At 39.7% G+C, this 86598-nt stretch carries 76 protein-coding genes and 1 pseudogene (1 of these 77 cut by a window edge); 47 read left to right on the top strand and 30 right to left on the bottom strand.

Features of this window, described 5'->3' with window-relative positions; all coding sequences use genetic code 11:
- Window positions 1–237: 237 nt before the first annotated feature.
- Window positions 238–1125 carry an AraC family transcriptional regulator gene (locus tag RFX69_RS17385; RefSeq protein ID WP_000426816.1) on the bottom strand — a complete coding sequence of 296 codons (888 nt, stop codon included), beginning with the start codon at window positions 1123–1125 and terminating at the stop codon, window positions 238–240.
- A gap of 199 nt (window positions 1126–1324) precedes the next feature.
- Here RFX69_RS17385 and RFX69_RS17380 point away from each other — a divergent pair, with 199 nt between their 5' ends.
- From RFX69_RS17380 to RFX69_RS17350, 7 genes are all read left to right on the top strand, one after another.
- Window positions 1325–2020: an alpha/beta hydrolase gene (locus tag RFX69_RS17380; RefSeq protein ID WP_000066757.1), complete on the top strand. Its 696-nt coding sequence runs from the start codon at window positions 1325–1327 to the stop codon at window positions 2018–2020.
- Window positions 2021–2309: 289 nt separating this feature from the next.
- Complete coding sequence (locus tag RFX69_RS17375; protein WP_065718491.1) at window positions 2310–3236, top strand: LysR family transcriptional regulator; 927 nt, start codon at window positions 2310–2312, stop codon at window positions 3234–3236.
- A gap of 111 nt (window positions 3237–3347) precedes the next feature.
- The gene (locus RFX69_RS17370; protein WP_024434281.1) at window positions 3348–4541 is read left to right on the top strand and encodes a CaiB/BaiF CoA-transferase family protein; all 1194 of its coding nucleotides are present in this window, start codon (window positions 3348–3350) and stop codon (window positions 4539–4541) included.
- A complete protein-coding gene (locus RFX69_RS17365; RefSeq protein WP_000123653.1) occupies window positions 4538–5476 on the top strand; it encodes a hydroxymethylglutaryl-CoA lyase in 939 nt (312 codons plus the stop codon). Before RFX69_RS17370 ends, RFX69_RS17365 begins: the two co-directional genes overlap by 4 nt.
- Window positions 5477–5589: 113 nt before the next feature.
- Window positions 5590–6906: an MFS transporter gene (locus tag RFX69_RS17360; RefSeq protein WP_039244920.1), complete on the top strand. Its 1317-nt coding sequence runs from the start codon at window positions 5590–5592 to the stop codon at window positions 6904–6906.
- Between the two features lie 397 nt (window positions 6907–7303).
- A complete protein-coding gene (locus RFX69_RS17355) occupies window positions 7304–8368 on the top strand; it encodes a catalase family peroxidase (protein ID WP_289332412.1) in 1065 nt (354 codons plus the stop codon).
- A 12-nt stretch (window positions 8369–8380) separates the two neighbouring features.
- On the top strand, window positions 8381–8953 hold the full coding sequence (locus RFX69_RS17350; protein ID WP_001180298.1) for a cytochrome b: 573 nt from the start codon (window positions 8381–8383) through the stop codon (window positions 8951–8953).
- A gap of 166 nt (window positions 8954–9119) precedes the next feature.
- Here RFX69_RS17350 and RFX69_RS17345 read toward each other — a convergent pair whose 3' ends face one another.
- Window positions 9120–10031, bottom strand: coding sequence for a LysR family transcriptional regulator (locus RFX69_RS17345; protein WP_289332411.1), 912 nt, complete (start codon window positions 10029–10031; stop codon window positions 9120–9122).
- A gap of 98 nt (window positions 10032–10129) precedes the next feature.
- Between RFX69_RS17345 and RFX69_RS17340 the strand changes: the two genes are divergently transcribed.
- Window positions 10130–10726 carry an NAD(P)H-dependent oxidoreductase gene (locus RFX69_RS17340; protein WP_162283111.1) on the top strand — a complete coding sequence of 199 codons (597 nt, stop codon included), beginning with the start codon at window positions 10130–10132 and terminating at the stop codon, window positions 10724–10726.
- A gap of 56 nt (window positions 10727–10782) precedes the next feature.
- Here the strand turns inward: RFX69_RS17340 and pobR are convergent, their stop codons facing one another.
- Entirely contained in the window at window positions 10783–11598 is an 816-nt protein-coding gene (gene pobR / locus RFX69_RS17335; protein ID WP_162283110.1) for an IclR family transcriptional regulator PobR, read from the bottom strand.
- A gap of 141 nt (window positions 11599–11739) precedes the next feature.
- Between pobR and pobA the strand changes: the two genes are divergently transcribed.
- From pobA to phnX, 8 genes are all read left to right on the top strand, one after another.
- Complete coding sequence (gene pobA / locus RFX69_RS17330) at window positions 11740–12954, top strand: 4-hydroxybenzoate 3-monooxygenase (RefSeq protein ID WP_000353515.1); 1215 nt, start codon at window positions 11740–11742, stop codon at window positions 12952–12954.
- Window positions 12955–13129: 175 nt separating this feature from the next.
- A complete protein-coding gene (locus RFX69_RS17325) occupies window positions 13130–13852 on the top strand; it encodes a UTRA domain-containing protein (RefSeq protein WP_000434318.1) in 723 nt (240 codons plus the stop codon).
- A gap of 91 nt (window positions 13853–13943) precedes the next feature.
- Complete coding sequence (locus RFX69_RS17320) at window positions 13944–14981, top strand: putative 2-aminoethylphosphonate ABC transporter substrate-binding protein (RefSeq protein ID WP_272355966.1); 1038 nt, start codon at window positions 13944–13946, stop codon at window positions 14979–14981.
- A gap of 22 nt (window positions 14982–15003) precedes the next feature.
- Entirely contained in the window at window positions 15004–16206 is a 1203-nt protein-coding gene (locus RFX69_RS17315; RefSeq protein WP_261481265.1) for an ABC transporter ATP-binding protein, read from the top strand.
- A complete protein-coding gene (locus RFX69_RS17310; RefSeq protein ID WP_284072298.1) occupies window positions 16200–17909 on the top strand; it encodes a putative 2-aminoethylphosphonate ABC transporter permease subunit in 1710 nt (569 codons plus the stop codon). Before RFX69_RS17315 ends, RFX69_RS17310 begins: the two co-directional genes overlap by 7 nt.
- Before the next feature lie 101 nt (window positions 17910–18010).
- A complete protein-coding gene (locus RFX69_RS17305) occupies window positions 18011–19165 on the top strand; it encodes a TIGR03364 family FAD-dependent oxidoreductase (protein ID WP_289332410.1) in 1155 nt (384 codons plus the stop codon).
- Window positions 19166–19191: 26 nt separating this feature from the next.
- Window positions 19192–20379, top strand: a complete 1188-nt coding sequence (gene phnW, locus RFX69_RS17300) for a 2-aminoethylphosphonate--pyruvate transaminase (protein WP_289332414.1) — start codon at window positions 19192–19194, stop codon at window positions 20377–20379.
- Between the two features lie 27 nt (window positions 20380–20406).
- A complete protein-coding gene (gene phnX / locus RFX69_RS17295) occupies window positions 20407–21222 on the top strand; it encodes a phosphonoacetaldehyde hydrolase (protein WP_272355969.1) in 816 nt (271 codons plus the stop codon).
- Window positions 21223–21445: 223 nt separating this feature from the next.
- Here the strand turns inward: phnX and RFX69_RS17290 are convergent, their stop codons facing one another.
- Together RFX69_RS17290 and RFX69_RS17285 are read right to left on the bottom strand one after the other, a co-directional pair.
- Window positions 21446–22696, bottom strand: a complete 1251-nt coding sequence (locus tag RFX69_RS17290; protein ID WP_272331335.1) for an MFS transporter — start codon at window positions 22694–22696, stop codon at window positions 21446–21448.
- A gap of 61 nt (window positions 22697–22757) precedes the next feature.
- Window positions 22758–23909, bottom strand: a complete 1152-nt coding sequence (locus tag RFX69_RS17285) for an acyl-CoA dehydrogenase family protein (protein WP_005128932.1) — start codon at window positions 23907–23909, stop codon at window positions 22758–22760.
- 331 nt (window positions 23910–24240) lie between these two features.
- On the opposite strand from RFX69_RS17285, the gene RFX69_RS17280 reads away from it, so the two are divergent.
- Window positions 24241–25458: a CaiB/BaiF CoA-transferase family protein gene (locus tag RFX69_RS17280; RefSeq protein ID WP_005128931.1), complete on the top strand. Its 1218-nt coding sequence runs from the start codon at window positions 24241–24243 to the stop codon at window positions 25456–25458.
- 186 nt (window positions 25459–25644) lie between these two features.
- On the top strand, window positions 25645–26490 hold the full coding sequence (locus tag RFX69_RS17275; protein WP_000996083.1) for an IclR family transcriptional regulator: 846 nt from the start codon (window positions 25645–25647) through the stop codon (window positions 26488–26490).
- A 66-nt stretch (window positions 26491–26556) separates the two neighbouring features.
- Here RFX69_RS17275 and RFX69_RS17270 read toward each other — a convergent pair whose 3' ends face one another.
- Entirely contained in the window at window positions 26557–27366 is an 810-nt protein-coding gene (locus RFX69_RS17270; protein ID WP_272330979.1) for an enoyl-CoA hydratase, read from the bottom strand.
- A 221-nt stretch (window positions 27367–27587) separates the two neighbouring features.
- Between RFX69_RS17270 and RFX69_RS17265 the strand changes: the two genes are divergently transcribed.
- The gene (locus tag RFX69_RS17265; protein WP_032070492.1) at window positions 27588–28559 is read left to right on the top strand and encodes a nitronate monooxygenase family protein; all 972 of its coding nucleotides are present in this window, start codon (window positions 27588–27590) and stop codon (window positions 28557–28559) included.
- Window positions 28560–28597: 38 nt separating this feature from the next.
- Here RFX69_RS17265 and RFX69_RS17260 read toward each other — a convergent pair whose 3' ends face one another.
- The 6 genes from RFX69_RS17260 to RFX69_RS17235 form a co-directional block, all read right to left on the bottom strand.
- Window positions 28598–29770: an MFS transporter gene (locus RFX69_RS17260; protein ID WP_000977187.1), complete on the bottom strand. Its 1173-nt coding sequence runs from the start codon at window positions 29768–29770 to the stop codon at window positions 28598–28600.
- Between the two features lie 63 nt (window positions 29771–29833).
- Complete coding sequence (locus RFX69_RS17255; RefSeq protein WP_000081482.1) at window positions 29834–30676, bottom strand: IclR family transcriptional regulator; 843 nt, start codon at window positions 30674–30676, stop codon at window positions 29834–29836.
- A 109-nt stretch (window positions 30677–30785) separates the two neighbouring features.
- Window positions 30786–31991, bottom strand: coding sequence for a 3-oxoadipyl-CoA thiolase (locus RFX69_RS17250; protein WP_289332409.1), 1206 nt, complete (start codon window positions 31989–31991; stop codon window positions 30786–30788).
- 14 nt (window positions 31992–32005) lie between these two features.
- Window positions 32006–33529 carry a 3-hydroxyacyl-CoA dehydrogenase gene (locus RFX69_RS17245; protein ID WP_272355971.1) on the bottom strand — a complete coding sequence of 508 codons (1524 nt, stop codon included), beginning with the start codon at window positions 33527–33529 and terminating at the stop codon, window positions 32006–32008.
- Window positions 33530–33590: 61 nt separating this feature from the next.
- Entirely contained in the window at window positions 33591–34352 is a 762-nt protein-coding gene (locus RFX69_RS17240) for an SDR family oxidoreductase (protein ID WP_005111202.1), read from the bottom strand.
- 29 nt (window positions 34353–34381) lie between these two features.
- Window positions 34382–35170 carry an enoyl-CoA hydratase gene (locus tag RFX69_RS17235; RefSeq protein WP_272355972.1) on the bottom strand — a complete coding sequence of 263 codons (789 nt, stop codon included), beginning with the start codon at window positions 35168–35170 and terminating at the stop codon, window positions 34382–34384.
- A gap of 311 nt (window positions 35171–35481) precedes the next feature.
- On the opposite strand from RFX69_RS17235, the gene RFX69_RS17230 reads away from it, so the two are divergent.
- From RFX69_RS17230 to RFX69_RS17205, 6 genes are read left to right on the top strand one after another with little or no spacing between them, the layout of a single operon-like run.
- The gene (locus tag RFX69_RS17230) at window positions 35482–36636 is read left to right on the top strand and encodes an acyl-CoA dehydrogenase family protein (protein ID WP_000617392.1); all 1155 of its coding nucleotides are present in this window, start codon (window positions 35482–35484) and stop codon (window positions 36634–36636) included.
- A 58-nt stretch (window positions 36637–36694) separates the two neighbouring features.
- Complete coding sequence (locus tag RFX69_RS17225) at window positions 36695–37978, top strand: MFS transporter (protein ID WP_002011956.1); 1284 nt, start codon at window positions 36695–36697, stop codon at window positions 37976–37978.
- A gap of 47 nt (window positions 37979–38025) precedes the next feature.
- A complete protein-coding gene (locus tag RFX69_RS17220) occupies window positions 38026–38694 on the top strand; it encodes a 3-oxoacid CoA-transferase subunit A (RefSeq protein ID WP_000608703.1) in 669 nt (222 codons plus the stop codon).
- Window positions 38694–39347, top strand: a complete 654-nt coding sequence (locus tag RFX69_RS17215; RefSeq protein WP_000116039.1) for a 3-oxoacid CoA-transferase subunit B — start codon at window positions 38694–38696, stop codon at window positions 39345–39347. Before RFX69_RS17220 ends, RFX69_RS17215 begins: the two co-directional genes overlap by 1 nt.
- A 36-nt stretch (window positions 39348–39383) precedes the next feature.
- On the top strand, window positions 39384–40700 hold the full coding sequence (dcaP, locus tag RFX69_RS17210; protein WP_289332408.1) for an outer membrane trimeric porin-like protein DcaP: 1317 nt from the start codon (window positions 39384–39386) through the stop codon (window positions 40698–40700).
- Window positions 40701–40718: 18 nt separating this feature from the next.
- Window positions 40719–41936, top strand: a complete 1218-nt coding sequence (locus tag RFX69_RS17205; protein ID WP_289332407.1) for an MFS transporter — start codon at window positions 40719–40721, stop codon at window positions 41934–41936.
- A 20-nt stretch (window positions 41937–41956) separates the two neighbouring features.
- Here the strand turns inward: RFX69_RS17205 and RFX69_RS17200 are convergent, their stop codons facing one another.
- Window positions 41957–42406: a PaaI family thioesterase gene (locus RFX69_RS17200; RefSeq protein WP_001984007.1), complete on the bottom strand. Its 450-nt coding sequence runs from the start codon at window positions 42404–42406 to the stop codon at window positions 41957–41959.
- A gap of 305 nt (window positions 42407–42711) precedes the next feature.
- Between RFX69_RS17200 and RFX69_RS17195 the strand changes: the two genes are divergently transcribed.
- Window positions 42712–44514, top strand: coding sequence for an acyl-CoA dehydrogenase C-terminal domain-containing protein (locus tag RFX69_RS17195; RefSeq protein ID WP_289332406.1), 1803 nt, complete (start codon window positions 42712–42714; stop codon window positions 44512–44514).
- 196 nt (window positions 44515–44710) lie between these two features.
- Complete coding sequence (locus RFX69_RS17190; RefSeq protein ID WP_000995498.1) at window positions 44711–45514, top strand: thioesterase family protein; 804 nt, start codon at window positions 44711–44713, stop codon at window positions 45512–45514.
- 61 nt (window positions 45515–45575) lie between these two features.
- Here the strand turns inward: RFX69_RS17190 and RFX69_RS17185 are convergent, their stop codons facing one another.
- On the bottom strand, window positions 45576–49058 hold the full coding sequence (locus tag RFX69_RS17185; protein ID WP_001017554.1) for an indolepyruvate ferredoxin oxidoreductase family protein: 3483 nt from the start codon (window positions 49056–49058) through the stop codon (window positions 45576–45578).
- A 204-nt stretch (window positions 49059–49262) separates the two neighbouring features.
- Here RFX69_RS17185 and RFX69_RS17180 point away from each other — a divergent pair, with 204 nt between their 5' ends.
- Window positions 49263–50204 (top strand): LysR family transcriptional regulator, encoded by a 942-nt coding sequence (locus tag RFX69_RS17180; protein ID WP_001230724.1) that lies wholly within the window; start codon window positions 49263–49265, stop codon window positions 50202–50204.
- A gap of 250 nt (window positions 50205–50454) precedes the next feature.
- Here RFX69_RS17180 and RFX69_RS17175 read toward each other — a convergent pair whose 3' ends face one another.
- From RFX69_RS17175 to RFX69_RS17155, 5 genes are read right to left on the bottom strand one after another with little or no spacing between them, the layout of a single operon-like run.
- Entirely contained in the window at window positions 50455–51357 is a 903-nt protein-coding gene (locus RFX69_RS17175; RefSeq protein WP_272355973.1) for a hydroxymethylglutaryl-CoA lyase, read from the bottom strand.
- The gene (locus tag RFX69_RS17170; RefSeq protein WP_289333144.1) at window positions 51354–53345 is read right to left on the bottom strand and encodes an acetyl/propionyl/methylcrotonyl-CoA carboxylase subunit alpha; all 1992 of its coding nucleotides are present in this window, start codon (window positions 53343–53345) and stop codon (window positions 51354–51356) included. The genes RFX69_RS17175 and RFX69_RS17170 overlap by 4 nt, the downstream gene beginning before the upstream one ends.
- A gap of 11 nt (window positions 53346–53356) precedes the next feature.
- Window positions 53357–54160: an enoyl-CoA hydratase/isomerase family protein gene (locus tag RFX69_RS17165; RefSeq protein ID WP_000121718.1), complete on the bottom strand. Its 804-nt coding sequence runs from the start codon at window positions 54158–54160 to the stop codon at window positions 53357–53359.
- A 9-nt stretch (window positions 54161–54169) separates the two neighbouring features.
- A complete protein-coding gene (locus RFX69_RS17160; protein ID WP_289332404.1) occupies window positions 54170–55771 on the bottom strand; it encodes a carboxyl transferase domain-containing protein in 1602 nt (533 codons plus the stop codon).
- A 24-nt stretch (window positions 55772–55795) separates the two neighbouring features.
- A complete protein-coding gene (locus tag RFX69_RS17155) occupies window positions 55796–56968 on the bottom strand; it encodes an isovaleryl-CoA dehydrogenase (RefSeq protein WP_001053642.1) in 1173 nt (390 codons plus the stop codon).
- 144 nt (window positions 56969–57112) lie between these two features.
- Between RFX69_RS17155 and RFX69_RS17150 the strand changes: the two genes are divergently transcribed.
- From RFX69_RS17150 to RFX69_RS17135, 4 genes are all read left to right on the top strand, one after another.
- Window positions 57113–57730, top strand: coding sequence for a TetR/AcrR family transcriptional regulator (locus RFX69_RS17150; protein ID WP_000120693.1), 618 nt, complete (start codon window positions 57113–57115; stop codon window positions 57728–57730).
- A 111-nt stretch (window positions 57731–57841) separates the two neighbouring features.
- Entirely contained in the window at window positions 57842–59536 is a 1695-nt protein-coding gene (locus RFX69_RS17145) for an AMP-binding protein (protein WP_001183744.1), read from the top strand.
- Between the two features lie 70 nt (window positions 59537–59606).
- Window positions 59607–60278, top strand: a complete 672-nt coding sequence (locus tag RFX69_RS17140; protein WP_031963892.1) for a class I SAM-dependent methyltransferase — start codon at window positions 59607–59609, stop codon at window positions 60276–60278.
- Window positions 60279–60521: 243 nt separating this feature from the next.
- On the top strand, window positions 60522–61805 hold the full coding sequence (locus RFX69_RS17135; RefSeq protein WP_289332413.1) for a DcaP family trimeric outer membrane transporter: 1284 nt from the start codon (window positions 60522–60524) through the stop codon (window positions 61803–61805).
- A gap of 44 nt (window positions 61806–61849) precedes the next feature.
- On the opposite strand, the gene RFX69_RS17130 is transcribed toward RFX69_RS17135, so the two are convergent.
- Window positions 61850–63088, bottom strand: a complete 1239-nt coding sequence (locus RFX69_RS17130; protein WP_289332403.1) for an SGNH/GDSL hydrolase family protein — start codon at window positions 63086–63088, stop codon at window positions 61850–61852.
- A 111-nt stretch (window positions 63089–63199) separates the two neighbouring features.
- On the opposite strand from RFX69_RS17130, the gene RFX69_RS17125 reads away from it, so the two are divergent.
- A complete protein-coding gene (locus tag RFX69_RS17125) occupies window positions 63200–64105 on the top strand; it encodes a LysR family transcriptional regulator (protein ID WP_289332402.1) in 906 nt (301 codons plus the stop codon).
- A gap of 1 nt (window position 64106) precedes the next feature.
- On the opposite strand, the gene RFX69_RS17120 is transcribed toward RFX69_RS17125, so the two are convergent.
- A complete protein-coding gene (locus tag RFX69_RS17120; RefSeq protein ID WP_289332401.1) occupies window positions 64107–64397 on the bottom strand; it encodes a hypothetical protein in 291 nt (96 codons plus the stop codon).
- Window positions 64398–65365: 968 nt separating this feature from the next.
- Between RFX69_RS17120 and RFX69_RS17115 the strand changes: the two genes are divergently transcribed.
- The 3 genes from RFX69_RS17115 to RFX69_RS17105 all read left to right on the top strand — a co-directional run bounded on the left by RFX69_RS17115 (window position 65366) and on the right by RFX69_RS17105 (window position 66515).
- Window positions 65366–65509: a hypothetical protein gene (locus RFX69_RS17115; RefSeq protein ID WP_000251687.1), complete on the top strand. Its 144-nt coding sequence runs from the start codon at window positions 65366–65368 to the stop codon at window positions 65507–65509.
- A gap of 269 nt (window positions 65510–65778) precedes the next feature.
- Window positions 65779–66207 (top strand): hypothetical protein, encoded by a 429-nt coding sequence (locus tag RFX69_RS17110; protein WP_001136759.1) that lies wholly within the window; start codon window positions 65779–65781, stop codon window positions 66205–66207.
- Between the two features lie 86 nt (window positions 66208–66293).
- Window positions 66294–66515 (top strand): hypothetical protein, encoded by a 222-nt coding sequence (locus tag RFX69_RS17105; protein ID WP_000498477.1) that lies wholly within the window; start codon window positions 66294–66296, stop codon window positions 66513–66515.
- Window positions 66516–66599: 84 nt separating this feature from the next.
- Here RFX69_RS17105 and surA1 read toward each other — a convergent pair whose 3' ends face one another.
- From surA1 to RFX69_RS17090, 3 genes and pseudogenes are all read right to left on the bottom strand, one after another.
- Window positions 66600–66917 (bottom strand): surface antigen protein 1, encoded by a 318-nt coding sequence (gene surA1, locus RFX69_RS17100; RefSeq protein WP_000132045.1) that lies wholly within the window; start codon window positions 66915–66917, stop codon window positions 66600–66602.
- Between the two features lie 105 nt (window positions 66918–67022).
- Complete coding sequence (locus RFX69_RS17095) at window positions 67023–67244, bottom strand: hypothetical protein (protein WP_000108365.1); 222 nt, start codon at window positions 67242–67244, stop codon at window positions 67023–67025.
- A gap of 284 nt (window positions 67245–67528) precedes the next feature.
- Window positions 67529–68008: pseudogene (locus RFX69_RS17090) on the bottom strand (CinA family protein).
- A 315-nt stretch (window positions 68009–68323) separates the two neighbouring features.
- Here RFX69_RS17090 and RFX69_RS17085 point away from each other — a divergent pair.
- Window positions 68324–69733, top strand: coding sequence for an iron-containing redox enzyme family protein (locus RFX69_RS17085; RefSeq protein WP_289332400.1), 1410 nt, complete (start codon window positions 68324–68326; stop codon window positions 69731–69733).
- A gap of 54 nt (window positions 69734–69787) precedes the next feature.
- Window positions 69788–71932 (top strand): catalase HPII, encoded by a 2145-nt coding sequence (gene katE, locus RFX69_RS17080; protein ID WP_085941324.1) that lies wholly within the window; start codon window positions 69788–69790, stop codon window positions 71930–71932.
- A 55-nt stretch (window positions 71933–71987) separates the two neighbouring features.
- On the opposite strand, the gene RFX69_RS17075 is transcribed toward katE, so the two are convergent.
- The gene (locus tag RFX69_RS17075; protein ID WP_000432325.1) at window positions 71988–72866 is read right to left on the bottom strand and encodes an SDR family oxidoreductase; all 879 of its coding nucleotides are present in this window, start codon (window positions 72864–72866) and stop codon (window positions 71988–71990) included.
- 141 nt (window positions 72867–73007) lie between these two features.
- Window positions 73008–73421, bottom strand: a complete 414-nt coding sequence (locus RFX69_RS17070; protein ID WP_289332399.1) for a DUF6367 family protein — start codon at window positions 73419–73421, stop codon at window positions 73008–73010.
- Window positions 73422–73905: 484 nt separating this feature from the next.
- On the opposite strand from RFX69_RS17070, the gene RFX69_RS17065 reads away from it, so the two are divergent.
- Window positions 73906–75141, top strand: coding sequence for a KGG domain-containing protein (locus RFX69_RS17065; RefSeq protein ID WP_272292193.1), 1236 nt, complete (start codon window positions 73906–73908; stop codon window positions 75139–75141).
- Window positions 75142–75201: 60 nt separating this feature from the next.
- Here RFX69_RS17065 and RFX69_RS17060 read toward each other — a convergent pair whose 3' ends face one another.
- Window positions 75202–75438 carry a hypothetical protein gene (locus RFX69_RS17060; RefSeq protein WP_000795915.1) on the bottom strand — a complete coding sequence of 79 codons (237 nt, stop codon included), beginning with the start codon at window positions 75436–75438 and terminating at the stop codon, window positions 75202–75204.
- A gap of 282 nt (window positions 75439–75720) precedes the next feature.
- Between RFX69_RS17060 and RFX69_RS17055 the strand changes: the two genes are divergently transcribed.
- Entirely contained in the window at window positions 75721–76332 is a 612-nt protein-coding gene (locus RFX69_RS17055; RefSeq protein ID WP_001124839.1) for a LexA family transcriptional regulator, read from the top strand.
- Between the two features lie 71 nt (window positions 76333–76403).
- Here RFX69_RS17055 and RFX69_RS17050 read toward each other — a convergent pair whose 3' ends face one another.
- Window positions 76404–77015 (bottom strand): LysE family translocator, encoded by a 612-nt coding sequence (locus RFX69_RS17050; protein WP_289332398.1) that lies wholly within the window; start codon window positions 77013–77015, stop codon window positions 76404–76406.
- Between the two features lie 156 nt (window positions 77016–77171).
- On the opposite strand from RFX69_RS17050, the gene RFX69_RS17045 reads away from it, so the two are divergent.
- Entirely contained in the window at window positions 77172–77627 is a 456-nt protein-coding gene (locus RFX69_RS17045; protein ID WP_000373858.1) for an Lrp/AsnC family transcriptional regulator, read from the top strand.
- A gap of 54 nt (window positions 77628–77681) precedes the next feature.
- On the opposite strand, the gene RFX69_RS17040 is transcribed toward RFX69_RS17045, so the two are convergent.
- Entirely contained in the window at window positions 77682–79298 is a 1617-nt protein-coding gene (locus RFX69_RS17040) for an allantoin permease (RefSeq protein ID WP_309169487.1), read from the bottom strand.
- A 195-nt stretch (window positions 79299–79493) separates the two neighbouring features.
- Here RFX69_RS17040 and RFX69_RS17035 point away from each other — a divergent pair, with 195 nt between their 5' ends.
- From RFX69_RS17035 to RFX69_RS17025, 3 genes are all read left to right on the top strand, one after another.
- The gene (locus RFX69_RS17035) at window positions 79494–82958 is read left to right on the top strand and encodes an ATP-binding protein (RefSeq protein ID WP_162278470.1); all 3465 of its coding nucleotides are present in this window, start codon (window positions 79494–79496) and stop codon (window positions 82956–82958) included.
- Window positions 82955–83914 carry a response regulator transcription factor gene (locus tag RFX69_RS17030; protein WP_101663625.1) on the top strand — a complete coding sequence of 320 codons (960 nt, stop codon included), beginning with the start codon at window positions 82955–82957 and terminating at the stop codon, window positions 83912–83914. Before RFX69_RS17035 ends, RFX69_RS17030 begins: the two co-directional genes overlap by 4 nt.
- 143 nt (window positions 83915–84057) lie before the next feature.
- The gene (locus tag RFX69_RS17025; protein WP_001025680.1) at window positions 84058–84342 is read left to right on the top strand and encodes a GNAT family N-acetyltransferase; all 285 of its coding nucleotides are present in this window, start codon (window positions 84058–84060) and stop codon (window positions 84340–84342) included.
- A 107-nt stretch (window positions 84343–84449) separates the two neighbouring features.
- On the opposite strand, the gene RFX69_RS17020 is transcribed toward RFX69_RS17025, so the two are convergent.
- A complete protein-coding gene (locus RFX69_RS17020) occupies window positions 84450–84563 on the bottom strand; it encodes a hypothetical protein (RefSeq protein WP_002017921.1) in 114 nt (37 codons plus the stop codon).
- 64 nt (window positions 84564–84627) lie between these two features.
- Here RFX69_RS17020 and RFX69_RS17015 point away from each other — a divergent pair, with 64 nt between their 5' ends.
- The 3 genes in view from RFX69_RS17015 to RFX69_RS17005 are tightly spaced (at most 2 nt apart) and all read left to right on the top strand, a layout consistent with a single transcriptional unit that may run on beyond the window.
- Entirely contained in the window at window positions 84628–85287 is a 660-nt protein-coding gene (locus RFX69_RS17015) for an amino acid ABC transporter permease (protein ID WP_001104469.1), read from the top strand.
- Complete coding sequence (locus RFX69_RS17010) at window positions 85277–85942, top strand: amino acid ABC transporter permease (protein WP_289332397.1); 666 nt, start codon at window positions 85277–85279, stop codon at window positions 85940–85942. Before RFX69_RS17015 ends, RFX69_RS17010 begins: the two co-directional genes overlap by 11 nt.
- A 2-nt stretch (window positions 85943–85944) precedes the next feature.
- Window positions 85945–86598: the 5' portion of an amino acid ABC transporter ATP-binding protein gene (locus tag RFX69_RS17005; protein WP_002045665.1), read on the top strand. Its footprint extends 78 nt past the window's final position; 654 of the gene's 732 nt are visible here — the first part of the coding sequence; its start codon is at window positions 85945–85947; its stop codon lies off the right edge, out of view.

The following is an 86598-nucleotide window of genomic DNA, read 5'->3' as shown; positions in this document are numbered from 1 at the left end:
TATATTTTAATTTTGTCATCGGGATAGTCTCTCAGAATATTGACTCTCCGACAAACCCGGTACGGTTCATGAAGACCCTGTTTTACTACTACCTATAAAAAAATAAGCTTAAGCGTAAATTATTTTTACGTTAGTAGAATTTTTGATTTCTCAGCAAAAATAATTCTGATTTTCATTGAGAAAATGAAGATATAGTTTTTAGTGTTTTATTATTTAAGTTAGAAATTTTCCTTTCTATTAAGTTTTAGTTTCTGAAATTTCTCTAAATTTTCTTGGGCTATAACCAAATGTTTGAATAAAAGATCTGGTAAAAGCAGCTGGTGAAGAATAACCAACTAAATCAGCAATTTGTGAAATACTTTTATTCGTTTCAATTAAATATTGTTTTGCTAACTTCATTCGCCAATGTTTGAGATAATTAATTGGGGTAGTACCTACCAATTGTATAAAATTTTTTGAAAACTTTGATTTAGATTGATTAGTTTCTTTGGCAAGAATTTCTACGGTCCACTCTTTAGTAGGATTAGAATGCATTAAGAATAATGCCTTGCTAATAGTAGGACTCTGCAAAGCTGAAATCCAACTTTTATGGTTAAGTGTTTCTTTGTTTAGCCAGAATCTTATTGACCACACTAACAGCAAATCGATAACACTTGAAAGCATAACCTGACTACCTAAAGAAGGTTGATCAAGTTCTAATTTTATTGCAGCTACTGTCATTGGGATCCATTCAGCAACTTTACCATCTTGGTCAGAAGGAACGACTATATATTTAGGCAATCCTTCAGCGATTGTTTGTCCATATACACCGTTTAATTGAAAAACACATGTAATAACAACTGGTTCTGCAGCTTTATCTTCTATAATTTCGATAGAATGCTTAAATCTTGAAGGAATAACGATAACATCCCCGTCGTTTACGATCTCATTTATTTTTTGTTCATCACTTTTAATTTTAAAACTACTTCCTTGAAATATATGAATATACGAATAATCACTATCCAGAAAAACAATATTTTTATTTTTATAATTTTCGACTTGATAAATTTGTCCTGATATTTTTGCATTCTTGTAAATATCAAAAAAAATATCAGTTAATTTATTTACATCTTGCTCATTTTCCATCTCACTACATCTCATCGAAAAAAATGTTTCTGCAAAAAAATATGCTGTTTTGGTAATTGTGGAAAGTAGTTTTATAACAAATAATCATTTTAGAAGATTTTATAGTTTGATATTTGATCAAATTATCGAAACTTTATGGATAAATATTTTTAATTTAATTTATGAAATTCAATGTCATAGCAAAAGCTAGGAGAAAACAATGAGTAATAAACCAACAATTATATTAGTACATGGCTTTTGGGGAGGTGCAGCCCACTGGAGTAAAGTTATTATTGAACTTTCCCATAGAGGTTTTACCTCATTACAAGCAGTTGAATTGCCATTAACCTCACTAGCTGATGATGTCGAACGGACAAAGAAAATGATAGCTCAGGTTGATGGTGACGTAATATTAGTTGGGCACTCTTATGGAGGTGCGGTTATTACTGAAGCGGGTAATCTTCCAAATGTAGTTGGCCTCGTCTATATTGCAGCGTTTGCTCCTGATACAAATGAGAGTCCAGGGGAGATTACGCAAAAGCATCTACCTGTAGCCGCTCCTAATTTATCACCAGATAGTGATGGTTACCTTTGGCTTAAAGCAGATAAATTTCATGAAAGTTTCTGTCAAGATTTAACAGAAGATGAAGGTCTAGTTATGGGAGTAACACAAAAAGCTCCGTTAGCAAGCACCTTTGGCGACACCATTACCTCACCAGCTTGGAAAACTAAACCTTCGTGGTATCAAATTTCTACTCAGGATCGAATGATTAGTCCTGAAAATCAAGAATTTATGTCATCTAGATTAAATGCTAAAAATGTTATTTCTTTAGATGCGAGCCATGCTTCATTAGCTTCCAAGCCAGTTGAAGTTGCTGATTTAATAGATGAAGCTGTTTCTTTCTTTAGTTCATAAAGTTATTTAATTTAAATCTACAAAAATTAAGAAGTTAAGAAAATAATAATTTTTTTAACTTCTTTTTTTCTAAGTATAAGTTCATCCTACTTATATGGATTGTTGCGAAAATTAATGAGGAGAGCCTTAGTTGTTTATAACATATTTATATTTGATTTTAACTTGGTAAGTTTAAGCTTTTGATAATATTTTATTTATCAGAATCATAGGCGAGAAATATAAAATTTTTATAATTCTATATATTTATTATAGCGTTATGAGTTTCAAGTTATAAGATGGGTCATCTGTAGTGCATATAGAAAATATTATTCGTAAATTGGATTTGGTCACCTTAACGATTTTCCAGTCTGTTTGTGATGAAAAATCTCTGAGCAAGGCCGCTGAAAAAAATATGATTGCGCTGTCTGCCGCAAGTAAGCGTTTGACTGATTTGGAGCATTTGATTGGAACCAAACTGTTTATTCGTGACGGTAAGGGCATGCAAATTACACCTGCTGGTGAAAGCCTGCTTTATCATTGCAGAACCATCTTAGACTCGGTTTATAAAGCTTCGGTTGAGTTAGAAGAATACAAAGTAGGCATTAAAGGTTTTGTACGATTACAGGCAAATTTATCAACGATCATTCAGTTTTTACCCGAAAGCCTACATCCTTTTATTGTTGAAAACCCCCAAATTAAGATTGAGCTTGAAGAACGCCCTAGTATAGAAATTATTCAAAATGTAAGTAATAAAATTGCCGACTTAGGCATCTGCATTGCCGAGAATCTATCAGAAGATCTGGATTATTATCATTATCGTAGCGATCGGCTGGTCGCGGTCATACAAAATCAGCAATATTTAAGTGAACAGAAAATCATTTCTTTTGAAGATGCATTAGATTACGACTTTATTGGTTTGCATACTCAAAGTGCGATTAATCGGATTTTGCAGCAAAAGTCTGAAGCGTTAGGAAAGCAGCTCAAACTCAGAATATTGGTGACAAGTTTTGATGCTGTTTGCCGTATGGTACAGGCGGGTATGGGGATTGGGATTTTGCCTCATAAAGTTTTTGAAATCTTTGGTAAACCATTAGGGCTGGCAAGTGTAGAGTTAACCGATGATTGGGCAAAAAGAGACTTATATCTTGTGTCCAAGCGTGATGAGTTTTTAAACCCAGTAACTTTGCTTTTAAAACAATATTTTATGCATCCACATAAAGAAATTGCATCTGAATAAATTTCATAGGTTTCGCAAACCACGAAGACTTGTTGATCTTTTAAGAATTGTATTACTGCTCATTGCGCCATAAATTTAATTCTATCGGAAGTAGATATAATATGGATTGTTATGAGTCTAGCCCTTGAAAAAATAAAAGTCCTAGAAATAGGAACGCTAATTGCAGCTCCTTTTGCAACACGCATTCTTGCTGAGTTCGGTGCTGAAGTCATAAAAATTGAACCTATTGGCAAAGGCGATCCACTTCGTAAATGGCGTAAGTTACATCACGGAACATCTTTGTGGTGGTATTTACAGTCACGTAATAAGAAATCTTTAGCGCTTAATCTTAAGTCACCGGAAGCAATTGCTTTAATCAAAAAGATGATTGTCGATACCGACATTCTGGTCGAAAACATGCGTCCCGGTGCGCTTGAAAAGCTGGGGTTAGATTGGGAAACCCTAAAATCAATTAACCCTAAACTGACTTTTGTTCGCATATCTGGTTATGGTCAATCTGGCCCTTATAAAGACAAGCCGGGCTTTGGTGCAATTGGTGAGGCAATGGGTGGAATTCGTTATACAACGGGTTCTCAAGATTCTGCGCCTGCACGAGTTGGCGTGAGTTTGGGTGACTCACTTGCTTCATTACATGCGGTAATTGGCGCTTTAATGTCGATTGTGAATATCAAAACCAATAACGGGAACGGACAGATTGTTGATGTGTCACTTGCAGAGAGTGTCTTCAATATTATGGAAAGTGTTGTCCCAGAATACGACTTACATGGTTTTATTCGGGAGCGTTCCGGAGGTTCATTACCGGGTATTGCACCTTCAAATACCTATCGAACGAAAGACAATGCTTTTGTGGTAATTGCAGGAAACAGTGACCCAATTTTTAAACGCTTAATGCATGTAATTGGTCGTGAAGATTTGGCAAATCGACCTGAGTTGGAACACAACGATGGGCGTGCGCAACAAAGTGATTTACTAGATGCTGCAATTGAATCTTGGAGTCGACAACATTCAATTGATGAGGTCTTGCAACAGCTTGAACAGGCTGAGGTTCCATCTGGGCGAATTTATTCTGTAGCCGATATAGTCAATGATCCGCACTTTAATGCACGTGATATGTTGCTTTCAACCGAGTTGCCTGATGGTCAGGTGGTAAAAATGCCGGGTATTGTTCCGAAGCTTTCCGAAACACCGGGGCAGGTCAAATGGCGTGGCCCTGAGCTGGGTGAGCATACCGAATCTGTTTTAAAACAATACGGATATCAAGCTGAAGAAATTGAAAGCCTACGTGTATCGGGAGTAGTGCAATGACAGCATTTTCCGACTTACTTGTTGTACAAGAAGTTTCTCCACGAGATGGTTTGCAAATTGAGCCGACTTGGGTACCCACCGATAAGAAAATTGATTTAATTAATCAATTGTCGACAATGGGTTTCTCTCGAATTGAAGCAGGCTCTTTTGTCTCGCCAAAAGCGATTCCAAATTTGAGAGATGGTGAGGAGGTTTTTACTGGAATTACACGCCATAAAGATATTATTTATGTTGGGCTAATTCCAAATTTAAAAGGCGCGCTTCGGGCAGTGGAAGCCAATGCAAATGAGTTGAATCTTGTCCTCTCTGCTAGCCAAACCCACAACCTTGCCAATATGCGTATGACTAAAGCTCAATCGTTTGCGGGGTTTACCGAAATTGTGGAACAGCTACAGGGTAAAACACAGTTTAATGGAACTGTTGCGACAACGTTTGGCTGTCCATTTGAGGGAAAAATCAGTGAAAAAGAAGTGTTCAACCTGGTTGAGCACTATCTAAAACTGGGTATTCATAACATTACACTGGCAGATACCACTGGTATGGCGAACCCAGTGCAAGTGAAAAGAATTGTCTCTCACGTTTTATCGTTAATTTCACCTGAGCAGTTGACCCTACATTTTCATAATACACGTGGACTGGGATTAACTAATGTTCTTGCAGCTTATGAGGTTGGAGCAAGACGGTTTGATGCTGCATTGGGTGGTTTAGGCGGGTGCCCATTTGCACCAGGGGCTTCTGGAAATATCTGTACTGAAGATTTGGTCAATATGTGTGAGGAAATTGGAATACCCACCACGATTGATTTAGATGCTCTTATTCAACTTTCCAGAACCTTACCAGCTCTTTTAGGGCATGACACGCCAAGCCAGCTTGCCAAGGCGGGGAGAAATACAGACTTGCATCCTATACCGGATTACATCAAATCACTTAATTAAGATACGTCACTCAAGATAGTTGGAAATGAGACGATATTCGTATCGTCATCGGTCAACTCGTCTTTAAAAACTTGATAGGACGCGTCTTAAGGCTCATTTTCAGGAGAAAATAAATGAGTTTAACGCAAAGCATGGAATTATCGGCTGAAGCAATTGCCGAAAAGCAATTAATAAAAAAAGTAGCATGGAAAATCATGCCATTAATTATGGTGTGTTACTTATTTGCTTTTTTTGACCGTATCAACATTAGTTTTGCCAAGTTTCAGTTACAAGCTGATTTATCTCTAAGCAATACAGCTTATGGCCTTGGTGCCAGTTTGTTTGTAATTGGGTATGTAATATTTGAAGTACCTAGTAATTTATTGCTACATAAATTTGGTGCAAGAAAATGGATTGCACGCATCATGATTTCTTGGGGTGTTGCAACGGCCTTAATGGTATTTGTGACCACAGAGTGGCAATTTTATGTATTACGTTTCTTGATTGGTGCAATGGAGGCTGGCTTTGCTCCGGGTGTGCTGTATTACATGACGCTTTGGTTTCCTCAAAGCTATCGTGGTCGAATTATTTCATTATTTTTCCTTGCTTCTGCTTTTTCAGGCATCTTTGGAGGACCAATTTCAGGGGTGTTATTGTCATCACTCGATGGTGTGATGAACATGCGTGGCTGGCATTGGTTATTTTTAGTCGGTGGCGTGCCTTGCGTTTTACTGGGTCTTTGTGTTCTTACTTATTTAAAAGATCGTATTGATGATGCGCAGTGGCTATCATCCTCAGAAAAAGCTCACTTAAAACGTTTGGTTGAACCTAAACAACCAGAAAAGGCTTCTCATTCATTATGGGCTGCCATTAAAACCCCGGGATTATTAATTTTAGGTGCTATCTATTTTCTGATTCAAATTGCATCTTATGGTTTAAATTTCTGGGGGCCACAGTTAATAAAAAGCTCAGGCATTGATGATACCCAAATGATTGGTTTTCTTAGTGCCATTCCATACCTCATGGGAGCAATTACAATGGTCATTGTTGGACGTTTAGCAGATAAATCTGGAGAACGTTTAAAATTTACTGCTGGTTTACTCTCTTTAGGTGCTATTGGTTTCTTTACAGCAGGTTTCTTTGATGCGAACCCCGTTGTTGTAGTCATTTCGCTTGCTTTATTAGGAGCGGGTATTGTTGCTGCAATTCCTTCTTTTTGGAATTTACCACCCAAAGTCTTGGTTGGAGCTGGGGCGGGAGCTGCGGGTGGTACAGCGCTCATTAATACATTAGGGCAAGTAGGGGGAATTGTTAGTCCTATTATGGTTGGCCATATTAAAGACATAACAGGTAGTACAACGCCTGCGCTGTATATTATTGCAAGCTTATGTGTTGTGTGTATTGCACTACTAATATGGGCTACGCCAAAACGGTTAAAAGAGAAAGGTTAAACGATTCACTCATGCTCAAAGCCAGTTGGTTGGCTGGGCATGAGTGTAGTTAATATGAAAATGATCTAATAGTTAAAAAATAAAACTTATAGCCAACTTATAAAACTAAAAGCCAATGTGACTTGTCAAAAAGTGGGAACTTTTATATTTTTCGTTCCCATGCTTTATTTATCTCTATTCAAATGTTAATAAACTTAATACTAACCTCACGGTACGTAACTTATATGGCCCAGAAATAAATATTATATTAAGGCTTATCACTATTAGTTTCAGAAATTTCGGGATTTTATTTACTTAGCTAATCTTGAACATAATTCCATCAATATAAGTAATACTCTTTTTATAGGATCAAACTTTTCTTTATAAATGCAGCTATATAATTTACACAGGATGAAGAATGAATAATTTGAATTTTAAAACGCTAAAGAAGTACTGGCTGCGATTCGTGGGTATTGTTGTAATCGCAGGCGCTTTAGTATTGGCATTTGCTTGGACCGCTGGTCTATTTGGACATCGAACAACATCCAAAACTTTTTTGGGTGACACATTAAAAAACTTTGATCCAGGATATCGACGTGCACACGGTAAAGGTATTTGTTTTGATGGCACTTACCATAGTAATGGTGTGGCAGCAGCACTCTCTAAAGCCACTGTATTTGCCAAGTCTGATATACCAGCAATTGGCCGATTTTCTATTGGAAGCGGTAATCCGCATGCGGCAGATAATTCTACCGCAACAGTGAGTATGGCTTTATTACTTTCTCCAGCCGATCATTCGCAGTGGCGCATGAAATTAAACAACTTTCCTTATTTTCCGACGCGAAATGCTGAAGGTTTTTTTGCGCAGCAAAAAGCATTTAAACCGGTTCCGTCTACTGGGAAACCTGATCCAGCCCTTGTTGAGGCGTTTTTAAAAGAATATCCCGAAGCACGTAAGTCTATTGAGCAAAAGGCCAAGATGCCATTAACCGGTAGTTTTAGTGGTGCAGAATTTTATGTTGTAAATGCCTTTATATTGCGAGCGGCCAATGGACAAGAACAGCCAGTCCGTTGGTCTATGCGTCCTCATTCAAAATTTATTAGTCTGACGAAAGAGCAACGTGATCAAGCTGATCATGATTTCTTATTTAAAGACATCAAAAAACGTTTGGCTGAAGGACCGCTCTATTGGGACTTGGTTTTGCAACTTGCCGAGCCGGGAGACCCGGTGAATGACCCATCTCAGCCTTGGCCAAAAGACCGTAAAGAAGTTATAGCCGGAACATTAGAAGTCAAAAATGTAACTGATCAGGTAAATGGCACTTGTCGTGATATTAACTTTGACCCAACTTTGGTGCCACCGGGAATTGAGTTATCAGATGACCCAGTACTCGCAGCACGAGCGGCTATCTATTCACAGTCTTACAATGCTCGATTACGTGAAATTGGATTTGGCAAAGCAACGGATGCCGTGGGCAAATAGGAGAGATGAACAATGCAAAATAAATCTAACGATACTGCTCCACGTCATTTTAATTTGACTGCTCGAATACTGCATTGGCTTATGGCGGCAGCAATTCTGGCTATGCTATTTATTGGGGTAGGAATGACCACCTCAATGACTTGGCGTCCGTGGTTAATTGATATTCACCGTCCTTTAGGAATCGCAATCTTACTATTGGTCATCATAAGATTAATAAATCGACTCTGTTATCCAATTCCACCTTTGCCGCCGACTGTACCGCGCTGGCAGGCGTTTCTTGCCCATGCATCACATTGGCTACTTTATATTTTGATGTTTAGTTTGCCATTGCTCGGATGGGCGACGCTATCGGCAGGTAATTGGCCTGTCACTTTATTTCCGGGTTGGGATCTTCCACCTATAGCACCAACCAACTCTACGCTTTACGCTTGGTTCCGTACTCTACACGGAATTTTGGCTTGGCTATTATTTGCTGTCGTCATTGGTCATTTATCTGCTGCGTTATTACATGCCTGGATTTATCGCGATGGCGTATTTTCGAGTATGGCTTTGGGGCCTTCTTCTAAAAAAGAAGAAGCTGATTAGTTTGCTTGAAAGTTTTCGACTCAACAATGACTAAAGTCTATTGAGCCACATCTTTGCATGTGGCTTTTTTCTAAAAAATATTAAGTTTGATCTATATAAATTATGGCATTCACAAAGCAAGCATGACTGCAAAAAGCCTTGTTCAAGTGGACGAGGCTTTTTTATTTTAAGCTTGTTTGTTCAGTTCAGGGGGTAAATGCTGCGCCAAATAATCAATTGCAAGGCGGGTTTTCAGCGGCATAAAAGGCAGCGTAGGCCATACCAAATGAATCGGAAAAGCAGTGCTCGACATGGCGTCTAACACTTGCACCAGCTTACGGTTCTGTAATTCATTTTGAATGAGCCAGTCGGGTAGCCAAGCGATACCAGCTCCAGCAAGCGCTGCATTTTTAATGGCTTGTAAGTCATTTAAAAGAAGTTTTGCTTTCGGTTTAATAAATAAAGGCTCGTCATTTTCCTTTTGAAGTCGCCATTTCTGCATTTGACCAAAATGCGGATCGGCAATCGTGGCGTGCTGGTCTAAGTCCTCAATATGTTCTAGGGGACCTGCTTTATTTAAATAGTCAGGTGAGGCACAAAGTAGCATTCGATGCTCACCAATCAGTTTGGCAACGAGCTGAGTGGTGTCAGGCAATGCCCCGATTCTTATACATAAATCAAAACCTTCTTCGATCAAGTCTACATTTCGGTCATTAAATGAAATTTCTAACTGTAAGTCCGCATGTTGCTGAGCAAATTTTACCATGAGCGGGGCAGCAAAAAGTTGCCCGAACAGAACTGGCACAGACATTCTTAATCGGCCTGTTGCGTTAATTTTGCCTTGGTCTAATAAAGCCGCCGCATTTTGTATTTCACTTAACGCTCGACGGCTATGTTCATAAAACAAAGCGCCTTCGTCAGTCATACTGAGTGAACGTGTTGTTCTTTTAAATAGAGCTACACCAAGCTGTTCTTCAAGCCGAGCAATATTTTTACTTATGGCTGAGCGAGTTAAATGTAATTGCTCGGCAGCTTTTACAAAACTTCCAGCTTCAACCACCGTCACAAATATAGAAATTGCACTGAGCTCATGTTGCATGATTGTTGCCTAAAAGGAACCAATGATAAGAAATAATATCACCACTGTTGAATTTATTGTGGGGTTAATATGGCTTCATCAAAAACGTGGAGACAGTCATGGCTAAAATATTGGTATTAAAATCCAGCATTATGGGGGAGGGTTCACAAACCAATCGTCTAATCGATGTAATGCTTGAATATCGAAAAGACCAAGGTTTGCAAGATGACATTACCATACGCAATTTAGCTGAAATGAACTTGCCTGTATTAGATCTAGAAATTTTTCAAGCGCTTCGTGGGGCTGAAAATGTAAATCAAGACATTCAACGAATCGTAACTTTGTCGGACGAATTAATTGCTGAATTAAAAAGTGCTGATTTATTGATCATTGGCGCACCCATGTACAACTTAAATGTCCCGACTCAACTTAAAAACTGGTTTGATTTAGTGGCACGAGCAAGACAAACATTCCGCTATACCGAAACTTATCCTCAAGGTTTGGTTGAAGGGGTAAAAGCGGTGGTGGTAAGTAGTCGGGGTGGTATTCATGTCGGCCAAGAAACTGAGGCAGTCACGCCTTATCTCAAAGCAGTGTTAGGGCTAATGGGCATTCATGACGTCGATTTTATCTATGCAGAAGGCTTAGACATGCAGGCCTATCGCAGCAATGCTTTAGATCTGGCAAGCCAACAAGCCCAAAAATTCGCTATTTAAAATTATGAGTTAAAACTCTTGTATCTCTAATAGATAACAAGAGTTTCTAAGTCTATTTAAATTACATTTCTGAGTTCATTTGCCGTGTTGCGCAGCAATGGCAAAATTTGCTGAACCAAATAATCTTCTTGTACTCGGTTGGTTTGAGACATGCAGTTAAGCGCTGCTATGGCTTGACCTTGTGCGTTAAAAACGGGCACAGCAATCGCAATTACGCCAAGCTCATGTTCTTCTTTAGAAAGACAATAATCCGATAAGGAAATGCCCTTAAGTACTTCAAAAAACCTTGATTCATCTACAATGGTAAATGGGGTTAAGCGCTTTAAACCATAATTTTTTACCCAAGTATGTTGGGCTTCTTCAGGTAGTGCTGCCAGCAATACTTTACCCGTGGAAGTGGCATGGGCAGGGAGGCGGTTTCCTAAATGCATACCATAAGGGCTAACGCGCAAATTATCTTGCTGTGGTAAATAACTACGGGCAATCGGCACCACTTCGTTATCGTCCAGAACTACAATCGAAAAAGTCAGCGACGTCTGCGCGCACAAAAGATTTAAAAATGACTGAGCAACTTTAGGCAGATGGGCAGAGCTTAGATAAGAACTTGAAAAGCGCAGCACGCGATGAGTGAGCCAAAAGTAATGTTCATCTGTTTCTAAATAGCCTAGGTATTTTAAAGTTTTTAGATAACGCCTTGCCGCTGTACGACTAATACCGGTTCGTTCTGCCACTTGAGTGACATTAAGCCGTTGCCGATCTGTTCCAAAAGCTTCCAATAAAGCCAAGCCTTTTGCTAATCCTGCAATGTAGTCATCTTGACGAATTTTCTCATGCGAGTTCGGGTGCTCTAGAAAAGCATCGAGAGAAGGCATCCTTTCATTCCTGTTATTTTGGTTGTTTCTGTCCGCTATTCGGACAAACTAAATGATAAACGGTTATTTTCGTCTTGGATACATAGTGAACAAAACTTAAAGCCAGTAATTTAAAAGTCAGGATGAAACAAGGATGAAGTTATGGATATTTTAAAGACACAGGTTGCAATTATTGGTTCTGGACCAGCAGGGTTATTGCTTGGGCAACTTCTATATAAAGCTGGCATCGATCATATTATTGTTGAGCAACGTAGTGCTGAATATGTGGCTTCACGGATTCGCGCAGGAATTTTAGAGCAAGTTTCGGTCGATTTACTTAAACAAGCAGGCGTTGACCAAAACTTAAAAGAAAAAGGATTACCACATTCGGGCATCGAAATCTTAACCAATGGTGAAAAGCATCGGGTTGATTTGGCAGCACTTACAGGTGGTAAACAAGTGACTGTATATGGCCAGACCGAAGTCACCAAAGATTTAATGACTGCGCGTGAAGCAGCACAGCTCACTTCATATTATGAAGCTCAAAATGTACAAGTAAAAGATTTCTACACTGCACCGAAAGTTGAGTTTGAGTACCAAGGTAAAGCCTTTCAAATTCAGTGTGACTTTATAGCAGGGTGTGATGGCTACCATGGTGTCTGCCGTGCCAGTGTGCCAGAAGACAAAATTAAAACCTTTGAAAAAGTTTATCCGTTTGGCTGGTTAGGGGTGTTGGCCGATGTCCCACCTGTAGCCGATGAACTCATTTATGTACAGTCTGAACGTGGATTTGCTTTATGTAGTATGCGCTCAGAAACACGTAGCCGTTATTATTTACAAGTCCCTTTAACAGATCACGTCGAAGACTGGTCGGATGAAAAGTTCTGGGATGAGTTAAAAAACCGCCTAGATCCTGAAAGCCGCGAAAAGCTAGTGACAGGACCTTCTATTGAAAAAAGTATCGCGCCGTTACGTAGCTTTGTGACCGAGCCAATGCGCTTCGGAAAACTATTTTTAGCAGGTGATGCTGCGCATATTGTTCCACCGACTGGAGCAAAAGGCTTAAATCTCGCTGCATCTGATATTGCTTATTTATCAAGCGCACTGATTGAATATTACGCCGAAGGTTCCGAACAAGGGATAAATGAATACTCAGAAAAATGCCTACAACGCGTATGGAAAGCAGAGCGTTTTTCTTGGTGGATGACTCATTTATTGCATCGTTTTGAAACTGAAAGTGAGTTTGATCATAAGATTAAACAAGCCGAGTTAAGTTATGTACTTGGCTCGATCGCAGGTAAAACCACATTGGCTGAAAACTATGTCGGATTACCTTATGAGATTAAGCAAATTGATAGTTTTAAGCACGCAAGCTAAAGACTAAGTAAAAATAAAAAGGGCATGAAAATGCTCTTTTTTTATAGACAAATTTAAGTGAGCCGTACTAGCTTAAGAGATTGTTTTGCTTAAAAGATCAGCATTAATAAAAGCTTTTGTCACATTTTTTCAGTATATTGCTATTAATTTCTTTATTTATAAATTCTAAGTTTGTATGGAACAGGACCAAGCACGCATACCTAAATATATTCCTATTCGCGATGCAATTGCCCATGATATTGAATCTGGCGTATTAGAAGCCCACGCAAAACTCCCTTCGGAAAGAGTACTTTCGGAACAATTCCAAACCACACGAGTGGCTGCACGTGAAGCTTTACTGGCTTTGGAAACTGATGGTCTGATTTATCGATTAGACCGCCGTGGTTGGTATGTTCGTTCTCCTCGTATTATTTATCACCCACAATCGACTAAAAACTTTAATCAGTTTGTGATTGAACAAGGCTATGAACCTTCTACAGAAGTGATTTCGAGTGAGCTGACTCAGGCTACTTCTTGGGATGCCAAGCATTTAAAAGTTGAAAAAGGCCATCCGATTTATTCAGTTTGGCGACGTCGTTGTATTAATGGACGACCTGTTTTGGTTGAACATTTACGTGTGAATGCCGAGCTTTTTCCTGAGTTTTTAACTCATGATCTCAAGCAATCCATTACTTTACTGATGGCAAATCAATATAACTGCCATATCACCAGAGCTGACATTAACCTCTATCCAACCGCTTTATCGGAACAGCAGGCCAAAGCACTGCATGTGAATGTGGGCGCGCTTGGTTTATATATTTGCCGTAGCAACAGAAATGAAGAAGGCGTGATTACCGATGTTGACCAAGAATATTGGCTACATGATGTTTTAGATTTACATTTCGAAGCTCGAGCATAAAAACACAATCTGGTTTAAACCAGATTAATTAAACTGTCATATAAAGCTGTTGAAATACGACCATCAAATAATTGCATTCGATGGTTTGCAGATGAAACAGTATGTTCAACAGACAATTAAACTCGGTACTGCATCAGTTTTAGGTGTGGTGGTTGCTATTCAAATGGGATGTTCATCAGCAACATCAAAACAATCAGAAGAAATTACAGTCTATACGGCAGTGGAAGCCGACCAGCTTAAACAATACCAAGAAGAATTACATAAAGCCTATCCTGAACTCAAAGTAAAATGGGTACGTGATTCAACTGGTGTAATCACCGCTAAACTTTTGGCAGAGCAGAAAAACCCACAAGCGGACTTGGTTTTTGGTGTGGCTTTAACCAGTTTGCTGGTGATGGAAAAAAAGGACATGCTTGAGCCTTTTAAACCTGAAGGCGTGCAAAATCTAAAACCAGAATTTATAAGCCAAAAAACTGTACCGACTTGGACTGGTATGGATGCATGGGAATCTGCAATTTGTGTCAATAAAGTCGAATTAGAAAAACGTAAGTTACCAATTCCAAAAACTTGGAAAGATTTAACCAAGCCCATTTATAAAAACCTGATTGTGATGCCAAATCCGGCTTCGAGTGGTACAGGCTATTTAGATGTCACGGCTTGGATGCAAATTTGGGGCGAAAAGCAGGCATGGGACTATATGCAAGCTTTGGATAAAAACATTTCACAATATCCTCACTCTGGCTCAAAACCTTGCAAAATGGCCGCACAGGGCGAAATCCCAATTGGTGTTTCTTTTGGTTATCCGGCATTTAAGTTAAAAGCAGAGGGTGCACCTTTAGAAGTGGTTTATCCAACTGAAGGTTTAGGCTGGGAAATGGAAGCCTCAGCAATTGTGAAAGGAACCAAGAAATTAAGCAGCGCACAGAAATTTATAAACTGGTCGGTAAGCAAAGCGGCAAACGAAGCCTATGCCCATAACTTTTCAATGGTGGCCTATAAAGGCATTGAAAATACCACCATGGACTTCCCAAAAAACCTTCCTCAAATGCTAGTAAAAAATGATTTTTATTGGGCGGCCGAGCAGCGTGAACGTATTTTGGCTGAATGGTCAAAGCGTTTTGAAAAGTGATCTTTTGGATAAGGGCCTCATTATGCAAATACCTTCGTCATTGCAGTCATCGCTGCTAGGTCAAAATCCAAAAGGTGAGTTAGCAGGGCATTTATTGTCGACCTTAACGACCTATAAATATCCTGAACATGGCCCCTCAGTTTTAGAAGTGATGGATATTCAAAAAAAGTTCCAACACTTTCAGGCCCTAGCGCATATTAATTTAGACCTGAAAGCGGGCGAGTTCGTGAGCTTTTTGGGACCTTCTGGATGCGGTAAAACCACATTGCTACGCATAATTGCGGGTCTAGAAAAACCTGATTATGGAAAGGTTATAAAAAAGGGCGCAGACATTACGTTGCTCAGTGCTGAAAAGCGTCACTGCGGCATTGTGTTTCAGAACTATGCGTTATTTCCAAACTTAAATGTAGAAGAAAATATTGCTTTTGGCTTGGACAAAAAAAGATGGGATAAATCACAGCGTAGCCAACGAGTTCAGCAGTTATTGGAACTGATTGAGTTACCTGATATTGCTAAAAAATATCCAAACCAATTGTCGGGTGGTCAGCAACAACGTGTTGCGCTTGCTCGGGCAATTGCGCCGAAGCCTGATATTTTACTGTTGGATGAACCATTGTCTGCACTCGATGCTCAGGTACGTCTAAACCTAAGACAAAAGATCCGTTCGATTCAAACGCAGCTTAATTTACCAACCATTATGGTCACACATGACCAAGAAGAAGCATTAAGCATTTCTGACCGTGTTGTAGTCATGAATCATGGTGTCATTGAGCAAATTGATACGCCGCACAATATTTACTACAAGCCACAAACCCAATTCGTTGCAAAGTTTATTGGCACCATGAACTTTATGATTGCGACTTGTTCGGTAGTTAATCAGCTCGAGGTTCTAGGTTTTATTCCTCTAAATTTGGAGCAACAAAAACTTAAAGTAGGGGAAAATTACAGCATTGGTTTTAGACCCGAAGCTGTCGAGTTGGTTGATGATTTTGGTAGTGATAAAGAGTCGTTGTATTTGCCAGTTAAAGTATTAAGCACTGAATTTTTAGGTGCCAAGCGTCGTTTATTTTGCGCTATTCATATCGATGGAATTGAGCAGGCAAAACACCTTTTGCAAATTGAAATTGAAAATATCAAGTTCAAAACTTTGCAAGAACTGATGTTTATAAAAGTGCCTAATCAACTCATTCATGTCTTTGACGAACACGGGTACGCACTATGTTAAATGAAGCTGCTTCAGCGGTTTTAAAAACACAGCCGCGTCGAAAAACTGAATATTCATTAAGATCAAATATTGCTTTGGCTATGGTCGCAATCGCTTTGACTTTAGCGATTATTGCTCCTTTAATGATGCTGTTTGAAACTGCATTTTTTGATGAAAATCAAAATTTTGTTGGTCTTGAAAATTTTTATAACTATTTTGCAAGTCCAGCTTTACTCAGCTCTGTATTTAACTCGGTGTGGGTTGCTTGTGCTGCTACTGTCATTACAGTATTTCTTGCCAGTATTTATGCTTTTGCTCTTACCAATGTGAATATAAAAGGCAAAGGCTTCTTTAAACTGGTGGCTTTTTTACCGATTTTAGCGCCGTCACTTTTACCTTCTTTGGCACTGGTTTATTTGTTTGGTAAGCAAGGTGTGTTTAAACCTTTGCTGGGCGATATACAAATTTATGGTCCAATCGGTATTTTAATCAGCTACTGCTTTTGGCTATTTCCAGCAATTTTGATGTTGATGATGGTGTCTTTTCGCAGTGTCGATCAGCGTTTAATTGAGGCGTCTTTGTCGCTCGGCAAAAATATCTGGAAGACGCATTATCACGTCACATTACCTACAATTCGCTATGGGCTTATTAGTGCAAGTCTGGTGGCTTTTATTTATGTACTGACCGATTTTGGGATTCCAAAAGTCATTGGCGGTTCATTTAACATGATGGCGCTTGATGTCTATAAACAGATTATTGGTCAGCAAAATATGAGCATGGGTGCAGTGATTTCCATCTTATTGTTGTTACCAGCAGTTTTTGTATTCATTTGCGATCGTATTCAAAGCAAACGCCATGCACGGTTTCAAGCTTTTCAGACTAAACCTTATGTTTCAGCATCGAATAAAAAACTTGAAGTCGTTCTGGGCTTATTTTGTGGTTTAGTTTCAGGTGTGATTTTACTGATTATCTTTACGGCAGTGCTGGCTTCATTCATTCAGTCTTGGCCTTATGATTTGTCTTTGACCTTAGCACATTACAGTTTTGAATATGTCGATGGCGGCGGTTGGGCAGCGTACTTTAACTCGGTTCGCATGGCACTCTTTAGTACGGTTTTTGGAACAGTACTGATTTTTATAGTGGCACTATTAACTGAACGTTTTAAGGCACATCCACTCATTAAAAACTATGTGCAAGCTTTGGTTTTATTACCCCTTGCTGTGCCGGGATTGGTCTTGGGTATTGCTTATATTTTGTTTTTTAACCAGCAAAGTAACCCGTTAAATGTGCTGTATGGAACCATGACTATTTTGGTGATTTCAACCATTGTGCATTATTACACCGTGCCACATCTGACTTTAACCAATGCGATTAAACAAATTCCGCTACAGCTCGACCAAGCAGCACAAACTTTAGGAACATCGAAGTGGAAAACCTTTTGGAAAGTGTATTTGCCCATGTGTTTTCCAGCGCTATGCGATGTATCGGTCTATATTTTTGTCAATGCCATGACGACTGTATCGGCTGCCATTTTCCTCTATTCACCAGACACCAGTTTAGCTGCGGTAGCTGTTTTAAATATGGATGATGCGGGAGACACGGTTGCCGCTGTTGCGATGAGCATTCTAATTTTAACCACCTCATGTGTTGTAAAACTCATTCACTGGTTATTTACCCGAAAAATTATGGCAAGAAGTCAGCAATGGCGTGAAAGTTCTCACTAAGTTTTAGCTAAACACAATTTTTATTTAACCGACTGAAACGAAATGCTTTGTTCAACAAGGCAAGGGTTTATTCATCCTAAATTTCGCAAATTGGAAGTCTTATGAATAATGCACAGTTTGATTTAATTGTTGTCGGAGCCGGTATTTTAGGTTTGTCCGCTGCAATACAGGCACAAGAACAAGGCTTGAAAGTTTGCATCTTCGAGAAAAATGCCAAGCCTGTGGGCGCAACTCGCCGTAATTTCGGCATGGTCGGAACATCGACCTTAACCCATCCAGAGCAACAGTGGCGAAAGTACGCGCTTGAAACGCGTTCTTTTTATCAGCGTATTCAAACTGAAACCGATATTTCGTTTGCTCAACGCCAAGGTGTCTATCTGGCAAACACGGCACTTGAATGGCAGGTTTTAAATGAGTTTGCCGAGCGTGCAAATAATTACCAAATTCCAGTTCATTTGCTAAAGCATGATGAACTGGTCACCCAATTTTCTTATTTAAACCCCGCGCAGCAGTTTCAAGGCGGCTTGGTTTTTGAAGAAGACTATTCGGTCGAACCGCATGTGATTGGGCAGCGACTATTGGCATATGCACAAAGAAAAGGCGTAAAGATTTATACCAATGCCTGTGTCGTTCAAACCCAATATCAGCAGGGAAGTTGTCAGGTTCGTTTGGCAAGTGGTGAGACTTATCGGGCAAATAAAGTTTTGATCTGTCACGGTGAATTCATCGATGTTTTATATCCAGATCTTTTACAAAGCTTGAATCTTAAACGTTGTGGCCTACAAATGGCTCTGACTCAACCGTTTCACCAAAACTTAAATGCTTCTCTTTATTCAGGCTTATCTATTTCACGTTATCCGGCTTTTGAAATTTGCCCAAGTCATGCCGAGCTAGTTAAAGCATCACAGCAGGGTTTCATTAAAGAATTCGGTATTCATATTCTGATTAAACAAAACGAATTTGGCGAACTGATCGTAGGAGATAGTCACGAATATCATTCTATTAACGAAGCGCCTCAGTTCGAGCAGCGTGAAGAGATTAATGAGTTTATTCAAACATACTGCCGCCAAAAACTAGGGCTGACTTTACCTCCAATTCAAAAACGTTGGAATGGTTATTACCTGACCCATGAACATGAGTTGGCCTGTGTCGCTGAAGCTGAAAAAAATATCTTTCTGGTGAGTGCGATTGCTGGCAAAGGCATGACTACAGGGGCTGGCTTTATGAAAGAAATATTAGAACAAAATATTTACTAGTTTGTCATCTGGTTTAAACCAGATTGATGTATATTGAAATGAACGCGAAAGAAATGAGTAACATTATGAACATGCAACCCCAACTAGATATGGATTTAGAGAACAAGTATTTGCTTCTTACTCCAGGACCATTATCAACATCGGCAACAGTACGCCGTGCCATGCAAAAAGATTGGTGTACTTGGGACCAAGAATACAACTCGCTGGTACAAGATATTCGCTCTCGTCTAGTCAACTTAGCAACCAGCCAACCTGAAAAATATACGGCTGTATTAATGCAAGGCAGTGGAAGTTTTGCTGTGGAGTCTGTGCTTGGGTCAGCTATTCCACGTGATGGCAAAATCTTGATTATCAATAACGGCGCATACGGTGCACGTATGGTGCAAATGGCGCGTTGCTTAAATATTGAAGTTGTAGAGCTGAACTATTTAGAAACTCAAACACCAGATTTACAAGAGATTGAGCGCGTTTTAGAAGATAAAACCATTAGCCATGTTGCTTGTGTGCACTGTGAAACCACCACTGGTATTTTAAATCCGATTCAAGACATTGGCCGTTTAGTTAAAGCAGCAGGAAAAATCTGGATTGTGGATGCCATGAGTTCATTTGGTGGAGTACCTATGGATATGGCTGAGCTTGAAATTGATTTTCTAATTTCAAGTGCAAATAAATGTATTCAAGGTGTTCCGGGTTTTGGTTTTATTTTGGCAAAGCGTGATTGCCTAGAAGCATGTAAAGGTTTAGCTCGTTCGGTAAGTCTCGATTTGTATGACCAGTGGAATACGATGGAGCAGCATAAAGGTAAATGGCGTTTTACCTCGCCAACCCATGTGGTACGTGCATTTTATCAAGCATTGCTTGAGCTTGAGATAGAAGGCGGTGTTGCTGCACGTTATCAACGTTATTTACAAAACCAACAAACCTTATCGCAAGGTATGCAACAACTTGGCTTCGAATTGGTACTCGGTAAAGAGTGCCCACAATCACCCATCATTACCACTTTTCTTTACCCAACAGCCGAAACATTTAGCTTCCAGTCATTTTATGAAACCCTGAAAAAATCAGGCTATGTGATTTATCCGGGCAAAGTCACTGACCTTAACTGCTTCCGTATTGGCAATATTGGCGAAGTTTATATTCATGACATTGAAGGGCTTCTTGCTGCAATTGCGAGCTACTGCGAAAACCACCTAAACCAAGCTGTAACAGCATAATTTTTATTAAATTAAGGGGAATACATCATGACAACCAACAATACACAAATTCAGGCTGTGGTTTTTGACTGGGCTGGTACAACAGTAGATTTTGGCTCACGTGCACCAATTTTGGCTTTTATGGCTTTATTTAAAGACAATAAAGTTGAAATTACGGTTGAAGAAGCGCGTGCGCCAATGGGGTTAGAAAAACGTGATCATATTGCAGCAGTTTTAAAAATGCCGCGTGTCGCAGCGGCATGGCAGGAAGTATATGGGAAGCCTGCAACTGAAGCAGATATTGACCGTTTATATAAAGACTTTATTCCTTATCAGTTAAATTCTATTCCGAAATGTTCTGCTTTAATTCCGGGTGCATTAGCTACTTTTGAAAATATTAAAAAGCGTGGTGCAAAAATTGGTAGTAACACGGGCTATGCATCCATGATGATTGGCCGCTTGGTCAAAGATGCTGCCGATCAGGGCTACCGTCCAGACTGTATCGTTACTGCCAGCGACGTGAAATATGGCCGTCCATATCCTGAAATGCTATGGAAAAACTTAATTCAACTCGATGTATCCGACATCAAAACCGTTGTAAAAGTAGATGATACTGTGGTGGGAATTGACGAAGGTTTAAACGCAGGTTGCTGGACAGTCGGGCTTGCGATTAGTGGCAATGAAGTCGGTTTAAGCTATGAAGAGTGGAGCGCATTATCGGCCGATGAACAGATTGTTCTAAAAGATAAGGCATACCAAAAAATGAATGCGTCGGGCGCTCACTATGTGATTGATAGTGTCGCTGATTTGCCAAATGTACTCGATGATATTGAACGCCGTTTGAGGCAGGGTGAACGACCTTGAACAAAGTTTAGGCCTATATCTTTTTAAGCTTAGCTCCCTTGGGAGCTAAGCTTACCTAAAAAATTAAAATGAAGAGTAATAAACTCTACATATGTGGAAATAAGGAATAACTTTGAGGAGTAAATTCCTTATTTCCGGCTAACGATTTAAAACACATGTTTAGATCGTTAGACCATCAATCCTATAGTCATAGGACCTATAGGATTTTTTGTGATGGATCTCTTTACGACTTTTGAGGGTCGTATATTTTTTCTTTAATGAATAGGGCTGGTATCACACCACAAATGAGGTAGGCAGCACCCATGACGACAAAGCCTAACCCAATTGAGCCACCAGAGGCTAAGAAACCAATCGTTGCAGGGGCTAATGCAGCGCCTAAACGTCCGATGTTATAAGCACCACCAATGGCTGTACCGCGAATGGCTGTCGCAAAACTTTCGGTCATGTAGGTTGCATTTACGCCATACGGGATGCCGTAGAGGAAACCAAAGGTGACCAGTAAATATAAAATGTTGCTTGGCGAGTTATAAAAGACAATCAGAGGTAGGAAAATAGCAGTACCAATTGCACCAAAAGCATAGGTAAAGCGACGCCCTAATTTATCGGCCATCATACCCGCAAGAACTTTACCTAAAATCATAGCGGTATATGTACCTACCATATAAGCCGTCATTTCTTTGAACTTCATACCCAGTTCGCTTTCTAGATATGAAGGCATCCAGTTATTTACACCATAGTAGCCAAACTGTAAAAAGCCTGCCGTTAACGCCCATAAGATAAACATATTACGGTTTCGTTTATCTTGGAAAATAAGCTTAAATGCTGAAGTTTTTTGAGCATTCTGAGCCACAACAGGTTGTTGTAGTCGAGACTTTTGCCATGCTTCTGGTTCTGGTACAAGAATGTGCATGAGGACAGCAATAACAACAGGAATAATCGCAACATAAAACAACATGCGCCAGCCATGATCGGGAATAATCCAGCCTGCAAGCAAGGTCGCAACAATATAGCCGACGGTCCAGCCAGCTTGTAAGGTTCCAAGTACTGTGGTGCGATAACGGGTTGGGACATACTCGGCCATGAGGGTATTACAGGCGATATAGAGTGAACCCAAACCCAGTGATGCAAAAAATCTTAAAATACCAAACTGAAGAAAGCTTTGGGTGAAACCTAAGCCACAGGTGAGGAGCGAGAAAGTTAAAATAGAAATAACCACAATGCGCACGCGACCAAATTTATCGCATGCCCATCCCCCAAAAATTCCACCAACAGCCATACCTGCCAATGTAAAACTGCCAAGCATACCTGCTTGTACTGAACTTAATCCAAAATCTGCCTTAATACTATTTAAGCTATAAGACAGCAGCATCAAATCTGCACCATCTACCAATAGTGCTAGAAATGCAAAAATAAATGCTATTTTCCACGTATGAGGCTGTATACGAGAAAGACCTTCTTTGTAATTTGTAGCCATAATCCATTACCTACATTTGATTGAAAGCACTTCAAGTCGTTTTAAAGTGCTTAAAATTTGATTAAGACGCAGCGCGAATCATGTTTCGGGCAATAATCACTTGTTGAATTTGAGTGGTCCCTTCATAAAGACGGAACAAACGAACATCTCGATAAAAACGTTCAATGGCATATTCACTGATATAGCCCGCACCGCCGTGAATTTGTACGCAGCGATCAGCAACGCGGCCACACATTTCGGTTGCAAACATTTTTGCGCAAGAGGCTTCCGTGCTAACGTTTTGCCCTGCATCGCGTAGGCGTGCAGCGTCTAAGACCATACATTTAGCGGCATAAATCTCGGCTTTCGAGTCAGCAAGCATGGCTTGAATGAGTTGGAATTCGGCAATCGGTTGTCCAAATTGCTTGCGTTCGATGGCGTAATTTAAAGAATCGTCTAGCATTCGTGTTGCTGCGCCGACACTCAAGGCAGCAATATGCAAACGGCCTTTATCCAGCACTTTCATAGCAGTTTTAAAACCAACACCTTCAACACCACCAATGAGTGCCGAAGCAGGGATGCGGCAATTTTCAAAAATAACGTCACAGGTATGGGCACCTTTTTGTCCCATTTTTTTATCGCGTTTGCCAAGAGAAATGCCCGGAGTTTGGCTATCAACAATAAAGGCAGAAATGCCGCCAGCACCTTTAATGTCAAAGTTTGTGCGTGCCATGACTGTAAATACACCAGCATGAGGTGCATTGGTAATAAAGCGTTTAGTGCCGTTTAACACATAAAAATCGCCATCTTTTACTGCACTGGTTTTTAAAGATGCCGCATCAGAACCTGCATCCGGTTCGGTTAAGCAAAAAGAGCTGATCACTTCACCACGTGCTAAACGTGGCAAGAAAAATGATTTTTGTGCTTCGGTCCCATCAATAATCAGGCCACTTGAGCCAATGCCATTATTGGTTCCAATGAGAGAGCGAAAAGCAGGAGAGGTACGACCTAATTCAAAAGCGACATAGACTTCTTCTTCCATCGTTAGGCCAAGACCTTCGTATTCTTCAGGAATGGTTAAACCAAATAAACCGAGAGCTTTCATTTGCTCAACGATATCTTGAGGAATTTCATCCGATTCAGCGACTTCATTCTCATGAGGAATTAATACACCTTCGACAAATTGTCGAATCATATCAACAAGTTGATTTAAGGTTTCCTGATCTCGAATCATAGTCTCGTCCTTTTACTACATGCAGAAAACATCAATGTGATGTTCGTAAAATCACCAATATTTGAAGCGATAGTAATCAAAGGATGAATGCAAAACAATATATTTTGAAAATTAATTTCGCAATGCGATACTTTGTTTTTGATTTATGTTTGGCTAATTTATTGATTTATTTAAGCTATATTTTCTTATAAAAAATCATTATTTTTAGTGGAAAATTAAAGTTTGATTTTTAAAAAGAGCTGTGTATATTAAAAATATATATCGCTATGCGAAATTTTAAATAGATAAGTTTTCTTATAGGAAATAAGTCACAAAATATAGTGGGATGAAGATGGGTGCTTTAAATGGAATTCGGGTGCTTGACTTAAGTCGGGTATTGGCTGGACCTTGGTGTGGGCAGATTCTTGCCGATTTAGGCGCAGAAGTAATCAAGATTGAACGACCGAAAGTTGGTGACGATACCCGTTCTTGGGGACCACCTTGGATGAAAGATGACTCAGGCAAAGACACTCAAGAAGCTGCATATTATCAGTCTACCAACCGTAATAAATTATCGGTTGCCATCGATATTGCCAGTCCTGATGGTCAAGAATTGATTAAAGCCCTCATTCAAGACACCGATGTCGTGATTGAAAACTACAAAGCAGGGTCTTTAAAAAAATACGGTTTAGACTACGAGTCTTTATCTGCGATTAATCCTAAACTGGTGTATTGCTCAATTACAGGCTTTGGTCAAACTGGTCCAAGAGCAGAGGAACCCGGTTACGACTTTATTATTCAGGGTATGGGCGGGCTCATGTCGGTCACAGGTGAGCGTGATGATTTGCCTGGTGGTGGACCACAAAAAGTAGGGGTCGCATTTTCCGATTTAGCCACTGGTCTTTACTCTACGATTGCCATACAGGCTGCTTTACTCAACCGTCATGTGACGGGTTTAGGCCAATACATTGATATGGCTTTGCTTGATGTTCAAATTGCCACAATGGCAAATCAGGGAATGAACTATCTTTCATCGGGTAATATCCCTAAACGTTATGGCAATGCACACGCCAATATTGTCCCTTATCAAGTGTTCAAAGCTTCTGACCGTGATTTTATTATTGCATGTGGAAATGACACTCAGTTTATTCAACTCTGTCGTAGTATTGGTTTACCCGATTTACCAAATGATCCGCGTTTTGCCCGAAATGCAGACCGCATTAAGCATCGTGATGAAATTATCGGAATTTTACAAACTCACTTTTTAACAAAAACAGCAGATGAATGGGTAGATGCAATCTATGCTGCTAAAGTTCCCGTTGGTGTGATTAATAACTTGGAACAAGCTTTTGAAGAGCCACAAGTGATTGCCAGAGAAATGCTGGTCGAGATGAATCACCCTCAACGTGAGAAACTGAAGGTAATTGGGTCACCAATCAAACTTTCGAGAACACCTGTTGAATACAAAACAGCTCCTCCATTGTTGGGTGAACATACGCAGGCAGTTTTGGGAAGAGTGGTTTCTTCAGAAAAACTGGCTGAGCTCAAAGAAAAAGGTGTAATTGGGTAGGTGGCTTAAAAGCGGAAGGTTAAAATTATATTTAAAATCAGAAAATAAAATATTTAATCTTTCGCTTTAATAAGTTAAATGAAGTTATTTTATAAATGCAGACTTGGACGTTTGCTCTTTTGCTATTTATAGAAAAAATAGATTATAATTTTCGCAGTGCGAAACAAAATATGGATTGGTATGACAATGAATGATGCAGTTGATGCAGAACAGACAGAAAAATTATTAGCGCCTTTAAGGCATGAATTATTACATCCGATTGAAGACATGCAGGATGAAAATGATCGCCAATTTATTACTGCATTAGCACGTGGTTTAGAGCTATTACGTTGTTTTACGCCTAAACATCAGCATTTGGGCAATCAAGAGCTTGCTCAGATGACAGGTTTGCCAAAACCAACCATTACTCGCCTCACACATACCTTGTCGCGTTTGGGTTATATCAAACAAGTACCTAACTCAAGCAAATTTCAGCTTTCAGTTGGAGTTCTTGCGTTTGGTTATTCGATGCTGTCTAACGTATCGATTCGCTCTATTGCTCATCCATATATGAAAAATTTGGCAGACTATGCTGGTGCTGCTGTAGCCATGGCAACACGCGATCGTCTGAATATGATTTATCTTGACGTGGTGCAAGGCAAAGGCAATATGACCATGCGCCGTCAAGTCGGAACGTATTTACCGATTCATTTAAGTTCGATGGGACGTGCATGTTTAGCTGCCATGCCTGAAGATGAAAGAGAGTTCTTGCTTAATGCGATTCGTAACAAGCACAAAGAAGACTGGATCAAAATTAACCGTGATCTAGACAAAGCCTTTAAAGACTACCAAGATTTTGGTTATTGTTTTTCAATTGGCGAATGGCATAAAGATGTCAATTCGGTTGCGGTACCACTCATTCATGAACAACATGGTTTATTGGTGTTTAACTGTGGTGGTCCAAGTTTCATTATGAATCGTGAAAAACTTGAAGAAGATATTGCACCACGTCTTTTACATATGGTGAATAATATTCGCACTGAAATTAGCTAAACCTATTTGATTCATTTATAAGAGCCAGCTTTGTTTTTTCAAGGCTGGCTTTTTAGTGGGTAAGCTTTAGGCTGTTTGGTTGTGAAAGTTCGGTTTCCGTTTTTCTTTGAAAGCACTTAATGCTTCTTTAAACTCGGGACCTTGTAAACAACGCGAGAAAATAGTCGACTCATGATCAATACGATTGAGTAGATCATCAATTGGCATATCTCTTAGTAACTTTTTACTGAGCTGTAAGGCTTGGCTTGGTTTGTGAGCGAGTTTAATTGCCACATCTTCAACTACCTGATTCAGCTCAGTTGCCTCAAATATTTCATTTACTAGACCATAATTTTTTGCTTGGTCTGCCGAAAACTTTTCACCGAGTAAAATAATTTCCGAAGCTCGAGCAAAGCCCAATAATCTTGGCAAGATGTAACTTGAACCCGCTTCAGGTACAAGTCCCAAATTCACGAAGGGAAACTGAAAAATAGAATTTTGGCTTGCATACACAAGGTCGCAATGTAGAAGCATAGTGCTGCCAATGCCAATTGCCACACCATTTACTTTAGCAATAATCGGTTTTGGAAAAGTTGCTAAGCTTTTTAAGAAAACAATCGAAGCGGGTGGTTCGGAACTGGTGGTATCTCGTTTTTCAAATGCGTTTACATCATTGCCGCTGGTAAATTCGGAGTCTTCACCAGTAAGCACAACCACATGAATGTCTTGATTGGTTGCAGCTTGATCTAATGCCTGACTTAAAGCTGCATACATTTCATAATTAATTGCATTCTTTTTAGTGGCATTACTCATGGTGAGCGTTAGTATATTTCTATCAAAATACTTATGAATTGTGCCTGTTTTAAGCTCGCTTTGGGTTTTGTTGTTCTGCTGCATCGTTCATTCCTTTAAATAATTTTCCGTCTAAAATTTAAACTGATGCTATCGAAAAATAATTCCGTTATCAATTATTTTGTTTTATATTGTGGTATAAAATTTTGTATTGTGAAATTTTTAGCTTAAATTACTTTAAATGTTGATAGGATTTATGCGTAAATAAGTATCTAGCCCTGTTAAGGAAATAAGAGGCTGGCTATAGAACAGTGAGTGGAAAGAATATGAAGACCAAAATTACAGAATTATTTGAAATTGAGCATCCAATTATTCAAGGCGGTATGCATTATGTTGGTTTTGCAGAGCTTGCTGCTGCGGTTTCGAACGCGGGCGGGTTAGGTATTATCACTGGCCTGACTCAGCGTACACCTGAAAATCTGGCAAAAGAAATTGCACGTTGCCGAGAAATGACCGACAAGCCTTTTGGGGTAAATTTAACCTTTTTGCCTACTGTGAATACTCCTGATTATCCGGGTTTTGTAGAAGCAATCATTAAAGGCGGAGTAAAGGTTGTGGAAACAGCGGGGCGTAATCCTGAACAGGTGATGCCATATTTAAAGGCTGCTGGTATTAAAGTAATTCACAAATGTACTTCGGTTCGACATAGCTTAAAAGCTCAGCAAATTGGGTGTGATGCGGTTTCTGTAGATGGTTTTGAGTGTGGTGGGCATCCTGGTGAGGATGACGTGCCCAATATGATTTTATTACCTTTAGCAGCCGATGCATTAGAGATTCCGTTTGTTGCCTCGGGTGGTATGGCAGATGGGCGCTCACTCGCGGCTGCTTTAGCGATGGGAGCCGATGGAATTAATATGGGAACGCGCTTTATTGCGACTCAGGAAGCTCCCGTACATGCAAATGTGAAACAGGCGATTCTGAATGCAACCGAACGAGATACGCGTTTAATTATGCGTGCTTTGCGAAATACTGAACGTGTCATGAATAATGCGGCCGTAGAAAAAATCGTGGCAAAAGAAAAAGCACTCGGCGATAACATTAAGTTTGAAGATATTATTGAAGAAGTTGCTGGGGTTTATCCAAAAGTCATGATTGATGGCGATGTAAATGCAGGTGCATGGTCATGTGGGTTAGTGGCAAGCTTAATCCATGATATTCCGACATGCGATGAACTGGTTAGCCGGATTGTCAAAGAGGCAGAAGATATTATTCGTGGTCGGTTATTAGGGGTTCTATAACGAACTATTGCCTACTTTATATAAGATCAGCACAAGTTTTAATTGTGCTGATTTTTTGCATCACTCACACAATAATAAAGACATAAAACGGCAAAAATTAAGCCTAAAATACAGACGCCCGTCCATCCGAAGTGTTTCCAAGCATAACTTCCCGCCGTTGTGCCTAAAGCGCCTCCAGCAAAGTAACCTGTCATATAAATCGCGTTAAACCGCGAACGTAGTTCTTGATTAAGTTTAAATACAATACTTTGGTTGGTGACATGTACAGCAGAAAGAGAAGCGTAGAGAATGAGTAAGGCAATAATATAAAAAGCAAAATGGTAGGGTAAAAGTGAAAAAAGAATCCAACTTAATATAAGGCCAATGCCGCAATAAATTGAAATTTTATGGATATAGCCTTGGTCAATAAATTTGCCTGAAAAATTAGCAACAAAAGTTCCTAACACGCCAACAAAACCGAAAAGGCCAATGGTAAAGTCACTAAAAAAATAGGGCGCCGGAGCCAAAAGCAACGACATGGTGGTAAAGGTTAAACTCACGCATGCAAATGTAAAACCACCAATATAAGTTCTGGTTCTTAATCGTCGATTTTGAATAAAAATCTGTGGTAAAGAACGAATGGTTTTCGCATAGTTTTCAGATTTAGTCGGTGGAAATAACCCGATATTACGATGCAAAATAAAGGCAATCACAAGTAACAGAAAACCACTAACCAGATAAATAATATTCCATGCAAAAAGTGTAGACATCAGTCCAGAAAGGGAGCGGGCGAGTAAAACCCCCATCATCAGTCCACTCAGTAAAAAGCCTACGACACGGCCACTTTGTTGAATTGGAACCAGACTTGCAGCAAGCGGTAACAACAGTTGGGCTGCGCTGGAAAATAAACCAGTAATGATAGTGCCAAGCAGTAAAAGATAAATATTGTGCGAAAAACCGCTAATAATTAATCCACTTGAAGCCAATAACATAAAGATAAATAGTAGCTTGCGCTTTTCTATTATGTCCCCTAATGGCATTAAAAAGAGTAAGCCACATGCGTAGGTGATTTGGGCTAGAGTGGGCACCCACGCTGTGGTTGTTTCGGTTAAATTTAGGCTTACACTAATTGAGTGAATAAGTGGCTGACTAAAATAATTTCCACCTGTACAAATGCCTGCGGCAATCGCCATTAAAATAATGGTTGGGGTATAGAGTGCGTTTTTCATCATGCCTATCGTCATAATGAAAGTGGAACCTTAATCAACACAACCATGACTGTCTAAGCACGATTGTTAGTGCGTTTCATTCAAAGCATCTTGAATATTGTGCACCATGTGGATTAAACGTGGTCCAATTTCACCTTCAAGTTTTTCTGGATTTAAATGAAAACTTGGCGCACCACAGTTAAAAACATAAAGACCGTGTTTAGAACTAACCAAAGGTACAGCCACCGAGTTCACTTCTTTATGCCACTCACCTAACGACAAACAATATCCATAATCTTGATAATCACGGAAAGCTCGTTCTAATGAGCGTTTTATGGCTGGCCAGTTTTCTGGATTTTTTTGTTTCAATGCATCAAGTAGAAAGTTGCGCTCACGTTCAGGGGTCGCAGCCAAGCATGCTCGTCCCATCGAACTGCTATGCAGTGGTAAAGTCGAACCAATTGGACGGCGCATATTTAAGGCTGTTTCAATTTGCACAACATCGATATACACCATATTTAAGCGATCACGCGTTGCCATCGCCACAGGCGCTTGAACATACTGGCTCATCTCTTCCATATATTGATGAGCAATATTACGAATCGAGATGTTAGATAAAGCTGCATATCCTAAAGATAAGACACCAATATCTAGTGTGTATTTGGTCGAGTTAGGCAATTGTTTTAAATAACCTAATGAAACAAGGGTATTGGTAATACGTGCAATGGTCGGTTTAGGTAAACCTGTCATTTTTGCTAATTCTTGGTTGCCAAGCACCTGATTATTTGCAGAAAAGCATCTTAAAAGTTCTAAACCGCGCGCTAAAGAAGCAATAAATTGCGGGTTATTTTCCCGATGTATATGCGAAATAGGATCTAAACGTATCTCATCAAAATTTATTGGTTTTTCAGTTTCCGTGTTTTGAGACATTCGATCCTCAAATATAATTAAAGCAATAGTTTTGCCATTATATTTCGCTCTGCAAAATAAATCCATTCATCACTGCGCTGTTGTGATGAATGGATATCGGGTTCAATGGTTATGAAACGTTTTCAATCACCATCGCAAGACCCTGACCTACACCAATACATAGGCTCACCACGGCATATTTCTTCTTACGGCGAATTAACTCGCGCGCTACTGTTAACGCAAGACGAGCGCCTGAAGCACCAAGTGGATGACCAACAGCAATCGCGCCACCGTTCGGGTTCACACGTGGGTCATTAAAATCAACATTTAAACCTTTTAAACAAGATAAAACTTGTGAAGCAAAGGCTTCATTAATTTCGATAATGTCCATGTCATCTAAAGTAAGGCCAGCACGTGCAACCGCTTTTTTAATGGCTTCGATCGGACCTGTACCCATAATGCGTGGCTCAATACCAGCCGCCGCAGCAGACAAGATTTTTGCCATTGGTTTTAGGCCATATTTTTGCCCCGCTGCTTCTGAACCAATCAAAAGTGCTGCTGCACCGTCATTAATCCCTGATGCATTACCAGCTGTAACCACGCCACCTTCAAACAGTGGTTTTAACTTTGTGAGTGCTTCAACAGTTGAACTTGGGCGAGGGTGTTCATCTTCAGAAACGAGTTTAGGTGGCAATTTTTTGCCTTGGAAAACCTCAATTGGGGTAATTTCATCGACAAAGAAACCTTCTTCTTTGGCTTTTTGATATTTGGCTTGTGATTGGGCTGCAAAAAAGTCGGCTTGTTCACGGCTAATCCCAAACTCGGCTGCAACGTTATCGCCCGTTTCAGGCATTGAATGTCCGCCGTACTGCGCAATAATTTTTTTATTGGGAAAGCGAGAACCAATGGTGGTGTCATAAATTTTTGCATCACGGCTATAAGCACTTTCGGCTTTACCCATCACAAAAGGTGCGCGAGACATACTTTCTACACCACCTGCAATATACAGTTCGCCTTCACCACAAGTAATAGCACGTGCTGAGTCAATCACAGCACCTAAACCACTAGCACATAAGCGGTTTACTGTCTGGCCTGGCACAGTAACAGGTAAACCTGCAAGTAATAGCGCATTTCGTGCCACATTACGGCTATCTTCTCCAGCTTGGTTGGTGTCGCCTAAGATCACATCTTCAATATCCGCACCCGGCACACCAGTTTTTTCTAGTAGTTTTTGAATGACAGTTGCGGCTAAATCATCAGGGCGAATTGAGGCAAGTTCACCTGCATGACGGCCAAATGGACTACGTAAACCATCATAAATATATGCATTTAACATTGAGAAATTCCTTTTCAAGACTCGTTAGTAAAAGTAAGAGGTAAATGAAGTGCGACACGGCGCTGTAACCATGGGCTAGGGCGGTAACGCGGGTCATGCGTAAGTGCTGTTATACGGTTAAGAATGAGTAAGATTTTTTCGCTACCGACTTGATCGCCCCATTCAATTGGACCAAATGGATAGCCTAAGCCAAGACGTACTGCAGCATTAATATCATCTACCGTTGCAATTTTTTGCTGGGCAATATCGCAACCTAGATTAATGACCATTGCTAAAACACGTTGCGCAACAAAGCCAATACTTTCAGCAATCATGCTGACCATATTTCCATCTAGATTGAAAATAGAGTGAGCTGCTTGTCGGTATTCAGGTTTGGTAACAAGTGAAGGCATCAAGGTTCGGTGCTTTGCAATGCCATAAAGCATGTCTATAGCAACGGCTTGTTCTGGGTTAACCCCTAAGCGGGTCGCCGCTTGGGTTGTGTCTTCGCCGTAACAAGCAACTAAACATAAGCTAACTGTTTGTGGTTCAGGGTTGATGTCTAGAGCAATATTGTGTTGAGTTAAATAATCTTCGAGTTGTTTTTTATCGTCTAAGAAATCGGCAGCGATCCAAACTTTTGGATATTGCGCTAAACGCTCTACAAACTTCGCAGGTTGTTCACCTGTTTTTGAACCGGTTTCATAGTTATAAAAACCTTGATTAACCTTACGTCCAAGTTGTTTGGCATCTAACATTTGTTTGGTAAGCGGGTTTGGTTTGTAGCGGGCTTCTTCATAGTATTGGTGATAAATCGACTCCATAACTGGATGCGAAACATCAAGGCCAGTTAAATCCATTAATTCAAATGGACCCATTCTAAATCCTACGCCGTCACGTAAAATTCGATCAATTTCACTAATATCACAGACGTTTTCATTTAAAATTTTGAGCGCTTCGGTGCCATAAGCTCGGCCCGCGTGATTAATAATAAATCCAGGGGTGTCCTTCGCTACAACAGGGCGGTGACCAAATGCACGAGACAGATCGTTTAAAGCATCAATAATAAGTGGGTCTGTTTTTAAACCACGAATGACTTCAACCACTTTCATGAGTGGAACTGGGTTAAAAAAGTGATAACCCACAACACGCTCAGGCTTCTTGCAATTTGCCGCAATGGCTGTAATAGAAAGAGAAGAGGTGTTTGAGGCTAAAATAGTATTATCCGAAACAATGTCTTCAAGCTGCTGCATCAAGCTTTGTTTGATATCGAGACGTTCAACAATTGCTTCTACAATCAGGTCGCAATTTTTTAAATCTTCAATTTGATGAGCAACAATTAAATGGTTGTTTGCCGCTGCTGCTTGCTCAGATGTAATTTTATTTTTGTCGACTAACTTTTGAAATGTAGCAGCCAGTTTTTCTTTAGCCTGTTCTGCGGCGCCTTCTTTGGCATCATATAAATAAGTGGTATGACCTGACTGTGCAGCAATTTGAGCAATACCACTGCCCATAACACCTACACCAATCACAGCCATGCTTTTAATATCATAAGTCATGTCGATCATCCTGATTATTGATCTATATTTGAAATTAAACGGAAAAATAGGGTTAGGTGATTTAGCTTAAGCATTGTTTATCACCATCAATGGGTAAGATTTGTCCTGAAATTGAGCGGCCACTATCTGATGCTAAAAATAGGCATAAATCTGCAATATGCTTTGGATTAACAAAATATTTGAGCGACTGATTTTTCAGTGCATTTTGAGTCACTTCTTCAAGTGAGGTATGCGCTACATCGGCACGGGCCTGTAATACACGTTGAACTCGATCACCATCGACTGCACCCGGAAGAATAGCGTTAACTCGAATATTATCTGCACCGAGTTCCATAGAAAGCGTTTTGGTAAAACCAATCAGTCCCCATTTTGAAGTGGAATAGGCCAATCGATATGGATAGCCTAAGCGTCCGGCAATAGATGACATATTTATAATCACGCCTGCCTGTGCTTGCTTTAAATAGGGAATGGCTAACTGGGTAATTAAAAAAGTGCTATTCAGGTTTAAATTAATCACCGTGTTCCAATCTTCAAAACTTAGTTCATCTGCGGCAATGGTTGGGCCTGAAATGCCTGTGTTATTGACTAAAATATCAATACTGCCAAGCTTCTGAATTGCTTGGCTAAACATCAGTTTAATTTGTTCATGATCAGCTAAATCACATGTGTAGATATGCAAATTTGGATAATCTTGTTGAAATTGTTCTAGGCTTTTAGCATTAATATCGCAAACAAAAACTTCATCCTGATTGTTTAAAAAGACTTCAGCAATGCATCGTCCAATCCCTGAACCACCTGCACTAATTAATACTTTTCTGGCCATTTTCATTCCTTTGTTATTATGGTTTTAAATTATTTACCTTGATACGACGGCTTACGCTTTTCGATAAAAGCTTGAACGCCTTCATTTTTATCTTCGGTCGAAAACAGTAACTGGAATGCTTTTCGTTCTAGAGTTAAGCCTGCATTTAATGGAACATCCTCGCTCATAAGCGCAACTTCTTTAATTTGTTGCAGGGCAATCGGCGGCATTTTGGCGAGGCTTTGTGCCATTTGAATTGCAGTTGGAATAGTTTGGTCATCTTCTGTGACTTGTGAAACAAGACCAATGGTATAAGCTTCTTCGGCTTTGACCATGGCGCCCGTCATAATCATGCGCATGGCATGAAATTTACCAACCGCACGGAATAAACGTTGTGTCCCACCAGCACCCGGCATTAAACCGACTTTAATTTCCGGTTGACCAAAGGTTGCGCCTTTACCTGCAATAATAATGTCAGCATGCATTGCAAGTTCACAGCCACCACCTAATGCGTAACCATTTACAGCAGCAATCACAGGTTTAGGGCACTGAGCAATCGCATTCCAATAACGTTCGGTATGGCGCAATAACATTTCTGTTGAAGTTGCTGTTGCCATTTCTTTTAAATCTGCACCTGCGGCAAAGACTTCTTCACCACCTGTGAGCACAACCGCATTGATCTCATCGTTAAAACTTAATTCGGTAAAAGCTTGTGCGAGTTGTTTGCGAACTTCACCGTTTAAAGCATTTTTTGCTTCTGGGCGGTTAATTTTTACAATCGCTATTTTTTGAATAGAAAAGTCGACTTCTACGAAATTATTCCCTGTTGACACACTCATTTTTGAATTCCTTGTTTCGCATATCAAAACTATATTCCTTTTATGATGCTTATTTTGGAATTTATTTCAAGTCTTATTTCTTTTAAGAGCGTAGTTATTATCTTTTAAAATAGCTAAGTTATTGATATTACGTAATGGTGATTTTTTAAATTTCGTTAAACGAAATTAACTTTCAAAAAAGCTTGAAATTTGTATTTTTGTTCTCGTACTATGAAACACATCCGCAGTAAACAAGATTTAAAACATGGTATCCAGACAAGCTGGAGATGGCTGATGGGTACGATGGAAATACATAAAAAGGGAGATCACAGATGATCCGTGATGAAGGGATGTTGGAGCAGTTACTTTCAACAATTCGAGATTTTGTAAAAAATGAATTGATCCCTCGTGAAAACGAAGTGGTAGAGAAAGACAAAATTCCGGATGACATTGTGCAGCAAATGCGTGAGCTTGGTTTGTTCGGTCTTACAATTCCCGAAGAATATGGTGGCTTAGGCATCACTATGGAAGAAGAAGTCAGAGTTGCATTTGAACTTGGACAAACTTCACCAGCTTTTCGTTCTTTAATTGGTACCAATAACGGGATTGGCTCAAGTGCAATTTTGATTGATGGTACAGAAGAGCAAAAGCAGAAATATTTACCACGTTACGCAAGTGGCGAAATTATTGGTTCATTTTGTTTAACCGAGCCTGAATCTGGTTCTGATGCTGCCTCTTTAAAAACCAGTGCAGTAAAAGACGGCGATTTTTATGTATTAAACGGCACCAAACGTTTTATTACCAATGCACCCCATGCTGCAACTTTTACTGTAATGGCTCGAACGAATCCTGAAATTAAAGGGTCGGGTGGCATTTCAGCTTTTTTAGTTGAGGCGAATACGCCGGGCATTACGTTGGGCAAAATTGACCAAAAAATGGGGCAAAAGGGCTCACATACCTGTGATGTGATTTTTGAAAATTGCCGTGTGCCTGCTTCTGCACTGATTGGTGGAGTAGAAGGTGTCGGTTTTAAAACGGCCATGAAAGTGCTGGATAAAGGACGTTTGCATATTGGTGCCTATAGCGTAGGTGTTGCCGAACGCATGTTAAACGACGCACTGCACTATGCGATTGAGCGTAAACAGTTTGGTCAACCTATTGCAAACTTCCAGCTTATTCAAGCCATGCTTGCCGACTCAAAAGCCGAGATTTACGCAGCTAAATGTATGGTCCTAGATGCAGCTCGCCGCCGTGACAATGGCGAAAACATTAGCACAGAAGCATCTTGCGCAAAAATGTTTGCGACTGAAATGTGCGGACGTGTTGCTGACCGCTGTGTACAGATTCATGGTGGTGCGGGCTATATCAGTGAATATGCGATTGAGCGTTTTTATCGAGATGTGCGTTTGTTCCGTTTATATGAAGGAACCACGCAAGTTCAACAACTTATTATTGCCAAAAACATGATTAGGGAAGCTACAGCCTAATAAAAAATCAAATGCCATGAGGCATGGGATGCCTCATGTTCCTTCTGAGGATATGGACATGACAACAAAGACTGTTACAGAGAATATGAGTAGCACTGAAGCTATTCAAACACCAAAAAAGATTTGGATTACAGCTTTTATATTCGCTTTTTTTACACTTTTATGTGACGGGGCCGACTTAGGTTTTTTGGCATTAAGCCTCACTAGTCTTAAAGCAGAGTTTCATTTAACTGGTGTGCAAGCCGGAACATTAGGAAGCTTGACACTATTTGGTTCGGCCGTGGGTGGTCTTATTGGTGGTTGGGCTTGTGACCGTTTTGGCCGGGTCCGCATTATTGTTTTCTTTATTGCTTTTTCTTCGATATTAACCTGCGCACTCGGCTTTACACATTCTTATATGCAATTTGCAGTTTTAAGAACAATAGGCGCCATGGGCTTAGGTGCACTTTATATTGCCTGTAACATTCTTATGTCTGAAATGGTGCCAACGAAACACCGTTCTACCGTTTTAGCAACGCTGATGACAGGTTATACCCTAGGTTCTTTATTAGCGACATTACTAGCAGGTCATATTATTCCTGAACATGGCTGGCGTTTCCTATACTGGATTGCAATTACCCCTGTGGTTTTGTCAGTTTTGATGCACTTTTGTGTACCTGAACCTGAGTCATGGAAAAAAGCCCGTCAACTAAAAGCGCTAGAAGTCGCTCAAAGTAACCAACCTAAAAAACGTCAAAATCCATATCTTGAGATTTTAAGAGATAAGAAACATGGCACCATGTTTATTCTTTGGATTATTAGTACTGGGGCATTGCAGTTTGGTTATTACGGGGTAAGTAACTGGTTACCTGCTTATTTAGAGTCTGACCTTGGCATCAAGTTTAAAGAAATGGCCATGTATATGGTCGGTACATTCCTAATTATGATGTTTGCCAAAGTAATTGCAGGGATCGTTGCCGATAAATTAGGACGCCGCGCTGTATTCGCTTTTGGAACCATTGGTACAGCCTTATTTATTCCAGTGATTGTCTACTTAAATACACCAACCAACATTTTATGGATGATGCTGTTTTTCGGTTTCCTTTACGGTATGCCTTATGCAATTAATGCCACATATATGACAGAAAGCTTCCCGACTTCTATTCGAGGCTCGGCAGTGGGTGGTGCTTATAACATTGGCAAAGTACTTTCTATTTTCTCTCCATTAACAATTGGTTATCTATCGCAAAACGGTTCTATTGGTTTAGGGCTCTTGGTGATGGCTGCAGCTTATTTTATCTGCGGTGTAATTCCATTGTTATTTATTAAAGACCGACTATTTAACCCGCAAAAGGCAGAGTGACAGATCAATCTGTCACCTTAAATTAAGGATGAAAAGGGACAAGTGAGATGATAAATAAAATCACCAGTGACATTGAACCGATTTTAAAAGCTATTCCTGATGGGGCAACCATCATGACAGGCGGGTTTGGTGTGACGGGGCAACCTGCTGAATTAATTGAAGCCTTAATCGATTTAGGAAAAAAAGAACTCACCATTGTAAATAACAATGCAGCTTCTGGTGATCGTGGTTTAACAAATCTGATTATTGCTGGCTGTGTTAAAAAAATGATTTGTTCATTTCCGAAATCTGCCGGATCAACCGTTTTTCAAGACTTATATAGAGCGGGAAAAATTGAGTTAGAACTGGTTCCACAAGGTAATTTGGCTTGTCGTATTCAGGCCGCAGGTGCTGGTCTCGGGGCTATTTTTACTCCGACTGGTTATGGTACTAAAGTTGCCGAGGGTAAAGAGACCCGAACCATTAACGGTAAAAACTATGTGCTTGAATATCCACTTGAAGCTGATTTTGCACTGATTTATGCCGATAAAGCCGACCGCTGGGGCAATTTAACATACCGTAAAGCAGCCCGCAATTTTGGCCCAATTATGGCAAAAGCCGCCAAGACCACGATTGTTCAAGTGAATGACACCGTAGAGCTAGGAACGCTTGACCCTGAGTGCATTATTACACCGGGAATTTTTGTTCAGCACGTTGTAAAAGTAGGAGATATCTAATGTCAGTTCAAAAGCGTTCTCGTGAAGATATTGCCAAGCTCATTGCCAATGACATTCCGGAAGGTTCTTATGTCAATTTAGGGATTGGCTTACCGACCAACGTTGCTAAATTTTTGCCAAAAGACAAAGAAATCTTTTTACATTCGGAAAATGGGGTTTTGGCTTTTGGTCCACCACCACAACCTGGTGAAGAAGACCAAGACTTAGTGAATGCCGGAAAAGAGCTTGTTACTTTGTTAGACGGTGGATGCTTTATGCATCATGGCGACTCATTTGACATTATGCGTGGCGGTCATCTGGACATTTGTGTGATTGGTGCATTCCAAGTTGCGGTAAATGGAGACTTGGCAAACTGGCATACTGGTAAAGCAGATGATGTGCCGGCAGTTGGCGGTGCTATGGATTTGGCAGTTGGTGCAAAAACGATTTATGTCTATATGGAGCATGTCACTAAAAAAGGTGAGCCCAAAATTGTAAAAGAACTGAGCTATCCAATAACGGGTGAGCAGTGTGTAAACCGTATTTATACCGATTTATGCATTATTGAACTCAAAGACCAAAAAGCTTACGTCAAGGAAATGGTAGACGGCTTAACTTTTGATGAATTACAGGCAGTCACTGACTGTGAATTAATCGATGCACGTGTAGCCTAAATACACACGGAAAAACGCTTCTTTAAGGATTAAAAGATGAAAAAATTAATTTTAGCTGCAGCTTGTGCTGCGGCTTCAGGGACTATTTTTGCAAATTCTTCAGATACGACAGAACAAAGAATTAATTTGCTAGAAACTGAGCTGCAAAAATTAAAAGCAGAACTTGCTGCTCAGAAACAAACTCAAAATAATTTACAGGTCAAACAGGTTAAGATCGAAGAGAACATTGAAAAAACTAAAGCAACGGTAACAGAAAAGCCAGTTGCTCCTTCATGGGTCACTTGGACGGATAACGTCAAGGTTTACGGTATTGCCCGTATTGATGCAGCGGTCGATTTTAATTCATCGCCTGATTCGGGTGGTAGAACGACCAGCAGCCTGTACCGAACACCTTTTGAAAGTGAAAAACGTTCAAACCATGCACGTTCTGATGCCATGATTAATGCAAGCCGATTAGGTGTTTATTTTAATAGCCCAAATAAAGCGGTTACAGGGAATATCGAAGCCGATTTCTTTGATAGCTCTAACATGGGAACGGGGGATGGTAAATTCCGTATCCGTCATGCATTTTTTACCTATAAAGACTGGACTTTTGGTCAAACATGGTCACTCATGTCTAACATGGAAACCCGTACAGAAGCTGTCGATTACACCCAATTTGTGGGGACTTCTTATACACGTACTCCTCAAATTCGTTATGACTGGAAAATTGATGCCAATAATGATTTAAAAGTAGCTTTGGAATATACAGGTTCGAGAGTATCGGCATTTCCAACTTTAACGGGTCGCTATACCTTTAAACAAGGTCCTTTAACGGCACTTGCTCAAGGCTTTATTAATGAAAAGTCTACAGATGTCGCAACTGCCACGGTGAAGAAAGTAAGTTGGGGTGCTGGAGGCGGCTTAAAATATCAACTCACGCCACAGCAATCGGTGCAGGCAAATTATCAATATATTGTCGGTGATCAAAAATTTATGCCGTATACCACCCAAAGTGGGTTGGCAAATTCAACAAGTTTAAATGCCGCGGGTGATTTCTCATTAAACGAAGACAAAACAGATTTGGTTATGAATAAGTTGAATAGCATCAATATTGGTTATTCATATAAATTTAATGAGCAATGGCGTGCAAACTTATCGGCTTCAATGTTTGATTATGATGACGACACGGCATATGCCAAACTCAACCCAGATGCTAATAAACGCTTAACGGACTACGCAGCTAACGTCTTTTATTCACCGATTGAGCAAATGGATATTGGGATGGAATATCACCAAGGCAAACGAGAAGTGTTTGACGGCAGAACTGCTAATGTATCACGTGTAAACTTTGTATCGATGTATAAATTTTAAAATAGGGCGTAGTTAAAAATGGAAAAAATAGTTGAGCCCAATGCAGAAAATATACTGTCAAAAAGCTTTATTTTTATCATGGCAATGACATGTGGAATTTGTGCGGGTTCAAACTATTATAACCAGCCCTTAATCTATTCGATTGCTGAAGCATTAAAAGTTAATGCCGATCAAGTCGCTTTAACTATTGTGATTAGCCAACTGTCCTACGCAGTTGGCCTTTTTATATTGGTTCCCTTAGGCGACTTTTTTGAAAAGCGAAGTTATATTTGCTTGCTCATGTGTTGTACAGGCCTTGCCCAAGTAGGGCTATCTTTAAGTCAAACTTTGCCAGCTTTATATGGCTTTACCTTTTTAGCGACATTCTTTTCGATTGCGACTCAAGTTTTGGTTCCTTTTGCCGCAGGTTTAGCCAGCCCGAAAAAAAGTCCTCAAGTTGTAGGCACTCTCATGAGTGGTTTGTTCTTGGGAATATTATTGGCACGCTCTATTGCAGGCTTACTTTCTACAGTTTGGTCTTGGCATGCGGTTTATTTAATTAGCGGAATTGTCATTTTAGTGTTTGCTTGGGTAATGTGGGTGAAGTTGCCAATTGCGCGTAAGTCTCACCAACTTAATATTCTACAGATCTATGGTTCACTATTTTCATTAGCTGTGCATCAACCTCATTTGCTGCGCCGTGGTCTTGCAGGGGGAATTGGGTTTGGTATTTTGGCTCTTATTTTTACCACCATGACCTTTATATTAGCGAATGAGCCTTATCACTTTAACGATTTCCAGATTGGTTTATTTGGAATAGTGGGCTTGGCCGGTGTATTTGCGACCCCATGGGCAGGTAAGAAAATTGCAGCAGGTCTTGAAAATAAAATTGCAGTGATTTGCATGGGGTTATTAATGAGTGCATGGATACCCCTATTTTTTGCGCAGCAGTCTCTGGTTGCCTACGCTGTTGGTGTGATTATGGCGTACTTCGGTTTGTCAGCATTTCATGTGCTTAACCAAAATTTGGTCTATCGAATTTCGGCCGAGGCACGTTCCCGTATTAATTCAATTTATATGACCTTATATTTTGGCGGAGCCGCCTTAGGTTCTTTTATTGCGGTGTATGCTTGGAAACATTGGGGATGGGAAGCATGTGCAGCCTTAGGGCTAGGGCTGGCAATATTAAGTTTTGTGATTGATCGCTTTGATTTTTATGAAATGAACAAGATAGCAAAGCAAGAAAAAGCTCCATAAACAGGAGCTTAGATATTTTATTATTTGCGAATAATCATTAAGGTTGCCGAAGCAAAAGCATACACTTTGCCGTTTTCATCTACGATTTTACCTTGGGTACTAATAATATTGCGGCCCGCATTAATCAACTCGGCCGTCGCATAGTAAGATGTATCAACCTGCATGGGGCGGATCATTTTTACGTTTAAATCAATGGTTCCATAGCCAACGCCATGTTCAAGTAATGTATGGGCCGCACTGCCTGTCGCCGTATCTAAAGCTGTGGCACAAAAGCCGCCGTGTACACCGCCTTGTATATTTCTATGTTCTTTGCGAGGAGTAACTTTATAAGTTGCTTTACCTTCGGAAACTTCAACGAGTTCCATCGGTATGGTGTGAGCCATAGGTGATGGAGAAACTTCACCATTTTTTAAAGCGGTTAAAAACTCAAGACCTGTGTATTTCGGGCTTTCCATAAATCGTCCTTGCATGATTAAGCAGTCTAATTACCATACTATAAATTGATTTTTTACGGAATAAAATTTTGCAATACAAAATATAAATTTATTCTGGTTAAACGAGACTAACTACTTTTTATATTACATTTGTATTTAAAAACATATGTTTATATTTTATCTCTATGGCTAAGTTAGGATAATTTTATTAAATTAGTGAAAATATATTTTGCTATAAGAAATTTTTTGATATTTTGATGAGATTGAAACAATAAAAGTCCATTTTAAGGAAAAACGATATCTGCCCATAACACAGGCAGAGAGGTGAAAGGAAAAAAACTATGCCTTTATACAAAGCTCCATTACGCGATATGCAATTTGTACTGCATGAAATGCTTCAAACAGAACAAAACTATCAAGGTTTAAGAAAATATCAGGAAAGCGTAAATCGAGAATTAATTGATCAATATTTAGAGGCAGCAGCAGATTTTTGTGAAAATGAGTTGGCGCCTATAAATCAAAATGGTGATCAGGAAGGCTGTCATTTAAATCAAGGCGTAGTCACAACACCGAAAGGTTTTAAAGAAGCCTACCAAAAATATGCCGAGCTTGGGTTTACTTCATTAACCGCCGATCCGGAATATGGTGGGCAGGGCTTGCCGACATTGCTGCGGATTGCGATTTCTGAAATGTTATGTGGTTCTAATTGGGCTTGGGCAATGTATCCGGGCTTGTCTCATGGGGCAATGAGAACAATTGAGCACCATGGTACCGAGCAACAAAAACAGCAGTATTTGAATAAACTCATTAGTGGGGCTTGGACCGGAACCATGTGTTTAACCGAATCCCATGCAGGCTCGGACCTGGGGTTAATTAGAACTAAAGCAGAACCAAATCCGGACGGTAGCTACTCCATTACGGGTGAAAAGATTTTTATCTCAGCAGGAGAACATGATCTTTCTGAAAATATTATTCATATTGTTTTAGCTCGTTTGCCTCAAGCACCCGCAGGGACTAAAGGCATTTCTTTATTTATTGTGCCTAAATTTAATGTGAGTGATGACGCTCAGGTGCTGGACCGTAATAAAGTCGTTTGTAGTGCGATTGAACATAAAATGGGGATTCATGGAAATGCCACCTGTGTACTGAATTTTGATGGTGCCAAAGGTTATTTGATTGGTCCTGAAAATCGCGGGCTCAATTGTATGTTTACCTTTATGAATACCGCACGCATTGGAACGGCAGTACAAGGGCTCGCTGCTTCTGAAATTTCATTTCAAGGCGCATTAAGTTATGCCAAAGAGCGCCTCGCTATGCGTTCGTTATCTGGTCTTAAATATCCTGAGAAAAATGCCGACCCAATTATTGTGCATCCCGCTGTACGCTCGATGTTAATGACGCAAAAAGCGTTTTCTGAAGGCGGCCGTGCGTTGGCTTATTTTTTAGCTCAGCATGTCGATATTGTCGAAAGCTCAAATGATCAAGAACAACAAAAACACTCCGATGAATTACTGGCTTTTTTAACGCCAATTGCCAAAGCTTTTTTAACCGAGTCAGGTAATGAGTCTGCCAAGCATGGCGTTCAAGTATTTGGCGGTCATGGTTTTATTGTTGAGCATGGAATGGAGCAAATTGTACGGGATGCGCGTATCTCAACATTGTATGAAGGAACGACCGAAATTCAATCTTTAGATCTACTTGCACGTAAAGTCCTCAAGTCAGAAGGCAAACTTCTAAAAAATATGACCCACTTAATTGATCAATTTATTGGTCAACAGCAATCAAATGAAGTGCTGACACCTTATTTAGAAAAATTAGCTGAGCTTAAGCAACAATGGTTGTCACTGACCAAAACTATTGCAGAGAAAGCCAAGCACAACCCTGAAGAAATAGGAGCCGCTTCAGTAGATTATCTTTATTTTTCCAGTTACGTTGTGTTCGCGTATTTGTGGGCTCGAATGGCACAAGTTGCCCATGAAAAATTAGAATCGGGTACACAAGAGGAAGCTTTTTATAAAGCAAAATTAACGACAGCTAAGTTTTTCTATCAAAAACTTTTACATCGTACACAGAGCCATGCCGCTTCTATTGAGTCTGGAGCTGAATCTGTGATGGAACTCGATCAAGATGCTTTTGCATTTTAGTGAATGGTAAGTTCTAGAATCGCTGGGTGAAATTGACATGCGAAATTTTACCTAGTGATTAAATTTGTAATTTTAGACTCATCAGTTTTTGGTAGGAAAAACCAGTTGAGCCAATGAAATAGAGGGTTAACATAAGCATTAAAACGTGAATTTTCATCAAATATTGAAGTTGTATAAGGACTAAGGAAAGAAAATCATGAATGCTTATTATCAATTACTGAATAGAACAATTGGTCCTCAAGGTGAAATGATTGCTCATTATTGCTCAACTGTTCATGCGCAAGGTGCTTGGAACCCTCATGAACAGCATATGGCGCCTGCAAGTGGCGTGATCGCAGTAGAGTTAGAACAGTTTTCACCGCGACAAGATATGCGAATTGGCCGAATTAGTTTTGATATTTTTGGATTAATTGCATTTGGTGAATTTACGATTAAGACCCATGTGATTCGTGCCGGTAAAACGATTGAATTGATTGAAGCAGAACTACAAGCACAAGGTAAAACTTGTATTGTGGCTAGAGCATGGCGCATGTGTACTCAAGACAGTTCCGAGATTGCGGGGCTTGAAGATCAACCAATTCATCATCCCGATACCTTTACTGAATGGTCGGGCATGAAAAGATGGCCGGGTGGTTTTATCCAGACATTAGTCACTAAAACAGATGATCAGCATCGCGCGGGCAAAGGCATTGTTTGGCTAAACAATGATAAAGAAATGGTTGAAGGGCAGCCGACCACAGATTTTGCGCATTTAATTGGCATGGTAGATGCGGCAAACGGCATTGTCCCAAGACAAGAAGGAGAATTTACTTGGGGCTTTCCAAATCTTGATTTACAAATTCACATGCACCGTTATCCGCAAGGGAAATGGCTAGGTTTGGAAACCGTTCAGCAATATGGTTCGGATGGTATTGGTTTAACCAGTGCAGTTTTACATGATGTATATGGCCCATTTGGACGAAGCGAGCAGATTTTGACTTTACGTAAAATGACTAAATAAATTTTTGAGCCAATAAAAAAGTCATCCCTAAGGATGACTTTTTTATTTTGAGATTTAATTTTTAGTTACGGACTTTTAGCAGTGTTGGGGTAAGTTCATCCCAACGTTGTTTTGCAGCGTCCATTGCTTTCATTTTGATATGCCCATAACCACGAACTTCTGCCGGTAATTTTGCAATTTGTTCAGCAACTGCCAAGTTATGATTGTCTGGTGCTTCAACAAGTGCTTCAACAAATGCGATGTAACGGTCACGCCAAGCTTGTTCGTGTTGTCGTTCTTCTTGACGTGCAAATGGGTCAAGGAAAGTTTCACGAAGCCATTGTAAGCGAGCAAGCATCATCATTGGGAAGCGCATCCAGTAACCAAATGCACGTTTACGGACATTTTTCAGGCCACCAAGTAACGCTGGCGGAGCAAGATGATACGTTAAACGTAAGCCTTTACCGAATTGGGTTTCGATCGATTCTTTGAAGCTTTTACCTGTTAGTAGACGTGCAACTTCATATTCATCTTTATAAGCCATAACTCTATAAAGCTGAGTTGCAATCGTACCTGTTAACTCTTCTGGTAACTTTTTAGCTGCCAATTCTACAAGTGTGCGGTATTTAGCTGCATAAGCTTCATTCCAGTAGTCTGTTAGACGAGCAGAACGGTCTTCAACAAGTTCAGCCAAAGTTTGCGGAGTTTTGGTTTTTGGCATTGCTGCAAGTAAACGAGCAGCTAAAGTCGGGTCACTTGCAAGATGACAACCCACGCGGAAAGCTTCGATGTTCTTTTCAACAGCCGTACCATTTAGGCGAATTGCTTTTTCAATGCTTTCACGTAATAGCGGAATGCGACCAGATTGCCATGCCATACCGAGTAATAACTGGTTGGTATAAATTGAATCACCTAAGAGTAGTGTGGCAATGCGAGCCGCTGGTAGAGAAACCAGTTGACCTTGACGAACACGACCACGAAGACGATCAATTAAATCGGTAATAGGCGCATACCAGTCACGAGATTTAATAAACTCAGAAGTAGGAGTGCTGTCTTCATTCACAATGACTAGAGCATCTTCTTTTAAGCGCGAAAGGGCTGCACCACTACCAGCAACTACCGCATCTGCACCAATGAGTAATTCACATTGACCTGCTGGAATTTTGGTCGAAGAAATTTGCTCATCACTTGCTGCAAGTTGTACGTATGAATAAACCGTACCACCTTTTTGCGCAAGACCTGCCATATCCATAACACGTGTTGCTTTGCCTTCTAGGTGAGCTGCCATACCAAGAAGTGCACCGATAGTCACAACACCCGTACCACCAATACCACCGACCATAATGCGACTTGGAACATCATATAACTGAGGAATAATTGGGGACGTTGGCCATCCTGCGCTAATACCTTCAAATTTAGCAGGACGTTTCATATCACGTGTATGAACAGTCACAAAGCTTGGGCAGAACCCTTCAGCACAAGTGAAGTCCTTATTACAACTACTTTGGTTAATTTGACGTTTAGTGCCTAAAGCTGTTTCTACTGGCTCAATAGATAAACAGTTTGATTTTTTAGAACAGTCGCCACAGCCTTCGCAAATATCGGTATTAATGAATAAACGTTCAGCTGGGTCAGGGTAAGCATCGCGTTTACGGCGACGGCGTTTTTCACTGGCACAGGTTTGTACATAAATTAAAGCAGTTACACCTGAAATTTCACGTAGCTCACGTTGAACTGCGTCAAGTTCATTACGGTGGCGAATTTCTACACCTGGTGCAATACCGTCTTCTTCATTTAACAGTTTGATTTCATCAGTCACAATGACTTGTTTTTTAATACCTTCGGCATCGAGCTGACGAGTTAATTGTGCAACGCTCAAATGACCATCTACATGCTGACCGCCTGTCATAGCGACTGCGTCGTTGTAGAGAATTTTATAGGTGATATTGGTTTTTGCAGCGATAGATTGACGAATTGCCAAGTAACCTGAGTGGAAGTAAGTCCCATCACCAAGGTTAGCAAAAATGTGTTTTTCATTGGTAAAAGGCGATGCACCGACCCAGCTTACACCTTCACCACCCATTTGAGAGAATGTTTCCGTACCACGGTCAAGCGAAACAGCAATATAGTGGCAACCAATCCCACCTAATGCACGGCTACCTTCAGGAACGACGGTTGATGAGTTATGTGGGCAACCACTGCAGAAATAAGGTTTACGTTCAGCAAGGTCAATAACACGTTTTGATTCTTGCTCTGCTTTTAGTAGGAGGTCGATTCTGCTTTGAATTTGTACTTTTAAGCTTTCTGGAATATCTAGTTTTAAGAAGCGAGCAGCCAACATTTTTGCAATCGGTTCAGGCTGGTACTCATAGTGACCAATGAGCGGTGCTTCTTCAATAGAGGTACTCCATTCACCTTTGCCGTCAGTTGCTTTACCAATGACACGAGGACGTTGGTCATCAGGCAGTGAGTAAAGCTCATCTTTAATTTGTGTTTCAAGAATTGGACGTTTTTCTTCAATAACGATCAACTCTTCTAAACCTTTGGCGAATTCACGAATACCTTGTGGTTCTAAAGGCCAGATTAGACCAACTTGATAAACACGTAGCCCAAGCTGTTGGGCTGTTTCATCTTCAATTCCTAAAATACGTAGGGCTTCAATGGTATCTAAATAACCTTTACCACTTGCAGCAATACCAATACGGGCATTTTCACAAGGCCATGTTACGGTATTGATTTTATTCGCACGGGCATAGGCCAAAACAGCTGGTAAGCGATATTTATAAAGACGTTCTTCTTGTTGGATGCCATGATCTGGCCAACGAATGTTAACGCCACCCTCTGGGAAATTAACATCTTCTGGTATAACAGGAGTGACACGGTCTAAGTCGACATGAACTGAAGCGGAAGTTTCTACAATTTCACTGACTAGCTTCATTGAAGTCCAAAGACCAGAAAAGCGTGAAACTGCGATGGCGTGAACACCAAAGTCTAAAATTTGTTGAACGGATGTTGGGTAGAAAATTGGAATACCGCAACCAATCATGACATGTTCAGACTGGTGGGGAACTGTAGAAGATTTGCATGAGTGGTCATCACCAAATAAAGCAACAACACCACCACGTTCAGAGGTACCAGCTAAGTTAGCATGGCGGAGTACATCGCCTGAACGGTCAACACCCGGGCCTTTACCATACCACCATGAAGACACTCCATCATATTTGCCTTGACCTGAAAGATTTGCTTGTTGTGTACCCCAGATTGCGGTAGCAGCCAAGTCTTCGTTTACACCAGGTTGAAATACGACATTATGGGATTTAAGTAATCCTTCAACTTGCCAAAGGAAATTATCATAGTTACCAATAGGGGAACCACGATAACCAGAAATAAAACCAGCAGTATGATAACCATTGATCGCGTCACGGCGAGTTTGGGCAAGAGGCAACCGAACAAGTGCCTGAATGCCGGTCATAAATGCTGTACCGTTATCACTTACATATTTATCTTCAAGTGACACATCCTTTGTTGCAATAATATTTGGAGTGACTTTTGTAGCTATATTCATTTATATCTCCTTAGAATTTTTAGTAGCTCGGACTACTTTCTTTTTTCAACATCCAGTTGAATATTTGGAGCAAGTGACATACGAAATAAAAAAGATCGGTTCCTCTTCTTAAAAAAGAATTAGTGCCAATGTATGTACATTTAGTCATTGTGGTTGATCTAAACTGGTGCAACAATCCGTAATTTAGGAAAAGATATTTACGTTATGCGCAAAAATCTCGATGGTGGACTTTTGCATGCAATGCATGCATTCCTGAAAGTGATTGATAGCGGGAGTTTCACAGCAGCAGCTGAGCAGATGGATCTGACCACAGCACAGGTTTCACGTCTTATCAGCGAGCTAGAAACACGCTTAGGTACAAAATTAATACAACGCTCAACGCGCCAGCAGGCACTGACTGATATTGGTGCAACTTATGCAGAGCGTTGTCGGCAAGTTATTTCAATGGTGGATGAAGCAGAGGCAGAAGTCACCGGAACGGCATCTAAACCTAAAGGTCGTTTACGTGTATTAAGTATGGGAAGCTTTGGGCATCATTATGTTTTCCCTGTCATGGCCGAGTTTTGTAAGCATTATCCCGAATTAACCGTGGAATATACGACCTCACAATACGTTCCAGACCTGTTAGCAAAAGGGGTGGATGTCAGTCTTTATCTCACTGAATCATTAACAGACTCTCGTTTTGTTGCACGCAGAATTGGCACTATTTTTTCTGTTTTATGTGCTTCACCCGCGTACCTAGAAAAACATGGCGTTCCTAAGTCTCCAGAAGACTTAAAAAATCATGCCTGTTTACGCTTGGTAAACCCGTCTATTACGCCAGATTGGCATTTGTTAAATGCCAATGGTGAGTCTTGTCAAATCGACATTGGAGGGCAACTCATTGCAGATAACCCTGAGTTATTGTTAGATGTGGTGCAACAGGATATGGGGGTCGCGTTATTGCCGATGTTTTCGGCTTTAGACGCGGTTCAAAATGGAAGATTATGTCATATCTTGCCTGAGTGGCGTTCGCCCGATATTGGAGTTTATACCTTATTGCCTTCACGCCATTTTATTGATGCTAAAACACGCGCATGGCTGGATTGGGTAGAAGAATATATTTCTCCAAGAATTGAAATGGATGCATCTTATTTTTATAAATAATGAGATAAATTTTTTAAGGATTACAATTGAAAAAGGATGAAGAATAATACGGATTAGAATAAAAATAGGGTAGAAAATGCTTCTTTTAAAGAGGCATTTAATACAGAGATGAACGATAAATTTAAAAAAAATTGCATGAGGGATTGAATCCCAATTCCTGAACAGAATGAAATAAAGATGAGATAGGATGATCTGGTACTTGGCCTAATATTCAGCTTTATACCAGATGCTGAGCTATTTTAATTTATGACTATGCACACTTGGTTTGCCAATACGCATTTGCATAATTCGACAAGCTTTTTCGGTTTAATACATTGCTAATATTTTGGCTGGCTTGCATCAGCTTCTCTAAATTAATGCCAGTTTCAAAACCCATGTGTGACAGCAAATAAAACAAATCTTCGGTTGATACATTGCCAGAGGCGCCTTTGGCATAAGGGCAACCGCCAAGTCCTGCAAGAGACGAGTCAAAAACACGAATGCCTTGGTGTAAAGACTGATAAATATTGGCAATAGCCATGCCATAGGTGTTGTGGAAATGCCCAGCTAAAACCTTGCTGTCGAGTTCAGCAAGACAGGCTTGCCATACCTTTTGAACACGATCTGGTGTTGCGGTGCCAATGGTTTCACCTAAAGACACTTCATAGCAGCCCATGTCATAGAGTCGTTTAACCACTTTTACGACTTGCTCAGGGGCAATTGCGCCTTCATAAGGACAATCGACAATACAAGAGACATAGCCGCGTACACGGATGTTATGTGCTTTTGCTGCGTTCATGACATCGCTAAACTTTTCAAAGCTTTCGTCGATTGAACAGTTGATATTTTTACGGGTAAAACTTTCAGAAGCTGCGGTAAACACCGCGACCTCTTTACATCCTACCGCTTGAGCAGTTTCAAAACCTTTAATATTTGGAGTAAGCAGGCTAAATTGCACATCGGTTGTTTGGGGTAATAACTTAAATAGCTCGTCACTTTGGGCCATTTGCGGTACCCATTTTGCCGAAACGCATGAACCGACTTCAATGGATTTTAGGCCTGCACTGATTAGGTCATTAATAAAGTTTAAGCGTTGTTCGACAGTTAAAGCCTGCTTTTCATTTTGGAGGCCGTCTCTGGGACCGACCTCCACGATTTTGACAAATTCACTCATGCAACTTCCTCCTGAGCAGGCTGAAATTCCACAAGCTCATCGCCAGCTTTGACCTGATCACCGACTTGGAAATAGGAGTCTACAATCACGCCATCTTTAGGGGCACGGATGGTATATTCCATTTTCATGGCTTCAAGCGTCATTAAAATATCGTCTTTCTTCACGCTATGATTTGCACTGACTAGCACTTGAGTGACCACACCCGGCATTGGGGCTTTTAAATGACCTTCATCGGCTTGGCTATCTGCCTGATTAAAGTCTTGGCGGATATAAGCAAACTTATAGCTTTGACCATTTTGGAACAAGGTAATGGCTTGCTGACTTTGGTTAAAAGGTAGCTTTTGCTGAGTCTCACCAATTTGAACAGAGGCAGTATGTGCATCAAGCAATTGACCTGAAATTGGGTAGCTTTGCCCATTATATTCTGCGGTGAAGCCATCTTCATTTGAGGCAAATTTAATTTGAATATTTTGGTTTAAATAGTTCAGTTTAATACTGTGCTGATAGGCAATATTTAAACGCCAAAGCGGTTGAGCCTGCCAAAGCTGTTTTTGGCTTGAACTGTTGTTATTAAGTTGGCTTAAAAACTCAATAAATGCCGCTGCTACCACCAGTTCCGGTTTGATCTCTTCAGGGCTAAACAAGAAGTTTTGTTCACGCTGAATCAGGTTGGTATCAAGCTTGGCTTGTTTAAACGATTCGCTACGAACAATTTTTTCAAGAAAAGCAATGTTGTTGCCTAAACCATCGACATGGAATTGGCTTAAAGCATTTTGCATTTGAATAAGCGCAGCTTCACGGTTTTTACCCCATACGATGAGTTTGGCAATCATTGGGTCGTAATAGGTCGTGATTTCATCGCCTTCAATAATACCGCTGTCTACACGCACATATTGGTTTTGAGTTGGATAGCGCAAATAGTCGATTTTACCACTAGCAGGTAAAAAGCCTTTTTCTGGTTCTTCAGCGTAAATCCGCGCTTCAAGCGCATGTCCGTGAATTTTTAATTCGTTTTGTAGTTTAGGTAAAGGTTCGCCATAAGCGACGCGAAGTTGCCACTCGACCAAGTCTTCACCTGTAATCATTTCAGTAACAGGGTGCTCGACTTGCAGACGGGTATTCATTTCCATGAAATACGCCGTTCCGTCTTGTTCCACAATAAACTCAACCGTACCTGCACCAACATAATTTACCGCTCGTGCAGCATCAATTGCAGCTTGGCGCATTGCATCGAGCTTCTCGCTTGGCATTTGTGGAGCAGGGGCTTCTTCTAACACTTTTTGGTGACGGCGTTGTACAGAACAGTCGCGTTCAAACAAATGTACATAGTTGCCATGTGTATCGCCAAACACTTGCACTTCAATATGGCGCGGTTGAATCACATAACGCTCAATCAAGACATCATCATTACCAAAGCTCGATTTGGCTTCACGTTTACAAGAGGCTAAGGCATGCAGAAAATCTTCACTGCGTTCAACCAGACTCATGCCTTTACCACCGCCGCCCGCACTGGCTTTAATTAAAACAGGATAGCCAATTCGGTCTGCCTGTTGTTTTAAAAAGTCGGCATCTTGGTTGGTTCCGTGATAACCCGGTGTTAAAGGAACACCTGCTTTTTCCATTAAAGCTTTCGAGGTCGCTTTTAAGCCCATCGCTAAAATGGCATCCACTGGCGGGCCAATAAAGCAAATGTTGTGTTGTTGGCAAGCGAGTGCAAACTGATCATTTTCAGAAAGGAAACCATAACCTGGATGAACCGCTTGACTGCCTGTATCAATCGCCGCTTGAATAATTCGATCAACCTGTAAATAACTCTGAGTTGCAGGGGACTGACCAATATAAACCGCTTCATCTGCAAGTTTGACGTGTTGTGCATTTGCGTCTGCATCTGAGTAAACGGCAACCGTTCTAATACCTAATTGTTTAGCTGTACGAATTACGCGGCAGGCAATCTCGCCACGGTTCGCAATTAAAATCTTTTCAAACATGATGATCGTCCTTAATTGTTGTTATTCGAGTTAGAAACCCAAGCAGGCTGTTGTTTATTTAAAAAGGCACTTAGACCTTCTTTTGCCTCACTGCCTTGACGAACTTGAGCAATATGATGTGCTGTCTGTTGCAGCAAGTCATTGCTCATGGTCTGGTTGCTCACCATTTGAATGAGTTGTTTTGAGGCCGCTTGGGCATGCGGGCCACCGAGTAATAGAGCATCAATAATTTCTTGAACTTTTTTATCTAAGTCTTCAGCATCTGCTACTTCGTGTGCTAAACCAATTTGTTTGGCTTCACGTGCTGAAATCCGTTCGGCAGTTAAGAAGTAACGGGAAGCTTGTCTTGCACCAATCGCACGAATCACATAAGGACTAATGGTAGATGGAGCAAGACCTAAACGAACTTCAGAGGTTGCAAACTTGGCATCAGTGCTGGCAATGCAAATATCACATGCCGACGCTAAGCCCATACCGCCGCCAAAGGCAATGCCATGCACGCGGGCAATAGTCGGTTGTTTAAGTGTTGCAAGTGCATCAAGCATTTGCGCAAGTTTTAATGCATCTGCTTCATTTTCTGCTGAAGATGCCTGACCTGCCTGTTTCATCCAGTTGAGGTCGGCACCTGCCGAAAAGCTTTTACCGCGACCAGCTAAAACCACAACACGAATGTCATCACGTGTATTAATTTGCTTAAAGCAAGCATGTAGTTCTTCAATGACTGTCGTATTAAAAGCATTGTGCAATTCAGGGCGGTTCAGCCAAACATAGGCAACCTGACCTTGTTGTTCGAGTTGTAAAAATTGATAGCTCATATACACCTCTTACATGCGGAACACGCCAAATTTGGTTGGCTGGATTGGAGCGTTCATGGCCGCAGCAAGGCTTAAACCAAGTACCTGACGAGTTTGCGCTGGGTCAATGACACCGTCGTCCCAAAGGCGGGCAGAAGCATAGTATGGATGGCCTTGGCGCTCGTATTGTTCACGAATTGGTTGTTTAAATTCGTCTTCTTCTTGCGCTGACCACTCGGCACCTTTTTGCTCAATTTGATCTCGTTTTAAAGTCGAAAGTACGCTCGCTGCTTGTTCGCCGCCCATCACTGAAATACGAGAGTTTGGCCATGTCCATAAAAAGCGTGGTGAATAAGCGCGGCCACACATACCGTAGTTACCTGCACCAAATGAACCACCAATAATTAGGGTGAGTTTAGGGACATTTGCAGTGGCAACTGCCATCACCAGTTTAGCGCCGTGTTTGGCAATCCCTTCATTTTCATACTGGCGACCAACCATAAAGCCAGTGATGTTTTGTATAAATAACAATGGAATATTGCGCTGTGTGCACAGTTCAATAAAGTGAGCGCCTTTTTGAGCAGACTCGGAAAATAAAATTCCGTTATTGGCAATAATCCCGACTGGCATGCCGTAGAGAGAAGCGAAACCCGTTACAAGTGTTGAGCCAAAGCGGGCTTTAAACTCGTCAAAGCGAGAGCCGTCTACAATACGCGCAATCACTTCACGTACATCAAAAGGTTTACGCGCATCACTTGGCACCACGCCATAGAGTTCCGATGCATCAAATAATGGTTCATCAATTTGCTTATTTAACTCATTTGGCTTTTTATTTAAGTTAGCAACAATGTTTCGTGCAATCGCAATGGCATGTTCATCATTTTCAGCTAAGTGGTCAGCTACACCTGAAAGACGTGTGTGAACATCACCACCGCCTAAATCTTCACTGCTCACCACTTCGCCAGTTGCAGCTTTTACCAGAGGAGGACCACCTAAGAAAATCGTACCTTGATTACGGACAATAATCGTTTCATCAGACATGGCTGGTACATAGGCACCACCTGCGGTACAGCTACCCATCACCACGGCAATTTGGGCAATACCTAGGCTCGACATGCGCGCCTGATTATAGAAAATACGCCCAAAGTGATCGCGGTCTGGGAAAACCTCATCTTGCATTGGTAAATAGGCACCACCTGAATCTACCAAATAAATACAAGGCAAGTGATTTTGTTCAGCAATTTCTTGTGCGCGTAAATGCTTTTTAACCGTTAGGGGATAATACGTTCCACCCTTAACCGTTGCATCGTTGGCAACGATCATGCAAGTGATGCCGTTGACTTGACCAATACCTGCAATCACACCCGCAGCAGGAACATCATCTTCATAAACGTTGTACGCTGCCAATTGACCAATTTCTAAAAATGCCGTGCAGACATCAATCAGTTGATCAATACGTTCACGGGGTAAAAGTTTACCTCGAGCCAAATGTTTTTGACGGGCATTTTCACCACCGCCTAAAGCAATACGCTGGGCAACTTGTTTGAGATCTGTGACCAATGTTTGCATGGCTTGCTGGTTTGTTTTGAAGTCTTCGCTTCGAACATTAATCTTGCTTTGTAATTGGTTCATAAGATGCGTCCTTACTTATAATTATTATTTGGTTTCATTGAAAAGTTCGCGGCCAATCAGCATGCGGCGAATTTCAGAAGTTCCCGCGCCAATTTCATAAAGTTTTGCATCGCGCCATAAACGCCCAGCAGGGAATTCATTGATATAACCGTTGCCACCTAAAGTCTGGATTGCTTCACCCGCCATCCATGTTGCTTTTTCAGCGGCATATAAAATGGCACTTGCGGCATCTTTACGTAAGCTGCGGTCATGATCCGCTTTATCGCAGGCAGCACCAACCGCATAAACGAGAGCTTTACATGCCAACCATGTTGAATACATATCGGCAAGTTTACCTTGCATAAGCTGGAATTCACCTAAAGCCTGACCAAACTGTTCACGTTGATGTAAGTAAGGAATCACCACATCTAAACAAGCATCCATAATACCTAAAGGGCCGGCACTTAAAACTGCTCGTTCATAGTCCAAACCACTCATGAGTACTTTAACCCCGTTACCCACACCACCAAGTACGTTTTCAGCAGGGACTTCTACATTGTCAAAGAATAGGGGGTAAGTGTTAGAGCCGCGCATACCGAGTTTGTCTAAGTGGTTGCCGTGACTAAAGCCTTTCATGCCTTTTTCAATCAAGAATGCGGTCATGCCTTTAGGGCCAGCTTGCGGGTCAGTTTTAGTGTAAACGACCAGCACATCTGCATCACCGCCGTTGGTAATCCACATTTTTGAACCGTTTAAAACAAAGTGATCACCTTTTTGCTCGGCGCGTAATTTCATGCTGACGACATCGGAACCGGCATTTGGCTCAGACATGGCAAGGGCACCAACATATTCACCGGAAATTAATTTTGGTAAATACTTTTGTTTCTGCTGCTCGTTACCGTTACGGTTAATCTGGTTTACACATAAATTAGAATGAGCACCATAAGAAAGACCAATGGCTGCCGAAGCACGGGAAATTTCTTGCATGGCAATAATATGAGCTAAATAACCCATATTGGCTCCGCCATATTCTTCAGAAACTGTCATACCTAAAAGGCCCATATCTCCGAATTTTTTCCAGAGATGTGCAGGGAATTTGTTGTCTTGATCAACTTGTTGGGCAATTGGTGCAATTTCCTTTGCACAAAATGCGGCTACCGAATCTTGAAGCGCAATTAAAGTTTCATCTAGACCGAAATTCAAGCTGCGTAGGTTCATGATATTTTCATCCTATTGGTTATATTTGTTGTCCATAAAATATTTTGTGGGTATTTGATAATTACCATACAATGATTTTTTGAAAAAGTGAATACAGATTCATAAAATGATTTACAATTCATTTTATTTGTTAGAGAATAAATTATGAGCTATAAACGATCATCTTTAATGCAAGAGCGGATGGAGCAAAATCGAAAATCGATTTTGAGTTCAGCCAGAAAAATAATTTCAGAGGGAGGGTTCAAAGACGCACAAATACAAACAATTGCAGAGCAAGCGGGTGTATCTAGTGGACTGGTTTATCGCTACTTCGATAATAAAAGCCAAGTGCTAATAGAAGTTTTGTCTGATGCCATTAATACAGAACTATTGGTGATTGAATCGATTACCGAAAGTGATTTATCGGCAAAGCAGAAATTACACAAGGCGGTGGCAACCTTTGTAAAACGGGCACTCAATAGTCCTCAGCTTGCATATTCACTCATGTTTGAACCTGTCGATTCAACGGTTGAACATGAGCGTTTTCGTGTGAAGCAATTGATTAAACAAAGTATTAAAAAAATACTTGCGGATGGAAATGCAAGTGGTGAGTTTGTCTTGGATGATTTAAACACAGCAGCACTTTGTGTAGTCGGTGCTATGACTTATGTGGTGGTTGAACCCCTAGACCCAGCTCAAAATACAAAGTTTGATCATGCGTATAAAGACTATTTTTCAAAACAGATTGCTGACTTTTGTGTAGATGCTGTGCAGAAAAAATAGGGCATATAAAGGATAAAACAACACAAAATAAGTAGTTTGGAAAAGTAGTTGCAGTAACAACAATTAGATCAGGTAAGAAGAGAATTACAAAGAATCAAGGAGAATGATTCAATGCAACAAGAACGGTTAAGCTACGCCTCGGGACCAAGTACACAACCCTTATTGGGTATGACCATTGGTGAACAATTTGATCAGGCCTGTCAGCAATATGCTGAAAAGGAAGCGATTGTCAGTTTTCATCAAAACAGACGATTAACCTATAAAGCTTTACAGGATGAAGTAAACGCTTTTGCTTGTAGCCTATTAAAATTGGGATTAAAAAAAGGAGACCGATTAGCGATTTGGTCACCTAACTGTGTGGAATGGACCATTACGCAGTTTGCAGCTTTTAAAGCAGGGATTATTTTAGTCAATCTAAATACAGCTTATAAAAGTCATGAGCTTGAATATGTGTTGAATAAGGTCTCATGCAAAGGATTGATTATTGCTTCTCAATTTAAAACGACGGATTATCAAGAATTACTCACAAAAATTGCCCCTGAGTTAACCACCTGTACAGATAAAGTGCTCAGTTCAGAGCGACTGCCACATTTAAAATTTGTTATTAAAATTGATGATCAACAGCATACAGGTATTTATCGTTTTAGTGATTTACTAACTACACCAACTTCTGAACAGCTAGAACAATTAAAACAATTAGCCAGACAGCTCCAGTTTGATGAAACTATTAATATCCAATTTACCTCAGGTACAACAGGTAACCCGAAAGGGACCATGTTAACCCATCATAATATTTTAAATAATGGTTATTTTGTCGGTGAAGGCATTCGTTTAACCCCCCAAGATAAAGTCTGTATTTCTGTGCCATTGTTCCATTGTTTTGGCATGGTGATGGGGAATCTGGCGTGTGTGACACATGGGTCAACTATGGTCTATCCATCGGCTGTATTTAATCCTTTGGAAACTTTAAAAGCGATTCATCAAGAACGTTGTACGGCAGCTTATGGCGTACCAACCATGTTTATTGCAACCTTAGAACATGAACAGTTTAATGAGTTTGATCTGTCGAGCTTAAGAACAGGCATTATGGCAGGTAGTCCTTGTCCGCGTGAAATTATGCAACGTGTTATAGACCGAATGCATATGTCTGAAATCACCATTTGTTATGGCATGACCGAAACCTCGCCAGTGAGTGTACAAAGCTCGGTAAATGATTCGATTGATAAACGGGTAAGCACAGTTGGACATGTTCATCCGCATGTTGAAATTAAAATTGTTGATCTAGAAGGGCAAATTGTTCCGCAAGGGACTTTGGGGGAGCTATGCGTCCGTGGTTATTCAGTGATGGCTGGTTATTGGGGTGAAGAGGAAAAGACCCGTGAAGTGATTGATGCGGCTGGCTGGATGCATACGGGTGACATTGCCGAGATGGATCAAGACGGTTTTATTAAAATTAAAGGCCGTATTAAAGATGTCGTGATTCGTGGTGGGGAAAACCTCTTTCCAAAAGAGATTGAAGACTTTTTATATACTCATCCAGATGTAAGCGATGTACAGGTGATTGGCTTGCCAGATGCGAAATATGGTGAAGAACTTTGTGCATGCATTATTCTGCATGAGCATCACCAAGTCGATGAAGACAGCATCCGCCAATTTTGCAAAGAACACATTTCACACAACAAAGTGCCGCGTTATGTCCGATTCTTTAATGAGTTTCCAATGACTGCTTCTGGCAAAGCCCAAAAGTTTAAATTGCAGGAAATTATGCGAGCTGAACTTAATTTAACGGGAAATGTCTTTGACTAAATAAGTCAAAAGCTCGGTCAAAGTGCAACAAAGGAAAATCGAAATACGGTTTAAATAGAGGACACGCAAAATGGCAAAAGACTTTAATAGCCCTAAAATAGTCGAAGGATATGATGTGCATATTCGTAAATTAATTCCGGGCTATGAAGTGATCCACCAACAGGTGGATGCCATTTTGCAGTCGGTGTTGCCACCAGATGCTCATATCTTAATTGTGGGCTGTGGTACGGGTTACGAACTCGATTATTTACTTAAAAGACATCCAAACTGGCAATTTACAGCGGTTGATCCATCTTTAACCATGCTGCAAAAAGCTCAGGAGCAGGTGGAGATTTTAGGTAAGTCTACCCAAGTCACTTTTGTTCACGGTGAAACTTCAGCTTTACCTCTCGAGAGTTGCTTTGATGCTGCACTTTCTATTCTTGTGGCTCATTTTATTGCAGATGACATAAAACCAGCCTTCTTTAAGGATATTTATAAGCGCTTAAAAGAAAAAGCGCCTTTACTTACCTATGACCTCATGACTTGTGTAAATCCACAGCAGCTTCAAGCATTACATTATTTGTGTTTGGCTCAAGGGTTAACAGAAGAACAATGTCAAAAAATGTTGGAGCGTATGGCGGAGGACTTTTTTAGTTTAACGACTGAAGGATATATAAAACTTTTGGAAGAGACAGGCTTTGAAAGCGTACAGCCATATACGCAAATTTTGACTTATCAAGGGTTTATTGCAAAAAAATAATACTATTGGGGAATATAAATAAGGGTTTAAAACCGAATATTCTCAATGTGGAAGAGAATATAAAAAATGGAAAATTAAAAAGTTGCTTTTGCTGCACTAGGGAGGGTGGATCTAAAAAATATGAGGGAACGTCTTTCTTGTGAAAGAAAGGCAAATTTTCAAGGATCTATTTTAGATAGGTACATAACAAAAAGGATGTCGAGACTTTTAAGACTACTTAAAGGTCTAAAGGAAAATTTCATGATGAAAATTTTAAATACAACGGTTCAAAAAAGTTTGTTGGCAGTTTCTGTGACTCTGCTTATGTCTTCTGCTTTTGCAGACCAGGTAAACCCTGAAATAGAGCAACTTCGCCAAGAAATAAAAGAACTACGAGCTATGCTACAAATTAATATGGAGGCTCAAAAATCTTTAGCTCAAAAAAGAGTAGAACAAGCTGCTCCTGTAGTTACTCAAGCTCCACAACCTATACAGCAAACATTAACTAAATCTGGTGCAGAATTTAACTTATACGGTTATATACGAGCAGATGCTTCTTATCAAATTAAGGGTGCATCTAGCATGTATAACAATATTAGCGGCGTTCCTCTTGAAAATACGCCAGAAGAATCTGCACAGAAAGACCAGTTGCACAGTACTGTGTATGTGACACGCTTCGGATTGAATTTTAAAACCCCTACAGCCGTTGGTGACGTAGGCGGAAAGTTAGAAATGGACTTTTTTGGGGCGGCTACACGTGATCAGTTTCGCATACGTCATGCCTATTTAACTTTTGATAAATGGCTTATTGGCCAAACATGGTCGACATTTATTGCCCCTGAATATTACCCAGAAACAATTGATGCGGGTACATTTGTAGGTAGTGCATTATTAAGATCGCCGCTTGTTCGCTATAGCGATAACTTAACGGCAAATACAAGTTTTGCAGTATCAGTTGAAGACCCGAAATATACTGCGGCAACAGATCCAGATAATAAAATGCGTTTACCTGCTTTAGTCGGACGTTTAAATCATAAATTTGCCAATGGTTCGATGCTTTCAGGCCGTAGTTTTGTTGCAGAAAAAAGAACTAACAATGATAGTGAGTGGGCGTGGGGTGTAGGCTTGGGCGGTAAATATCAAATTACCCTTGATACATTACTTAAAGCCGATTATTACCATGTCAAAGGTGATGGACGTTTCTTGCTATGGAGTAACAGTGGCTATGCAATAGACGATCAAAACAATATGCATAGCAATGAATTTGATACGGTTTCTTTGGGTATCACTCATCAATTTACACCGCAAATTCGCTCGACTTTAGGCTATGGCTATATGAAGGCTAAAGATGATAACCGTTTTGCCGAATTACAGCGTACTAGTACCACCCAAAACAAACAGCTTTGGCAAGGTTGGGTGAATGCACTTTATAACCCGTATAAGCCGATTACTTTGGGTATCGAATATGTTTATGGAGAACGAGAAACATTCGATAATCGCAACGGGATTGATAACCGCTTCAACATGATAGCGAGTTATGATTTTTAAATAAGCAGCCCCATCATGTGAAGATTTCACCTGATGGGGAAACATTAATTTTTAATAATTTGATCTAAATCTACCAATTCTGCCATATGCTGATTGCCGCGATCATTAGGATGTAAATGATCTCCAGAGTCATAAATTGGATTTAATCGATTGGGATGTTTTGGATCTTTTAGGCCTTCATCAAGATCAAGCACACCATCAAAGGTATGACTGGTCCTCATCCAGTGGTTAATGCGCTGACGTAATTGATCTTTGTTGGGTTGATAATAATTATCTAAAGGGGTATTAGGCAAAGCACCAGAGAACGGAAGTAAGGTTGCACCAATCACCTGAATATTATGTTTATGGGCCTCACTTACAACACGTCGATAACCTTGAGTGAGCGCCTCAAAAGAGGGTATTTGCTGTTTAGGTGCAAAAGCTGTACCGGGCCATGAAATGTCATTGATACCGACCAAAACAATTAAAGTTTTAACTCCTGAATATTGAAATATCTCACTGTTTAAACGTTTTAAAACGCTATCACCCATACCATCGGTAAGTAATCGATTTCCTGAAATGCCACTATTAATCACGGCCACACGATGTGCAGATAAACGTTTCGCTAAAAAATCGGTCCATCTTGTATTTGCATCTAAGGTTGCAGTCGCCCCATCGGTAATTGAATCTCCAACAACTGCAACTACATGAGCCTTTTGTTTGGGTTTTACCTCTATTGCAGACAGTAATAACCGTGCCGTCGTTGTTTTGGCATCGGTTGGCGTAGTGAAATTTGTTGTCTGATTTCCACTAATCAGCCAACTGGTTTGTTTGGCATCCCAATGAAATGTTTTAAACGTTGTAGGCTTTTGAATAAAGCTATTCACCACCAATTGAGCATGATCGGGTACAGGCAACTGAATTGGATCACTTATGAGTTGTTTGCCAGGTAAAATTCTTGCTTTAAGTTGACCAGAAAAATAAACGGGATAGGTGCTCTTAGATTTTAGAGTTACTGCATTCGCTAAACCAATCGTTGTTTGATCAATATAAAGTGGCTGTTTACCATATTGATTGGTAAAAACGAGCCGAACCTCTTCACCGCCCAAACTAATTTTGCTCATTTGTCTAATAGTCTGATTAGATACTTGCTCTGGAATGAGTGTTGGAAAAACGAAGTCTTTATTCCAGACTTTTTGAGGGCTCGCAGACCAAGTGGTAATCCATTGGCTGTTTTCTACATCAGCTTGTGCCAAGCTCGTAATTAAAACCAAAGAAAATAGGGTAGCTTGATAAAGTTTCATCTCAAGAACTCTTTAAAACGAATTAAAGGTATGTTGAAACAAATTGATGCCTTGTTATAGCGGTCTAAGCGGAATAAGATTTGTGAATCTAATTCATAAATAAATTTTGCTATGTCTTATTTTGATATCAATCGTTCTGGCGAGTTAGCAATTTTTATAAGGGTGGTCGAGCTTGGAAGTTTTTCAGCGGTAGCAAGAGCATGTAATATGACGCCGTCTGCCGTAAGCAAGTTAATTTCTCGTTTAGAAAAAAGATTGGGTGTCAGGTTACTCAATCGTTCAACACGTCAGTTTCAGCTTACCAGTGAAGGATGCCAGTTTTATGAGCAAGGCATTCAAATACTCAATGACTTAGAGGAACTGGAACAAGCGGTTACCGCAAATCATATACCGAAAGGGCGAATTAGAATCCATACCAGTTTTTCATATTGGACACACTTTTTATTGCCTTGTATTAGTTTGTTTAATCAACGTTACCCGGAAATTGAATTAGAAGCTCATTTGAGTGATGAAGTAATTAATTTGGTTGAACAAAGAATTGATGTTGCGATTCGAACAGGACCTTTGAAAAGTTCCAATTTGGTGGCCCGATCGCTTGGCAGTACTTATAAACAGTATGTTTGCTCTCCTGTATATATTGAAAAGTACGGTTGTCCTGAGCATCCAGATGAACTACATGAACATCAGCTTTTAGATGTAAGTTATCAACGCCAGAACAAAACCTGGTTATTTAAAAAAGCAACTCAGGAAATCAGCCTAACCCCCTCTAAAGTTTTAAAAGTAAACCATGGCGAAGCAATTTTACAGTTGGCACTGGCAGGTGCCGGCATTGCTCAACTAAATGAATTCCAGACTCGAAATGCGTTACAGCAAAAACAACTCGTCAAAATTCTTGAAGATTGGAATATTCATGCTACTGAAGAATTTCATGCTGTCTGGATTGGCCACGATAAGTATGTTCCTAATCGTGTACGTACATTCTTGGATTTTTTGGTAGGGCATGCCTCTATAAATTAGTTTAGTGTTTGCTCGCACTCAATTGGCACTGCTGCATTGTTTGATTCATGGTTTCTACAAAGTTCATTTTTGTATCAATATTTTGCAAACTTAATTTTGGTAAACTTTCTACAAATTGGGGTGAATAATGCTGCTCTAAAGAATTATAAATACAATTACACGCTGAAAGGTCATGTCCGGCCCATACACAACGCGTATTAAATTCATTTTTACTCATTGGCCTGCACCCCATCAAATTTAAAACACCTATTGTCAGAAGGCTCACCAAACCAAAACGATAGAGAAAAAACATTCTTGTTACTCTTCATGGGTTGTTGTTATCGTTAAGTGATGTTGATAGAAGTTTTAATCTTTATGTGATTTTGAATACATAAAACTTCTGCCCCAATCTTGTATATCAAGATGGGTAGACAAAAAGATTAAGTAAAAATTTTTCGAAATCTATAGTAGGTAGTTCTTTTAAACAGAGGATGAGAAAGAACTCTAAGAAATGACTGCTTGAATAAAAGAGGTTGAATGTAAGTAGGTTTAATAAAAGAATTTAAAAAATATAGAATAATAGTCATGAGTGACTCCTTGGTTAAAAGAAGTTATGCCCACTCATTGCTCATTATTATGGTGGCGAAACGAAAGAGGGTTAGCAGACTGATACCTAAGAAACCAGCACACCCAAGGGTGTCCCACTCCCGTTCCTCCATCAAAGGCACGAGGGGCGTCACACCAAAAAACGTGTTTTTAGTGCACTTAGGTAGACGGTCTGCTAAAACCGACTGACAAAATTGGTCAGCGCGAGCATCATAAGCTGAGCATTGTGGTGGGTCAATTGCAAAAATAAAAGATTGATTTATATAACTTGATATAAATATTTCACTGTTTTTATTTAGAAAATAGAAAAATTAAAAAATATAATATGAGTATAAATAATTTGAATATAAGTCACGCTATTATTTTTTAATCTTATATATCAAATATTTATTAATTGTTTATTTGTATAGTATATCAATATCTCTAATTGGGTGTGTTGTTTGGCTAAACTATTTAATAATTCGAATTTTATAACATGACCAGAGTCTCCTAAACATTGCTTGCCAAAAAATAACCAAAATATCAATTGCAAGAAATATAATTTTATTAATCATAATTTTTGGTTTTTACAAAAGCTTGCATAATCTACAAAAGTTAAGAGAACCACTGCGGTAGGCCAACATAAGATAATGTTATTCATAAACCTACATTTTAATATTTATAAAGGTGATTTAAATGGTAAGAATCGTTTGTGCAGTAAGTATGGTGTTGGCAATTGCTATGGGTATGAGTGCTTGCCAAGATCGTAATTCAAAAAATGACGGCATGCATGAAGCAAGTGATCCAGCTACATCTCATGACATGAATAAAAACTCGTAATAGATTAGCTTCTCTCAAAAGCCTACTTTATTAGTAGGCTTTTTTAATCGTTATTTTATATAAAAAATATAATTTAATAATAATGAAATATATAAAAATATAAAATTAATCAAATATTTATTTTGTTTTTACAATTTGGAGAATTTGTTGTTACCGTTTTGTTGCAATTTTAAGTTACCGTTTCAAAAAGTTAATAAAACAAACACAATAGCTTACTTATATTCATCCAAAATTCATTTTAGTAAGAGCGAACTATAAAAGGTAAGGATATGCCCCAATATTTAAAAATAGCTGAGAAAATATATCAAAATGTTAAAGAAAAAAAAGGCTTTACGGATGATCCGATGGAAGATCTTAATAATTTGATGATTGAACTCAGACAAGAAATAAAGGGGACAAAATTAAAGCTTTTATATAATTATATTGATTTTGCCGAAATACTCATTAAACCTTTGCAAGAGTCAAAAATTAAATTGGATTTAAGTCTTATTCCTAAAAGTAAAAATACTCAGGAGTTTGTCCTTTGGCTTGCTGGTTTTATTGAGCGAATTACCACAGGTGGACAAGAAAAATTACCTCCAATTCGAGCTAAAATTACTTTACCCGCCTATGCCTATGAAGAAACTTACCCTTCGCAGAAAAAGCCTGTAAATAATGGGGAAGAAATAATTGAATATTTTAAAAAAAATCAAAGTTAATTTTGATGAAAGGCCTGACCTGATTATCTAGTCAGGCTTTATTTTTGATAAGACCGCTATGATGAGTAATATTTAAGGTAGTACGTATGTTTGTATATTTTACAGATGGAACTTGCATTAATGATTCTGAGATTTATGGCGTAAAAGCCAAGTATGAGCAAAATAAGTATGTAGTGGAAGTTACTATTAAGCCGACACATGTACTCGCTACAACACCGAGCGTACAATTTAAAAAAGAAGTTTTTGATGATCCAAATTTAGCAAATCAATATCTTAGTCATAATTTTAATATGCCACCATTTTTTTAATGCTCATAATGTTAGGACAATAAAAAAGCCTATTTCCCAGGGCCAATAGGAAATAAGCTTATAGCTATGGACCTTTTGAGGATGTTACATATCATCCCACGCATCTTTAATCGCTTGTTTAGCGTGTTCCCATTTTAGGCGGGACTCAGCTTTTAGCTCTTCCCATTTTTGCTGCAAGCTGCCTTCCATATCTTCAAACTGAGTTCCTTCTTTAGATTCAGAACGAGCTCGATGACCAAGTTCATAAGCTGCAGAGAAATCACGATCATAATCTAGATCTGGTGTAGTTAATTGCGCTTCTTGATAATAAGGTCGAGTAAGATAGCTTTCGCGCCAGCGAGAGTCAGAATAGTTATGATCGCCAGCTACCAATTGAGCATGATCTGTATTTTGATCTGTCATCAGAATTCCCTCATATTTTATTGAATTTTATGCTTATATTTTGATTTAGGAAGGTGAGGTCACCTTCCTAAATGATCGACCGCATCAAAGAACAACTACAAACGATTAACGTTGTTGGTTGTTATTTGAGTTTTGTTGGCCAGAATCTTTTTGGTTAGATCCTTGTTGTTGGCCGCGGTTATCATTTTGCTGTTGTTGCTGGTTATTTTGTTGCTGTTGATCGTTTTGCTGTTGGTTACCGTGTTGCTGTTGATTACGGTTGTCATTTTGCTGTTGTTGTTGCTGCTGATTATTGCGTTGATTTGCTTGATTATTAGTAGTGCTCATTTTTAATACCTCATATCAATTATGACGATGTGTTTTATCTGAGAGCTTCAGATAGGGTTATTAAAACATGTAGATTTTAAATGTGTAGGGTAGGGGTGTTACCCTATATTTAACTGTAAACTTAAAATTTATAAATTTTAAATAACTTGCTGATTTCTAATATATGTAATTTTAAGTCATAAACATTATTAATATGAAAATTTAAAAAATTACATTTCAGCACATAATATTTAAGAAAGATAATAAATATTTCTAAATGTATATTTGTTAACTTTTATATAAAATTAACGCGTTTTGTCTTCCAATATAATAAGTTTTATATCTTGAGTAACATAGTAAATCAACTTTCTTAGTTTTAAAAAGGCAGGCCCCCTTAAAACACGTCTAAAATTTTAAAAATTATTTTTATAATATATTGAGTAAAAGAAAGTACCTACAGGTTTTTCTGGTGTTTCAGAGCCGCCTTTTTTCAAAAGACCAGTACAGGCAACATACAGGTCAGCATGTAAAAGTTCTTTACCTTTATTAATCATTTCAACAGTTACTTGCATTGATTCTGCAGTATATTTTTCAATAAGTTCTTCTGAAATATGCAAGGTATTTTCCTTTACGCGAAGGTCATAACTTACAAGGCTTCCAATCAGTATATCGCCTGAATAAGGACTTAAAGAGAAACGATAAGCAAGGTAACCCGCAGAGGCGCTTTCAAAAAATGCAATTTTAATTTTTTCCTTTGCTAATAATTCGCAACATTTATTGAACATTTTAATTCTCCTTACAATTGTTTTTAAAATGTTATAAAACTATTTAATTGTTTGCTTTGTTATTTTTTTAATGTTTATAATTTTGATGGTAAAGTTAATGTAAAATTGGATTAAGATTTGCAAATTTTATATAAAAACAGTAGCTTAAATAATACTAAAAGTTTAAATGTAATTTTACGTTATTTTATATGTCTATGAATTTTTTAAATTTATTGTATTTACCATGTTTTTTAATAACGCAAAATAACAAACTTAAAACTCGATTATAGTTAGGGTGACGTATGGTAATTGATATCTCACAAACGGAGAATAAAAATGCCTGTTGTAGTGAAAAAACGATTATTCGATTTATTACAAGATAATCAACAAAATTATTATGAATTGTTTGTTTTTTTCCTTGATCCTGATGTTTCTAGTTTTGAGAAAGAGAAAAAGGCTAGAGATTTTCTTGCTAAAGAGATAGATAAACTAGAGATGAAGGAAATAGATTTTCCTTCGGATATCAATTCGATTAAGGCATGGTGTGAAAACGATAATAAAAAAAATTGTCAGGAATTTCAGGCATATTTAAATCGTAGACAATCTGGTCAAGATAGAGAGTATTTTAAGAACGTCGCTCAGGCATTTGAGTTTTTAATAAAGGTGTCTCCAACCAAAAAAGTAGACGGTGCATGGCTATATAGCTCAGTGCATTATTGGAATGATCCTATTTTTCATGAATTAATTATTACTTATCTCGAAGAGCTTGGGTTAGGTGAGCCAAAAGCAAACCATGTCTGTATCTATGATGACCTTTTACGCAGTCTAGGGCTAGACAGTTTCGATCTGCTTTTAGAAGACGAGTATTATCATCAAGCAGTTGTGCAGCTTGCTCTGGGTTATGCACCTCCTGAGTTTATTCCCGAGATTGTGGGTTTTAATTTAGGCTATGAGCAGTTACCACTGCATCTTTTAATTTCGAATTATGAGCTTGCTGAATTAGGTATTGATTCTAAATACTTTAATCTTCATATCACTATCGACAATATTGACAATGGCCATGCCTATAAAGCCATTAAAGTTATTGAAGATATTTATAATAAATATAGAGATAAAGAACTCTTCTTGACCAAGCTAAAACGTGGTTTTGCCCTTAATAATCATGGGGTATCCTCTTCAAACATTATAAAAAATTTAAATACTGAAGACTTTGTCCATAGAATTTTCAAAAGAAAGGCGCTTGTCGGTCAGTTAATCCATAACGAAACCAGACAGTTTGGGTGCAAGACCATTAATCAATGGTTATCAAATCCCGATGACATTGCAGGTTTAATCACTCATTTAACTGAACACAAATGGATTAAGTTTAATATCGACCCTGAACAGAGCGTATTCTGGCGAATGATTAATGAAGAAAATGGAAAAATGTTTGGGGTGTTTAACCCTGTAGAGCGCCAAATTATTCATGACTGGATTGCTGGTAGTGATCATTCTTCTAGCTTCTTGGCATACAGCAGAGAACTAAAGAATAGTCAGCGTATTCAGGACTATCTATTTAGTTATATCTCGGATGGCGAACTTGATGCACTACAAGAGCGCGTCCAACAATCAAGTGACCTTGCCATAAAGATTTGCAAACTTACTCCGTTTCTTGCCCCAGATTCTCATCATAAAAGTATTGGTCTTTGGAGTACTCGTAAATACGTAGAACTCCTTTTTCCTTATTTAGGTACGTTTAAAAACTAGTTTTATAAACGTTTTCTACTTCAACCCCAAGTTTAACTTTCAAAAACATAGGTAATGGACATGAACGACAATACTAAATCAACCAATAAAACAAGTGAAATGGCTGGTGCCGATGCAGCAAATAAAGCCAATACTACCCAGAAAACTGAACAGTTAGACACAGTTAGAGATGATGCAACTAATGAAGCTTTAACCACAAATCAGGGGGTTAAAATAGCGGATAACCAAAATAGCTTAAGAGCGGGTATTCGTGGCTCGACTTTATTGGAAGATTTCATTTTAAGAGAAAAAATCACCCACTTTGACCATGAGCGTATACCTGAGCGTATTGTGCATGCGCGTGGTGTAGGGGCGCATGGTTATTTTCAGGCATATGAAGGAAACGAACGTTTAACCAAAGCTGGATTCTTGACAGACCCAACTATTCAGACGCCTATTTTTGTACGTTTTTCAACAGTGCAAGGGCCTCGTGGTTCAGCCGACACTGTTCGTGATATCCGCGGTTTTGCCATTAAGTTTTATACCCAAGAAGGTAACTTCGACTTGGTAGGAAATAACGCACCTGTCTTTTTCGTGCAAGACGGGATTAAATTTCCAGACTTTGTACATGCAGTAAAACCTGAACCGGACACAGAAATCCCAACGGGTGCAACTGCGCATGATACTTTCTGGGATTTTGTATCTTTAGTGCCCGAGTCAGCACATGCGGTAATTTGGGCAATGTCAGACCGTGCGATTCCTCGTAACTTACGTTCGATCCAAGGTTTTGGTGTGCATACGTTCCGTTTAATTAATGCTGAAGGTAAATCACATTTTGTGAAATTTCACTGGACACCAAAGCAAGGTTTAAGTGCGCTGGTATGGGATGAAGCTCAAAAACTTGCAGGTAAAGACCCGGATTTCCACCGTCGTGATCTTTATGAAGCAATTGAGCAAGGTTTTTATCCAGAATGGGAACTCGGTGTGCAGATTGTCGAAGAAGAAGATGAAATGAACTTTGACTTCGATTTGCTGGACCCAACAAAAATTATTCCTGAAGAATTAGTACCTGTTACGCCAATTGGTCGATTCGTTTTAAATAGAAATGTAGATAACTTCTTTGCTGAAACAGAGCAGGTAGCTTTCTGTCCGGGTCATGTAGTACCTGGTATTGATTTTACTGATGACCCACTTTTACAAGCACGTCTATTTTCATACACAGATACCCAGTTAAGCCGTTTAGGTGGACCAAACTTCCACCAAATTCCGATTAACAAACCTGTGTGTCCATTCCATAACAATCAACGTGATGGTATTCATCAGCATACCATTCATAAAGGACAGGCTGCATATCAACCAAACTCAATTGATGGAAATTGGCCAGTAGAAACACCGCCAGCGGCATCAAATGGTGGTTTTGAAAGTTATCCTGAAAAAATTAGTGGCCATAAACTTCGTCAAAGAAGTGAGACGTTCTCTGATTATTTCTCTCAACCGCGACTATATTACAAAAGCCTTGCACCGCATGAACAAAAACATGTGGTCGATGCCTATACTTTTGAATTAAGTAAAGTTCAAAGAAAGCATATTCGTGAGCGTCAAGTTCAACAAATTTTGGCTAATATCGACTTAGATTTGGCACGCCAAGTAGGGGCAAATTTAGGTATTGAAGTGCCTGACTTAACCCTAAACTATAAGAAAACAGCAGTTGAAAAATCTGCCAAGTTATCTTTTTTAGCTTTCCCACCTGAAGATATTCAAGGTAGAAAAGTTGCCGTACTTATCCATAACATGGTGAAGTCTGATGCATTGGAGGCTATTAAAAACTGGGCAATTAAAGAAGGCGTAATCCTTCATTTACTAGCGCCGAGCTTGGCTCCAGTAAAAGATCATAAAGATAACGTTATTGTGGCTGATGGCATGCAAATGTCTGAGCCTTCAATTGCCTATGATGCGGTAATTATTCCGGATGGAGATAACCTAAATACAGTTATGCAAGACGGGGTAGCTCGTCATTACTTACTCGAAGCTTATAAACACTTAAAGCCAATCGTATTTTTAGGTAATAAATCTGATTTGCTTGAGCCATTAGGTTTAGTGGCAGATGAAGGAACTTTAATTGAAGATGAGTTCCAGCATGTTGCGGAAAAATTTAAGAACCTGATTAAAGCACACCGTGTTTGGTCACGAGAACAAATAGCCGCACATGTACCGGCTTAAATAAAAAAAGCCCTGAAAGTTTAAACGCTTTCAGGGCTTTTTCTAACTTATATCATTAGCCATTAACAATTTGACCGCCATTTACATGAATAACCTGACCTGTAATATAACTTGCATCATCTGAGGCAAGGAAAAGATAAGCAGGGGCGACTTCACTTGGCTGACCCATTCTACCCATTGGGGTATCTTTACCAAACTTTTCGACAGTCTCGGCATCGAAACTACTTGGAATAAGGGGAGTCCAGATTGGGCCTGGTGCAACACCATTTACACGAATACCTTTTTTCTGCTTCATTAAATTGTTCGATAGACTACGAGTAAAAGAGGTAATTGCACCTTTAGTACTTGCATAGTCAATCAACTCATCATGACCTTGGTAACTGGTAATACTGGTGGTGTTAATAATGCTATCGCCTTCCTCCATATAAGGAATGGCTTCTTTGGTTAAATAAAACATGGCAAAAATATTTGTTTTAAATGTTTTTTCTAATTGTTCATTACTAATACTTTCAATTTCTTTTTGTTGATATTGCACACCCGCATTATTTACTAAAATATTAATTTTACCAAAATGCTGTAAAACCTTATCAATATTTTGTTTTGCAAGGTCTGGATCGGAAATATCACCTTTTAATAAAAGACATTGTTGTCCTTCCTTTTCAATAAGCTGTTTAGTAATTTCGGCATCTTGGTCTTCTTCAAGGTACAGTACAGCAATATCGGCACCTTCACGGGCAAATAGTACGGCAACTGAACGGCCTATACCGCTATCACCACCGCTAATGACGGCAACTTTGCCTTTTAGTTTTTCACTGCCTTTATGGGATGCTTTAATAATTTCTGGTTCAGGATGCATTTTCTCCTGATCACCTGGCTGATGAGGTTGAACTTGTGCAGGAACTTCTGATGGATACTGATTCGTTGTATTTTCCATGTCTAGACTACCTCTATTTAATTTTCAGTCCCTCTATATTGGTTAATCTGCACGTGAATATGAGTAAATAGTCTTTTTTAAAAAGTTGTCTTTGTTATTTTATATATAAGGATGTAAAAAAATATAACATATCAAGTTAGGTTAGACAATATCCAATAACTTAACCTTGTTTTTATCAATCATACTTTCAATAATTGATCGATTACCTGTATCATTTAGCCAATTTTCTATAGGTATATAATTAGATAAATCTAAAATTTCTTTTATTACTGTTTCCGCTTCGACTATATTTTTTAAGTCATCTTTATTTTTACTGTTTTTAACAACTGTATTATCTAGTAATTTTTTTATATCTTCCGTTTCAATATTTTTTGATTTAATAATATACAAGTCTCTCTGAAAAGGATGGCTTGCGTGAGGCGGGTCTAATCTATAGCTCCATTCTTGGTTATAATCTTGCCAAGAATTTTTTATTTGAATATTACTGAGTAAGATTTCAGGTACAGAAATATGAATATATTGTAGCGTTGAGTGTGTATGAATAGGTTGCATCATTCTTTTCTCACAAATATTATATATTAATTTTAAATCTTGATTTTAATCACTCAAGTAAAGTTTTTATGCAAAAGTAATAGTTTATGTTATTGTTTTTAAGTAAATTTAATTATATTTTAGGTTTGTTTCTTCAATAGTGAAGATGTTTTTGTTTTTTATTGATTTGTACGTTATGAAAGTTTGTGTTATTTAGCCTGAATTTTTAAATGCATTTGTAAAAATATATTGTTATGTAGGTTTGAGTAATAATAAGTATGGTGAGTATTTAAAAAGTAAAATTAGCTAATAATTTATAAATATTTTAACTAAGGAAATCTTTATTTAAATAATGAAGTTAGAGTTTTTATTTGAAATTTAAATTATATACATTTAAAAAGATTGAAACATAGCATGGGTATAAAAATATTTTAAATCTCTTATCTTAAATTTATCCGTTCAATAAAAGCGGTAGCGACTTATAATTTTAATATAGGAAGATATAACTATGGCTAATACTAGATATGAAGATGATAACAATAGTTCAGGTACTTCAAATCGTGGATTTGCAAGTATGGATCCTGAAAGAGTCAGAGAAATAGCCAGTAAAGGTGGGCGAGCTGCACATGCCAGTGGCAATGCGCATGAATTTACTTCAGAAGAAGCTCGTGAAGCTGGCCGTGCTGCACATGCCAGTGGTAACGCACATGAATTTACCTCAGAAGAGGCTCGTGAAGCTGGTGCTTTAAGTCATAAAAACGATGATCGTAATGGTCGTGGTCGCAGCCGTTATGATGACGACGAAGATGATGACCGCGGCCGTTCAAGTGGTCGAGGCCGTGGCCGCAGTCGTTATGATGATGACGACGAAGATGATGATCGCGGTCGCTCAGGCGGTCGAGGCCGTGGCCGCAGTCGTGATGACGACGATGAAGATGATGATCGCGGTCGCTCAGGCGGTCGTGGCCGTGGTCGCAGTCGTGATGACGACGATGAAGATGATGATCGCGGTCGTTCAGGTGGCCGAGGCCGTGGCCGCAGCCGTCGTGATGACGACGATGAAGATGATGATCGCGGTCGTTCGGGCGGTCGAGGTCGTGGCCGCAGCCGCCGTGATGACGACGATGAAGATGATGATCGCGGTCGCTCAGGTGGCCGAGGTCGTAGTCGCAGCCGTTATGATGACGACGATGAAGATGATGATCGTGGCCGTTCGGGCGGTCGAGGTCGTGGTCGCAGCCGTCGTGACGATGACGACGAAGATGATGATCGTGGCCGTTCAGGTGGCCGAGGCCGTGGTCGCAGCCGTTATGATGACGACGATGAAGATGATGATCGCGGTCGTTCAGGTGGCCGAGGCCGTGGTCGCAGCCGTCGTGACGATGACGACGAAGATGATGATCGCGGTCGCTCAGGTGGCCGAGGCCGTGGTCGCAGTCGTTATGATGACGACGATGAAGATGATGACCGTGGCCGTTCAGGTGGCCGAGGCCGTGGTCGCAGCCGTCGTGACGATGATGACGAAGATGATGACCGTGGTCGTTCAGGTGGTCGAGGCCGTGGCCGCAGTCGTTATGATGACGACGATGAAGATGATGACCGTGGTCGTTCAGGTGGCCGAGGCCGTGGTCGCAGCCGTCGTGATGACGATGACGACGATGATGACCGTCGTGGCCGTTCAGATGGTCGTGGTCAGAACTCTCGTAATCAAAAACGCGATGCTTATGGACGCTTTACGTCTTAAGCAAACAGTTTTTGAGAATAAAGGAGGCATTATGCCTCCTTTATTTTTATTATTTTAAACTTATGAATGGGTAAGGGGATGTAAGCCTTTTACAATATCTGTGAATTCTGAACCATTTAACCAAAATGATTTCTTTAAAAATAGTGTCGTCATAATACTTTCGGCTGCTTCACTTTCCGGATTTTCACAGAAAATTCCATAGCTTTCGCCTAATACCGCATCATTTTCAATAAGACGGATATAGTAGGCATGTTGTTCATCTGCATAACCTAAAACTGCATCACGTTGATTTTTCATTTCGCATGTCTCCATACCAAAAACTGAATCTAACTCATATTTAAGTGTTCAGAATTTCATTGATAAAAATCAAAACAGTCAGTAATAAGGACTATTTCACAATAGGTTTTGATTCTCTTCAAATTGCCATTTTCGTTTTAGCATCCCTGTTAAAAGCAAAATGGATTAAAATCTGATCATGAAATTTATTGTTATGCAAAAAAAATATTTCGTCAACTTGAAAATGTAACTTTTTCAAGTTACATTGTTTGTGTAGGATTTGAACGGTGAAATGGAGGCGATATGCCAAAGAAGAAAGAATTCGAGCATGGCGGTGCACGGGAAAACGCCGGCCGTAAAGCACAGTTCAATGAACCCACTAAAGTGATTCGTGTTCCTGAATCTCAAGTCAACTTTATCAAAAATTGGTTACTGAATAATGTCAAAACCGATAACCAGACAGATTTCACTTCAAAACTAAAGATACAGCAGGTCCATCCGAACAACGACAAAATTTACCATATTCCTTTGGCGACAGAACGTGTTGCTGCGGGTTTCCCATCACCAGCGCAAGATGATATTGAGCAAGCACTCGATTTAAATGAATATTTAATTAGAAATGAAAATGCCACGTTTATTGTGAAAGCTAATTCGTTGTCTATGTTAGATGCCGGAATTGATATTGATGATCCACTTATTGTGGACCGTAGTATTCCTGCTAAATCGGGCGATATTGTGATTGCACTTATCGACAATGATTTCACTGTTAAGCGCTTAATGATTGATACCCAATTTCAACCTCCTAAAGTGTGGCTAAAAGCAGAAAATCCTGATTATCAAAATATTTATATTGAAGAGGGGCAAGAACTGGTGATTTGGGGAGTGGTGACCTATAACCTTAAACGTATGAGATAAATTTTCTTATATTTTATTATTCAAGTTACTGACCAGAAATGATGGTCAGTAACTTTTCGTTGAATGACTTTTTAAATTTGCCCAATCAATAGACAGGTAGCGATAACGACCATCAAGCCACCCGAAAAACGGCCAACTAATTGGGCTGCTTGTGGTCTGGTTTTCAAAATAGCCTCTGAACCATAACCCACCATTAAGTAAATAATCGCGCAGCTAATTATGTGGACAACACCAAAGGCTACAATTTGTGTTGTCACTGACCATGAAGCTGTAATGTCAATAAATTGAGGAAGCAGAGCTAAAAAGAGTAAAAAAACTTTCGGGTTTAATCCACTCACATAAACGCCTTTGGTAGCCCATCTCAACCATGACTGAGCCTTTTCAGAACCAGACTCGTTCGGAGTTGGAGGGGTAAGTAATAAGTTTATTCCCATCCATAATAAATAAGCAGAACCCGCAACAGTAAGGATCATCAGAGCAGTTGGGTTATTTGCTACAAGCAGACCAACACCAGCCGCTACCAATAAAATCGTAATAAAGTGCCCGAATAGCATACCTGCAACAGCGGGGACGACGACTTTACCCTTAATACCTGCGGAAATAGCGTAGGCCCAGTCTGCCCCTGGCGTAATAATAAAAAGAATGGAGACACTCCAAAATGCAATAAAAATGTTAAAAGCCATATGCTTATCTCGGCAAACAATTTTCCAAAGGTTTCGCCCGTGGTTTAGAAAAAATCCCTATTTATTCGAGCTTGTTGAAAATAATATGCTCATGTATTTAGAATGTGCTTTTAAATGTTTGCTCATATCACATACATTTGGGGTAAATTTTTCTAAATGGACCGCATAGATAAAAAGATTCTTGCTGAATTGCAATTAAATGGCCGATTATCTATCACTGAATTGGCAGAAAAAGTTGGTTTGAGCATTTCACCTTGTCACAGACGAGTGAAGGCTTTAGAAGAGTCGGGAGCTATCAAAGGCTATCGGGCAGAGCTCGACCCAAACTTAGTCGGTTTTGAGTTTTCAGCAATTGTTTTTATTACGCTTAAAGAAGGCGATAAACAGGCAGTTGAGAAGTTTGAAAATGCCGTGATTGAGATTCCGCAAATTATTCAGGCGCAGCGTTTGTTTGGTGAACCTGACTATTTACTCCATGTTGTCGCTAAAGATTTACCAGCTTTTCAGCGTTTATATGACGAAAAATTATCGGCTATTCCAAGTGTGCAACGGCTTATCTCAACCATTGTGATGAAAGATGTGGTGCCTGAGCGTTTATTTCCAATTGGCTAAATCATCAGATGTAAAAAAAGAAGCTTTAAAGCTTCTTTTTAATTGGTAAGGGAGTTAAGCATCGAGTGTTTTACACAAAGAACAAATTGTACCGTTATGTTTGTGAGAGAACAGAATATCTGGACGCTCATAGCCTTGCTCACATACGCGGCAGTGATAAACAGTTGCTACTGGTGTACCTTCAGCATCGTAACGTGGTTCTTTAACGCCGTCATCGTGTGACTTGATGTAGTATTTTCCTTTGGTTAATAGGCCCATGATTGGTGTTAATACAAAAGCAAGTACAAGTGCAATAATTGGAGAGTAAGGCGCCAAGAAACTACCAAGTAATCCGAAGAATGCTGCAATTGATAAACCTGCTGATACAAGGAAAGCAACCATACCGACAGGGTTTACGTTGTAGAGCATGTCACGGCGGTATTCCGGTTCTTTTGGTGAAAGTTTTAAAACATATTTGTTGATTGAAATGTCTGTTGCGACAACCACAACCCATGCAATCGCAAAGTTTGAATAGAATCCTAAGATTTTACCCAGTACCGCAAACATGTTGCCTTCCATTAAGGCAAGCGCAATTGCCAAGTTTACAATCACAAAGACAATACGACCCGGATAATGTTTGCTAATACGAGTGTAGGCACTTGTCCATGCAAGGGAACCAGAGTAAGCATTGGTCACATTAATTTTAATTTGAGAAATAACCACCAAAATCACTGCAAGTGTTAAAGCGGCCCAGCCCGGAAGCATGTCATGAAACGCTGCATTAAACTGTTGAACAGGTTCGGTACTGTTTACGCCCGGTATTTTAGTGAGTAAATAGAAACCTAAAAATGCCCCAATAATTTGTTTAATCGCCCCTAAAATCACCCAGCCCGGACCTGCTGAAATAACTGCAGCCCACCATGCTTTGCTATTTTCTTTTGTTTTTGCAGGCATGAAGCGTAGGTAGTCAATTTGCTCACCGATTTGCATAATTAGGGATAAGCATATACCCGCACCAAGCATGATCGCTGCCATATCTACAGGTGCAAAACCTTCATGACCTGTAAAAGTTGCAAACTGGCTAACTAAGGTAGGTTCTTGGTAAATCAGATAGGCCACAGGACCAATCATTAGAACGAGCCAAAGTGGGGTAGTCCAGACTTGTAATTTACTTAAAGTTTTCATGCCGTAAATGACGAGTGGAATGACCATAACGGTTGAGATGAGGTAACCTGCCCAAAGCGGAATGCCTAAACCGAGCAATAACCCTTGCGCCATGATTGAACCTTCAAGGGCAAAGAAAATAAAGGTGAAACTGGCGAAAATGATACTGGTTAGGACCGAACCGATATAACCAAAACCTGCACCGCGGGTAATCAAGTCAAGGTCGATGTTATAGCGAGCTGCGTAGTAGGCTAAAGGAATGCCGGTTAAGAAGATAATAATCGCTGCAAATAAAATGGAGAAAACAGCATTGGTTGTTCCATAAGACATACCAATACTGGCACCAATAGAAAAGTCAGCAAGATAGGCAATACCACCAAGTGCAGTAATAGCAACAACTTTGGGACTCCAGCGCCGAAAGCTGTGTGGAGCATAACGTAAAGTATAATCTTCTAAGGTTTCATTCACTGCTTTTTGTGAATCTGTACCTTGCACAGTGTCCAGATTTGGATGTTCAGATACACTCATAACATCAATCTCCCAATCATTTTCGGTCAATCAACACAAATATTGATCATTGTTTTTTGATGGTTTTGAGTGTGTGATTTTTGGGGAAAATTGAAAATACGTTATTTTGCGTATATGTGCGTATTAGAAAAAATCGCCATGATAAATGACTTTTGGCATAAGGATTGCTGGGTTTAATGCAGCCACATGCCAAACATGAGTGTTATGCCAGATTCTTCACGCCCCCAACAAGCGCCACAACGTGTGATCAAAACACGCCGTGAATATAATATTTGGGTGGCAGATGAAAGTATCGAAGATTATGCGCTTCGCTATGCGCCTACCTCAGTACGAAAATGGTCGCCTTGGACGGTAACTAATACCGCAATCTCGACCGTTAGCTTTTTGGCTATGGAAGCCATTGGGGCGACCATGCTTTGGCAGTATGGCTTTAGCAATGCATTATGGGCAGCAATTGTCGTATGTACCATTATATTTTTAACCAGTTGGCCGATTAGTTACTACGCCGCAAAATATAATGTAGATGTTGATTTGCTTACTCGTGGTGCAGGTTTTGGCTACATTGGCTCGACCATTACATCTCTGATTTATGCTAGCTTTACCTTTATTTTGCTTGCATTTGAAGCCGCAATTATGGCGATGGCACTTGAGCTGGCCTTAGGCATTCCGCAAGTTATTGGTTACTTAATTTCTGCCTTAGTGATTTTGCCTTTAGTGGTCAAAGGCATTGGTTTTATTAACAAAGTTCAGGCAGTCACTCAGCCAATCTGGCTCTTATTGCTGTTATTACCGTGGTTTTTTGTACTTTGGAAACAACCACAAATTTTAAGTAGTAGTCTGCATTTTGTTGGGGCGGTTTCAAACTCAACCGATTTTAATCTGTATTACTTTGGTGCGGCGTGCACTCTTATTTTTTCATTTGTGATCCAAATTGGTGAGCAAGCCGACTATTTACGTTTCTTACCGCAAAAAGAAAAGAATAGAACTGCATGGCGTTTTGCCGTTTTTTTAGGTGGTCCATCTTGGATTATTTTTGGATTTTTAAAAGTTTTGATGGGCATGCTGCTGATGGTGTTGGCTTTTCAGCTGTTTATTCCTGTCTCTGAACTAGACAATCCGACTTATTTATATTGGGTTGCTTATCAGCAGTTTATTCCAAATCCTCAGCTAGCGTTAATATTGACTCTAGCACTGGTTTGCTTGGCGCAAATTAAAATTAATATGACCAATGCCTACGCTGGTTCATTGGCATGGTCTAACTTCTTTGCGCGCTTAACTCATAGCCATCCGGGACGAATTGTCTGGCTTCTTTTTAACGTGTTTATTGCCATTGTTTTAATGGAAATGGGAATTAGCCATGCGGTTGAACGCATTTTGGGACTATATAGCAATATCGCTTTGGCATGGATTGGCGCCGTTGTTGCCGATTTAATTATCTGTAAACCTTTAGGTTTAAGCCCGAAAGGAATTGAATTTCGCCGTGCTTACTTATATGACATCAACCCCGTAGGCGTTGGCGCCTTACTGATTGCTTCAGTGTTATCGATGCTGAGTTATTTGGGCTTTTTCGGTCTCATGGCGAAAGGTTTGGCGAGTTTCATTGCTCTAGGAAGTGCGGTGTTATGTGTTCCTATTATTGCTTACTTAACCAAAGGCAAATATTACATTGCACGCCAGCCTGAAAAAATTCAGGCGACTTCGGTTGCTAACTGCGTGGTATGTGAACGGGACTATGAACTTGCCGATATGGCGGACTGTCCAGCTTATAACGGTACGATTTGCTCTCTATGCTGTTCACTTGAAGCCCGCTGTCACGATTTATGTAAACCCGATGCACGTTGGTCGGTACAGCTCAAAAAAGCCATCTGGCACTATTTACCAGAACGTTGGGCTAGCCGTTTAAATAGCAGGGTCAGTTTGTATTTATTACTGACTTTAGGGCTGTCGATCGTTTTGGCAGTGAGTTTAAGTCTGGTTTATATCCAAGAAAAAACCTATTTAGAAACCATTAATGCGGCAGCCGTTCCTCAGTTATTCACGCTGTTTGTAAAAATTTACACCATTTTATTTTTATTGATGAGTGTTGCTGCATGGTGGTTAGTGTTAAACGATGAAAGTCGTCGTAATGCTGAAATCGAAACACATCAGCAAACAGCATTATTGATTGATGAAATTGCTGCCCATGAAGTCACTTCAAAAGACTTACAAGACGCCAGAATAGCAGCAGAACGGGCCAATGACGCAAAAAGCCGTTATGTCATTGGCATTAGCCACGAACTACGGACACCTCTAAATAGTATTTTGGGCTATAGCCAATTACTTCAAAAACAAGAACAACTCTCTGAACAAGGCAAAATAGCGCTCGGGGTGATTAGCCGTAGTGGGCAGCATTTGACTTCACTCATTGACGGTTTACTAGATTTAGCACGCATTGAAACAGGCAAGATTTCTTTAAATGTAGTGGATGTGCATTTTCCAAATTTTATAGAACAGATTATTCAAATGTTTCAACCACAGTTTGAACAGAAGAATTTACAGTTTGTTTATGAAATTGGAGATAACTTACCGCACTATGTCCGTACCGACAAAAAACGCTTAGAACAAGTGCTCATCAATTTGCTGGGCAATGCTTTAAAGTTTACAACGAGTGGCACAATTACTTTAAAAGTCGAGTACCGTTTTCAAACGGCTTATTTTGAAATTAGAGATACGGGTTGTGGTATTGCCGAGGCAGATTTAGAGCGAATCTTTAACCCGTTTGAACGGGGCAGTAATGTGGTTCAAGGCGGATTTACCGGAACAGGGCTAGGCCTACCCATTGTAAAATTATTAGTCGATTTACTTGGTGGCCAGCTATCTGTGACTAGTCAGCTCAATCAGGGTTCACAATTTAAGATTAAGTTTTACTTACCTTCAAAAGAAGTAGTTCATCCAATTTCTAATGTCTACTCCAACCAGATTACTGGTTATCAAGGTGAACGAAAACGAATTTTGGTTGTCGATAATGAAGCGGTGGACCGAGGTTTAGTCGCTAATTTTCTAAAACCTTTGGGATTTATGATTGAAGAAGCCGAGTCGGGCATTGACTGTTTAAGACGTGTACCTATTTTCCAGCCTAATCTGATTTTGATGGATTTAAATATGCCTTTGATGGGCGGGTGGGAAACAGCACGATTATTGCGTCAGAATAATATTACCAATGTGCCGATCTTAATTATTTCAGCCAATGCAGGCGAGCGTGAAGTCAATCCACAAGACGCCGTCTTAAGTGAAGACTTTATGTTAAAACCAATCGACCTGAATTTGTTGCTGAGTAAAATTGGAGATAAGTTGGGCTTGGTGTGGATTGATTCCAAATCAGAGACACTCCTTGAAAATAATGATGTTCAAGCACTTGATGTAAAGGTGTTTAAGCAAGAGCAAGTTGCTGTTCATACACCAATTCAACAACCAGAAAATAATGATCTGCTTGATTTACCGCAAAGCTTGCAACAGTTAAATGATTTAATTGGACAGGGTTATATTCGAGGAATTCAACAGACTTTAATGCAATGCCGTCAAAATTTTCCGGAGCATAATGAGTTATGGGAACAGCTTGAACAGGCTATTCAAAAGTTTGATTTAAAACACGCGCAACGATTGATTCAGGATAAGCAATGAGTACGCAACATGTTTCTTTTCAGCAAGCTTCGCCAAACGAGCAGGCTGTTATTCTGATTGTGGATGATGTGCCGGAAAATTTAGGCTTGTTACATGAAAGTCTGGATCAGGCAGGTTATCGCGTGCTTGTCACAACCGATGGGTTAAGTGCAATTGAAATTGCCCACCGATGCTTACCAGATATGATTTTACTCGATGGCAATATGCCACATATGGATGGTTTTGAAAGTTGTATACAGCTTAAAGCGAGCCCAATTACGCAGTTTATTCCCGTCATTTTTATGACAGGTTTGTCTGAGACAGAGCATATAGTGCGTGGTTTTCAGGTCGGCGGGGTGGACTATGTAACCAAGCCTCTGAATATTGAAGAAGTATTGGCAAGGGTAAAAACACATTTGGCACATGCCAAACTATTGCAACAACAAAAACAGGTCATTGATGCAACGGAAACAGCAATTCTTGCACTAGATGTTCACGGTAAAATTGTTTGGAAAACTCAAAAAGCCAGTGATTTACTGAATCAATATTTACCTGAATTAGAAGGTTTTGAAGCAGGCTTAAAAGCTTGGTTTTCAGATTTGGAACATGAAAAAGACCCAAAAAAATTAACCAGCTGTTCTTATTCGACACCATCTCAGCAATTACAGCTTTTATTGCTTACGCCGTGGCAAACTGAACCAAGTGTGGCAAAAAATTATCTGATACAGATTAAGACTTCTACGCCAGCTTTGGAAATGGCTGATATTTTGAAATATTGCCCACAGTTGACTCAACGTGAGGCAGAAGTCATGCACTGGTTGTTGTTAGGGAAAACCAATAAGGATATTGCAGAAATTTTGGAGCTGAGTCCACGGACAGTGAATAAACATTTAGAGCATGTTTTTGAAAAACTTTGCGTTGAAAACCGAACTGCTGCGGTGGCGCATATTAATAGCTTGGTGCAAGAGTTTCACTAATTTAAGTGAAGATTGTATTTAAAAAGCATACAGACTCACTGCTAAAAATAGGCTATTTTTTTACAGTTAAATTTGTTCTTATAGATAAAGATTATACAAAGTCATTTTTAAATAAATACGATTTGTAATATGAGGAATTCATTGTGAATATTCAACAAAAAGATGATACAAAACACGGCAGCTTTAGCTTACTTGATGGTGAAACCGTTGCAGGTGAAATGACTTATACATGGGCAGGCGAAAGCATGCTAATTATTGATGCCACAGATGTAAACGAAAATTATCGTGGACAAGGTGTAGGTCGCCAATTACTTGATGCCTTGGTAGCTTTTGTTCGTGAAAAAGACGTAAAAGTAATTCCGCTTTGCCCATATGCTAAATCGGTTTTTGATAAAGACCCAAGTATTGGTGATGTACTTAGAAAATAAGCAATAGATTAAAAATCATTTAATAAAAATCGGGCCTTGGTGTCCGATTTTTTTATTGGCTTTATTATTCATCTTTGTTTTAGTGAATATGTTTTAAGCAGTTGTATTCAACTGATTTGAAGGTTTTCGATTGCCAAATCGAATTTATCAAACTTATAGAAAAGCTTATCTAATAAAAATAGTTTTAGACCAATTGGGAAAAAAATAAACTTGTTACACAAATATTTAATGGCTGACGAAAGCTAAATATTTATAACGTTTTAATATTATTTGTTGGAATTTTCCTTGAACTGGCAGTATATCCATAGTGTGTTGCCGCAATTTTTCTCTGCAACTTTGACCACGCTGAAAATTTCAATTATCAGCATTATTCTGGCAATTATTGTAGGGCTAATTTGCAGTATTTTAATCACATATCGCGTGCGGGTGCTAAATAGAATTGCCCAGTTCTATATTGAGTTATCTCGAAATACCCCTTTATTAATTCAACTGTTCTTTTTGTATTACGGTTTGCCAAAGCTCGGTATCAAAATCGATGGTTTCACTTGCGGTGTGATCGGACTGACTTTTTTAGGTGGAAGCTATATGGCCGAAGCTTTCCGAGCAGGTTTGCAATCTGTGGCCAAAGGGCAGATTGACTCTGCAAAAAGTATTGGTCTACAACCGATTCAAATTTTTAGATATGTCATTTTTCCTCAAGCACTGGCTATTTCAATTCCGGCAATAGGGGCAAATTGCCTATTTCTGATTAAAGAAAGTTCTGTGGTTAGTGCCATTGCTGTCGTTGAGCTGCTTTTTGTCACCAAAGACTTAATTGGCATGGACTATAAAACCACCGAAGCTTTGTTTTTACTCATCATGGCTTATCTGATTATTTTATTGCCTGTGTCTATTTTAACCAGTTATCTGGAGCACAGAAGTCGGAAGGTGAGCCATGGAACTTGATTATCTATTTCAAGCGAGTCACCTCGAACGTTTAATGTGGGGACTTTCGGCAACGGCAAAAATTGCTTTTATTTCGGTGTTTTTCTCTGCAATTTTTGGGACAGTCTTCGGCGTCATTATGACTTCTAAAAACATAGTCGTTAAATCGCTGTGCCGCCTGTATTTAGAAGCGATCCGAATCATTCCAATTTTAGTTTTGCTATTTGTATTTTATTTCGGCTTTGCGACATGGTTTAACTGGCAGTTTTCAGCAATGTGGGTGTGCGTTGTTGTATTTGTTTTATGGGGTACGGCAGAAATGGGCGATTTGGTTCGTGCAGCCATTACTTCGATTGATCAGCATCAACGCGATTCGGCCTATGCGCTCGGACTTACCCACGTTCAAGCTTTGATCTACGTCATTTTTCCGCAAAGTCTAAAACGAGTAACACCAGGCGCGATTAATTTGTTTACTCGAATGGTGAAAACCAGCTCTTTGGCAGTCCTGATTGGTGTGGTTGAGGTCATTAAAGTTGGCCAGCAAATTATTGAAAATTCGCTGTTGACCGTGCCAAGCGCTTCTCTTTGGATTTATGGCTTTATTTTTATTTTGTATTTTCTGATTTGCTATCCCTTATCTCGTTTGGCGGCACATTTGGAAAAGGTCTGGGAGTAATTATGCCTTTGTTATCGATACAACAATTACAGAAATCATTTGCAAAAAGTCATATTTTACAGGGCATTGATCTGGATGTAGAACAAGGAGAGGTGGTTGTTATTTTAGGTCCATCGGGCTGCGGTAAAAGTACCTTACTGCGTTGTATTAACGGCTTAGAACCGATTCAGGGTGGTGAAATTCGTTTAACTGGCTCAGGTGTGCTCGGTAAAGATGTGGACTGGACTAATGCTCGTCAAAAAATTGGCATGGTTTTTCAGAACTATGAGCTATTTGGGCATATGAACGTCATTGACAATATTTTGCTCGGGCCACTTAAAGTGCAAAAACGTCACCGCGATGAAGCAGAACAAGTAGCAGATGAGTTGTTAAAGCGAGTCGGGCTATATGAGCGAAAACTCGATTATCCACGACAACTTTCAGGTGGACAAAAACAGCGTATTGCCATTGTTCGTTCATTGGTCATGCAACCTCAAGTGATTTTACTTGATGAAATTACCGCTGCGCTTGATCCGGAAATGGTTAGGGAAGTGCTCGATGTAGTACTCAAATTAGCAAATGAAGGAATGACCATGTTGATTGTGACACATGAGATGTCTTTTGCGCGTAAGGTTGCCGACCGCATTATTTTTATGGATAAGGGCAAGATTATTGAA

Source organism: Acinetobacter sp. 148, from assembly GCF_031196675.1.
Taxonomy (GTDB): domain Bacteria; phylum Pseudomonadota; class Gammaproteobacteria; order Pseudomonadales; family Moraxellaceae; genus Acinetobacter; species Acinetobacter baumannii.
This window is presented reverse-complemented; position numbering and strand designations above follow the sequence as displayed.

What these genes read in the sequence shown, in the direction of transcription:
- RFX69_RS17270 (WP_272330979.1), bottom strand. Translation starts at nt 27,366, where the DNA reads ATGCAGCAGAACAACAAAACCCAAAGCGAGCTTAAAACAGGCACAATT.
- RFX69_RS17265 (WP_032070492.1), top strand. Translation starts at nt 27,588, where the DNA reads ATGAAGACCAAAATTACAGAATTATTTGAAATTGAGCATCCAATTATT.
- RFX69_RS17120 (WP_289332401.1), bottom strand. Translation starts at nt 64,397, where the DNA reads ATGTTTTTTCTCTATCGTTTTGGTTTGGTGAGCCTTCTGACAATAGGT.
- RFX69_RS17060 (WP_000795915.1), bottom strand. Translation starts at nt 75,438, where the DNA reads ATGAAAAATCAACGTGATGCAGTTTTAGGTTATGCAGATGAACAACAT.
- RFX69_RS17260 (WP_000977187.1), bottom strand. Translation starts at nt 29,770, where the DNA reads ATGATGAAAAACGCACTCTATACCCCAACCATTATTTTAATGGCGATT.
- RFX69_RS17165 (WP_000121718.1), bottom strand. Translation starts at nt 54,160, where the DNA reads ATGAGCTATCAATTTTTACAACTCGAACAACAAGGTCAGGTTGCCTAT.
- RFX69_RS17190 (WP_000995498.1), top strand. Translation starts at nt 44,711, where the DNA reads ATGAATGCTTATTATCAATTACTGAATAGAACAATTGGTCCTCAAGGT.
- RFX69_RS17250 (WP_289332409.1), bottom strand. Translation starts at nt 31,991, where the DNA reads ATGTTAAATGCATATATTTATGATGGTTTACGTAGTCCATTTGGCCGT.
- RFX69_RS17230 (WP_000617392.1), top strand. Translation starts at nt 35,482, where the DNA reads ATGATCCGTGATGAAGGGATGTTGGAGCAGTTACTTTCAACAATTCGA.
- RFX69_RS17355 (WP_289332412.1), top strand. Translation starts at nt 7,304, where the DNA reads ATGAATAATTTGAATTTTAAAACGCTAAAGAAGTACTGGCTGCGATTC.
- phnX (WP_272355969.1), top strand. Translation starts at nt 20,407, where the DNA reads ATGACAACCAACAATACACAAATTCAGGCTGTGGTTTTTGACTGGGCT.
- RFX69_RS17180 (WP_001230724.1), top strand. Translation starts at nt 49,263, where the DNA reads ATGCGCAAAAATCTCGATGGTGGACTTTTGCATGCAATGCATGCATTC.
- RFX69_RS17110 (WP_001136759.1), top strand. Translation starts at nt 65,779, where the DNA reads ATGCCCCAATATTTAAAAATAGCTGAGAAAATATATCAAAATGTTAAA.
- RFX69_RS17290 (WP_272331335.1), bottom strand. Translation starts at nt 22,696, where the DNA reads ATGGCTACAAATTACAAAGAAGGTCTTTCTCGTATACAGCCTCATACG.
- RFX69_RS17370 (WP_024434281.1), top strand. Translation starts at nt 3,348, where the DNA reads ATGAGTCTAGCCCTTGAAAAAATAAAAGTCCTAGAAATAGGAACGCTA.
- RFX69_RS17030 (WP_101663625.1), top strand. Translation starts at nt 82,955, where the DNA reads ATGAGTACGCAACATGTTTCTTTTCAGCAAGCTTCGCCAAACGAGCAG.
- RFX69_RS17315 (WP_261481265.1), top strand. Translation starts at nt 15,004, where the DNA reads ATGCAAATACCTTCGTCATTGCAGTCATCGCTGCTAGGTCAAAATCCA.
- RFX69_RS17220 (WP_000608703.1), top strand. Translation starts at nt 38,026, where the DNA reads ATGATAAATAAAATCACCAGTGACATTGAACCGATTTTAAAAGCTATT.
- RFX69_RS17345 (WP_289332411.1), bottom strand. Translation starts at nt 10,031, where the DNA reads ATGCAACATGAGCTCAGTGCAATTTCTATATTTGTGACGGTGGTTGAA.
- RFX69_RS17050 (WP_289332398.1), bottom strand. Translation starts at nt 77,015, where the DNA reads ATGGCTTTTAACATTTTTATTGCATTTTGGAGTGTCTCCATTCTTTTT.
- RFX69_RS17305 (WP_289332410.1), top strand. Translation starts at nt 18,011, where the DNA reads ATGAATAATGCACAGTTTGATTTAATTGTTGTCGGAGCCGGTATTTTA.
- RFX69_RS17285 (WP_005128932.1), bottom strand. Translation starts at nt 23,909, where the DNA reads ATGATTCGAGATCAGGAAACCTTAAATCAACTTGTTGATATGATTCGA.
- RFX69_RS17350 (WP_001180298.1), top strand. Translation starts at nt 8,381, where the DNA reads ATGCAAAATAAATCTAACGATACTGCTCCACGTCATTTTAATTTGACT.
- RFX69_RS17185 (WP_001017554.1), bottom strand. Translation starts at nt 49,058, where the DNA reads ATGAATATAGCTACAAAAGTCACTCCAAATATTATTGCAACAAAGGAT.
- RFX69_RS17040 (WP_309169487.1), bottom strand. Translation starts at nt 79,298, where the DNA reads ATGAGTGTATCTGAACATCCAAATCTGGACACTGTGCAAGGTACAGAT.
- RFX69_RS17245 (WP_272355971.1), bottom strand. Translation starts at nt 33,529, where the DNA reads ATGACTTATGATATTAAAAGCATGGCTGTGATTGGTGTAGGTGTTATG.
- pobA (WP_000353515.1), top strand. Translation starts at nt 11,740, where the DNA reads ATGGATATTTTAAAGACACAGGTTGCAATTATTGGTTCTGGACCAGCA.
- RFX69_RS17010 (WP_289332397.1), top strand. Translation starts at nt 85,277, where the DNA reads ATGGAACTTGATTATCTATTTCAAGCGAGTCACCTCGAACGTTTAATG.
- RFX69_RS17160 (WP_289332404.1), bottom strand. Translation starts at nt 55,771, where the DNA reads ATGAACCAATTACAAAGCAAGATTAATGTTCGAAGCGAAGACTTCAAA.
- RFX69_RS17280 (WP_005128931.1), top strand. Translation starts at nt 24,241, where the DNA reads ATGGGTGCTTTAAATGGAATTCGGGTGCTTGACTTAAGTCGGGTATTG.
- RFX69_RS17385 (WP_000426816.1), bottom strand. Translation starts at nt 1,125, where the DNA reads ATGGAAAATGAGCAAGATGTAAATAAATTAACTGATATTTTTTTTGAT.
- RFX69_RS17105 (WP_000498477.1), top strand. Translation starts at nt 66,294, where the DNA reads ATGTTTGTATATTTTACAGATGGAACTTGCATTAATGATTCTGAGATT.
- RFX69_RS17155 (WP_001053642.1), bottom strand. Translation starts at nt 56,968, where the DNA reads ATGAACCTACGCAGCTTGAATTTCGGTCTAGATGAAACTTTAATTGCG.
- RFX69_RS17205 (WP_289332407.1), top strand. Translation starts at nt 40,719, where the DNA reads ATGGAAAAAATAGTTGAGCCCAATGCAGAAAATATACTGTCAAAAAGC.
- RFX69_RS17225 (WP_002011956.1), top strand. Translation starts at nt 36,695, where the DNA reads ATGACAACAAAGACTGTTACAGAGAATATGAGTAGCACTGAAGCTATT.
- surA1 (WP_000132045.1), bottom strand. Translation starts at nt 66,917, where the DNA reads ATGACAGATCAAAATACAGATCATGCTCAATTGGTAGCTGGCGATCAT.
- phnW (WP_289332414.1), top strand. Translation starts at nt 19,192, where the DNA reads ATGTATATTGAAATGAACGCGAAAGAAATGAGTAACATTATGAACATG.
- RFX69_RS17070 (WP_289332399.1), bottom strand. Translation starts at nt 73,421, where the DNA reads ATGATGCAACCTATTCATACACACTCAACGCTACAATATATTCATATT.
- RFX69_RS17075 (WP_000432325.1), bottom strand. Translation starts at nt 72,866, where the DNA reads ATGGAAAATACAACGAATCAGTATCCATCAGAAGTTCCTGCACAAGTT.
- pobR (WP_162283110.1), bottom strand. Translation starts at nt 11,598, where the DNA reads ATGCCTTCTCTCGATGCTTTTCTAGAGCACCCGAACTCGCATGAGAAA.
- RFX69_RS17340 (WP_162283111.1), top strand. Translation starts at nt 10,130, where the DNA reads ATGGCTAAAATATTGGTATTAAAATCCAGCATTATGGGGGAGGGTTCA.
- RFX69_RS17140 (WP_031963892.1), top strand. Translation starts at nt 59,607, where the DNA reads ATGGCAAAAGACTTTAATAGCCCTAAAATAGTCGAAGGATATGATGTG.
- RFX69_RS17325 (WP_000434318.1), top strand. Translation starts at nt 13,130, where the DNA reads ATGGAACAGGACCAAGCACGCATACCTAAATATATTCCTATTCGCGAT.
- RFX69_RS17170 (WP_289333144.1), bottom strand. Translation starts at nt 53,345, where the DNA reads ATGTTTGAAAAGATTTTAATTGCGAACCGTGGCGAGATTGCCTGCCGC.
- RFX69_RS17275 (WP_000996083.1), top strand. Translation starts at nt 25,645, where the DNA reads ATGAATGATGCAGTTGATGCAGAACAGACAGAAAAATTATTAGCGCCT.
- RFX69_RS17085 (WP_289332400.1), top strand. Translation starts at nt 68,324, where the DNA reads ATGCCTGTTGTAGTGAAAAAACGATTATTCGATTTATTACAAGATAAT.
- RFX69_RS17055 (WP_001124839.1), top strand. Translation starts at nt 75,721, where the DNA reads ATGCCAAAGAAGAAAGAATTCGAGCATGGCGGTGCACGGGAAAACGCC.
- RFX69_RS17365 (WP_000123653.1), top strand. Translation starts at nt 4,538, where the DNA reads ATGACAGCATTTTCCGACTTACTTGTTGTACAAGAAGTTTCTCCACGA.
- RFX69_RS17215 (WP_000116039.1), top strand. Translation starts at nt 38,694, where the DNA reads ATGTCAGTTCAAAAGCGTTCTCGTGAAGATATTGCCAAGCTCATTGCC.
- RFX69_RS17240 (WP_005111202.1), bottom strand. Translation starts at nt 34,352, where the DNA reads ATGGCCAGAAAAGTATTAATTAGTGCAGGTGGTTCAGGGATTGGACGA.
- RFX69_RS17035 (WP_162278470.1), top strand. Translation starts at nt 79,494, where the DNA reads ATGAGTGTTATGCCAGATTCTTCACGCCCCCAACAAGCGCCACAACGT.
- dcaP (WP_289332408.1), top strand. Translation starts at nt 39,384, where the DNA reads ATGAAAAAATTAATTTTAGCTGCAGCTTGTGCTGCGGCTTCAGGGACT.
- RFX69_RS17150 (WP_000120693.1), top strand. Translation starts at nt 57,113, where the DNA reads ATGAGCTATAAACGATCATCTTTAATGCAAGAGCGGATGGAGCAAAAT.
- RFX69_RS17065 (WP_272292193.1), top strand. Translation starts at nt 73,906, where the DNA reads ATGGCTAATACTAGATATGAAGATGATAACAATAGTTCAGGTACTTCA.
- RFX69_RS17130 (WP_289332403.1), bottom strand. Translation starts at nt 63,088, where the DNA reads ATGAAACTTTATCAAGCTACCCTATTTTCTTTGGTTTTAATTACGAGC.
- RFX69_RS17320 (WP_272355966.1), top strand. Translation starts at nt 13,944, where the DNA reads ATGAAACAGTATGTTCAACAGACAATTAAACTCGGTACTGCATCAGTT.
- RFX69_RS17200 (WP_001984007.1), bottom strand. Translation starts at nt 42,406, where the DNA reads ATGCAAGGACGATTTATGGAAAGCCCGAAATACACAGGTCTTGAGTTT.
- RFX69_RS17125 (WP_289332402.1), top strand. Translation starts at nt 63,200, where the DNA reads ATGTCTTATTTTGATATCAATCGTTCTGGCGAGTTAGCAATTTTTATA.
- RFX69_RS17255 (WP_000081482.1), bottom strand. Translation starts at nt 30,676, where the DNA reads ATGTCTCAAAACACGGAAACTGAAAAACCAATAAATTTTGATGAGATA.
- RFX69_RS17095 (WP_000108365.1), bottom strand. Translation starts at nt 67,244, where the DNA reads ATGAGCACTACTAATAATCAAGCAAATCAACGCAATAATCAGCAGCAA.
- RFX69_RS17380 (WP_000066757.1), top strand. Translation starts at nt 1,325, where the DNA reads ATGAGTAATAAACCAACAATTATATTAGTACATGGCTTTTGGGGAGGT.
- RFX69_RS17175 (WP_272355973.1), bottom strand. Translation starts at nt 51,357, where the DNA reads ATGAGTGAATTTGTCAAAATCGTGGAGGTCGGTCCCAGAGACGGCCTC.
- RFX69_RS17195 (WP_289332406.1), top strand. Translation starts at nt 42,712, where the DNA reads ATGCCTTTATACAAAGCTCCATTACGCGATATGCAATTTGTACTGCAT.
- RFX69_RS17310 (WP_284072298.1), top strand. Translation starts at nt 16,200, where the DNA reads ATGTTAAATGAAGCTGCTTCAGCGGTTTTAAAAACACAGCCGCGTCGA.
- RFX69_RS17045 (WP_000373858.1), top strand. Translation starts at nt 77,172, where the DNA reads ATGGACCGCATAGATAAAAAGATTCTTGCTGAATTGCAATTAAATGGC.
- RFX69_RS17135 (WP_289332413.1), top strand. Translation starts at nt 60,522, where the DNA reads ATGAAAATTTTAAATACAACGGTTCAAAAAAGTTTGTTGGCAGTTTCT.
- RFX69_RS17235 (WP_272355972.1), bottom strand. Translation starts at nt 35,170, where the DNA reads ATGAGTGTGTCAACAGGGAATAATTTCGTAGAAGTCGACTTTTCTATT.
- RFX69_RS17145 (WP_001183744.1), top strand. Translation starts at nt 57,842, where the DNA reads ATGCAACAAGAACGGTTAAGCTACGCCTCGGGACCAAGTACACAACCC.
- RFX69_RS17115 (WP_000251687.1), top strand. Translation starts at nt 65,366, where the DNA reads ATGGTAAGAATCGTTTGTGCAGTAAGTATGGTGTTGGCAATTGCTATG.
- katE (WP_085941324.1), top strand. Translation starts at nt 69,788, where the DNA reads ATGGACATGAACGACAATACTAAATCAACCAATAAAACAAGTGAAATG.
- RFX69_RS17360 (WP_039244920.1), top strand. Translation starts at nt 5,590, where the DNA reads ATGAGTTTAACGCAAAGCATGGAATTATCGGCTGAAGCAATTGCCGAA.